General features: G+C 39.5%; 111 protein-coding genes, 1 tRNA gene, 1 other RNA gene and 3 pseudogenes (2 of these 116 cut by a window edge). 80 read left to right on the top strand and 36 right to left on the bottom strand.

Going from position 1 to position 115343, the window contains the following annotated elements:
* Positions 1–1792: the start of an AAA family ATPase gene (locus JO943_RS05950; protein WP_202740257.1), read on the bottom strand. Its footprint begins 1805 nt before the window's first position; the window shows 1792 of its 3597 coding nt (coding positions 1–1792); its start codon is at positions 1790–1792; its stop codon lies beyond the left edge, outside the window.
* A 9-nt stretch (positions 1793–1801) separates the two neighbouring features.
* Positions 1802–3052: an exonuclease SbcCD subunit D gene (locus JO943_RS05945; RefSeq protein ID WP_202740256.1), complete on the bottom strand. Its 1251-nt coding sequence runs from the start codon at positions 3050–3052 to the stop codon at positions 1802–1804.
* A 163-nt stretch (positions 3053–3215) separates the two neighbouring features.
* Here JO943_RS05945 and JO943_RS05940 point away from each other — a divergent pair, with 163 nt between their 5' ends.
* Complete coding sequence (locus JO943_RS05940; protein ID WP_202740255.1) at positions 3216–3998, top strand: crotonase/enoyl-CoA hydratase family protein; 783 nt, start codon at positions 3216–3218, stop codon at positions 3996–3998.
* A gap of 8 nt (positions 3999–4006) precedes the next feature.
* Here JO943_RS05940 and JO943_RS05935 read toward each other — a convergent pair whose 3' ends face one another.
* Together JO943_RS05935 and JO943_RS05930 are read right to left on the bottom strand one after the other, a co-directional pair.
* Positions 4007–4393, bottom strand: a complete 387-nt coding sequence (locus JO943_RS05935) for an SMI1/KNR4 family protein (protein WP_202740254.1) — start codon at positions 4391–4393, stop codon at positions 4007–4009.
* A gap of 32 nt (positions 4394–4425) precedes the next feature.
* Entirely contained in the window at positions 4426–4803 is a 378-nt protein-coding gene (locus JO943_RS05930) for a VOC family protein (RefSeq protein WP_202740253.1), read from the bottom strand.
* A gap of 161 nt (positions 4804–4964) precedes the next feature.
* Here JO943_RS05930 and JO943_RS05925 point away from each other — a divergent pair, with 161 nt between their 5' ends.
* From JO943_RS05925 to JO943_RS05915, 3 genes are all read left to right on the top strand, one after another.
* Positions 4965–5414, top strand: coding sequence for a GNAT family N-acetyltransferase (locus JO943_RS05925; RefSeq protein WP_202740252.1), 450 nt, complete (start codon positions 4965–4967; stop codon positions 5412–5414).
* Between the two features lie 289 nt (positions 5415–5703).
* Positions 5704–6150, top strand: coding sequence for an ABZJ_00895 family protein (locus JO943_RS05920; protein WP_202740251.1), 447 nt, complete (start codon positions 5704–5706; stop codon positions 6148–6150).
* Between the two features lie 85 nt (positions 6151–6235).
* Positions 6236–7141, top strand: a complete 906-nt coding sequence (locus tag JO943_RS05915; RefSeq protein ID WP_202740288.1) for a TIGR01777 family oxidoreductase — start codon at positions 6236–6238, stop codon at positions 7139–7141.
* On the opposite strand, the gene thiO is transcribed toward JO943_RS05915, so the two are convergent.
* Positions 7127–8248, bottom strand: a complete 1122-nt coding sequence (gene thiO / locus JO943_RS05910; protein WP_202740250.1) for a glycine oxidase ThiO — start codon at positions 8246–8248, stop codon at positions 7127–7129. The two genes, JO943_RS05915 and thiO, sit on opposite strands and share 15 nt — an antisense overlap.
* A 59-nt stretch (positions 8249–8307) precedes the next feature.
* On the bottom strand, positions 8308–9321 hold the full coding sequence (gene hemB / locus JO943_RS05905; protein ID WP_005229100.1) for a porphobilinogen synthase: 1014 nt from the start codon (positions 9319–9321) through the stop codon (positions 8308–8310).
* 171 nt (positions 9322–9492) lie between these two features.
* Here hemB and JO943_RS05900 point away from each other — a divergent pair, with 171 nt between their 5' ends.
* From JO943_RS05900 to JO943_RS05880, 5 genes are all read left to right on the top strand, one after another.
* Positions 9493–9990, top strand: coding sequence for a thioesterase family protein (locus JO943_RS05900; RefSeq protein WP_005229102.1), 498 nt, complete (start codon positions 9493–9495; stop codon positions 9988–9990).
* A 263-nt stretch (positions 9991–10253) separates the two neighbouring features.
* Positions 10254–11669, top strand: a complete 1416-nt coding sequence (gene antA / locus JO943_RS05895; protein ID WP_202740249.1) for an anthranilate 1,2-dioxygenase large subunit — start codon at positions 10254–10256, stop codon at positions 11667–11669.
* Between the two features lie 3 nt (positions 11670–11672).
* Positions 11673–12164 carry an anthranilate 1,2-dioxygenase small subunit gene (antB, locus tag JO943_RS05890; RefSeq protein WP_202740248.1) on the top strand — a complete coding sequence of 164 codons (492 nt, stop codon included), beginning with the start codon at positions 11673–11675 and terminating at the stop codon, positions 12162–12164.
* Positions 12165–12170: 6 nt separating this feature from the next.
* Positions 12171–13208, top strand: a complete 1038-nt coding sequence (antC, locus tag JO943_RS05885) for an anthranilate 1,2-dioxygenase electron transfer component AntC (protein ID WP_155757726.1) — start codon at positions 12171–12173, stop codon at positions 13206–13208.
* A gap of 136 nt (positions 13209–13344) precedes the next feature.
* The gene (locus JO943_RS05880; RefSeq protein WP_202740247.1) at positions 13345–14679 is read left to right on the top strand and encodes an MFS transporter; all 1335 of its coding nucleotides are present in this window, start codon (positions 13345–13347) and stop codon (positions 14677–14679) included.
* A gap of 47 nt (positions 14680–14726) precedes the next feature.
* Here the strand turns inward: JO943_RS05880 and JO943_RS05875 are convergent, their stop codons facing one another.
* Positions 14727–15713, bottom strand: coding sequence for an AraC family transcriptional regulator (locus tag JO943_RS05875; RefSeq protein ID WP_202740246.1), 987 nt, complete (start codon positions 15711–15713; stop codon positions 14727–14729).
* Positions 15714–16185: 472 nt separating this feature from the next.
* Here JO943_RS05875 and JO943_RS05870 point away from each other — a divergent pair, with 472 nt between their 5' ends.
* From JO943_RS05870 to JO943_RS05850, 5 genes are all read left to right on the top strand, one after another.
* Positions 16186–17334, top strand: a complete 1149-nt coding sequence (locus tag JO943_RS05870) for an HlyD family efflux transporter periplasmic adaptor subunit (protein WP_005229108.1) — start codon at positions 16186–16188, stop codon at positions 17332–17334.
* A 6-nt stretch (positions 17335–17340) separates the two neighbouring features.
* A complete protein-coding gene (locus tag JO943_RS05865; protein WP_005229111.1) occupies positions 17341–18867 on the top strand; it encodes a DHA2 family efflux MFS transporter permease subunit in 1527 nt (508 codons plus the stop codon).
* 306 nt (positions 18868–19173) lie between these two features.
* Complete coding sequence (gene ggt / locus JO943_RS05860; protein WP_202740245.1) at positions 19174–21168, top strand: gamma-glutamyltransferase; 1995 nt, start codon at positions 19174–19176, stop codon at positions 21166–21168.
* Positions 21169–21326: 158 nt separating this feature from the next.
* Positions 21327–21686, top strand: a transfer-messenger RNA (tmRNA) gene (ssrA, locus tag JO943_RS05855).
* Positions 21687–21869: 183 nt separating this feature from the next.
* The gene (locus tag JO943_RS05850) at positions 21870–23009 is read left to right on the top strand and encodes a tyrosine-type recombinase/integrase (protein ID WP_202740244.1); all 1140 of its coding nucleotides are present in this window, start codon (positions 21870–21872) and stop codon (positions 23007–23009) included.
* Here JO943_RS05850 and JO943_RS05845 read toward each other — a convergent pair.
* On the bottom strand, positions 23006–23911 hold the full coding sequence (locus JO943_RS05845) for a hypothetical protein (protein WP_202740243.1): 906 nt from the start codon (positions 23909–23911) through the stop codon (positions 23006–23008). The genes JO943_RS05850 and JO943_RS05845 overlap by 4 nt on opposite strands.
* Positions 23912–24017: 106 nt before the next feature.
* On the opposite strand from JO943_RS05845, the gene JO943_RS05840 reads away from it, so the two are divergent.
* Positions 24018–25628: a hypothetical protein gene (locus tag JO943_RS05840; RefSeq protein WP_202740242.1), complete on the top strand. Its 1611-nt coding sequence runs from the start codon at positions 24018–24020 to the stop codon at positions 25626–25628.
* A gap of 385 nt (positions 25629–26013) precedes the next feature.
* Positions 26014–26973 (top strand): inovirus-type Gp2 protein, encoded by a 960-nt coding sequence (locus tag JO943_RS05835; protein ID WP_202740241.1) that lies wholly within the window; start codon positions 26014–26016, stop codon positions 26971–26973.
* A 63-nt stretch (positions 26974–27036) separates the two neighbouring features.
* On the opposite strand, the gene JO943_RS05830 is transcribed toward JO943_RS05835, so the two are convergent.
* Genes JO943_RS05830 through JO943_RS05820 form a run of 4 tightly spaced genes read right to left on the bottom strand, consistent with a single transcriptional unit; the run spans position 27037 to position 28312 of the window.
* A complete protein-coding gene (locus JO943_RS05830; RefSeq protein ID WP_202740240.1) occupies positions 27037–27687 on the bottom strand; it encodes a hypothetical protein in 651 nt (216 codons plus the stop codon).
* A 14-nt stretch (positions 27688–27701) separates the two neighbouring features.
* The gene (locus JO943_RS05825; protein WP_202740239.1) at positions 27702–27926 is read right to left on the bottom strand and encodes a hypothetical protein; all 225 of its coding nucleotides are present in this window, start codon (positions 27924–27926) and stop codon (positions 27702–27704) included.
* Positions 27927–28055, bottom strand: coding sequence for a hypothetical protein (locus JO943_RS18610; RefSeq protein ID WP_005146783.1), 129 nt, complete (start codon positions 28053–28055; stop codon positions 27927–27929).
* Positions 28056–28057: 2 nt separating this feature from the next.
* Positions 28058–28312: a hypothetical protein gene (locus tag JO943_RS05820; RefSeq protein ID WP_202740287.1), complete on the bottom strand. Its 255-nt coding sequence runs from the start codon at positions 28310–28312 to the stop codon at positions 28058–28060.
* A gap of 612 nt (positions 28313–28924) precedes the next feature.
* On the opposite strand from JO943_RS05820, the gene JO943_RS05815 reads away from it, so the two are divergent.
* The 7 genes from JO943_RS05815 to JO943_RS05785 all read left to right on the top strand — a co-directional run bounded on the left by JO943_RS05815 (position 28925) and on the right by JO943_RS05785 (position 39873).
* Positions 28925–31072 carry a glycine zipper family protein gene (locus JO943_RS05815; RefSeq protein WP_202740238.1) on the top strand — a complete coding sequence of 716 codons (2148 nt, stop codon included), beginning with the start codon at positions 28925–28927 and terminating at the stop codon, positions 31070–31072.
* A gap of 213 nt (positions 31073–31285) precedes the next feature.
* Positions 31286–31588, top strand: coding sequence for a hypothetical protein (locus tag JO943_RS05810; RefSeq protein WP_202740237.1), 303 nt, complete (start codon positions 31286–31288; stop codon positions 31586–31588).
* 56 nt (positions 31589–31644) lie between these two features.
* On the top strand, positions 31645–32694 hold the full coding sequence (locus JO943_RS05805) for a DUF932 domain-containing protein (protein ID WP_202740236.1): 1050 nt from the start codon (positions 31645–31647) through the stop codon (positions 32692–32694).
* Between the two features lie 165 nt (positions 32695–32859).
* The gene (locus JO943_RS05800) at positions 32860–33972 is read left to right on the top strand and encodes a YqaJ viral recombinase family protein (RefSeq protein WP_202740235.1); all 1113 of its coding nucleotides are present in this window, start codon (positions 32860–32862) and stop codon (positions 33970–33972) included.
* Positions 33973–34194: 222 nt separating this feature from the next.
* The gene (locus tag JO943_RS05795; RefSeq protein ID WP_202740234.1) at positions 34195–35091 is read left to right on the top strand and encodes a hydrolase or metal-binding protein; all 897 of its coding nucleotides are present in this window, start codon (positions 34195–34197) and stop codon (positions 35089–35091) included.
* A gap of 96 nt (positions 35092–35187) precedes the next feature.
* Entirely contained in the window at positions 35188–35418 is a 231-nt protein-coding gene (locus tag JO943_RS05790) for a helix-turn-helix transcriptional regulator (RefSeq protein WP_005190806.1), read from the top strand.
* Positions 35419–35586: 168 nt separating this feature from the next.
* The gene (locus JO943_RS05785; RefSeq protein ID WP_202740233.1) at positions 35587–39873 is read left to right on the top strand and encodes an NACHT domain-containing protein; all 4287 of its coding nucleotides are present in this window, start codon (positions 35587–35589) and stop codon (positions 39871–39873) included.
* Between the two features lie 643 nt (positions 39874–40516).
* On the opposite strand, the gene JO943_RS05780 is transcribed toward JO943_RS05785, so the two are convergent.
* On the bottom strand, positions 40517–41377 hold the full coding sequence (locus tag JO943_RS05780; protein WP_202740232.1) for a hypothetical protein: 861 nt from the start codon (positions 41375–41377) through the stop codon (positions 40517–40519).
* 415 nt (positions 41378–41792) lie between these two features.
* Between JO943_RS05780 and JO943_RS05775 the strand changes: the two genes are divergently transcribed.
* The 6 genes from JO943_RS05775 to arsH all read left to right on the top strand — a co-directional run bounded on the left by JO943_RS05775 (position 41793) and on the right by arsH (position 45954).
* Positions 41793–42377 (top strand): TetR/AcrR family transcriptional regulator, encoded by a 585-nt coding sequence (locus tag JO943_RS05775; protein WP_202740231.1) that lies wholly within the window; start codon positions 41793–41795, stop codon positions 42375–42377.
* Between the two features lie 521 nt (positions 42378–42898).
* The gene (gene arsC, locus JO943_RS05770; protein ID WP_202740230.1) at positions 42899–43333 is read left to right on the top strand and encodes an arsenate reductase (glutaredoxin); all 435 of its coding nucleotides are present in this window, start codon (positions 42899–42901) and stop codon (positions 43331–43333) included.
* Positions 43334–43392: 59 nt separating this feature from the next.
* Positions 43393–43713, top strand: coding sequence for a metalloregulator ArsR/SmtB family transcription factor (locus JO943_RS05765; protein WP_047428626.1), 321 nt, complete (start codon positions 43393–43395; stop codon positions 43711–43713).
* A 6-nt stretch (positions 43714–43719) separates the two neighbouring features.
* Entirely contained in the window at positions 43720–44193 is a 474-nt protein-coding gene (locus JO943_RS05760; RefSeq protein WP_202740229.1) for an arsenate reductase ArsC, read from the top strand.
* Positions 44194–44200: 7 nt separating this feature from the next.
* Positions 44201–45244, top strand: coding sequence for an ACR3 family arsenite efflux transporter (arsB, locus tag JO943_RS05755; protein ID WP_202740228.1), 1044 nt, complete (start codon positions 44201–44203; stop codon positions 45242–45244).
* 5 nt (positions 45245–45249) lie between these two features.
* Positions 45250–45954, top strand: coding sequence for an arsenical resistance protein ArsH (gene arsH, locus JO943_RS05750; RefSeq protein ID WP_202740227.1), 705 nt, complete (start codon positions 45250–45252; stop codon positions 45952–45954).
* Positions 45955–46169: 215 nt separating this feature from the next.
* Here the strand turns inward: arsH and JO943_RS05745 are convergent, their stop codons facing one another.
* Together JO943_RS05745 and JO943_RS05740 are read right to left on the bottom strand one after the other, a co-directional pair.
* The gene (locus JO943_RS05745) at positions 46170–46628 is read right to left on the bottom strand and encodes a DMT family transporter (RefSeq protein WP_202740226.1); all 459 of its coding nucleotides are present in this window, start codon (positions 46626–46628) and stop codon (positions 46170–46172) included.
* Between the two features lie 9 nt (positions 46629–46637).
* Complete coding sequence (locus JO943_RS05740) at positions 46638–47072, bottom strand: DMT family transporter (protein ID WP_202740225.1); 435 nt, start codon at positions 47070–47072, stop codon at positions 46638–46640.
* Positions 47073–47170: 98 nt separating this feature from the next.
* On the opposite strand from JO943_RS05740, the gene JO943_RS05735 reads away from it, so the two are divergent.
* Complete coding sequence (locus JO943_RS05735) at positions 47171–48103, top strand: LysR family transcriptional regulator (protein WP_202740224.1); 933 nt, start codon at positions 47171–47173, stop codon at positions 48101–48103.
* 31 nt (positions 48104–48134) lie between these two features.
* Here JO943_RS05735 and JO943_RS05730 read toward each other — a convergent pair whose 3' ends face one another.
* The gene (locus JO943_RS05730; protein WP_202740223.1) at positions 48135–49313 is read right to left on the bottom strand and encodes a S8 family peptidase; all 1179 of its coding nucleotides are present in this window, start codon (positions 49311–49313) and stop codon (positions 48135–48137) included.
* 522 nt (positions 49314–49835) lie between these two features.
* Here JO943_RS05730 and JO943_RS05725 point away from each other — a divergent pair.
* The 5 genes and pseudogenes from JO943_RS05725 (at position 49836) to JO943_RS05705 (ending at position 51560) form a co-directional block, all read left to right on the top strand.
* Positions 49836–50018, top strand: a complete 183-nt coding sequence (locus JO943_RS05725) for a hypothetical protein (protein WP_202740222.1) — start codon at positions 49836–49838, stop codon at positions 50016–50018.
* Positions 50019–50105: 87 nt separating this feature from the next.
* Positions 50106–50336: a hypothetical protein gene (locus JO943_RS05720; protein WP_202740286.1), complete on the top strand. Its 231-nt coding sequence runs from the start codon at positions 50106–50108 to the stop codon at positions 50334–50336.
* Positions 50337–50478: 142 nt separating this feature from the next.
* Positions 50479–50688, top strand: coding sequence for a hypothetical protein (locus tag JO943_RS05715; protein WP_032872106.1), 210 nt, complete (start codon positions 50479–50481; stop codon positions 50686–50688).
* A 127-nt stretch (positions 50689–50815) separates the two neighbouring features.
* A pseudogene (locus JO943_RS05710) lies at positions 50816–51058 on the top strand (hypothetical protein); the annotation flags it as partial.
* A 274-nt stretch (positions 51059–51332) separates the two neighbouring features.
* Entirely contained in the window at positions 51333–51560 is a 228-nt protein-coding gene (locus JO943_RS05705; protein ID WP_202740221.1) for a hypothetical protein, read from the top strand.
* Positions 51561–51785: 225 nt separating this feature from the next.
* Here JO943_RS05705 and JO943_RS05700 read toward each other — a convergent pair whose 3' ends face one another.
* Positions 51786–52430 carry a glutathione S-transferase family protein gene (locus tag JO943_RS05700; protein WP_202740220.1) on the bottom strand — a complete coding sequence of 215 codons (645 nt, stop codon included), beginning with the start codon at positions 52428–52430 and terminating at the stop codon, positions 51786–51788.
* A 357-nt stretch (positions 52431–52787) separates the two neighbouring features.
* Here JO943_RS05700 and JO943_RS05695 point away from each other — a divergent pair.
* The 3 genes from JO943_RS05695 to JO943_RS05685 all read left to right on the top strand — a co-directional run bounded on the left by JO943_RS05695 (position 52788) and on the right by JO943_RS05685 (position 53597).
* Positions 52788–52864 (top strand) — tRNA-Met (locus JO943_RS05695).
* A 182-nt stretch (positions 52865–53046) separates the two neighbouring features.
* The gene (locus JO943_RS05690) at positions 53047–53280 is read left to right on the top strand and encodes a transposase (RefSeq protein ID WP_202740219.1); all 234 of its coding nucleotides are present in this window, start codon (positions 53047–53049) and stop codon (positions 53278–53280) included.
* A gap of 107 nt (positions 53281–53387) precedes the next feature.
* A complete protein-coding gene (locus tag JO943_RS05685) occupies positions 53388–53597 on the top strand; it encodes a cold-shock protein (RefSeq protein ID WP_202740218.1) in 210 nt (69 codons plus the stop codon).
* A 65-nt stretch (positions 53598–53662) separates the two neighbouring features.
* Here JO943_RS05685 and JO943_RS05680 read toward each other — a convergent pair.
* Positions 53663–54593 (bottom strand): annotated as a pseudogene (locus tag JO943_RS05680) (lauroyl acyltransferase).
* 294 nt (positions 54594–54887) lie between these two features.
* A complete protein-coding gene (locus tag JO943_RS05675; RefSeq protein ID WP_202740217.1) occupies positions 54888–55565 on the bottom strand; it encodes a DUF421 domain-containing protein in 678 nt (225 codons plus the stop codon).
* A gap of 439 nt (positions 55566–56004) precedes the next feature.
* On the opposite strand from JO943_RS05675, the gene JO943_RS05670 reads away from it, so the two are divergent.
* Both JO943_RS05670 and JO943_RS05665 read left to right on the top strand, forming a co-directional pair.
* Positions 56005–56481 carry a hypothetical protein gene (locus JO943_RS05670; RefSeq protein ID WP_202740216.1) on the top strand — a complete coding sequence of 159 codons (477 nt, stop codon included), beginning with the start codon at positions 56005–56007 and terminating at the stop codon, positions 56479–56481.
* 202 nt (positions 56482–56683) lie between these two features.
* Positions 56684–58051 carry an iron-containing redox enzyme family protein gene (locus JO943_RS05665; protein ID WP_227614416.1) on the top strand — a complete coding sequence of 456 codons (1368 nt, stop codon included), beginning with the start codon at positions 56684–56686 and terminating at the stop codon, positions 58049–58051.
* A 177-nt stretch (positions 58052–58228) separates the two neighbouring features.
* Here JO943_RS05665 and JO943_RS05660 read toward each other — a convergent pair whose 3' ends face one another.
* Together JO943_RS05660 and add are read right to left on the bottom strand one after the other, a co-directional pair.
* A complete protein-coding gene (locus tag JO943_RS05660; protein WP_202740214.1) occupies positions 58229–58795 on the bottom strand; it encodes an HD domain-containing protein in 567 nt (188 codons plus the stop codon).
* Positions 58796–58864: 69 nt separating this feature from the next.
* Positions 58865–60028, bottom strand: a complete 1164-nt coding sequence (gene add, locus JO943_RS05655; RefSeq protein ID WP_265102657.1) for an adenosine deaminase — start codon at positions 60026–60028, stop codon at positions 58865–58867.
* Positions 60029–60299: 271 nt separating this feature from the next.
* On the opposite strand from add, the gene JO943_RS05650 reads away from it, so the two are divergent.
* Positions 60300–60983 (top strand): Crp/Fnr family transcriptional regulator, encoded by a 684-nt coding sequence (locus JO943_RS05650; RefSeq protein ID WP_202740213.1) that lies wholly within the window; start codon positions 60300–60302, stop codon positions 60981–60983.
* A 281-nt stretch (positions 60984–61264) separates the two neighbouring features.
* Here the strand turns inward: JO943_RS05650 and JO943_RS05645 are convergent, their stop codons facing one another.
* Positions 61265–61852, bottom strand: a complete 588-nt coding sequence (locus JO943_RS05645; RefSeq protein ID WP_202740212.1) for a TetR/AcrR family transcriptional regulator — start codon at positions 61850–61852, stop codon at positions 61265–61267.
* 99 nt (positions 61853–61951) lie between these two features.
* On the opposite strand from JO943_RS05645, the gene JO943_RS05640 reads away from it, so the two are divergent.
* The 8 genes from JO943_RS05640 to JO943_RS05605 all read left to right on the top strand — a co-directional run bounded on the left by JO943_RS05640 (position 61952) and on the right by JO943_RS05605 (position 71111).
* On the top strand, positions 61952–62704 hold the full coding sequence (locus tag JO943_RS05640; RefSeq protein WP_202740211.1) for an SDR family oxidoreductase: 753 nt from the start codon (positions 61952–61954) through the stop codon (positions 62702–62704).
* A gap of 48 nt (positions 62705–62752) precedes the next feature.
* A complete protein-coding gene (locus JO943_RS05635) occupies positions 62753–63343 on the top strand; it encodes a 2-hydroxychromene-2-carboxylate isomerase (RefSeq protein ID WP_202740210.1) in 591 nt (196 codons plus the stop codon).
* A 77-nt stretch (positions 63344–63420) separates the two neighbouring features.
* A complete protein-coding gene (locus JO943_RS05630) occupies positions 63421–63741 on the top strand; it encodes a hypothetical protein (RefSeq protein ID WP_202740209.1) in 321 nt (106 codons plus the stop codon).
* Positions 63742–63784: 43 nt separating this feature from the next.
* On the top strand, positions 63785–65479 hold the full coding sequence (locus JO943_RS05625) for an aldehyde dehydrogenase family protein (RefSeq protein WP_202740208.1): 1695 nt from the start codon (positions 63785–63787) through the stop codon (positions 65477–65479).
* Between the two features lie 30 nt (positions 65480–65509).
* Positions 65510–67096: an AMP-binding protein gene (locus tag JO943_RS05620; RefSeq protein ID WP_202740207.1), complete on the top strand. Its 1587-nt coding sequence runs from the start codon at positions 65510–65512 to the stop codon at positions 67094–67096.
* 115 nt (positions 67097–67211) lie between these two features.
* Entirely contained in the window at positions 67212–67922 is a 711-nt protein-coding gene (locus JO943_RS05615) for an AraC family transcriptional regulator ligand-binding domain-containing protein (RefSeq protein WP_202740206.1), read from the top strand.
* Between the two features lie 667 nt (positions 67923–68589).
* Positions 68590–69651 (top strand): NucA/NucB deoxyribonuclease domain-containing protein, encoded by a 1062-nt coding sequence (locus tag JO943_RS05610; protein ID WP_032867783.1) that lies wholly within the window; start codon positions 68590–68592, stop codon positions 69649–69651.
* A 53-nt stretch (positions 69652–69704) separates the two neighbouring features.
* A complete protein-coding gene (locus tag JO943_RS05605; RefSeq protein ID WP_202740205.1) occupies positions 69705–71111 on the top strand; it encodes a molybdenum cofactor biosysnthesis protein MoeA in 1407 nt (468 codons plus the stop codon).
* A 218-nt stretch (positions 71112–71329) separates the two neighbouring features.
* Here the strand turns inward: JO943_RS05605 and JO943_RS18500 are convergent.
* Positions 71330–71741 (bottom strand): annotated as a pseudogene (locus tag JO943_RS18500) (integrase); the annotation flags it as partial.
* Positions 71742–71968: 227 nt separating this feature from the next.
* Positions 71969–72874: a LysR family transcriptional regulator gene (locus JO943_RS05600; protein ID WP_265102656.1), complete on the bottom strand. Its 906-nt coding sequence runs from the start codon at positions 72872–72874 to the stop codon at positions 71969–71971.
* Between the two features lie 152 nt (positions 72875–73026).
* On the opposite strand from JO943_RS05600, the gene JO943_RS05595 reads away from it, so the two are divergent.
* The 6 genes from JO943_RS05595 to JO943_RS05570 all read left to right on the top strand — a co-directional run bounded on the left by JO943_RS05595 (position 73027) and on the right by JO943_RS05570 (position 79231).
* Entirely contained in the window at positions 73027–73878 is an 852-nt protein-coding gene (locus tag JO943_RS05595) for an aldo/keto reductase (protein WP_202740204.1), read from the top strand.
* A 21-nt stretch (positions 73879–73899) separates the two neighbouring features.
* Positions 73900–74949, top strand: a complete 1050-nt coding sequence (locus JO943_RS05590) for an alpha/beta hydrolase (protein WP_202740203.1) — start codon at positions 73900–73902, stop codon at positions 74947–74949.
* 84 nt (positions 74950–75033) lie between these two features.
* A complete protein-coding gene (locus JO943_RS05585; protein ID WP_202740202.1) occupies positions 75034–76167 on the top strand; it encodes a cupin domain-containing carboxymuconolactone decarboxylase family protein in 1134 nt (377 codons plus the stop codon).
* Between the two features lie 11 nt (positions 76168–76178).
* Complete coding sequence (locus JO943_RS05580; RefSeq protein ID WP_202740201.1) at positions 76179–77282, top strand: alpha/beta hydrolase; 1104 nt, start codon at positions 76179–76181, stop codon at positions 77280–77282.
* 12 nt (positions 77283–77294) lie between these two features.
* Positions 77295–77990 carry a flavodoxin family protein gene (locus JO943_RS05575; protein ID WP_202740200.1) on the top strand — a complete coding sequence of 232 codons (696 nt, stop codon included), beginning with the start codon at positions 77295–77297 and terminating at the stop codon, positions 77988–77990.
* 35 nt (positions 77991–78025) lie between these two features.
* Entirely contained in the window at positions 78026–79231 is a 1206-nt protein-coding gene (locus JO943_RS05570) for a multidrug effflux MFS transporter (protein ID WP_202740199.1), read from the top strand.
* Positions 79232–79323: 92 nt separating this feature from the next.
* Here the strand turns inward: JO943_RS05570 and JO943_RS05565 are convergent, their stop codons facing one another.
* Both JO943_RS05565 and JO943_RS05560 read right to left on the bottom strand, forming a co-directional pair.
* A complete protein-coding gene (locus JO943_RS05565; RefSeq protein ID WP_202740198.1) occupies positions 79324–80439 on the bottom strand; it encodes an MBL fold metallo-hydrolase in 1116 nt (371 codons plus the stop codon).
* Between the two features lie 75 nt (positions 80440–80514).
* Positions 80515–81501 (bottom strand): alpha/beta hydrolase, encoded by a 987-nt coding sequence (locus JO943_RS05560; RefSeq protein ID WP_265102655.1) that lies wholly within the window; start codon positions 81499–81501, stop codon positions 80515–80517.
* A 553-nt stretch (positions 81502–82054) separates the two neighbouring features.
* Between JO943_RS05560 and JO943_RS05555 the strand changes: the two genes are divergently transcribed.
* The 3 genes from JO943_RS05555 (at position 82055) to JO943_RS05545 (ending at position 84951) form a co-directional block, all read left to right on the top strand.
* Positions 82055–83236 (top strand): MFS transporter, encoded by a 1182-nt coding sequence (locus JO943_RS05555; protein ID WP_202740197.1) that lies wholly within the window; start codon positions 82055–82057, stop codon positions 83234–83236.
* Positions 83237–83261: 25 nt separating this feature from the next.
* Positions 83262–83789, top strand: a complete 528-nt coding sequence (locus tag JO943_RS05550; protein WP_202740196.1) for a cyclophilin-like fold protein — start codon at positions 83262–83264, stop codon at positions 83787–83789.
* A 259-nt stretch (positions 83790–84048) separates the two neighbouring features.
* Positions 84049–84951 carry a LysR family transcriptional regulator gene (locus tag JO943_RS05545; protein ID WP_202740195.1) on the top strand — a complete coding sequence of 301 codons (903 nt, stop codon included), beginning with the start codon at positions 84049–84051 and terminating at the stop codon, positions 84949–84951.
* Positions 84952–84984: 33 nt separating this feature from the next.
* On the opposite strand, the gene JO943_RS05540 is transcribed toward JO943_RS05545, so the two are convergent.
* Complete coding sequence (locus JO943_RS05540) at positions 84985–85872, bottom strand: AraC family transcriptional regulator (RefSeq protein ID WP_202740194.1); 888 nt, start codon at positions 85870–85872, stop codon at positions 84985–84987.
* Positions 85873–86083: 211 nt separating this feature from the next.
* Between JO943_RS05540 and JO943_RS05535 the strand changes: the two genes are divergently transcribed.
* The 3 genes from JO943_RS05535 (at position 86084) to JO943_RS05525 (ending at position 88425) form a co-directional block, all read left to right on the top strand.
* The gene (locus tag JO943_RS05535; protein ID WP_202740193.1) at positions 86084–86578 is read left to right on the top strand and encodes a cupin domain-containing protein; all 495 of its coding nucleotides are present in this window, start codon (positions 86084–86086) and stop codon (positions 86576–86578) included.
* Between the two features lie 107 nt (positions 86579–86685).
* Positions 86686–87324 (top strand): carboxymuconolactone decarboxylase family protein, encoded by a 639-nt coding sequence (locus tag JO943_RS05530; RefSeq protein ID WP_202740282.1) that lies wholly within the window; start codon positions 86686–86688, stop codon positions 87322–87324.
* A gap of 48 nt (positions 87325–87372) precedes the next feature.
* Entirely contained in the window at positions 87373–88425 is a 1053-nt protein-coding gene (locus JO943_RS05525; RefSeq protein ID WP_202740192.1) for an NAD(P)-dependent alcohol dehydrogenase, read from the top strand.
* Positions 88426–88923: 498 nt separating this feature from the next.
* Here JO943_RS05525 and JO943_RS05520 read toward each other — a convergent pair whose 3' ends face one another.
* Positions 88924–89532: a DoxX family protein gene (locus JO943_RS05520; RefSeq protein WP_202740191.1), complete on the bottom strand. Its 609-nt coding sequence runs from the start codon at positions 89530–89532 to the stop codon at positions 88924–88926.
* 163 nt (positions 89533–89695) lie between these two features.
* Between JO943_RS05520 and JO943_RS05515 the strand changes: the two genes are divergently transcribed.
* The 12 genes from JO943_RS05515 (at position 89696) to JO943_RS05460 (ending at position 100113) form a co-directional block, all read left to right on the top strand.
* The gene (locus tag JO943_RS05515; RefSeq protein ID WP_005229117.1) at positions 89696–90004 is read left to right on the top strand and encodes a hypothetical protein; all 309 of its coding nucleotides are present in this window, start codon (positions 89696–89698) and stop codon (positions 90002–90004) included.
* Between the two features lie 69 nt (positions 90005–90073).
* Positions 90074–90937 (top strand): DUF692 domain-containing protein, encoded by an 864-nt coding sequence (locus JO943_RS05510; protein WP_202740190.1) that lies wholly within the window; start codon positions 90074–90076, stop codon positions 90935–90937.
* The gene (locus tag JO943_RS05505) at positions 90888–91646 is read left to right on the top strand and encodes a DUF2063 domain-containing protein (protein ID WP_005229121.1); all 759 of its coding nucleotides are present in this window, start codon (positions 90888–90890) and stop codon (positions 91644–91646) included. The genes JO943_RS05510 and JO943_RS05505 overlap by 50 nt, the downstream gene beginning before the upstream one ends.
* Positions 91643–92263, top strand: coding sequence for an RNA polymerase factor sigma-70 (locus tag JO943_RS05500; RefSeq protein WP_202740189.1), 621 nt, complete (start codon positions 91643–91645; stop codon positions 92261–92263). The genes JO943_RS05505 and JO943_RS05500 overlap by 4 nt, the downstream gene beginning before the upstream one ends.
* Positions 92257–92436 (top strand): zf-HC2 domain-containing protein, encoded by a 180-nt coding sequence (locus tag JO943_RS05495; protein ID WP_005229125.1) that lies wholly within the window; start codon positions 92257–92259, stop codon positions 92434–92436. Before JO943_RS05500 ends, JO943_RS05495 begins: the two co-directional genes overlap by 7 nt.
* 200 nt (positions 92437–92636) lie before the next feature.
* Positions 92637–93617: an acyl-CoA desaturase gene (locus tag JO943_RS05490; RefSeq protein WP_202740188.1), complete on the top strand. Its 981-nt coding sequence runs from the start codon at positions 92637–92639 to the stop codon at positions 93615–93617.
* The gene (locus tag JO943_RS05485; RefSeq protein ID WP_005229135.1) at positions 93614–94888 is read left to right on the top strand and encodes an NAD(P)/FAD-dependent oxidoreductase; all 1275 of its coding nucleotides are present in this window, start codon (positions 93614–93616) and stop codon (positions 94886–94888) included. Before JO943_RS05490 ends, JO943_RS05485 begins: the two co-directional genes overlap by 4 nt.
* A 14-nt stretch (positions 94889–94902) precedes the next feature.
* Entirely contained in the window at positions 94903–95691 is a 789-nt protein-coding gene (locus JO943_RS05480; RefSeq protein WP_005229137.1) for a DUF1365 domain-containing protein, read from the top strand.
* A 1-nt stretch (position 95692) separates the two neighbouring features.
* The gene (locus tag JO943_RS05475) at positions 95693–96892 is read left to right on the top strand and encodes an SAM-dependent methyltransferase (protein ID WP_005229139.1); all 1200 of its coding nucleotides are present in this window, start codon (positions 95693–95695) and stop codon (positions 96890–96892) included.
* 28 nt (positions 96893–96920) lie between these two features.
* A complete protein-coding gene (locus JO943_RS05470; RefSeq protein WP_005229141.1) occupies positions 96921–97700 on the top strand; it encodes a DUF1295 domain-containing protein in 780 nt (259 codons plus the stop codon).
* A gap of 8 nt (positions 97701–97708) precedes the next feature.
* Positions 97709–98758: an SAM-dependent methyltransferase gene (locus JO943_RS05465; protein WP_005229142.1), complete on the top strand. Its 1050-nt coding sequence runs from the start codon at positions 97709–97711 to the stop codon at positions 98756–98758.
* Positions 98759–98787: 29 nt separating this feature from the next.
* Entirely contained in the window at positions 98788–100113 is a 1326-nt protein-coding gene (locus tag JO943_RS05460; RefSeq protein ID WP_005229144.1) for a sensor histidine kinase, read from the top strand.
* Here JO943_RS05460 and JO943_RS05455 read toward each other — a convergent pair.
* The 3 genes from JO943_RS05455 to JO943_RS05445 form a co-directional block, all read right to left on the bottom strand.
* On the bottom strand, positions 100110–100802 hold the full coding sequence (locus JO943_RS05455; protein WP_005229146.1) for a response regulator transcription factor: 693 nt from the start codon (positions 100800–100802) through the stop codon (positions 100110–100112). The genes JO943_RS05460 and JO943_RS05455 overlap by 4 nt on opposite strands.
* Before the next feature lie 13 nt (positions 100803–100815).
* The gene (locus JO943_RS05450; RefSeq protein WP_005229148.1) at positions 100816–101310 is read right to left on the bottom strand and encodes a chalcone isomerase family protein; all 495 of its coding nucleotides are present in this window, start codon (positions 101308–101310) and stop codon (positions 100816–100818) included.
* A gap of 93 nt (positions 101311–101403) precedes the next feature.
* Positions 101404–101973: a nuclear transport factor 2 family protein gene (locus tag JO943_RS05445; RefSeq protein ID WP_005229150.1), complete on the bottom strand. Its 570-nt coding sequence runs from the start codon at positions 101971–101973 to the stop codon at positions 101404–101406.
* 247 nt (positions 101974–102220) lie between these two features.
* Here JO943_RS05445 and JO943_RS05440 point away from each other — a divergent pair, with 247 nt between their 5' ends.
* The 3 genes from JO943_RS05440 to JO943_RS05430 all read left to right on the top strand — a co-directional run bounded on the left by JO943_RS05440 (position 102221) and on the right by JO943_RS05430 (position 105066).
* On the top strand, positions 102221–102559 hold the full coding sequence (locus JO943_RS05440) for a hypothetical protein (protein ID WP_005229152.1): 339 nt from the start codon (positions 102221–102223) through the stop codon (positions 102557–102559).
* 494 nt (positions 102560–103053) lie between these two features.
* Entirely contained in the window at positions 103054–103209 is a 156-nt protein-coding gene (locus JO943_RS05435) for a hypothetical protein (RefSeq protein WP_005229153.1), read from the top strand.
* Between the two features lie 84 nt (positions 103210–103293).
* On the top strand, positions 103294–105066 hold the full coding sequence (locus JO943_RS05430) for an amidohydrolase (RefSeq protein WP_032871823.1): 1773 nt from the start codon (positions 103294–103296) through the stop codon (positions 105064–105066).
* A 948-nt stretch (positions 105067–106014) separates the two neighbouring features.
* Here JO943_RS05430 and JO943_RS05425 read toward each other — a convergent pair.
* Together JO943_RS05425 and JO943_RS05420 are read right to left on the bottom strand one after the other, a co-directional pair.
* Positions 106015–107526, bottom strand: coding sequence for a hypothetical protein (locus tag JO943_RS05425; RefSeq protein ID WP_202740187.1), 1512 nt, complete (start codon positions 107524–107526; stop codon positions 106015–106017).
* A gap of 351 nt (positions 107527–107877) precedes the next feature.
* The gene (locus JO943_RS05420) at positions 107878–108405 is read right to left on the bottom strand and encodes a GNAT family N-acetyltransferase (RefSeq protein WP_202740281.1); all 528 of its coding nucleotides are present in this window, start codon (positions 108403–108405) and stop codon (positions 107878–107880) included.
* Positions 108406–108573: 168 nt separating this feature from the next.
* On the opposite strand from JO943_RS05420, the gene JO943_RS05415 reads away from it, so the two are divergent.
* Both JO943_RS05415 and JO943_RS05410 read left to right on the top strand, forming a co-directional pair.
* Positions 108574–109929 carry a PQQ-dependent sugar dehydrogenase gene (locus JO943_RS05415; protein ID WP_202740186.1) on the top strand — a complete coding sequence of 452 codons (1356 nt, stop codon included), beginning with the start codon at positions 108574–108576 and terminating at the stop codon, positions 109927–109929.
* Positions 109930–110084: 155 nt separating this feature from the next.
* Positions 110085–110525: a hypothetical protein gene (locus tag JO943_RS05410; protein ID WP_005229162.1), complete on the top strand. Its 441-nt coding sequence runs from the start codon at positions 110085–110087 to the stop codon at positions 110523–110525.
* Positions 110526–111027: 502 nt separating this feature from the next.
* Here the strand turns inward: JO943_RS05410 and JO943_RS05405 are convergent.
* Together JO943_RS05405 and JO943_RS05400 are read right to left on the bottom strand one after the other, a co-directional pair.
* Positions 111028–111387: a hypothetical protein gene (locus JO943_RS05405; RefSeq protein WP_005229164.1), complete on the bottom strand. Its 360-nt coding sequence runs from the start codon at positions 111385–111387 to the stop codon at positions 111028–111030.
* A gap of 248 nt (positions 111388–111635) precedes the next feature.
* Positions 111636–112340: an FMN-dependent NADH-azoreductase gene (locus tag JO943_RS05400; protein ID WP_202740185.1), complete on the bottom strand. Its 705-nt coding sequence runs from the start codon at positions 112338–112340 to the stop codon at positions 111636–111638.
* A 123-nt stretch (positions 112341–112463) separates the two neighbouring features.
* On the opposite strand from JO943_RS05400, the gene JO943_RS05395 reads away from it, so the two are divergent.
* Positions 112464–113315 carry a LysR family transcriptional regulator gene (locus JO943_RS05395; RefSeq protein WP_202740184.1) on the top strand — a complete coding sequence of 284 codons (852 nt, stop codon included), beginning with the start codon at positions 112464–112466 and terminating at the stop codon, positions 113313–113315.
* Positions 113316–113384: 69 nt separating this feature from the next.
* On the opposite strand, the gene JO943_RS05390 is transcribed toward JO943_RS05395, so the two are convergent.
* The gene (locus tag JO943_RS05390) at positions 113385–113777 is read right to left on the bottom strand and encodes a hypothetical protein (RefSeq protein WP_032867740.1); all 393 of its coding nucleotides are present in this window, start codon (positions 113775–113777) and stop codon (positions 113385–113387) included.
* Positions 113778–114178: 401 nt separating this feature from the next.
* On the opposite strand from JO943_RS05390, the gene JO943_RS05385 reads away from it, so the two are divergent.
* Positions 114179–115343, top strand: partial view of a spinster family MFS transporter gene (locus JO943_RS05385; protein WP_005284157.1) — the 5' portion only. It continues 179 nt past the right edge of the window; only the first 1165 of its 1344 coding nucleotides appear in the window; it begins with the start codon at positions 114179–114181; the stop codon falls past the right edge of the window.

The raw sequence follows: 115343 nt of genomic DNA, 5'->3' as shown, positions 1-115343 counted from the left end.
CCAGACAGGCTTCACCTTGTTTCAGTTCAGCACGTAAATGTTCAACATTTTCTGCGTGTAATAGGCGTTGCTGTTGCAGAATATGTTGTAATTTTTCCCGTTCGGTTTTTGCGGCCTGAAATTCATTTTCCGCTTTTTGAGTATTTTGCTCAAGCTGTTGAGATTGGTGTTGTAGTGCGCCCAGGGTTTGTTTGAGTGCTGACGCTTCATTTTTTAATTGAAAATAATGCTGTAATTTTTGCTGAATCACATCCAGTTGATTCAATTGAGTCAATAATTGCTCTTTTTGTGCCTGTTTTTGTTCTAGCTTAGACTCAATCTGCTGCGGGCTACCAAACTGCGAGTTTAATTGATCAAGTAAGTGTTTATCTTGCTCAAGTTTGACCTGAGCCTGTTGAATATTCCCAAGGGTATTTTCAACTTTTTGATAATGCTGAATAAACTGTTCGAGCTGCTGTACATGGGCATGCAGACCCTTATCCAAAACCGAGAAGTGGCCACTGCGCTGTAATTGCTCAATACAGGTTGCCTGTTGTGTACTTAAATTCTGAATATGTTGCTCAAGCTGTTGCTGCTGTTGCAGTAGAGGCTGTTGCTGAGTTTCAACATGTGCCAGTCTGCTTTTGGTCTTTTTATAATCTTCTGCAATATAGTCTCGTTCCTGCACATATTTACGGACCTGATTCAACTCATCTTGATGTTGCAACTCAAAATTCTGAAACTGTTGTAGCGCCGTTTCTGCTTGCGTATAGCGGACTTTTTCCTGCTCAAACGCTGAGGTAAAGCGACTAAAATCTTGCTGTTTCTGCTGCAGTTGTGGTTCAAGTTGTTGCAGTGTTTTTTGGATTTGCTGCTGTTGAAAAGCAACAGGGCGAATCTCGGAAAAGATATCCAGTTGTTCGAGCAGTTGGCGATCTGTTGCTAATCCAGCATGGGCATTGAGTTGCGTCTCATGCTGCTGTTGTTTGAAGATAACTTCACTTTTAAGCTTTTGTTGCTGCTCAAACCACTGTTGTTGTTGTTTAAGCTGGTTTCGCTCGTTCTCAAGTTGCTGGACCTGTTGTTGGAGCTGTTGAAACTGAGCCTGTAATTCGGCAACTTCCTCATCGGAACGAATTTCGATATGGCCTAAAACATTTTCCAGCTGTTTGCGCTGATTGGTGATTTCTCGGGTCTTTTCAAAGGCCAGTTGTCCAATTTTGGCAAAGATACTGGAATTGGTCAGATACTCCAGCAATTCGCCCCGTTCGGTATCACGGGCTTTTAAAAATGCCGTGACCTCAGACTGCGCCAGTAAAACGGCGCGGGTAAACTGTTCAAAACTGAGTTGGGTAATTTGCTGGATATGGCTTTCGACGGCTTTGGTCTTGTCTGCTACTACCACACCGTCGGTGAGGCATTTAAGCGAGCGCTGCACACTTTGCAGCTTCCCACTGGCATTTTCACGGGCACGTTTAATTTCCCAACGCGCCTGATAATGTTTTTGGTCTTGTGCCACAAAACACAGTTCAGCAAAGCCGTGTCCTGTACCACGACGTAAAACGGTCAGGGGAGAGTTGGTCAGCAGTTCAGAACCATCCACATCCAGAAGCTTGCCATCACTTTCCTTAAGGCGGGGAATTTTATTAAACAGGGCCAGACACATGGCATCTAAAATGGTGGATTTACCAGCGCCAGTTTTGCCGACAACGGCGATCAGTCCCGCATTGGCCAACGGGTCGCATTCAAAATCAATAAAGTGTTCGCCTGCAAGAGATGCCAGATTTTTTAGCCGAATCGATAAAATTTTCATGGCAAATCCTTAAGAACTTTGATCATCTTCAAGTTTTTTCTGTGCTTCATTCACCAGAATTAAGAAATCTTTGGTGACGTCATCATCGGCGTGATAGCCCTTTTTCTCCCAGATCTGCTGGAATAGTTTTTCCGGTGTCGGGGGTTCCAGGCTGATGCTCTGCTTGGTTTCAGTATTATTTTCATTGGATAAATACTGTCTGGAAATACGTACCAGACGATAGCGATCCTTCGGCAAGGCATCTTCAAATTGTTGGCGCAAATTCGGCTGTGGGGGAATCGCGGTATGATATTCGATATCGACATATTCACGATGCTCGAGATTTTCGATGGGGCCACTCGGTAGGTTTTTAAGCTGCTGCATGACCGCTGTGAGTTCATCCTTAATCTTATAGAGTTGAATGCTTCGCGGAATTGCCAATGCTTCAAAATTTAGCTTATTTTCTGGTTGGGTCGAATCAATGGTGACATCAACAATCTGATGCTTATAGTTGATTTCACTAAATGACAGTGGAATTGGAGAGCCGCTATAACGAATATGTGGATGTTGTACCTTTTGCGGTTTATGCAAATGCCCCAGCGCTACATAATCAATGCTGTCATCGAACAGGCTGGTCGAAAGTGCTTCTTCATTGCCAATGATAATTGGGCGTTCAGAATCAGAAGTTTCCCCGCCTTGCATATGTGCATGCGACATCAGAATCAGCGCTTGATCCTCGGTTTTACGACGTTTGGCTTCTTCGATTAATTGTTGGTGTAGATAAGCAATGGCATTCTGGCTATTGGTGGTGTGTTCATTAAACCCCGTGATTTCGGCAGAACGCAAGAAGGGCAAGGCAATACACCACGCGACAATCTGTTTTTGCTCATCATAAATCGGCAGAATTAAACGTTCCAGATCCAGCGTTTTATCTTCCTTCCAGCGAATCACGCCAACCGTTTTGGCATTATATTTGGCCAATAAGGGTTCAACCTGTTCAATTCGGTAGCCTGAATCGTGATTGCCTGCAATCATGAGGGTTTGCATATGCGGTGCAAGTTCATGCGCATCGGCAAGGAATTGGTAGAGTTGTTTTTGTGCCTGAGAACTCGGATTGATGACATCAAAAATATCACCTGCAATCAGCAAGGCATGCGGCTGTTTCTGTTTGATTTGCTCAAGTAACCATGTCAGAAATTGTTCATGTTCATAATGGCGGGAATGATTATAAAAGAATTGCCCCAAATGCCAGTCAGAAGTATGAAAAAAACGCACAGTCATAAATGAATCTAAAAAAAGAATTGAACCAGAATAAGGTAGCACGTATTTAAGCGGAAAGGAGAATCTTGCTGAGCAGAAAAGTAGTACATGATCGCGCTTGATCATTTTTAAACGTTGCTCTAGTTTGAAGATAAAGTCATGCAATAAAAAATGAGGCATAAAGATGAGCTTAGGTAAAGTAAGCCGTGAAGTGACGGATCAGATTATGTTGATTGGGCTGGACCGTGTGGAAAAACGGAATGCCTTTGATAGTCATATGATTCAGGATTTGTCTCTGGCGTTAACTGAATATGAGCAGGATCCTGAACTTCGTTGTGCGGTAATTTTTGCACATGGCGACCATTTTACAGCGGGCCTGGATCTGGTTGAGTTACAACCGAAGATAGCCGAAGGCATCTTTAATTTTGCCGAACAACAAATTAACCCGTGGGGAACAGCGGGCCGGCATCGCAGTAAACCCGTGGTGGTGGCGGTACAGGGAATTTGTTATACCGCAGGAGTTGAGTTGATGCTGAATGCCGATGTGGTCATTGCCAGCGAGAATACCGTCTTTGGTCAGCTTGAAGTGCTACGTGGCATCATGCCATTTGGTGGGGCAACGGTGCGCTTTGTGCAGGCTGCGGGATGGCAAAAAGCCATGCCATATTTATTAACCGGTAAAACTTTCGATGCGAAAACGGCGGATCAACTCAATCTGATTTCCGAGATTGTGGAAAATGGACAACAGTTGCAGCGAGCCATTGAAATTGCCAAAGAGATTTGCCTCTCCGCACCACTTGCGGTACAGGCTTTATTAGCTTCTGCAACCGATGCGCTAACTCAAGGGCAGATGGCGGCATTTGAAAAGATGAACAGTTATCTGATGCCATTGTTTGAATCACAGGATGCACAAGAGGGTGTCCGTGCCATGTTAGAAAAACGTCCGCCGCAGTTTAAGGGGCATTAATAATATTTTTAAAATAATGGATCAGTGATTTGTTCGACTTGATGAGTTTCATGAAACCAAACATAGACAGATTCTGATAAAACATTGGAGTTGAAAGGCTCAGGAAGAAAAATTAAATAATCGCCACAATCATTTTGAGCAAACGCAATTGCAGAATCTGGAAATCCATCCCATGTTCTTGCGAGCTTAGTTTCTCTCACAATATGATTACATGTACGTATTTTTCTTTTTGGAGTGGACTCATCAAAAAAAGGAAAGATTTCCCAATGATCATCTGCGATGAATAATTCACCGCCATTTTCCTCAATCATTTTGTTTTTGAATGCTTGAGGAAATATAAGCTGTAATTCCCTTTCTGCCGCTATAATATATTCCTCTGTAATTGGAAAAGGCATTGTGATTTCTCATTAAAAATTAATAATTTATTTTATACTGCATTTTCATCTAGCTCACAAATACCAAAGGTATTATGATCAGGATCAAGAAAATAGCCCTGCCAGCAACGGTTCGGGATTGCGAATTTATCCATTGCCACAATGCCGCCGAGGCTAAGAATTTTAGCTGCTGTTTCATCAAAGTTTTCGACTTCTATGGTGCAGGTAAAGGCATTGGTCCCGCATCCTGTGGGTGGAGTCGCCACTGGGCGTTGTAGTAAGCTGCCGTGAATTCCCTCTGTTTCAATGCGATAATATTCAATCGGCAGGCCTTCCACTTTTTCAAAATGCCAGCCAAATGCAGACTGGTAAAAATGGACGTCGCGTTGAGGATTGGATGATTGAATTTCAAAATAGGCAACAGTATTCATGATTTTATTCCTTGGTCTTTATTGTGCTTGATTCATTCTAGACAGAACTGGCATGAGCGTGCTAAAGCTTTATGTAAATGAGTAAACTTGTCCTTTTTGATTTGATTACTCAAATAAATTTTATGAGTTTAATGAGAATAGCGGAGAGTGATTAAACCTTGATGAAGATAATGAAGTTAGCCGATCATCCTGAGCTTTTGGATCAGGCTGCCAATTGGTTTGCGCAAAAATGGGAGATTCCTGTTGAAGCATACCGTGACAGCATGCAGACCTCGATTGAACAGTCACAAGCCATTCCACAATGGTATGTGATTCTGGATGACAGGCAGCGCATTATTGCGGGTGCAGGGGTGATTGATAATGACTTCCATGACCGCAAAGACCTGACACCAAATTTATGTGCCTTATTTGTTGAAGAGACTTATCGAAAGCAGAATATTGCCAGACAACTATTAGATTTTGCTCGGACAGAGATGAAAAACGCTGGCTTTGAAAAGTTGTATCTGGTGACAGATTTAAATGATTTCTATGAAAAATGTGGCTGGACATTTTTAACGAAGGTCACCGAAGATGATGGTCAGTTGATCAACATGTATGTTGCCGATACCTGAACAAACTCAAATCGCAGGCAAATAAAAACCGACGATTCGAGTGATGATAAATCGTCGGTCAAAATCTTTTTCAATGGTTATGGCTGCTAACACAACCATTGTTAAAGATGGAGAGTCATAATGAAAGGTCACCGAAAACATTGCGGATGCCGTGCAATGTCCAATCGGTTGCTGCGACCTTGTACCCTATATAACGCTGCGGGTTGAGGATTGGTTGACATAAAAATGAAAAAAAAGTGAAAAAAATTTATAATTATTTCTTAAAGCCAGTCTAATTAGGTTTATCTTTATGATTTCATTGCGTTTGTATTATCTCTGGTTTTTTATTATTTGTTTGGCCTCGACGTTAATTGCTGGTGTGCTGGCTGCAATTCTACCAAATAGTCTAGGCGGTGTGCTCACCGCGATTCCTTATCTCATTGCCATCATTTTTGTTTTGTTTAAATTTCTCAAGCAACAGCGTCGTGCACCCAATGCGCAAGAGAAAAAGCGCTTAAGCATTGGCTTTAGTCTGATTTTTTGGGCGTACAATGCATGTGGTCTGTTACTCGGGCTATATATTTTTGCGCGTAAAGATCCTGAAATCTGGCAGAACTTCCTGCTTTATTTAAAACAGCCACAATTTTTACTGGCTGTATTGGGAATGTGGTTGGTGATTGCCTTACCTTTATTTCTCATTACTTACTGGTTTTATGGACCGCAGGCACAGAGAATGGCCACAAAGATGTTTCACTAATTAAAGAAAGTTTCCTTGTCATTCACTTTTATTCTGCTAAGACTTAGACATTGATCTGATCAATATCATGCAGGATGAGAGTGTAATACAGAAACAGACAGTTTTAATTACAGGCGCTAGCGGTTTTATCGGTTCGTATTTGCTGCCATTCCTAATAGCGCGAGGCTATTACATCATTGCACTGACCCGCCAGCCCAATCGGGTATCGTCGCATTCAGCACTGCGTTGGGTAAATGATCTTGATCAAATTGAAACACAACACATTGATTATGTGATTAATCTGGCGGGCGAAAATATTGGTGCAAAACGCTGGACGGAACAACGTAAGCAGCAGTTGATACACAGCCGTGTGGCAATGACTGAGCAGCTGTATCAATGGCTGGAACAACGGCAAATTTTTCCGACATGCATTATTTCCGGTTCTGCGATTGGTTATTACGGGATTGATCCTCAACAGCAATGGAAGCTTGTTTGTGATGAAAATATGCCACCACAGGCGATTTTTATGTCTGATTTGTGCCAGAGATGGGAGCAAACGGCTTTAAAATTTACCCAGCAAAAGACCAAGATTATTCGTTTAGGCGTGGTTTTCGGGCAGGGCGGAATTTTGCCGCAGATGCTGTTACCGATCCGCTTAAATGCTGTTGCCAAAATTGCTTCAGGACAGCAACCGGTGGTGTGGATTCATATTCAGGATGTACTGAATGCCATCCTTTTTCTGCTGCAATCGGATCATTGCCAAAAGGTGTATAACCTTGTTGCCCCTGATCAGGTCAATCAACAACAGTTTGCTCAAGTGGCTGCCCACATTTTAAAGCGCAAACCTTTTATGACCCTGCCCAAATGTGTGTTTACATTGGTGTTGGGAGAGCAGTCACAACTGATCCTTAATGGACAGTATGTGGTTCCCAAGGCTTTGCTGGATCAGGGCTTCCAGTTTCAATATCCTGATTTAAATACAGCCTTAACCGAAATTCTAACAAGACATTAAATTCTGTTGTTTTAAGCGCAAGGGTGAATAGGCTTGGGGATCAACAATTGTCTCTTGCCCTAACAGCAGTTGGCGTAACAGTCGTGCTGAGCCAGAACCCATGCATAAGCCGTTACGGAAATGTCCAAAATTAGTCCAAAGGTTTTCCAGTTCAGGCATCGCACCAATATAGGGAATCCCTTGTGGTGAGCTTGGACGCAATCCAGCCCAACGTTTTACGATCGGGAATTGCGCTAACTCAGGAACCATCTCTAAGCATGCAGCAAGAATATCCTGTTGGGTCTGTTCATCTACCGCAGTGCTAAAGCCTGTATCTGCCATGCTTGAACCACATACAATGTGTCCATCTTGGCGTGGAATCAGGTACATCACCCGATTCATGCACATGGTCGGTAACCAGTTTTCAGGGGTTTTAAATAACAGCATTTGTCCTTGGACCGGTTGCACAGGAACATGACATTGCAGTTGTTCGGCCCATTGCTGACTCCATGCACCAGAACTGATGACCACCTGATCTGCCATAAATTTTCGGCCATCTTCGGTTTCAATTCCGAGCACTTTGTTATTCTGAATCATTAATTTTTCAACAGGACAATGTTCAAAAAAACGCACCAACGGATGTTGCTTTAAGTAGCAAATTAATGATTGTAATAAACGTGGATTGCGGACATTGGAGAGTTGCGGGAAGTAGATGGCTTGCTGGAATTTTTGGGAAATATGGGGGTTAATCTGTTGGAGTCTGGAGCGATTGAGCAACTCGCATTGCTGCATTGGTTCATGGTATCGGTTGGCATAATTCAAGCCAGTTTCGAAATCTTCCTGATCAAAGATCAGCATGCCGGTATCGTGGATTTGAAAATCGATGCCAGTGACGGGGAGTAACTTTTCGTTCCAGGTCTGGTACAGCGATTTGCCGTATTGCGCCAGTTGATTGACTTCAGGCGCATAACGCCATGGATACATGGGGGAGAGAATACCGCCACCTGCCCATGAAGCGGCCAGGCCTGCTTGTTGTTGATCAAAAATATCGACAGAGCAGCCTTGTTCAGCGAGTTCCAGTGCTGACATTAAGCCGCTAATACCCGCACCAATGATGGCAATATGCATGATAAAGTTAAACCAGTTTAAAGATTTCCCCTCTTTATTAAAGAGGGGCTAGGGGAGATTTATCTCATCTCTTTTAATTTACGTGCTGCATCTTCAGCAAAATAGGTCCAGATCCCATCAGCACCGGCACGACGGCAGCACATTAAAGATTCCAGAATCACGCTGTCAGATAACCAGCCGTTCTGAATCGCACCTGCAAGCATGGCATATTCACCACTGACCTGATACAGGAAAGTTGGCACGCCAAAAGTATCTTTGACTTCACGCACCACATCCAGATAAGGCATGCCCGGTTTAACAATGACCATATCTGCACCTTCTTGCAGATCCAGTGCGATTTCATGTAAGGCTTCGGCACGGTTGCCAATATCCATTTGGTAATTGTATTTATTGCCGCCTTTCAGGTTACTGGCAGAGCCCACCGCATCACGGAAAGGACCGTAGAAGCTAGATGCATATTTCGCTGAGTAGGCCATGATGTTGGTATAGATAAAATCGTTTTGCTCGAGTGCTTGGCGAATCGCACCGATACGGCCGTCCATCATGTCACTTGGTGCAATCACATCAGCCCCAGCCGCAGCATGACTGAGTGCCTGTTTCACCAGACATTCAACCGTTTCATCATTTAACACATAACCTGTGTCATCAATAATACCGTCTTGACCGTGTGTGGTATAAGGGTCAAGCGCACCGTCGGTAATCAGCACCATTTCTGGTAATTCTTTTTTGAGTAGACGACAGGTGGTTTGAACTAAACCATTTTCGTCCCAAGCGGCTTCCGCTGTTAAACTTTTGTCTTGTTGTGGTGTAACAGGGAATAACGCAAGTTTGGAGACACCGAGTTCAAGCAGGGTTTCCGCTTTCTTTAGCAGTAAATCAGCCGATAGACGTTGAACATTCGGCATGCTTGGAATGTCTTGAGTTTGTTGTTGTCCCGGTAATACAAACACTGGATAAATCAAGTGATCTGCCGTTAAATGCGTTTCGCTGACCATGGCACGAAGTTGGTCATTTTTACGGATACGGCGCATGCGAGTCGCAGGAAAAGCTGGACGATTGAACGTATAAGTCATAACAATCTCGATGTTCAGTATTACACTAGGGGAATAATTGAGGGATTCAGCCACGCTTGAGGGAGAGTTCAGCGACATCGCTCAATTACGAACCCCGCTATTGTAGCCCCATATTTTTAGATTTGTGCAAAATAATGGAAAGTTATTCTTTCCATTGAGTGTAGGCCGCGTATGAATGATGTAAAGAAAAACTGGACTGGTAATATTCAGTTAGGTGCCAAGGCAGATCACCAGGTGGTCTTGAAACAGCTATGTAAGGCATTTAATGCCTGTCCATTTTTTAAATACAGTGGCATGGTCATGCGCGTGGTCGATGATCAGATTGAAGCCTATGTGGAAATGCAGCCAGAACTGGTCGGGAACCTGGCATTCCAGATTTTACATGGCGGTGTGGCGGCCACGATTCTGGACAGTATCGGTGGTGTAGCAGCGATGGAGCAGCTTTATCGCCGTGCCGCACCCGAAGATTTGCCTGATACCATCAAGAAAGTATCCCGTCTGGCCACGGTGGATATGCGGGTCGATTATCTGGCACCAGGGCGTGGTAAATATTTTATTGCCCGTGCCGAAACCTTACGTCTAGGTCGTAAAGGCTGCACCATGCGCATGACCATGGTCAATGATGAGGACAAACCGATTGCCACTGCAATCGCATCGTATGCCTATTAACCGGTTACTGCTTAAATTAGAACGATGTGAAGGCCTCTTATGCCATGCTTGAGAGGCTGATTTCATTTCAGAAGTATTTTATTCTCCATTCCGATTGTTTTATAGCAGGCCTAAGGCCTGCTTTTTTGTGCCTGAATATTCGCACCGCAAGCTGGATCAAAATGATTCACAAACTGGATAGAGATCTGGAAAAAGTGGATAGAGTCCAGCCATAAATCAGGCTTCAATCAATAAAAGATTTTTATGGATTGGAGGAGATAAAAATGACGACACGTAATATTGCCGAATGGCAGGACTTTGTGAGTGGATGTCTGGACTTTCGCCCGAAAGATGGAGTATTCCGTATTGCGCGCGAGATGTTCACTGAAGCTGAACTGTTTGATTTGGAAATGGAATTTATTTTTGAAAAAGTCTGGATTTATGCCTGCCATGAAAGTGAAATTCCCAATAATCATGATTTTCTAACCGTTCAGATTGGACGCCAACCGTTAATCATTAGCCGTGATGGTCAAGGCCAACTGCATGCCATGATCAATGCCTGTGAGCATCGCGGTGCGACCTTAACCCGTGTGGCCAAAGGCAATCAGTCCACTTTTACCTGTCCCTTCCATGCGTGGTGCTACAAGTCCGATGGTCGTCTGGTCAAAGTCAAAGCGCCTGCCGAATATTGTGAAGATTTTGATAAGTCCAGCCGTGGACTCAAGCAGGGGCGAATTGCCAGTTATCGCGGTTTTGTCTTTGTCAGTCTGGATACACAGGCTACGGATAGTCTCGAAGACTTCTTGGGGGACGCCAAAGTTTTTCTAGACTTAATGGTAGAGCAGTCACCGACTGGTGAGTTGGAAGTCCTGCAAGGTAAGTCGGCCTATACCTTTGCAGGAAACTGGAAACTGCAAAATGAAAATGGACTGGATGGCTATCACGTCAGTACCGTGCACTACAACTATGTCTCCACCGTACAGCATCGCCAACAGGTCAATGCGGCCAAAGGTGATGATCTGGATACCTTGGATTACAGCAAATTAGGCGCGGGTGATAACCAGACGGATGATGGCTGGTTCAGTTTTAAAAACGGTCATAGTGTTTTATTCAGCGATATGCCCAATCCGGCGGTGCGTCCTGGCTATGACACGGTGATGCCGTATCTGCTGGAAAAATATGGTACCAAGCGTGCCGAATGGGCCATGCATCGTCTCAGAAACCTGAATCTTTATCCAAGTTTATTCTTTATGGATCAGATCAGTTCACAGCTGCGCATTGTGCGTCCAGTGGCATGGAATAAAACTGAAGTGATTAGCCAATGTCTGGCGGTAAAAGGCGAGTCAACCGAAGCACGTCGTAACCGTATTCGTCAGTTTGAGGACTTTTTCAATGTCTCGGGCTTAGGAACGCCAGATGATCTGGTGGAGTTTCGAGAACAGCAAAAAGGTTTTCAGGCGCGTCTGGAGCGCTGGAGTGATATCTCTCGTGGTCATCATAACTGGTGTTATGACATGACTCAAAATGCACAGGATCTCGGGATCCGACCTGTGATTACGGGCCGTGAACTGACGCATGAGGGTTTATATGTCAATCAGCATGGTCATTGGCAACGTTTAATGCTGGATGGTTTAAATCGCAAGGCTTTAAAAATGCAGGATATTACTTATCAACTTGATACAGCAACGGAAGAGGTATAAGTCATGACTGCTGAATTACATTTTGCCGTTTCACAATTCCTTTATCAGAAGTCTGAATTATGCGACCGTTATGACTGGGATGCCTATCTGGAACTCTATGATGAAGATAGTGAGTATCACATTCCGCAATGGATTGATGATCATCGTTATGTCGAAGATCCAAATCAGGGCTTGTCTTATATCTATTATGCAGACCGTTCGGGGCTGGAAGATCGTGTATTCCGCATCCGTACTGGAAAAGCGGCCTCGGCAACTCCCTTACCTCGCACCCAACACAGTATTCAAAATGTACAGGTCAAAAGTCTGCCAGATGGCTTGATTGAAGCCAAAGTTGGATGGAGCACCTTATATAACCGTCAAGGGCTGGAAGGTTGTTTCTATGGCCATGCCACTTATCTGTTAAGACAAACCGCTGAAGGATTCCGTATTCGCCGTCAGCACACGATTTTGCTGAATGACAAAATTGATTCGGTGTTGGATTTTTATCATGTTTAAGGGAGCATCATGATGGGACATTCAGTTGCACTTAATTTTGCCGATGGGAAAACCTTTTTTATTTCAGTCCAAGAGAATGAGTTGTTGCTGAATGCAGCCATTCGTCAAGGCATCAATTTACCCTTGGATTGCCGTGAAGGCGTGTGTGGAACCTGTCAGGGTCAATGTGAAACAGGCATTTATGAACAGGAATATGTGGATGAAGATGCGTTAAGTGAACGTGACTTAGCAGAGCGAAAAATGCTGGCTTGCCAAACACGGGTCAAATCCAATGCGGCATTCTACTTCGATCACAATTCTGAAATCTGCAACGCTGGCGAAACACAGAAAATTGCGACGCAAGTGACTCAGGTTGAGCTGGTGTCGGAGACAACCGCGATTTTGCACGTTGATGCCAGTGCATCTGCCAAGCAACTCGAGTTTTTACCCGGCCAATATGCGCGTTTGCAGATTCCCGAAACGGATGACTGGCGTTCTTATTCTTTTGCCAATCGTCCGAATCAGACTAATCAATTGCAGTTTTTAATCCGCTTATTACCGGATGGCGTGATGAGCAATTATTTACGTGAACGTTGCCAAGTCGGTCAAACCATCATGATGGAAGCACCTTTGGGTAGTTTCTATTTACGTGAGGTTGAACGACCGCTGGTGTTTATTGCGGGGGGAACAGGGCTGTCGGCTTTTTTAGGCATGCTGGACAATATTGCGGAACAGGCAAATGCACCTGCAATCCAGCTGTATTACGGCGTCAATCAGGCAACCGACTTGTGTGAACAATCCCGTTTGCAAGGCTATGCGGAACGTTTACCAAATTTCAATTATCAACCTATTGTCACGCAAGCTTCGGAGGCTTGGGCAGGCAAAACAGGTTATATCCATGAGCATCTGGATCGGGAGCAACTGGCAGAACAGCCCTTTGATATGTACCTATGTGGCCCGCCACCGATGATTGAGGCTGTTAAAGGCTGGCTGGATGGACAAGCCTTAGACAACTATCGTTTGTATAGCGAAAAGTTTTTACAGAGCAATACGGCTGGTCATTGATCGGCTGCGTTGCCAGACGATTAATGTAAAAACAGGGGGAGAGGAAATCCCTCTGTTGAAGATAAATCAGCAGTTTGAAAAATTAAAAATCTCAACGTGAGCATACGTTGAAATATCGACTTTTAAGGGAATAAAAATGAAGACAATTGATGTGAATCATATGATCAATCGGGATCGGCTATCGCCCTTGCAATGGCTGGTGTTTGCCTTGGGCTTTCTGGTGTTTTTCTGTGATGGTTTGGATACCGGAATTATCGGTTTTATTGCGCCTGCCTTGCTGGATGACTGGGGGATTAGTAAACCTGAATTGGCGCCCGTGCTGAGCGCGGCACTGGTGGGGATGTCGATTGGTGCAATTATTTCTGGGCCTTTGGCGGATAAATTTGGACGTAAAGGCGTGATTGTATCCACGACTTTATTGTTTTCTATATTTACCATTCTGTGTGGATTTGCTTCATCTACCCAAGACCTGATGCTTTACCGTTTTGTTACCGGTGTGGGGTTAGGCGCAGCTATGCCGAATATCAGCACCATTGTTTCAGAATATATGCCTGCAAAACGCAAAGCTTTTTTAACAGGGCTGGCAGGTTGTGGATTTATGTTGGGCATTTCTTGTGGCGGGGTATTGTCAGCCTATTTACTGGAAAATCTGGGCTGGGCCAAGGTGGTGATTGTGGGCGGGATCATTCCTTTATTTCTAGTGGTCGCTTTAATCTTGAAATTACCAGAATCTGTACCGTATCTGATTAAAAAAGATCAGCAACATACAGCCCAAAGCATTCTGGAAAAAGTTCAGGGTCATGCTTTTGATGATGCGGTCAGAATCGAGTTAGCTCAAGTTGATGTGAACCATAGCGATAGCCCGGTCAGAACCGTGCTAAGCAAATATCTCTGGGGATCGGTGATGTTGTGGCTATGCTGTTTTATGAGCCTATTGGTATTCTATTTGCTGACCAGCTGGATGCCGACGATTCTAAAAACAGCGGGCTTTAGTACCCAGCAATTTAGCCTGATCGCTTCCATTTTTCCTTTTGGTGGTGTAATTGGTGCGGTGATCATGGGCTGGTATATGGATAAACTGAATCCAACTCAGGTGATTAAATATGCCTACCTGACAGCATTTGTGCTATTCATTGTTGCAGGCTTTGTCAGCTCCAGTATCGTGTTACTTGGCATCAGTATTTTCCTGATCGGGGCATTGCTGACAGGAGCACAATCGTCACTACTGCCATTGGCTGCTTTATTTTATCCATCACAGTGTCGTGCAGTGGGGGTGTCGTGGATGCATGGGATTGGACGAGTTGGCGCCATTTTCGGGGCATTCTTCGGTTCGTATATCTTTACCTATGACATTAGCCTCGGTGGTATTTTCTACCTTTTGGCCTTGCCGACTTTTATTGCCTTTGTCGCGCTCAGCCTGAAAGCGATGCATCAAAACAACAAAGCCAATCCTGTGTTAAGCACCAGTTAATGGCAAGAAAGCCCAGTACGCTGACTGGGCTTTTTATTTAACAATGCTTACTCATGTTTATTTCGGGTTTCACTCGGTTTTTCGCCAAATTCATCTTTATATTCCTGAGCAAAACGGCTGAGGTGATTAAAGCCCCAGTCATAAGCGAGTTTGGAAATGGAAATCTTTTGACACTTGGCGGCATTACTTAATATTTTATAAATTTGTTGTAGGCGATATTTACGTAGATAGGCCATCGGACTCAGACCATAATGCTGCTGAAACTCTGCATAAAGCTTGGATTTAGAGACACCTGCCAGGCGCTGTAAACTCTCGGCATCGAAGGATTCACGTGCATGTTGCACAATAAAATTCTTCACTTTACGGATATAGGCGGGTTCCATCTGATTGCTGCGTTCATGCAGGGCTGCCGAATAATTATTTTCCTGAGACAGGAGCAGGGCTTTAATCACAAAATTTTCATAGTCTTCAGAAAACATTGGTAAGCCGGCAAAATCAGCATAATGTGATTTCAGTTGTAGAAAATTTTCAATATTATGCCACCAAGCTTGCATTAATCCGGTCATGCCGAGCGAGATTTCAGGGTTAAACACCAAGGCCTGCTCAAGCGGTTTATTCAGCAGTTCTGCAAGGACCTGATGCAGACTCTGTTCAGGAATCACCACCTGAAATTTTTGACAATCCTGATGAATGACCAAGTCCTGTAAATCCTGATTGGAAACAATGAGCCCTGTATGGGCATCGGATTGGTATTTGGCGCCACCAATACTCAGTGTCTGCTTGCCATGAAAGGGCAGACTGATGCTATAGGCTTTCAGGTGGGAAATATTGATCGCGACATTGGCGCCATAACTGATGGTCCCGATCGCCATTTTTTTATGCGGGAGTCGCATACCCTCATAATGAAAGTCGAGTGTCTCCCGACACAACGTATCCAGACGGTGTTCGCCACAGATCATCGACATTACATTTTGTGCAAAATCGGCTTGATGCGAATGATGGATAAGATCCATATTTTGGCTGAGTGATGTCATCGTCCTTTCACCTAGCGAAGTGCTTATTGTTTTAGCAGCAAGAAAAATGCCATTTTGTTCCATAAATGACGTTATTTACGCTCATTGCCAGCAATCGGGAATTGAGCAGAAACTCTGATCCAGCTTGGTTTATTAGAACAAATTTGGCTCAATACGCAAGCCCGTAGGGAATATATCTTTATGCTTTATAGGTATGTTAAATGCTGTGACCTGCCAGATTGCATGGTTCGCTTCATCAATCAATAAGCAAACTTAAAGTTTTTAATCGTCATTAAAATATCAATTTATAAGAATTGAACGCATCAGTTATTTTTTTTAATCTCGTCATATGATTTTTTGCCGTTAAAATGCGAAATAATTTTTGCGCTTATGTTGCACTTTGGTTTTTAACATTCAGTTAAGTTTTCAAAATTAAACTGATCGGCTGATTAAACCAAAAGTTAAAAATCTCTTTAATTTTCAGGAATAACTTATGACTGACGCTCAAGCCAATTCACAGGATGCTGCTTCAGATTCGGCATCAGATGATGCAATGAAAGCAAAACGTAAAAAATTTCTCGGATTTTTCGCGCTCATTCTCATTCTTGCTGCAATTCTGTATGGCATCTGGGCGTTATTCTTTAATCATTCAGTTAGTACCGATAATGCTTATGTAGGCGCTGAAAACGCACAGATTACCTCAATGGTGAGTGGGCAAGTTTCTGAAGTCTTGGTGAAAGATACCCAACAGGTGAAAAAAGGCGATGTGCTGGTGCGCATAGACGAGCGGGATGCCAAGATTCAACTGGCACAGGCACAGGCCGAACTGGCCAAAGCACAACGCCAATATAAGCAGACTCAGGCAAATAGTAGCTCTTTAAATTCTCAGGTCGTGGTGCGTAATGATGAGATCAGCAGCGCACAGGCGCAAGTGACCAAAGCGCAGGCGGATTATGATCGTGCGGCATTGGAGCTCAAGCGCCGTAATGAGCTGGCTGCAACAGGTGCGATTTCTAAAGAAGAATTAAGCAAGGCGCAAAGCGCAGTTTCGACGGCTAAAGCCAGTCTGGATCTGGCTCAGGCCGGTTTGGCGCAGGCTACCTCTAGCCGTAAAGCAGCTGAAAGTACTTTCGCTGCCAATGAGGCCTTGATTCAGGGGGTAAATGAAGCGTCAACACCTGATGTGCTCGTGGCCAAAGCCCATGTGGAGCAGGCTGCGCTAGATCTGGAACGTACCGTGATCCGTGCACCTGTGGATGGGGTAATCGCGCGTCGCAATATTCAGATTGGGCAACGTGTCGCACCCGGTACCGTGATGATGTCTGTGGTGCCTTTATCTGCACTCTATGTCGATGCCAACTTTAAAGAAAGCCAGCTGGCGAAAGTGAGAGAAGGTCAGAAGGTCACACTACGTTCCGATCTGTATGGCGATGATGTGGTGTATCACGGGACTGTGCAAGGTTTCTCGGGTGGAACCGGCGCCGCATTTGCCTTGATTCCAGCGCAAAATGCGACAGGGAACTGGATTAAAGTGGTACAGCGTTTACCAGTACGTATTACTCTTGATCCCAAAGAGCTTGCACAACATCCATTGCGCGTCGGGTTGTCGATGCAAGCGGATATTGATCTCGCAACGAAGTAATCAGCCATGAAAACGCAAACTCCTTTTGCAGAACTCAGTGGCGGGCGCTTACTACTCGCAGCTTTTGTGATCGCCCTTTCAAATTTTATGGTGGTCCTGGATACCACCATTGCCAACGTGTCTGTCCCGCATATTACCGGCAACCTTGCGGTTTCCAGTTCCCAAGGGACCTGGGTAATTACCTCTTATGCGGTTGCCGAAGCGATTTGTGTGCCTTTAACCGGCTGGCTTGCAGGGCGGTTTGGAACAGTCCGTGTGTTTATATTCGGTCTGATTGGTTTTACCATCTTTTCATTCCTCTGTGGCTTAGCCACCTCGCTGGAAATGCTGGTGTTTTTCCGTATTGGACAAGGTCTCTGCGGTGGCCCGTTAATGCCACTCAGTCAAACCCTGCTCATGCGAATTTTCCCTCCCGAAAAACATGCACAGGCGATGGGTCTTTGGGCCATGACCACGGTGATTGGACCGATTCTCGGGCCGATCCTCGGGGGCTTGATCAGTGATAATCTGTCTTGGCACTGGATTTTCTTTATCAATATTCCGGTTGGTATTGTCTGTGCCTTAGCCGCCGTGCGCTTATTATCTGTAGCTGAAACCAAAACCGAAAAATTGCGGATTGATGCGATTGGCCTAGGTTTGTTGGTGCTGTGGATTGGTGCACTGCAATTAATGCTGGACCTCGGACATGAGCGCGACTGGTTTAACAATACCAGTATCATTATTCTGGCGTTGGTGGCCGTTGTTGGTTTTATCGTGTTTATGATTTGGGAACTGACCGAAAAGCATCCTGTGGTCAATCTGTATGTGTTCCGGCATCGGGGTTTTGCGGTTTCGGTACTGGCGCTGGCCTTTGGTTTCGGTTCCTTCTTTGGCAGTATTGTATTGATTCCCCAGTGGTTGCAGATCAATCTCGGCTATACCGCCACATGGGCGGGTTATCTGACCGCCACGATGGGCTTTGGTAGTCTGACCATGTCACCGATTGTAGCGAAGCTGTCGACCAAATATGATCCACGCGCACTAGCAAGCTTTGGGCTGGCCTTGCTCGGCGTGGTTACTCTGATGCGGGCATTCTGGGTCACTGATGCTGACTTTATGGCCTTGGCGTGGCCGCAAATTCTGCAAGGTTTTGCCGTGCCATTCTTCTTTATTCCGTTGTCGAATATTGCGATGGGCTCGGTATTGCCCCAAGAAATGGCATCTGCCGCAGGCTTGATGAACTTCCTTAGAACCATGGCTGGTGCGATTGGCGCATCAATTGCAGTCACCATTTGGGATGATCATGCCAAAGTGGCACGTAGTGAAATGGTCAATAATCTGCATCCGCAAGAAGTGCAAAACAGTTTACTGCAGAATGGATTTTCTCCCGATGCAACACTGGGCGTGATTGCCAATTTGGTAGATAAAGAAGCGATTACCATGTCAGCCAATCATGTGTTTATGCTACTGGCGATTGTATTTGTCTTTGCCAGTGCCTTGATCTGGATGAGTCCAAAGCCGAAAGGCAATAGCGGTGGCATGCCGACCCACTAAAAATTTTGAACGAAACAAGCATCTCCCAGGAGGTGCTTTTTTATGTATAAAAATAGTGTCTTAAGCCAGAATTGATAGATTTTGCCTGTTTTTATTCAGGCAAGGCATGCCAGAATTCAGCTGCAAATGATGAAAAGACATAATCAAAACAGGGAGGAGCATTGCTGGCAGAGGAACGTCAGCGCCAAATCATTCAATATTATTAAAATTGTATTTTGAGCAAAGATTAAAAGTTTTATCCCTGAGAACAAAGTTGCCCGCATGAAAATTGCATGGATTGGCATACACATATAGTGGAGTTATCACGTGAATCATCGATATTCATTTTGGTTGAGCAGCGTATTGGCTGTTGGTTTATTACAAGGATGTGGGAATGATTCCTCATCAGATCAATCAGGCACAGATCCAAATACAGGCCATCCTTCAACCCCTAACCTAATCATTGATCAGGACCCAAGTAGCTGTAGCAAACGGGCAGAAGATGGCTCAAGTGTGGTGGTCGGTTCGGATCAGAATGGTAATCCCGCAGCGCCTGAAGGCGCCTCAGGCTATCGGTTAAACAATACAGTGAAATATGCCGATAAATATATGGTGGTGGCGAACACGCCATTGGCCGTAAAGGCGGGCTGTGAAGTCTTGAAAGCGGGCGGCAGTGCGGTGGATGCGGCGGTTGCAGTACAGGCGGTATTGGGCTTGGTAGAACCGCAATCCAGTACCATTGCGGGCAGTGGTTTCATGATGTACTACGATGCAGAAAGCAAAACGGTCACCGCCTATGATGGACGGGAAACCGCACCTGCTGCTGCCAATGAATATTATCTGGTTCGACAGGATCTGCATGATCCGGCCTCACCGGCACCTGTACCGAGTGCCCGTCGTAGTGGCCGTTCGATTGGTGTCCCTGGGGTCATGCGCTTACTGGAACAGGCACAACAAGAGCATGGCAAACTGAAATGGGATCGGCTTTTTGATCAGGCCATTGATCTTGCCGATCATGGCTTCCGTATTCCTGGGCGTCTGGCAGATGCAATTGCCAGCAATGCAGACCATCTGGCACTGGATGCCAATGCAGTCGCAACCTATTTTTATCCAGATGGTAGCCCTCGAAAAGTGGGTGAGACCATGACCAATAAAGCTTATGCTAAAACCCTAGAAGCACTTGCAAGCCAAGGAGCAAAGGCCATGTACAGTGGGCCGATGGCGAAAAATATTGTGGCTAAAGCGGGCCAAATGGTCGGGGATGATGCAGCTCGGACACCCATCACGCCAAGTTTGATGACCTTACAGGATTTAGCTGATTATAAAGTCAAAAAACGCACGCCAATCTGCACCACTTACCGCGATCGTTACTATGTGTGTACCATGCCACCGCCATCATCAGGTGGGATTGCAGTTGCACAAACACTGGGCATTTTAGAAAATTTCGAGATGAGTAAATATCCGCCTAAAAACCCAGAGAATGAAGGTGGAATTCCGGATGTCATGGGCGTGCATCTGGTCACAGAAGCTGAGCGATTGGCCTATGCAGACCGTGATAAATATGTGGCAGACACTGATTTTGTAGCTTTACCAGCCAAGGGCATCGCCAGTTTGATTGATAAAAATTATCTGAAACAACGTGCCGGATTGATCAATCCAGATCAAAGCATGGGCGTAGCCCCAGTTGGTCAATTTAATTCAAATGCAGGGATAGATAAGACCGTGGAACATGGCACCACTCAATTCACCATTGTCGATGCCTATGGCAATGTGGTGTCGATGACCTCCACTGTTGAATCGAGTATGGGTTCATTCCATATGGTAGATGGTTTCCTGTTATCCAACCAGTTAACCGATTTTAGTGCCAATCCGGTCGATCAGACGGGTGCATTACTAGCGAATCGGGTAGAGGGAGGTAAACGTCCACGTAGTACCATGGCACCCACCTTGATCTTTAAAGGCACTGCACCGGGTGATTTTTATATGGCAACCGGTTCACCGGGTGGCGGCACCATTATTCAATATGTGGTAAAAACGCTGGTGGGGGCATTGGACTGGAACCTGAATGCACAACAAGCCACGTCTTTGATGAATTTTGGTGCGACCAACAGCCCAAATACCAATATTGACAGTTCAAATAGCCAATTATCCTTACTTGAACTGATTGATGCTTTGAAAGCAAAAGGACATGGTATTTCCAATACGGCACAAACCAGCGGTATTGCGACAATAATGAAAGTGAAGATTGATAATCAAAGCAAATATGCAGGTGGTGTCGATCCACGCCGTGAGGGCATTGTATTAGGTAATGGTGCTCTATAGGTCAAATTGAAAAAAGCTGTCCCTGTGGCAGCTTTTTGATTTGTAGCTTGAAAAATGTCGTGCAGTCGCCATATACAGCAATAAGCGTATATTTTGCTGATTGGTTAGAAATTAAGATTTAAATTCTAACGATCTATGTTATGATTGCGCTGTACTTTGGGGATGTTTCTGGCTTCGACGCTGGTGATGAAACTCATAGATGCATGCCGAGAGCGCATTTTCTCTCGTAAATAAAATTTGCATTTTAATAGTCGCAAACGACGAATCATACGCTCTAGCTGCCTAAGGGCAGCTTGTCCGCTTCACTGAATACTTGTGGTCAGTGAACCCGACTGAAGCGCACGCACACAAGTCCGTATAGTGTTGAGCCTCGGGACACTATACCAAATCTAGAGGATCGCGCTGAGTACCCTGTTCGTCGGGTCGCTTAGCGTTAAAACAATAGACGATATCTAAGCATGTAGTATTCTCGAGCGTAATGCTGGCGGACGCGGGTTCAACTCCCGCCATCTCCACCAAAATATTATTCGGGATTGTTTGATCCGATATAAAAAAGCCTTTAAGTTCAATACTTAAAGGCTTTTTTATTTGCCTGTTCGTCCGATATTATCCGACTTGATTTGACCTTATTTTTGCCTTCTATGGGTAATTATTGGGAAAATTTACCCAATTATTTGAGTCTCGATAAAGGGTAGATACAGATGAAGCTTACCGATACAGAATGCAGAAAAGCACAGCCAAAAGAAAAACGATATCGCCTTTCAGACGAGAATGGGCTATCACTTCTTGTGACGCCATCCGGGCAAAAATACTGGAACATACGCTTTACTGTTCTTGGCGAGCGGAAGTCAGAGTCGCTTGGTCCATATCCTGATATAAGTTTAAAGAAAGCAAGGGAGCTTGCACTTGAACTGAAATACAAATATTCCAAGTCGGTGTTGAGTGAGGACATTAAGCCATTCTTTAAAGAGGTGGCTGAAGATTGGTTTGAGAACCAAAGAGAGACTTGGTCATCCAAACATATCAGTAATGTGCGAGCATCTTTAGATGAGCTTTATATTGCTCTGGCCAATAAACGTATTAATCATATTCAAGCACCAGATATATTGCAGATAATCAAAAAGATCGAAGCTAGAGGCTCATTAGAGGTGGCTAAGCGCACTTTGTCTCGTTGTGGTATGGTTATGAAATATGCTATAGCTCATGGCTATAGATACGATAATCCAGCAAGTGATTTGGTCTATGCGCTCAAGAATAAAAAAGTGAAGAACTTAGCTTCATTATCAGAAAGCGAAATGCCTGAATTCCTTAGACGCATCAAAAACTATCCAGCAGATGCTCAAACCCATCATGCAATTATCCTGATAATGCTTACTGGCGTTCGAGTCAGTGAATTATTGCAATCGCGTTGGGATGAATTTGATCTAGATGAGCGTAAGTGGGACATCCCAGCTGAGCGTATGAAGAACGGTTTACCCCATCGTGTACCCTTAACAGACATGATGATCGATGAGCTTCAGGCATTGCGTCTGACGCATAATCAGGATCTGTTATTTCCACACCGACTAAATAACAAGCAAGCTATGCGTAGTGAGTCAATTTTGGCTGTGATTAAGCGTTCAGGCTATGCAGGAAGAATGACTACACATGGATTTAGATCTTTGTTTAGTACAGTAGTGAATGAATCGAATTTATTCAATCCAGATGCAATTGAACGTCAACTTGCCCATGTGCCACAGAACCGTATTCGCTCAGCATATAATCGAGCGCAATATTGGGATGAACGGGTGAAGATCATGGGGTGGTATGGAGCAAAAGTCAAATTGTGGTTAGATTATTAATGATCATCTTTAGTTTCATCGTGTGGGAAGGCGAGAATCTTTCCACCCTTGGGGGTATGAGATAAAAGCATCTTTTGTACATCTAGCCACTTAGAGGGGATACCAGAATTTTGAGTAGATGATTTATTTTCACCTACAAATTCTTGCATATGGCCACGGGCGAAGCTCGATGTTCTAGGTAGAGTTCCATAAACAGGCACTGGTACCGAATTTAAAGGTGACGAAGTATAATTTTGAACTGAAGCAATCTTATTATCATTTTTTAGTCCATTGATTTCTTGATACTTAATTTTTAACTTTGACTCAAATTGTTCCCGCACATCTTTTGTCAACTTGTTCGAAGTATTAGCAGTATGAACTTCATTAGATGAATTTTTAGAAATGATTGATGCGCATTCATCTAATAGAAAATTCACCAGTGTTTCATGATTTTTCTCCTGTTTCTTTAGTTTATTTTCTAGATAAGCTACCTCGTTTCTTTGTTGTTGAATAAGTATATTTAACCCTTCAATTTGTTCCTTTTGCTTCAGTAGGTTTGTATCAAAGCTGTCAGCTATTTTACTGACGGTTTGAGACAGGCTACCCAGTTGTAATTTTTTTCTTAGGCGTTCTAACTCTGTTTTAGTTTTTTTGCTGACGTGTAATTGAATCTTTTCTTTATTGGAATTTGCTTGTTGGAATTTAAAAGCTCTAAAGCCTTGTCTTAGTTTTTCATACTCAGAAATAGGAACAATCAATATTCCAAGTGTTGGTAGTTCTGCTTGAAGTGTGGGTTCAAATCGATTTGTGTTGATAGGGGCATTGTTGTTTAAAAAATGACTGTATTTGCTTTGGATCCATTTTGTTTTCAAATCTAGATCTGTCTCTAACCATTTCTGTAAAGATTCTTTTGGTCTAGCCATAAAGTTGTTCTCATTTAAATTTAATTAACGTTTAAATTAATGTTAAATAAACGTTAAATAAATTTCAATAGTTTCATTTTGCACATAAAAGGAATTTTGAGTAAGCTTGTTTAAGTTAAAAATAGATATAAATTTACTTATGGATGATAAAAATTCTGACGTCTTATTTTTGTTGGTACATGATTTTTTGCCAGCAGTTGTGAAACCGTACAGTCGTTGGGTGCTATATAAAATTTTAGAAGCGTATGCAGGAGCATCATTTGAGGCTTCGAGCAAAATTCTTGCTATTAGATTAGGGTTGTATGAGAGAAGAGTTGCGGTTGCTTTAAATGAGTTGGTGGATTATCAGATTTTCATAAAGCCAACTGAATTGCTGGATAGCCAAAATTTTCTCAGATTTAATGAGGAGATGTTTAAGCGTTATTGGCGGGTGAGTACTAGAAGCAAGTATTCAGTGGATGAGTGGTACAACCGATCTCGTTATAAATCTAACGAGCTATTTTCTTATATCTTCAAAGAGCGTTTAAATGATTTTTATATTAGTCACACACAAGCTAATAAGACGAGCTTACAAGATAAATTGGATTTTAAAGATGCTTTAGTATTACTGTGTCTGATTAGAAATGCTAATGAATTTGGTGTGATTGAAGATTGTGGAATAACCAGGCTCAGGGATAAGACAGGCTTGTCTAAGCCAAGTATTTTCAGGTGTATTGAAAGCTTAAAAAAATATGGAATCATTCGTTATCGATTGGATGGAATCGCGAATAATCAATTTTTAAATAGCACACATCCAATATTTTTTTTAAATTTTTCTCATGAGTTGTGGATGGAAAAAAGAAGCTATGGCCATTTTTATATCCTAAATTGTAAAAACCAGCATTCTTTTGAAATCTATAATAATTATCAATATATTAAATATTTCATAGCAAACTATTCTTATCTGCTCCCTATGATCGAAAGAAAGGACGTAATAGCTATATCAGAATACATAGACGGACAGATTCGATCACAGCAGTACGATCTTTCCAATACTTCCAGTAACCTCAATAAGAAAGAAGTGCCAAAACACTATGATGAAGCTGATCAATATTTGTTTAGTCAATTGATTGATTTGGCTTTAGAAATAATGGCTAGTTATAAGGGGTTTGAAAACTTTTCATATTATTTTGAATACAAAGCTATACGTGTGCATAAAAGTAACATGAACTCAAACATGACGATTATGGCTCGAATTCAAGCAATCTTTGAGCAGTGGACTGTTCAGAATTTTGGTAATGTGGAGGCAATGAAGAGATCAAAAGATGGGCTTATTTCTTGGAATGATGGAAATACTTCAAGGTTAAAATCATTCATTAATTCGCTAATGGATGTGCGAAATCAGCAGAAAGCCGAATCTTCTTTTACTACTTACCAGCTACAAAAATTTATCGAAATTTTTATAACTATGTTTGTTAAGAATAAGATTTTTATTTTTAGTCAGGCTCTTCACATGGCGGAAAACTTTAGACCTTTTACAATTGTTCCTCACAGGGATCCACAAACCTTATGTATTTTTCAGCCTTCAAATAATCTAAGTACCAATTTATTTACACAGATTGATATTGATGAGTCAGATAAAAAATTAAAATGTAGAGAATTTATCCCCTCGATTGAAGAGTTGAAGATGATTGGGCTATTACCTGAATGCTGTACAGTACTGGATAGTTTTGAATAGGTTGTATATGAATATGAGGCATAACTTTAGCTTATCTTGAAGTCGCAAAATATTGATGATTTTCTTAACTCTATTACTGAGTTTATGTAGATTTTAAATAGAAACGCTTAGAAGGTAATATATATTATTAATATAAACAATATCTTATATGGATGAGTGTATGCAATGAATCATGTTTTACAGTATAGCCCATATTGAAGTGAGCTATAACAACGTATAAATTCGAATGATTTAAACATTCTGCATTGACCCTATAGTATGTTCCAAAGTCTTTAAGCATATTCAGTAGAGCAGGATGACTACAACATCCTGCTTTAGAATGATGATCAGTAAAATTTTACATCTCTCACTTAGATATGAACCTTATGCTTCAGTGAGAATCCAAATGTACCAAAATGTTCAATTTCAAAATATTCAATATGATCAGCTTTATCATGAAGCAGAAGTATTGGCAGCAGTTGACCATTTCATTCAAGAAGTTTGCTTAGGTAGTTATGATCTATATCATCAAAACCTGATGATAGACTTACAAAAATTAGTTCAGTCATTTAAGCCAATCTATAACGCTCATTTATACTATTGCAATACTGTGCTGATATTCATTGAGGTGGTGAATATCGTTGATTACACACTCAGCCTAATGCCACAGGCAGATTATGAATCTATTGAGCGTTTTGATGAAATGATAGTCTGGTATATTCTGACCTACATCAAGTCATTATCAGGCTGTGTAAAACAGCAACTAATTGAACATCAACAACGTGAATTAAAGAATCGGCAAAGTCTTTTAGACTATACATCCTCATTGATCAATCATTATGCAAGACTGTTGGTTGTACGTGTGGATTTATCCATTCTTCAGGAATATCAAGCCTTATACAACATTCAGGCATTTAACAAAGCATTAGACACATTGCTTCGTCGAATCGCAGATCAGGATACTTGCTTTAATGCTTTGCAGGGTTATGCATGGGCATTAGAGCATGGGGTTAGTAAGGGCTATCACTGCCATCTCTTGCTTATGTACGATGGAAATATACATCGAGATGATTTTGAAATGGGGCAGTGGGTAGGTGATTGTTGGAAGCAAATTACACATGGCTGTGGTTATATCTTTAACTGTAACCATTCTGACTATAAAGCCATCTATGAAGCAATGGGTACATTAGGTATTGGTATGATTCATCGTACCAATGACAGTGAAGTCTATAACTTTCTTAACTATGTTATTCCTTATCTCGTTAATCCAGAAAAAGAACAACAAGATCCTCGAGTGAAAGATTCAGCTTATATGCGTAGTTTTAGTAAAGGTGTAATCGATTCCAATAATCGAAGAGGCTTATAAATATTAGATTTTTAATAGAGAACACTGTTAATACCATGTTCTCTATTTTATATGTTCCTAACCTCAAAAAGACAAACTCACATTGCCTTGATCGGTTGTTAATTCAGCTTCAAGTACTTGATCACCACGACATTTCAGTAAATACGATACCGTAGAACTATAACTCATTTGCACAGGCATCTTGCTATGGAAATCTGCGGTGTAATAACCACAACGACCACGATTAATGCTCATGCCTTGTAAAACAAAAGGTTGATCGTTGGTAGACTGAATTTCTAGAATATATTCAATCGCTCCTGGTACATTAAAAGCAGATTGAGACTCACGACTGGTAATTTGGGCACGAACTGATAATGCAGGTTGTTCCATTTCCATAGGGATATGATTGCTATATTCCGCATTGTTTGGATCAAGATCAGACTCCATCATGGATTTGAGTGCTTCAGGATATTTTTCCCAACTCTCAAGAAATGACTGAGCTTGTTTGACTGCAGCAGGCAGATACTCGGTATCATTTTCCACAATCTGAGTTAAGGCTTGAACTTTGGCTTCAACCTCTTCCTTACTATATGGAGCATATTTGGATTGCTCTTTCTGTGTAGCAGTATTGGATGAGCTGTGTTCAGCCTGATCTATTGCACTTTGTGGTTGATTGTTCTGACTACACGCTATGAGCAAGCTAGACAGTAATACAGTGGAAAATATTTTTTTCATATCTAGTTACCCATTTACTTAGAACGCATGGTCAGAAAACCGACCAAACATAGAATCAAAATTCCACCAACGATTTTCCCCACTGTTGGAAACATTACTGCTGGCCAAACTAAGCCTTGTCCTAAATTGTAGGTAAATGGCTTGTAGTTATATTGACCCCAAAAGTGTTGATAGATGGCAAAGAAAAAACCAACCACCAAATAACCACTGATCACCCATGATTTAATATTTGTATTCATTTACTTTCCCCCAATTGCATATTTTGCCAATGCGATAAATAGGCCCATCACGATCATGAAGCCAATAAATGGCAAACCTAAAAAGCAAATCACTGCAATGATGCAGATAATGCCTGCAAGTGTTCTCATGATTACTCCTTCATGCACTGATAGGAAATATTGACCATATCTTTCTGGAGGGACTCAGGTTGTTGCAAGGTATAGAGATTTTCTTTAAGTCCATCTTCTCCATATTTATTTTTAAGTTTGTCGTAAATACATGAACAGGTACTGCCATCAATACCACCTGTTTTACAACCACTGATAAACTGACGTTCGGTTTTGCTGGCACAGCCTGATGCTAGAAGTGCAACTGAGACAACAATGAGTGAAGTTTGAATTTTCATCATTTCCCCTAATTTTTTATTGTGTTATTTGATGTGTAATAAATTTTGCTGAATGGACTAAAGTGTAGATGCCATAAAGCCTTCCAAAGCTAGATAGCGTTTTTATCAGTCAAATAAGCAAAAATTTATGAATGCTACTAATACAGCAGAGGAATAGAAAATCGTTTCAGGGAAAACAATATAGATAGAAAAAACTTAGTCATGGCGACTACTCCTGTATGTATTAAGAAGCTCTACCAACTTACTGTCAAATAATGGTGGCAGAACGAAAGAGGGTTGACAGACTGGACATACAGAACCAGCACGCGCGAACGCGTCCCCCTCCCGTTCTACCGCAAAGGGGGACGAGAAGGTTTTACGCATAAGAGATACTCAGAAGAATAAACCCTGATGCGCTGTATGAAACGGTCTGTCAAAACCGACTGACGATGTAGGTCAGCAGTCGAATGATAAAATTAAGGGTGAGTTTAGTCAATCGAGGTTATGAAAATATATAAATAAATCAATAATTTTATTATTTTTAATACACTAGTACTTTTTCAATTTTAAGTAATATAATTCTGGTGTCTAAAATAGTAAATTATCTGAAAATTCAAAAAATTAGGGGGATATATGAATTTTAAACTACTTAAAGTACGACTAGATAGAATTAAAACTCAAAAACATACACTTACTCCAGAAGATATGTTGATGTTAGTTACTCAAGAAAAAGCTGATCTTAATTCGGGGTTTTTCTCTCGCTTATTTAGTGTGACTATTCCACAAAAATGGGAATTTTCTATCAATTCATCTGAGGAAATTGGCGTTTCTTTAGAATTGGTTGAATTGATTGAAACAGTATTTATCCCTCACTATCAGGGGCATGCAAAAAATTATGCTTGGTTAGAGCAATGTATTTTATTCAAACTCAAGCATCAAGCGTCGATGAATATTTCTGAATTAGTCAGTCGGTATTTATCGAAGATTGAAAAAAGTGAACATTTACAGATTAGTCGAGAGATCTTAAAAATTTTATTTGAGCGTGAGCCTAGCAATGCTGTCATTAAAGCACAGGCGATAGTGTACAAACGTAGTCAAATCTATACTAGCGCTATAGAAAAGTTTGAGTACTATTTTGAGCATTGTCCTTATCAAGAAACATTATATTTTGATTATCTTGAATGTTTAATAATGCGGAAGAATGTTATCTATAATCAGGAAAAAGGAGAGTTTGGTGATTTGCAATATGCTGTATATTTACTTTGCTCTATAGACGATGCGAAAGATAGAGCATTACAAGGGAATCTACTCAATCGTGCTATAACAGCCCTTTTACCAGAAGACGTTATTGCAACTCGTCCTGAAGATACTAATTTCTTAGCTGACATGGGACGTGGGCTAAATAGTTTTAGTAAGGGAGTTGGTACATTTTTTGGAGGGCGTGATTCGCAGATTCCATATAGTGAGGGAATTATTGCGAGTGCCCCAAAACTTTTGAAAAATCAAAAAATTGTTGAGTGTCTTAACCAAAATCAAAAAGCACAAAAAGAGCTCGAAAAAATATTATCAGAACAAGGACTAAAGATGGGGGTGGGCTTAATGACATCCACATATTCTTTAGGCTTAATTTGGGACTATGCACATATTGATCCATCTGTATTAGATGCATTGAGCTTTGCATCAAAAGGAAATCCTGAGAACTTTAATACTTTACAAGACATTTCAGCGAACACATTAGATAGTGCAGGAGCAGTGACACGTTTAACTGGTTATGTTGCTGAACAACAGGTTGCACTAAATCTACAACAACAAGGACATACCCTTGAATTCCCCGACAGTGCAAATCAAGCAGGTTATGATTTGATTGTTGATGGTACACCGATGCAAGTTAAGTGCTCAATGGATGCTGATTATGTATTAAGTCATTTTGATAAGTATCCTGATATTCCAGTAATTGTGAACAGTGAACTTGCAGAGCAGCTAGGTAATCATCCAATGGTTTTAGTGGATACAGCTTTAAGTTATGAAGCTGTTCAGGAAACCACAGGGGCAGGACTAGAGGAGATTGCAGACTTTGCTGGTGTAGGAGATATGCTACCAATCCCACTATTAACGATTGGTTTAGCGGCATATCGTAATTATGGTGATTTTAATTCTGGTAAAGTGGATGGCGAGCAATACTTAAAAAATGTTGGCAAAGAAACTGCTGCCATTGCTGGAGGTTCAATGGCAGGTTCAATGCTACTCGGCACATTAGCAGGCCTTGCTACAGGTGGTGTCGGAATCATTGTTGCGGGTGGTATTGGCGCATATATGGGAGGTGTTGCTGGTTCTACGGGTGCAAATAGTATGAATCGAGAAGCTTTGTGTAATCAGAGAGATATAGTAGTGAAATTACTCATTGAATTCGCAGCATGGTTCAATGAAAATTTATTGATCCATCGAACAAATGTGCTATTAAAACAGCTACAAAGTTTTGAAACTCATATGTTGAATAATGCTGATCGTATTATTGTTTTTAGTACTTTATTGATCTATCAACATGAAGCCTATATGCGTGCTTATCATCTAAACCAATGGATCTTACATAAGTTGCAAAAAGGTAATGAAATGGAAAAAGTTCAAGCTGGTTGGGTGGCTATTGGTGAATCAAGTAATTTTATATCAGTTGATCTACAGTCAAAAATTAATGAAATTAATCGTCAATTAGAAATTTATAGAGAACTTGCTAAACCCGATTCAGCACAGCCTAATCGTACTCATCAGCTTAAACCTGCTTGAGTGTTGGAATAATATCGATAGTTATATTTGAAAATAAAAAATTGGAGAGATCATTTACTAATTGAAAAAATAGATTTTAATTTATTCCAAATAATTTCGGATACATAACATCCTAATGAGAATCATGAAGCTCTTTTGAGATCACATGAAAATATGAAAACAAAGCCTGCCTTCGAGCAGGCTTTTTTATGCCCAAAATTTAGGAGTCGGGCCATGAGCTTGAACTGTCCCTTTTGCCATTCAACGAATGTCATGTTGGTTGAAACAATTACACAACAACCAAATACAGCTTTATCCAGTATTGGAACACCAGCCACATTAGCTGCATTAGGAGCTACGGTAGCAAAGTCTTTCAATCTACCGCCGATCGTCGGTGGAATCGCAGGAACAGTATTGGGCAGTGTGTTGAATTCATTTACCGAACAAAGCGGACCAACACAGCAGAGTTTGTGCTTCTGCCACAACTGTTATCAAAAGTTTCCAAGTTATCTTTTGCAGGAAATGCATTCGAGCTAAACAGCTCTTCACACATACATATTTAAATTTCAGTTTCATTTAAAAGGAATAACACTATGGCACATCAACTTGAACAAATGGCTTATGTCGGCGAGACCCCTTGGCATGGGCTCGGCAATCAACTGACTCAAAACCAACCTATTGAAGTCTGGGCACAGCAAGCAGGAATGGACTGGCGGATTGAATCTTCTAATGTCAGTTATATGGCACAGAATGAGCGAGGGCAAAGTATCATCATGCCCTATGAAGAACAGCGCGTTTTATACCGCTCCGATAACCATACACCCTTATCCGTGGTCAGCCAGCGCTTTCAGGAAGTACAGCCGATGGAAATTCTGGAATTCTATCGAGACCTCACTGAACAATCCGGTTTTGAACTGGAAACCGCTGGGGTACTTAAAGGTGGTAAAAAGTTCTGGGCATTGGCGAAGACTGGACAGAGCGCAGCACTTAAGGGGAAGGATGTCAGCAATGGCTATATTCTTCTGGCAACTGCCTGTGACGGCACATTGGCAACCACAGCTCAGTTCACATCCATTCGAGTGGTGTGTAACAACACGTTAGCCATCGCTTTACGTGGACAGCAAGGAAATACGGGTGTGGTCAAGGTTCCGCATAGTACCCGATTTGATGCTGAGAAAGTGAAACAGCAACTGGGTATTTCAGTCCGTACATGGGATGAACACATGTATGAAATGAAACAATTGAGCCAGCGTAAAGTGACTCAGCAAGAAGCAGCGGCTTACTTTGATGCAGTGTTTAACAATACCAGTATGAGCATGGCTGAGCAGGATGAAAGCATTATTCAGTTCTATCGAAATGCTGCTATGCCGAATCATGCCAACTCATCTCGATCAGACAATAAAACTGAACCGAATGGACGAGCCATGTCAAAAGTCATGACCATGTTTAACGGCCACGGGCGTGGGGCAGAGCTAAGTTCTGCCAAAGATACAGCCTATGGATTATTATGCTCAATCACCGAATTCTGTGACCATGAACGTCGTGCTATGAGTGTAGATCATCGTCTGGACTCTGCATGGTTCGGTATGGGAGCAGCTATTAAACAACGAGGACTTGATCAGGCATTAAGAATGGTGGCTTAAATTAAGGCATCTATTCAGTTTGAATTAAGCTTAACGTCCTAATCTAAAACTACGGTAACAACCGTAGCAAGCAAAGCAATACCCTTTTGGCCACATCCTCAGATGTGGCTTTTTTTATGCCCGAAATTCAGCTTTTACGATTTTAACGATACAGGAATATTCTCTATGAATAGTCATACCCAAATTCAGAACACCCTAAATCATCCACCTTTACAGCCTTATCCTATCAAGATTGAAACTGAACATAAGGTTGAGGTGGGCACACGAACCAAGAAAACACCAAAGAAAACCAGTCAACTATCTTCAGCAAAACGTCTTGCCAACACCAAAAAGTTGAATTACCAACAATGGCTGGAGGTCAGAAAACAGGGTATTGGCAGCAGTGATGCAGCAACGGCATGTGGCCTAAATCCCTATATGTCGATGCTGGAATTATGGATGATCAAGACAGGTCGGATGCAGCAAAACATTGAAGATGTAAGTGCTGGTTATGCACCTTTATATTGGGGCAAGCAGCTTGAGCCCTTGGTGGCGCAATATTACAGCATGCATACCAATCATAAGGTTCGTCGGGTCAATGCAGTGCTACAGCATCCTGACGAAGACAAACACTTTATGTTGGCTAATTTGGACTATGCCGTGGTGGGGCATGAAGAAGTCCAGATATTGGAATGTAAAACAGTAGGTGAGTATGGTGCAAAACTATGGCGAGATGGTGTGCCGCTTTATGTTTTATGCCAGGTACAACATCAACTTGCAGTCACAGGAAAACAGGCAGCGCATATCTGTACTCTGATTTGTGGACATGAAACCCGAATCTTTAAGGTAACCCGCAGTGAAACGGTGATCAAATATATTATCGATGCAGAACGTTACTTTTGGGAATGTATAGAAAAGGATGTACCGCCTGATGTCGATGCATCTGAATCAGCAGCCAAAGCGTTACAGCTTTTATATCCAGCCCATATACCACTGAGCACTACTGATCTATCTGAGGATGTCACAGCCAATCAGTGTTTTGAGCAACTACTGCAACAACGTCATTTGCTGGAACAACACCAAAGCAGTTTTGATCAGTTGAAGCATCATATCCAGATCAAGATGCAGAATGCAGAACGAGCCATATTTAAGGCCGGTTCAGTCACCTGGAAGAGAGCGAAAGATTCGGTCAGCTTAGACAGTAAAGCCTTATTGCAACAGCATCCTGAGTTTCTACAACAGTTTCCACAAAACAAACAAGGCACACGTCGATTCCAGATTTATACAGATGCTGATTAATCCAACCAAATTAGCCTAAGCAAATCTTACGAACTTCTATATCACTTCCGAATCCCACTTTATCAAAAAAGCGCAAAACAGCCCCCGTCGCCAGCAAGTACCGTGAAGTACTTGCTGACGACTAAATGGACTGTTCTGCGCAGAATTTATGCATTTAAAAATATTTGCTTCTTACACATATCAAAGGGGCAATCGTTAAAAATTACCGTAGAGGAAAATAAAATGATTAAAGGTTTAGCAATCACACCACCTGTATTAGGTCGTATCAGTATCGGTAAGATCGTCGAGAAAAATGGCAAACGTATACCTGAAAAGGATGACCAATTTACGATTACCAGCCAGATCCAGAACAAGGATGGCTGGGTGAAACATCCACTTGATGAGCAACTACGTGCCAAGGCACAAAACCAAAAACTCAGAACCATTCCAGTACGGATGATCTTTAATGATCCTGAACTGAATCTACGAGCTGAGTACACCTTATTTGATCGACAAACTGGCCGACCGATCTGCACAGGAAATGGAGATACCTGTCAGCGACTTGGACAGAACGGAGTTGAACAACACTCATGTCCATCACCTGATTTATGTCCTTTGGCTCAAGGTGGACTTTGCAAACCTTATGGCAGACTGTACGTCAACTTAGATGAGTCGGATGAGTTGGGTACATTCATTTTTAGAACCACAGGCTTTAACAGCATCCGGACTTTGGCAGCACGGCTTCGTTACTATCATGCCGCTTCAGGTGATCTACTTTCATGTCTGCCTCTTCAATTGACTTTAAGAGGTAAGAGCACCACACAAAGCTACCGTACCCCGATCTATTATGTAGATTTAACCCTACGTGATGGTACTAATCTCAAAGAAGCGATTACTTCAGCCAAGCAGATTGAGGAAAAGAGTAAGACGGCAGGATTTTATCAGGAGGCTTTGGATCATGTAGCCCGACAGGGCTATGGCAATGCCAGTTTTGAGGTGGGCGTTGAAGAGGGGCTGGATATTGTTGAGGAGTTTTACATTGAAGAATCTAAACCAGAGCAGCATCAGCAGACTAATGACATGACTCATGTTCAGGATATTCAGAAAGAGTTACAGCAATCAGTTCAGGCTTTGAATTAGATGAGCTTGGACAACATTGGACTGCGTAAAATTTTACTGGATTGACCTATCATTTGAGCGAATTACCGCTCGCATCAATGATTAGGAGAAAACATCATGAATGCGTTCACAGGTCAAACTTTTCAGATGAATCAACTTATAAATATAAAACAAGTTATAGAGTTCACAGGTGTATGTCGTTCAACAATATACGAAATGATGGATGAAAACTCACCTTACTATGATCCAACGTTTCCGAAGAAAGTCACGATCTCGCAAAAACGTATTGGTTGGTCTGCTTGGGAGATTCATCAATGGATTGAAGCAAAGTTAGCGAGTCGTGAATAGGGGAGCAGATGCTTCCTTTTTTTTAATTGAATTATTTTTTTTGATAAAAATATAAATTAGCGTCCAATCACAAACCTTAATAAATAAATTCCAAAATAGGTAGTCTCCCATATTTTTTGTAATTATGGTTATACTGAGAATACCTTTAAATAATTTTATCAATAGATTATGAATGACTATATTCAGTTAAATCGTAAATTCTCACCAATATTGTCAGATCAAAACTTAGATGTGTCTAATTTAGATTATTCACTAAACATGCGGTATGCAGCAAAAAATAGTTGGGACGATTTGTTAACTGAATACAGATGTGTGATTTTGGCTGAAGCTGGTGCAGGAAAAACTAAAGAATTTGAACAGTGTGCTAGAAGAATTAAAGCAGATGGTAAATACGCGTTTTTCATTCGGATAGAGGATATAGATGATGATTTTGTCAATGAATTTGAAATAGGAGATGAAGACCAGTTCGATGAGTGGTTAGCGTCTACAGATTCAGCATGGTTTTTTTTAGACTCAGTAGACGAAGCTCGTTTAGAAAATCCAAAAAAATTTCATAAAGCCATAAGAAAATTTGCAAGAAAAATAAAAGCTGCTGTACATAGAAGTCATATTTATATTTCAAGTCGCCCTTATAGTTGGGAATTTGATAGTGATGAAGAAATTCTAAATACGGAACTGTTTTATGGTATCAAAGACGAAAAATATAAATCTAAAAAGGATGAGAAACTAAAAAGTGGACTAAAAATTTTTACTCTTTCTCCTTTAACATTAGAAGATATAAAAATTTTTTGTGCAACTCGATCGGTAGAAAATATTCCAGTTTTACTCAATCAAATCGAAAGATATGATCTGCTAGAATTTGCTGAACGGCCTTTTGATTTAGAAAGTATTATTGATAAATGGAGAAATGACGGGGCATTGGGTTCTAGATTAGAAATTATTAAATATAATATTAATCAAAGATTAGCAGATAGACATGACTCTAATAGACGTAACATCAATATAAGTCCAGAAAAACTTACTCAAGGAGCCCAACGTCTAGCAGCTGCGGTTATACTGACCCGTAAAGCTAATATTAATGTACGTTCCTCCAATCACAATACTAAAAACTTAGATCCTACTGAAGTACTTCCTGATTGGACTAATGAAGAAATATTTGCTTTATTAAGTTGCGCTATTTTTAATGATATCATATATGAAGCAGTTCGTTTTAGACATAGAGATATTAGAGAGTTTCTTGCAGCCCAGTGGTTCTCAAAATTATTAAGTGGGGATAATAGAATTCCAACAGAAATGCTTTTTTTTAAAGAGCAATTTGGTGAAAAAATTGTAGTACCTTCACTTCGAGCAATACTTCCTTGGCTAATATTGTTGGATGAAAAAATTTGTCAAGATATAATAAAATTTCAACCAGAAATTGCTTTTGAAAATGGTGACCCAGCACAGTTATCATTAGATGTACGTAGAAAACTTTTTTCACAATTTGTTGAAAGAATTGCAAAAAACCAAGATGATCGAACAATTAGAGATAATGACTCTATTGCAAAAATCGCTGATTTTGATTTAGAAGATGAAGTTTTATCACTAATAGAAATTTATTATGATAATGAAGATGTTATTTTCTTCTTGGGACGAATGGTGTGGAAAGGAAAGTTTACTAAATGTCTTTCTTTACTTACATCCATTGCGCTTGATTCTAAAAGAAATATGTACTCTAGGAGAGTATCGACTCGCGCAGTTATGGCATGTGGGCAAAGAGAACAAAAAGTCAATCTTTGGACCAATTTAAATCAAGGCGGGAAAAAACTAGATAGACAGTTAATTGTAGAACTTATCGATGAAACTGTTCCTGATCAAGAGTATATCAGTTTACTAATAGAGTCTTTAGCAAATGCAACTTTATATAAAAGATTTGAACATAGTGGGTTAACTGCGGGCTTAGAGAAATTTGTACAGAAACTTGATGCTATATTAGGATATGAGTTACTTATTGGTATAGCCAAAATATTAACTTTAGGACCTTTTTTTAATACAAAAGAATATCAAATATCGAAAGAATATGCCTGGACTTTAAAAATAGCTTTTCAAATTATTGAAAAATTAGTTAGAGAACGTAATCCCTTAGGACTTGAGGATAGAGTAATAGAAATATTAATTAATGCTACAGCTCTAGAGTATCAAAGGGATTTTGATGATTTCAATGAAAAGAATAAATTGAGAGAAGTTATACCTACATGGTCGGATCTTAATGATAAGTTATATTGGAATTCAATTGAAATAGAACGTCAAAATTTATTTCGAAAAGAAAAGAATAGATTAACTGATGATAGGGTTATTTTAGGTCTAGGACACTTTTGGGGATTTAATGCGGATAGTTTTGATAGATTATTGAGTTATATAGATACTAAAGATTGTGTTGATGATAAATTAATCTGCTTGAATCGAGCATTTATAATATACTCACAGCAGAACCAACCAATTGAAATGTTAACCAAAATACAAGAGGCATGTAAAAGCCATTCTCAACTTTTAGATCATTTAGCAACTTTATTAACACCTATACATGTTAAAAGTGATATACAAAGAAGAGTTGAAGAAGATGCGATAAAGCGAAAGTCTCAACTTGAAAAAAGAGAGTTAAGAGAAAAAAATGATAAATTAAATTGGATTCAGCGATTGAAAAATAATCCTGGACAGCTCACAAATTCCCCTCATATTTTAAATGGTGAATTAACAAACAATCATCTCGGGTTGATGCGTGAACTTGATTATGGTGGAATATCAACAGATCGCTATGGATATCAGAATTGGGAAGATTTAATTTCTGAGTTTGGACAAGAAGTAGCACAAGCCTATCGCGATTCAGCTATACAATTTTGGCGAGTTTATAAACCTAAATTGCATTCAGAAGAAGCCTTAAAAAAACACAGTACACCTTGCGATCTAATATTTGGTTTAATAGGGTTGGAACTTGAGTATAAAAAGGATCCTGAATTTTATAAAAAATTAAATTCAGAGGAAATCAAAAATGCCTTAAGGTATTTTTCATGGGAGTTAAACGGTTTTCCATCATGGCTAGAAAAATTTTATAAAGTTTTTCCAAATGAGGTTGTTGAAGCTATAAACAAAGAGATTGTATGGGAACTAGAATCATCAGATCCTGAAGCTGACCACAATTATAACCATGTCTTGCATGACCTTATTTATCATGCGCCTTGGATACATACGGATATAGCACATAGAATTTTTGAATGGTTAAAAGAAAACTCAAAATTACTTCATAAAGACACTTACAGATATGCAGTACAAATTTTATTAAATTCTGATATCCAAGAATCAGATTTTAGTTTACTGGCTCAACAAAAAATTAACGAATTAAGTTTACCTGTACACAAGGCATGGTGGTATGCACTTTATGTAGATTGTGACCCAGAAGAAGGAATATTATCCTTAACTACTTGGTTGGAATCATTAGTTATTGAAGATGCTATACAAGCATCTCAAGTTTTTATTTGTCAGTTGATGGGTAAAAGAGATTCAATAAATGGAAAATCAGGAAATAATAAGTTTAAAGAGGTCAAGTATTTAAAGAAATTATACTCTTTAATGCATAAATATATAAAGCTAGATGATGATATAGAGAGAGCTAATTCAGGAGTATATTCACCTGGGCTTAGAGATGATGCACAAGAGGCTAGAGATTTGATTTTTACATATTTGAAAGAAGTTCCTAGTGCTGAAAGTTATTATGCAATTAAAGATTTGTTAAAAGAGCATCCAAGTGGAAATAGACGTGTTTGGTTGGAAAAGACTGCTCACAATATTGCCTTGTCTTGTGGTGATTCTGAGCCATGGAGCATTGAGCAAGTACTACAATTTGAAGCTTTAGGGAATATCCAGCCAAAAACACATAAAGAATTATTTGATTTAGCATTGCTTAGGATAATTGAACTAAAAGACTGGCTTGAAAACGGTGATGATAGTCCTTGGCTTACTTGGCAAAGAGCTGAAAAAGAAACTGAGATGAGAAATCTAATTGCTGGTGAGTTACGAAAAAAGGCACAATCTAAATATTCAATTTCCCAAGAAAATGAATTAGCAAATAGCCAAAGAACTGATATTAGGCTTGATAACCCTATTGTAAACAGTCCAGTACCAATTGAATTAAAAATTCTTGATAAAGATTGGAGTGGGACTGATTTATGTGAAAGATTAAGAAATCAATTGGTTGGTGATTATTTGCGTGAAAGGACTGCTGGTTGTGGAATATTTTTATTAGTATCTCAGTCAACGAACAAGAATTGGATAATTCAAGGTAATACAATTAGTTTGAGTGATTTGGAGAAAACACTTCAAGAATATTGGTATAGTATTGCCCATGAGTGGATTGGAATAGATTCTATCAAAGTTGTTGTTATTGATTTAAGTAAGAGAAAACTAGTTGCAGTTACATAATATTTTTTCAAATTTATTAGCTCAAATTTGATCTAACAACTTACATTTTTTAAGTTGTACCTTCGTTTTAAATTTGAGTCAGTACTTTTTTCATATACTTATAATTTCTATTGTTAGTGATGTTGGAATCTGAGTAGTCATCCTATTATACATTTCAAAGAGATTTTTATTATTTTTTTTGTAACTTTATAAGTGTAATTTTATGGATTTTCTATTGTTGAGAATGGGTGGGTTTGGTTTATTAAATATATATTATAAAAATTTCTATATGGTGAACTTCATTTGGCAGAAACTTAATCTATCAAGAAATGTTCAAAAAGAAGAGGGATGCAACAGGGTAAATTTGACGTATTTTTTTAAATAGAATTAATATAAAACAATAAGATATTGTTTTAATTCAACTGACGCCACCTCCACCTTAACTTTACGTGGTAGTGTGAATCCGCAAGAAGCTATCACTTAAATCAAGTCTATGGACGAATAAAGTAAGATAAGTCGGTTTATAAGAAAGTAAAAAATAGTAAGGCTAAAAAATGGCAATATTAGACAATATGCAGACTGATCTATTTTAGAAAGGAATATAGGAACAGATTAGGCTCTGAGAGAATGTCTCTGTACTTCATGCACAGAGACATTTTTATTCTTAAGCTAACTTTTTATATGGTTCATATTGAAGATCTGCAATTTGCTTATCCCAGAATTGCTGCCATAGATCGCAGTATTCAAAACAGATTTTTGTAATGAATTCATAATCGTCCTCAGTACACGCTTGAGCTAAAACAAACCATAAGTCATCTTCATGGTCATCATCTGCTGCTTCAGCGGTAGCATCATGCGATACCCCATGAACATAGTAATAACCACTATTTACATCGCAACCAATAGCATGGGTAGCTTGACGTAACGCTGGGCTAAATAGAATCACTTCTTCTTCTGCAACTGCTAATAAAGCGGTTACAGCTTTATAGTCATTAAAAGAGTTTTCTAGATATGATCTTACTTTTTCTGAAATTGCAGAAGGTTGATAAAAATTCCTTTCTTGCTGACTAATTTCAAAATCATTTAAAACATCCTCAAATAGAGGATAATGAGCGTATTCAGGATTGCCAGAATAGTATCCATCTTCATCTAGGCCTGGTCGAAAACCAAATTCATCAAGAATATTTAAAGTCAGTAGAAAGCGTGGATACATTTTGGAACCGGATTTTAAACGTGGTTCGAGCTGTTTAGTTTGAAACTGTGCCATGAGTAGGGCATCAGTAAACACTTGTACAATTGCATGACGATATTCTAAATGAATCTTCTCTAAAGAAACTTTATCAATTACCCCATCATTAAGAATTTGTATCGCTGGATGCTTTGAAACAGGGTGTTTAGAAATATCTTTACGCAATTGATCCAGAAAAGCTATATTTTTTTCCCAAGCTTCAGAGGGGATGCTCTTCTTCATTCCTTCAATTGCATTCTTTCTCGGGTTATCAAAGTTCTCAAATTGTACAGTCATGATCTATTCCTTATCTGTTGATATTATTACTATCCTGTATGCTTGTGATCTGGCTTATTGTTGATTAGGCTAAAATCCAAAGCTGTTTTTTATTGGATGGAGAAAATATAAAATCATTTTTATTTAAAATCAATTTTTAATGTCACTAAATATAATTTTTTTTAAGGATGATTATATTTTAGATGTATTGGTTAATGTTTTAAATTTTACTTAAGAATGTCTTAAATAGACTTGAAAGTCTATATATGAGTAGTTTAGAGTGGACTAGACAAAATATAAGAGATTAATATTTTGTCTTGAAGGGAGTCTTTAACGTATAATGATAAATATCACTTGATAGGATCAAGCGGAATGGCTGCCATAATTAGCTCTGTCATTAAGCTTATGTAAGTGTAAAATTAAGGGATAATAAGATATGTCAAAAAAAGAAGACATTATTGAAACAGCTTTAGATTTATTTAATAGATTTACGTATAGTTCGGTCGGGGTTGATAGAATTATCCTTGAATCTGGCGTAGCGAAAATGACTTTTTACAAGTATTTTTCATCTAAGGAAAAGTTGGTAGAGGCTTGTTTAATAAGGAGAAATGAGAATATCCAGTCTGCTATTATGGATGCGCTTGAGATGGTTGAGGAAAGTGATTCTTTAGGTCGGATTAAGGCGATTTACACATGGTATCTGAATTGGTTTAAGTCAGAGGATTTCAATGGATGTATGTTCCAAAAAGCGACTGTTGAAGTACTAAAGCAGTATCCTTCTGTTATACATCCGATTGAGAGTTATAGAGTATGGCTACATAACTTGTCTGAGGATTTGTTTGTAAAACTAAACGTTTCTCAACCTCAAATATTAGCTTCTATGTTTATTAACATCTTAGATGGAATGACAGTATACGCAAATATGAGTCGGAATTACGAGCAAATTGAAGAGTCTTGGAATTACATCGAAAGACTTGTAATGTTAGATCAGAATAAAGCTGTATTACCTGCAGCAAGTTAAATTAAAAAAATAAAAGGAAATTTAAGGATTTCCTTTTATATATTTACCAATAAGTAAAATATTTTTCATGGAAAAAATAAATTTTCACCTATTATTTTTTTAGGCTCACTAAAAATGATGTTTAAATATTAAATTGTAAGTTTATATTCAGAATAGAGTTAAATAAAGTGAGAAAGTTCACACAATATTCAATTAAGAAGAATTTTTTGTTTTTAGTGTCAAAACTTTAACCAATACGATAGGTAAGTAAGGGCTCAGTCCAACTATGATGTTTATAACGCTAATATTTTTGATAGATAGCATTCAATATTTTGGTTTCTCCATATTTCATTCAAGCTCTACATATACTTTACAATGATTAGTCTCAGAAGTATCTTCGATAGGCGTGGTAAGCAATTGTATATGAGTGAGTAACCCAAGCTAGAGAATTAGAAAACATTATTTTCTTCAATATATGAATTTGCATATATATGATGATTCGTATATAAAGGTGTTATAAAATCTCAAAAGAGCTTAATTCGATGACAACCTCATCAACTGTGAAGATTTATCACAACCCAGCTTGTGGAACATCTCGGAATACTTTGGCTTTGATCCGTAATACAGGAATTGAGCCAACTGTGATTGAATATCTTATTACACCACCTAGCCATGACGAATTAGTTAAATTGATTCAGGATGCAAAATTAACAGTAAGAGAGGCCATTCGCCAGAATGTAGATCCTTATCGGGATTTAGACCTCGAACGTAGTGATTTGAGTGATGAACAGTTACTTAGTTTTATGCTTGATCATCCAATATTGATTAATCGACCATTTGTTGTTACTGAATTAGGCACTCGCTTAAGTCGTCCCTCAGAAGTTGTCTTAGAAATTTTACCATTACCTCAGAAGGGTGCCTTTACGAAAGAGGATGGTGAAAAGGTGGTTGATGAAAATGGCCAGCGAGTGAATTAAAAATTTTACTTTTTATATGTGATTATCCGTATATCCAAATAAGTGAGTAGGAATTAAGAATGGACCAAGTTAATTTTTTTAAATGCTTATCAGATGAAACTCGACTCAATATCGTGACTTTGGTTGCTGAGAATAAAGAATTATGTGTTTGTGATTTGACTGAAAAGTTGCAACTGAGTCAGCCAAAGATTTCTAGGCATTTAGCGTTATTACGTTCTTCTGGTCTCTTACAGGACAGAAGACAAAGCCAATGGGTGTATTACAGCATTAATCCGCAGTTACCAACGTGGTGCCATGACGTTCTGAATCTTTTGGTAAGCAATCAAACCATTGTGAATAAAGACTCTCCAAATATCCAAATAAATAGTTATTGTGAGTAACAGAATATGAAATTTCTTTTTTTGTGTACTGGAAATAGTTGCCGTAGCATCCTGTCAGAAGTCCTTTTTAACAGCCGTGCGCCTGAGGGATGGAAAGCATACAGTGCAGGTAGTAAGCCATCAGGGCAAGTACATCCATTGACTATAGAAACTTTAGAAAATCTTGGTCTTTCAACAGTTGGCTTGTTGAGCAAAACCATTGATGACTGTGAACAATACCAACCTGACGTAGTGATTACTGTTTGCGATTCAGCAGCTCAGGAAGCATGTCCACTTTATTTGGGTGGAGCGATCAAGGCACATTGGGGCTTGGCTGATCCTTCACACTTAGATTTGCCGAAAGAAGAAAAATTAAAAGCATTCCAAGTTACTGTTGATCATATCAATCGCCGCTTAGACGCTTTATTGGCACTAGATACAATTCATATGACTCGCCCTGATTTGATTGCAGCAATCAATCAAATTTCTCATATTGAATGAGAACATCATGGCTCAACAAAGATTATCCTTTCTAGATCGTAACCTCACTCTATGGATTTTTATGGCCATGGCATTGGGGATTGCGATCGGTGTGTTCTTTCCGCAAGCCTCCGTCACTTTAGATAAAATGAGTGTGGATTCCGTCAATATTCCAATTGCGATTGGTTTGATTTTGATGATGTATCCACCGTTAGCCAAAGTGGATTATGTAGCCCTACCACAAGTGTTTAAAGACAAAAAAACCTTAACTTTGTCTTTGGTACAAAACTGGGTGATAGCACCGGTACTAATGTTTGCATTAGCCATTATTTTTTTGCATAGCTATCCAGAATATATGACAGGCCTAATCCTGATAGGGTTAGCTCGCTGTATTGCAATGGTCTTGGTGTGGAATGGTTTAGCTTGCGGTGATAACCAATATGTAGCTGCATTGGTAGCATTTAATAGTATCTTCCAAATTTTATTTTTTAGTACGTATGCGTGGTTGTTCTTGACGTTCCTACCACCTTATTTTGGTGTTGCGGGGCAAGTGATCAATGTCGATTTCTGGACGATTACCCATGCGGTATTAGTGTATTTGGGAATTCCATTTTTCCTTGGCTTTATTACGCGATTCACTCTAGTGAAAGCTAAAGGTCTGGAGTGGTATCAAAATGTCTTCTTACCTAAGATCAGTCCACTGAGTTTGTTGGCTTTATTGTTCACGATTGTGGCGATGTTTAGCCTAAAAGGTAACGATGTGGTGAGCTTACCGATGGATGTCTTACGTATTGCTATTCCATTGACGATTTACTTTATCGTGATGTTCTTCATTAGCTTCTTTATGAGCAAATGGATGGGGAATGACTATCCTAAAACAACAGCAATTTCGTTTACTGCTGCTGGGAATAATTTTGAACTGGCTTTGGCTGTCGCAATTGCAACCTTTGGCTTAGCTTCACCTGTGGCATTTACCACAGTGATTGGTCCATTGGTTGAAGTACCTGTGTTGATTGCTTTAGTCAGTGTGTCTTTGTGGCTTAGAAAAAAGTTTTTTAAAGAAGAGGTGTAATTTTTATGACTCTCCCAAATGTAGATATGAATCTTCTCGATCAACCTACTTTAGAGAAAGTACAGGCAAAGGAGCTGGATCATCCACCTCGTATTTTGCTGCTGTATGGTTCTAATCGTGAGCGTTCATACAGCCGATTGGCAGTAATGGAAGCAGGACGTATTTTGGAGCAGTTTGGTGCAGAAGTAAGAATCTTTCATCCTAAAGGTTTGCCCTTACCTGAAGATGCGGACACTGAGCATCCAAAGGTGAAAGAGTTGCATGATTTACTCGCTTGGGCAGAAGGAATGGTGTGGTGCTCACCTGAACGTCATGGCTCAATGAGTTCGATTTTTAAATCACAAATTGACTGGATACCCTTGGCTGGCGGTGCAATTCGCGCAACGCAAGGAAAAACTTTGGCATTAATGCAGGTTAGTGGCGGTTCGCAGTCCTTCAACAGCTTAAACCAGATGCGTATTTTAGGCCGTTGGATGCGCATGATTACGATTCCTAACCAATCATCTATTCCAAAAGCTTTTTTAGAGTTTGAAGAAGATGGAAGAATGAAACCTTCATCCTTCTATGATCGAATTATTGATGTAATGGAAGAACTATATAAATTCACCTTGCTCACTCGTGGACAAAGTCAATACCTTACAGATCGTTATTCAGAGCGAAAAGAGTCGGCAGAAGAGCTTTCCCAAAGGGTGAATCAGCCCTCAATATAGGTTCATAGAATTAAATCTATTATTAAAACGCTCTTTTCAGTCTTAAAAGAGCGTTTTAATTTTAATTATTCATCACAGCCGGCGTTCGATAATGATATTAATCTTTGCATCTGCATTTTTCTTTATTGTTTAGAACAATATCCAGATGAGGTTAGGTGTAAAAAATCTACTGATAAGAACTTTAGCACTCCTATTAGCTCTGGAAGTTATATATTTTATGTATTTATTTCCCTAATTTTATTACTAGAGTAAATTAAATATAATGCAAAACCTAAGAAAATAAGTGCTCCTAATCTATATATAGAAAAGGAAAGCGCAACATTACCGAGCCAACCAAAGTGATCAATCAGCATACTCATTAAAAGCTGCCCAAAAATCACAGCAATCGTAGCTAAGGCAGTCCCAATTCTTTGTACAGCCAAGACCATAATTATAATGTAGGGCACCCCACACATTGCACCTAACAATTGCCATTTAGGTACCTCTAGAAGAGTTATAGCCTGTTTGGGTTCAAAATAAAAAATTAGTAATGCTGTAATTAAAGCTCCTACAGAAAAAGTTAAAAATGCGCTCCGGAATACACCAACTGTGCTTCCAAGCTGTCCATTAATTGCAGCCTGAACGCTAAGAAGTCCACCACCAATTACGGCTAATAAAATCATTAAAATAGTCATATTATTTTCCTAAGCTTTAGCTACTAATAAAAGAGCTATCACAATTGAAAGCAGTGCAAAAAGACGTTTACGATCAACTTTTCTTTGCGGGCTACCTAGCAAGCCATAATGATCAATAATAATACTTTTAAAGACCTGACCAGCCAAAATACCAATCATGGTCATGGCAACACCAATGATTGGCGCAGTAGTGGTGAGAATAATGACGTAGATAGGACCAATTACTCCGCCCAGCAATTGCCAGGATGGGAGAGTGAAAAATGAAGGGCTGTCGCGCGGACTAAAAAATAACATTAATAAAAAAGTGAGTGCCGCTCCTACGGCAAAGATACTTAAAGTGGCCCACAGTGTTCCAACCTCTGTGCCGAGGGGGCCTAATAATCCAGCTTCTACGGATAAGCCCATTCCACCCAAGATTGCTAAGAATAATAAGAAAATTTGCATTTAAATTGCCTCAACTGGTCGAGGCGATGAATATTAGGATGGTTAACTGAGTGAAAAAATAGCATAATTCATGAATCACTATTGCAGAAATTGCACAAATGAATCTTGCAAATTCGATTGATATCCGAACTCTACGCTTTTTTATAAGTGTTTATAATGCTCAAAATTTTTCTGTTGTTGCACGAAAAGAGGATGTGTCTGCTTCAATGATTTCCCGAACAATTCTGCAACTGGAAGATGCACTGGAGCAGCAACTTTTTTATCGTAATACAAGGGCCATCACGCCAACAGAATCGGGCAAATTATTTTTTGAATATGCTAAAAAAATAACAGAACAGTTTGATGAGGCTCAAAAAGCATTGCACGATAAAACCATTGAGCCCTCTGGTCTGATAAGAATTAATGCGCCTGTTTTTTTCGGGCAAAGACATATTGCTCCGTGGTTGCCTGGATTATCAGAACGTTATCCGCGTTTATTGATTGAGTTGGTACAGACAGACGAATTTATAGATCCATTTCGGGAAACTACTGATCTCATTTTCCGCATAGGGACACTTACAGACTCTTCACTTCATGCACGAATTTTTGGAATACAAAAATATCATTTGGCTGCCTCTACCCAATATATTGCCAAATATGGAATTATAGAGAACCCGGCACAAATCAATCAGCATAAATGTCTAGTATATAGTGGCTTTGAAGGGCCCAATCGGTGGCTATTCAAAATGGGTGATAACGAATGGATACACTATCCGGTTATACCAGCCCTGAGTTCAAATAATGCCGAAAGTTTAATGACCGCAGCGCTTGGTGGTATGGGGATGGTTTTATTTCCTGATTGGCTTATTGGAGAGGCTTTAAAGAAAGGAGAGCTTATTCAGCTTTTACCTCAGTACGAGGTATCAATTAAGCCGCACACCCAGCATATAGCAGCTATTTATCCAAATGTGAGACATCCACCGCTGAATATACGAGTAATAATTGACTATTTTTCAGAGGTCTATGGTTCGCCACCTTATTGGCAAAAATAAGGTGGTCTTTGTATTAATGGGCTAAAATCATTTAGGGCGATTTATATAATAATCGGTTTGGGCTGCCAGAAGGATTTTTTACCATATTACTACTCGCCTGATTGATCAGAGTTGTAGAAACGGTTTCAGGTGCGGCTGTCGGTGTGCTTTGTAACATTTCTGCAACTACGCCCGCAACATGAGGCGTTGCCATAGAGGTTCCATTTAACACTTTTGTCGCCGTATTTCCTCCTATCCAGGAAGAGTTAATCTGGCTGCCCGGTGCAAAAATGTCAACGCAGCTTCCATAATTGGAATAACTCGCCCGAGTATCAGTCGCATCTGTCGCGGCCACGGTAACAGCTTTACTGACTCTGGCCGGTGAAGAGCTGCATGCATCTGTATTAGAGTTTCCTGCGGCTACCACCATGACATAACCATTGTTAAATAAATTTTCAACTGCCGAGTCTAAAGAAGCATTTGCCGACCCCCCTAAGGACATATTAACAACGGCAGGTTTTTTCCCGTTTTTCAGTATCCAGTCTAATCCTGCAATCACATTACTTGATGCACCCGATCCGTCGCATCCAAAAATCCGAACCGGAACCAGATTTACATTTTTAGCAACCCCATAGGTGCTACCACCTACAGTACCAGCCACATGGGTGCCATGACCATTACAATCGTTGGTGCCTTTTCCGTCAGAGATTGCGGTATAACCAGCCAGAACCCGTCCAGTAAATTGTTGATGGGTAGATAGAATGCCGGTATCAACGATATAGGCGGTAACTCCGGAACCTGTTTGCGTGTAAGAATAAGAAGAGTTTAAAGGTAGGGATTTTTGATCAATACGATCTAATCCCCAATCAGGATTACTTTGTGTGGTCGCGTCAATTTTCATAATTGAATCGTTTTCTACAGAAAGTACTTTGGGATTTTTCTTCATTGCTTCAATGAAAGCGGAAGCCGCGGCCTCTGGTAAATAGACTGCAAAGCCCTGAAACACATTGTTGTAAGAATGCAGTACTTTCCCACCATGTGTTCTAATAACATTTTGAGCAAAATCAGTAGAAGAACCTGCTTCCTTATTCAGTATAACAATATATTGGTTTTTTATAATTCCTGATGCTTGAGAAGCATTCTGTGGAAGACTTGGGGTAGATGTTGCTGCATGAGTCAGATGAACAACTAAGACCGTTAAAGAAATAACAGGAATTTTAAAAAAATTCATAAAAAATCTCCATATATTCTATAATTAAGACATTTTTGTTATGATGAGGGCTATCTTTATATTTAAGTATTAAACGCCTAAGAATAAAATTTTCCTATGCTCATCCCTAGCATTAAAACGAAATTATATTTTCATAAATTTCTTCAATGCACAAGATGTTTATCTTTTTTTAAAGAAAATGTGACTTAGTTCTAAGAAAATCAACAATGAGCACAAAGTAGTTTCCTTTTTGTCTGTTTGAAATTTGACCATTAGTCAATGTGTGACTATCCTTTTAATCCTGAATACGTAGATTTTGGAAAGACGTAGTCTAATATTACAGAAAAACATTCGCGCCAAAAATTTCGATTGCAGCGCTAAGTAACACCGCTCTTTTGAGTTCTATGTACTGATGAAGGAACGATAGAGCCTTCATTGCTGTATTCAATTAAATAAAAATTTTATCTTGGCTATAACATGTAAATTACTTGCATCTTTTAAGAACATGTTTTATCAATACTGTGAGCAGGAATTTAAAAAAGGATGAGTAGAGTGATTGAATACATCCCTGACCCGGATCAAGAGGAAGAAAGTTTGATTACTGCTAAATATGAGGCAGCTCATGAGAGACGTAAAAGAATTCTGAAAGAAGGAAGAGATGTCTATCCCATTAAAGAGTCAAGCACTTCTTTAAGGTTTAAAGTTGTAAGTCATATTCGTAGTTGATAAAAACCAATGCTGATATGCATGTTTTTGGCAGGGCTTTTTGCTTTATGTGTTAAGCTGTGAATCATAACTTTAAGGATAAGTATGATGCACATCTGTATAGGTGGTGATTTAGACGGTATAGTAGTGACTAACCGTGAAGGAACATACTTTAAAGCAAGCGAGATAGATTCTAGTAAACAGTCTACATACAACCGGCAAAGCTATATCATTGGTGAAAATACATATCGTTTTTGGCTTTGTGCTGAATTGCCATATGCAGTAACAACACGGATTGCGAATAGTTACTTAGCCAAAAAATACCCATATCTTTCATAATTTCTCTCACAAAAAATACGGCTCATCAAAAGTTTAATGTATAGGTACATAGAAACATTGAAGAATGTTGATAGGTTTAAAATTATAGTTTGTATTAGTCTGCAGCTAAGCATAGTATGATTGATTAAACTGGAGCACATTGATGCTAAAAGATATTACAGTTGTTGATTATCAGGGGAGCGAGAGAAGTGCACAGGCATGCTATCTAGAAGAAAATACAGAAGTTACACTTTCAAGAAAACGTATCCAAAGTGCAAAAATTGAATATATTTTGATTAAAGGTGAAATTATTTATCCTACCTTAGATTGGGTTTTTAATAGTTCTGATGGTAGTAGCTACTATATAAAATAAAAGATCCGCTTCGGCGGTTTTTTTATAAAATAAGTATGGGTAAGCAATCTTGGTTTTGCTCATGTGCACAAGTTCCGTATAAAGAGACAACTATCTATCTTAATTTTTTAATTATGAAGCTCATCGGAAGGTGGGCTTTTGCACGTCTATTGCACCACCTACAGCACATTCTCAACCTTGGATCAGCAGTCGGAATGATGAGTCTGATATTAGTGTGACGGGAGTCATGGCAGTCTGGAATTTACCTAAGGATTCAACTTGCATATATTTGGAGATATCTGGTGATGGGATCGATATGGCCAAGAAGGAAATGGATGTCCAGAAAAACTCAGCACTCGAAGCCGGTGCGAAAGTCATTGACAGTAATAATTAGAGATTCAGTGTAGCCCTTCGTGCACGTCAGGATGATCAGCATGCCAGCTTGCACAGCAACCTGATTAATACAGCATTGGGCTTTATTGCTAGAGCAATGATACCGCATGTGGATTCTGCTTCGGTATTTCTAAGCAGGAGAAGAATAAAGATAGCCCTAATTAAGCACAACTATAAAGTAAGAATTTCAATGGTAAATTTTAATCCTTACATTTAACATCATTTGGTCTTTGCTTTAAAAGGTACAATGGCTCTCCACACAGGAGCTTTCAATGCCCATCATCACCTTGCAGGATAATGCAACGGGAGAGATGATTAAAATTAGATCATTAAAGGATCCTAAGGTTTTTTACAGTGAAAATGGTCAAGTTGTAATTACTCAAGAAACTAAATGGCTGTATCTAGAAGATGAGGACCTCTTACCAGATAAGCTGCAAGAGCTGTTAAAAGCACCAAGATTAAATCAAGTCATAGATGGACGTTATCTCATCTATAAATAGAAAACCAACTCTAAACCGCCATAAGGCGGTTTTTTTATGTCTAATGAAAAGTGATGAGCATTAAAAAATTTACAGAAAGCATTAAGTCTTAATGATGATGACATTGTTGGCTGTGGAGCTCTAACAGCTTTATTCAAAAAACTAGGCGTGCCCCATACACGTGCGGAAGAACTTGCACTCGCGGGAAGTGTACATATGGGGACTTATCATATTTTAGAGAATGATTTAATTTTTATCTTTTAAGATTAAGCTATCTTTTTCAATCTTTTCTGCCGCTTTCCAACTCGGAAGAAGGGACAAACGCTCAACATAGCTTTGAATATGCGGATAATTTTCACCTTGGCCCATGTTATGGACTAAGCCATGCAGTCCGAATCCCATCATAAAATCAGCTCCAGTTAAGCGATCGCCTACCAAAAACTCTTTATTCTTTAGATAATCATTTAAAAAACCAAAGACTTTATCAAATTCAACTTGAGCATAGTCTTCTAGAAATGCCAATTTGGTTCCCTGTTTCATTTCTATTGCATTAAACGTTTTTAGTAAAAATGGGACCATGGCAGAGCTTTCTGCGAAATGAATCCATTGCAGATAGTCTGCATAGGCAGTGTCATTTATATCTGGCGCTAGGTGAGGGGCAAGTTTTTTAATTAATAGCTCTACTATAGCGCCCGATTCTGCAATGACTTTACCTTGCCATTCAATCACGGGAGATTTTCCTAAAGGATGGATACTTTTTAGTGATCCAGGTGCCAAATGAGTAGTTAAGTCTCGATAATAGCATTTCAACTGATAAGGTTCTTTAATTTCTTCAAGTAACCACAAAATTCGAAAAGAACGTGATTGGTTTAAGTGGTGTAATGTAATCATGATAGTTCCGGCTTTAAAAAATTATGAGTAATTTTCCCATGTTCTACGACTCTCAATATACTCTTAAGTTTATAGCTGCAACTAACTATCAGCTAAAGACAAGTAGATAAAAATTATAGATTGAGAATTTTTGATAGCTTGTCCTTGTGAAGAGCATTTTCGACAGGGAAATAAGGATAGTAGCAAACTTATTAGACTTACTTGCTATTCCCGAGGCAAGTAAGCATGAGTTGTTCTGAAAAATGTGATTAGTCTCTTGAAAATAGATAAATCGAGCTTTAATTGAGCTTATATGATCATTAATCAATATTAAACTTGCTTAATTAAGTTAAAGAGTCTATAAACCTAACCTGTCGGTGCGGGATGGAGCAGTCTGGTAGCTCGTCGGGCTCATAACCCGAAGGTCGTTGGTTCAAATCCAGCTCCCGCTACCAACCGGCTAAATTAATTTTGCTCTGTGATATATTTAAAGTTGTTATTCTGGAAAGAAAAAATAGCAATTAAACTAGCTTACATAATCCTAAATAAAGCTAAAATTATTAAATTCTAGAAATGCGGTAATCCTTTCTCATCTGTCTAGCATATAGTAAATCAAAATATTCACATGAGCTCAGAAATGAGTGATTTGGTGTTAAAAATTATTAATAAATGGCATGTAGCCAAAGCCAGTAATGGTAATGAAATTAGTGTGCAGATTATTCCGTTAAAACGTCAGCAAAATACATTGCAAGGTTCTAAATGGGTAGAAGTTGGAAAAAGAGTACTTCTAAATTCTGGTCAAGAGATTGATTTTAATTTAGATGGGAAAAGCTTCTATACTGATGTTAATCAACTTTACCGATTGGCCTGAATAATTTATACATTTGTAGTATCTTTTTAATAAAGATTAATTGGGTGAAAGTATAATGAAAATTATATTCTTATCCTTAAATAAAGAAAACATTAAAGGTTTTAAATATGTCTGATACATCTACCGGTACAGTTAAATGGTTCAATGAAGCTAAGGGTTTTGGTTTTATTCAAGCTGATTCAGGAGAGGATTTATTCGCTCATTTCAGCGAGATCCAAAGCAGTGGCTTTAAGGTGCTTAATGAAGGTCAACGCGTAAGCTTTATTCCTGGTCAAGGAAAGAAAGGACCTCAAGCTACTTTTATTAAAACCATCTAATATATTAAAAAAAGCTCACTATATGTGGGCTTTTTTATTTTCATACATAAGCAGAATTTAATAATTTAGTACAGACTTTTTTCACCGCTAGGGCGTGTCTTAAATCTGCGATGAAACCACATGTATTGTGTAGGATACATTCCAATTTGGTTTTCAAGTATTTGATTAACTCGGGTGGCATCCATTAATTCATCATCGCTTGGAAAATTACTTAACGAGGGTTCTAAGAGAACATGGTATTGAGGATTTTTTAAATCACCAGTCCTGTAAAAGAATAGTGGTATCGCTACTGCATCTGTAATTTTCATTAAACGTCTATGCGCTGTTATTGTAGCTGCAGGAACTTTGAAGAAAGGAGCCATTACTCCTTGTTTTAAACCAAAATCTTGATCTGGGCTGTACCAAATAGCATGTCCGTGCTTTAAGTTTTTAATGAGATCCTTCATGTCATTCTTAGAAATTTGATTCTGATAAATTCTAGAGCGACATTTAGTGATCAAAAAATCTAAGAGAAAATTGTTTTGGGGTCTATATACAACATCTAAATTGAAATACTGGCTGCATACAAATCCTCCAGCATCTAAAAGTGTAGTATGGCTTCCGAGCAATAAAATTCCTTTCCCTCTATGCTTTTTAAGATTTTCTATCCCATGTATATGAATTCTATTAGCAAACCATTGGGGAGAATACCAGGAATTTACAGCCTCAAAATATCCGAGGATTCCATTAAAAAAAAACTTGTTTAGCATCTAATTCAATTTCATTTAATGTTTTATGTGGGAAACATAAGTGTAAATTCTGAAGAGTTGTTCTACGTCGTGACCCTAAGATTTTCCATGTTACTTTTGATAGTATTTTTGCTAGACGCCATTGTATTGCCCATGGTAAATACGACAAAAATATTAACAAACCAATGGCAATCCATATAAACCAATATTTGGGTAGAAGAAATGACCGGTGAAATTTACCGGAAATAAGCGGAGGTTTGAAATTCATAACAAAGAGCTTCTCAAAAAATACGACTAAAATATTAGGCACAAAGTAAGGGCCTATCCCTATCTTTTTTCAGACATCTAGTGAGCAAATTCCATTGCTTTTATCAACCGTTCCTATTTCTTTATCTTCTTGGGAGGAGGGCTAGTCAATCTGGAACTAACCAGACAAATGAGGTAGACAGATAATGAAAGGCTCGGTTCGTTGTCGTGCAGCAGAGAGAGAACTCTTCTTAAAAAGTAATTTATTGCTGCAGGCACTAGCATAGCATATGCGAGCATTCAATATATGAATTGATTAACCAATACGATAGGTACGTAAAGACTCAGCCCAGCTATGATGTTTACAGCGAGTACATTCCTGATCGATTGCATTTAATATTTTAGTTTCACCACACTTCATACAAGAATAAAAAGTATTTAACTTAAGCGTAGTTGCTTTACAGTAATGTTCTGGGAAAAGAGGTAAGCCCCATTTCACCTCTCTATCTTCATAAAAGAGCAAGCTTAATGCACCATCTGTCTCGAGAAGGGCCGTTCTAATTTGACCTAAATGCTCAACATTTTGTTGGCGCATTTCTGAAAAGAACTCATCATGAGAATAACTTTGTTTAAGAAAGTCCTTATAGACAAGGAGACCGTCCTTAACTACACAAAGAGCTTTTCCTTCTAATAGGTCCTCTATCTTTTTTTGTTTTACCATGCTCCAGGTGGTCAGCCGGTAGAGAGATAGAATAATAATAAATACAGTTACGGCATGGATGATTGGGATATCTTCCGTAAACATTGGATCACCCGCTGCCGAACCTAAACATAAAATTATTGCAAGTTCGAAAATCGAGAGCTGTCGAATACCACGTTTACCAGACAATCTTAAAAAACTGATAATCACAAAGAACATAACCAGACATCGGATTATGATTTCTAAAGTAAAGCTCCAAGTAGTATCACCAATAAAAATTTTAAAAAGATCCATCTTTTTTATTCCTATTTCAAAAAATCCTTCTCTAATCCATAAAAATAAAGATTTTTTAGTAACAAATGGTGGAGATGAGTAGTAATTTATTTATTATGGTTATAAAAGTATTAACGTAGGTTTAATTGATTGATATAAAATAAAAAAATATAAGTTTATATGATGGCGCTAAATATTGTTTTACTTTTTTAAAGTCGACCTTTATACTAAGCTTTAGATGTGTAAATTTTAAACATTGAAAAATAGTTGTAATATTTTATTATTTTAAAGCTTAAATTTCATTCAATGCATCACACAAAATAAAAATAATGTGATTTTTATTTTTTGTTACTTACATTAATACTATAGTAAAAACATACAACACTTAAACCTTTACATTTATTAATACTTGAAAAGTCATACTTTAATTTGAATAAGTTAAAACTTCAGGATAATAAGAATGGCACAATATCTACGCTTAGCTGACAAATTATATAGTTTACTTGAGGAAAAACAATCTTTTACTTATGACTCTCAAGAACTAGTTAATTTAATTTTTAAGGGATTAAGAAAGGTTCTAAAAGATACAGAACTCAAACTCTTAGTAAATTTTATTGATATGGAGCAAGGGCTTATAAAAGCTCAGCAGAGAGAGTCTGAGTTTGATCTGAGTTTAATTCCTAATTACAAAAATAAAGGAGAATTTATACTTTGGTTGGCTGGATTTATAGAAAAAATGACAGATGGTGGAGCTAAGAAGCTACCTCCTTTATACAAAAATATACCTGAAGACTTTACGTTTACATTTAAAGGTAAAAGAAATTTGCCACAAGTTGAGGATCATGAAATATTTGCCAAAAATAATATTAGCAATGCCTATAAGGAGATCGTTTCATATTTTGATAGTGCAGATTTCAAAAAAAATAATCTTTCTTAAGCTTAAAGATGACAAAATATTGAAATGTAAGAAATGGTTATCATAGGCAGTATTTTTATGCATTCTTAACTTAGAGATAACATAACGTTTGTTTAAAAAGACAAGTAAATACGTTTTTCTTAATAGAGTGCAGTAAAAGAGATAATAGGATATGGTTACTACAACAATGCAACCAGTACGAAAGCCGAATCATCAGAAAAGCATGGCATTATCTTATAGAGAAATCGTCAGATTTTTTAATGAGCATGGGCGGGATACAGTTGAAAAGGAAAAATTTGCTGAAATTTGCTTACACCGATTTATGCAGGCTCGACGCATAGATGAACAAAAATTTCCTGAAAAGTTAGAGGATTTAGGGTCTTGGCTTAAGAACAAGAACATTCAGGCGTGTGAATCATTTCAGGCTTATCTGGAGCGTAGAAAACAAAAAGGAGGGCGTGAATATTTTGCCAATGTTGGTGAAGCGCTAGAATTTTTAATCAAAATTAGCCCGACAAAAATGGTCGATGGATCCTGGTTATATAGTTTATGTAAATATTGGCAAAATCCACTGTATAGTGAAGCTATTTCGATCTATTTAGACGAACTAGGGACCGGTTCACCAACACTCAATCATATTTGTCTTTATCAGCAATTGCTGGATCAGCTGGAATTAAATGATTTTGAGAATTTTTTGAGTGATGAACATTATATTCAGGCAGCAGTACAACTTGCATTGGCCTATGCACCAGCTGAATATATACCAGAAATTTTAGGTTTCAATTTAGGCTATGAGCAGCTTCCATTGCATTTACTCGTCAGTAATTATGAATTGAAAGAGCTGGGCATTGATTCACACTATTTTAATTTGCATATTACGATTGATAATTTTGATAATGGCCACGCTCAAAAAGCCTTGCAAGGTGTATTTAAAGTTGCCGAATGCTATCAGGATAAAGAAGAATTTCTTCGCCGTGTAAAAATTGGATACTACCTAAATGATGTAGGTATTGGTTCTAACGAGATCATAAAAAATCTTGATCTTCGCAACAATGTCGAAAAGATCTTAATTAAAAAAGCTAAAGTAGGCCGCTTTATTCATGGTGATAAATGTCGTATAGAGAATCGCCACATTAATGAATGGTTGCGGGATGATGAAAGTGTAGTCGCCTTTTTGGACGCTTTGATTCGTAAAAACTGGATTAAGTTAGGCGAAGATGTGCAGGAAAGCCGTTTTTGGAAACTGATTGATGATGATCGCGGTAAGATGTTTGGTGTTTTCAGTTATCCTGAAAAACAGATGATCTATGATTGGATTCAAGGTTCAGATAACACTTGTACAACGAATCTCAAGGGATGGAATCGGCAACCTAATCATGGAAATGTTATTCAAGAGAACTTAGAAAATACGTTTGATTTTGAACTGACTTTTCTTAAAAAATCTTATAATAATGAGGCGGATTTTCAAAAGCGTATGAATATGTTAATACCTTATCTCGCACCTCATATCCATAATACGCAAGCTGGTTTGTGGGGAACTAGACAGTTTACTCAGTCACTTTTTCCGGCTTTAACAGCTTCTTTTGCTTAATTCTAGTCTGATATAAATCATTAAGAATAAACCAGCATAGTACCGAGATATGCTGGCTTATTTTTGTAGTAAACCAAAAATGTAGGTAAAATTTCGTTATAAAGCTATCTATATTCAAACGAATCCATTTCAAAATTACCTTGATAGCTTTAAAGTTAAAAGTGAGCACGCATAAAGCTAACGATTCATTTTTTCCAGTGTTTCAGCATCGAGTAAAACACGGATACTTTTAAACAATGGATGTTTATCTGTGTATTTTTCACCATAACTAAGATTGAACTCATAATCAAAATCGTCAGGATTCATACCTTGATTGTGCTGTAAAATTGTCTCTAGCTTATCTAAAGCCTTTACCGCAATTGCTTCTTGCGTTTGACCTGCTTCATATTCTTCCCATAACTCCAGTAAGGAATTTCTAAGGGGCGCATCAAGGGGCTGGGTAAGTAATAATAGAACATTACGTTCTTGAGCTTCTTTATCTGGATGACTTTGCTTTTCAGTCGCAGGAATATCACCATGGATTGTCTCGCCTAAATCATGAACAAGACACATCTTTAAAACTCTTGAAAAGTCGAGATAGTTCAACTCATCTTCAAATACAAGTGCTAATAAGGCGAGTCTCCATGTATGCTCCGCTGTACTTTCACTTCGGCCATTCGATGTGTGGGAGGAACGCATGACATTTTTAAGATTTTCAGCTTCCTTCAAAAAGAGTAAACGTCCTTTAATAAGATCAGTATTCATTAAGCTTTCCTGTTTAGATTTTACAATGCAGATTGATTTATCAGAAAATGAATAACACTCTGATAGTTATCAGTACGTTTGGACGAGGGGAAGTAACTTATCTCGAGTTTCAGATGAGATGAAGCTTGCGTTTAAAGCATCGATGTTTGTTTGAATAAAGTCTTCATTCTGCCAACCAAACATATCATGTAGTAGCTGATATTCTTCATTTAAGGTTGTATGGGCTATAGTTCGGGCATCTGTATTAATACTTAATCTAACGCCCGCTTGCTTAAGCTTCTGAACCGAATGACTTCCGATATTTTCAAATACATTACATACGATATTGCAGCTTGGACAGATCTCGAGTAATACATTCTGCTGTCGTAATCTCGTTACTACAGCTTCATTCTCTATACATCGTACGCCGTGACCAACACGGGTTACTTTTAATTTGTCTAGTACTTCTATGACACTTTCTGCACCCTTAGCTTCCCCTGCATGTGCGATTACATTACCACCCAAATCTCTAACATGTTTAAAAGCTGCGATATGATTGTCAAGTGGGTATCGCGCTTCATCTGCAGCCAAATCAAGGCCAACAACGCCCTGATTCATAAAGCTGGTGACCAGCTTTGCCGTTTTCATGCTTTCTTCAGCATTAAAGTGCCTGAGTGTACATAAAAGTAGTCCAGCCTCTATTTCATGTTTCGCCGATGCTTTGTGCATGGCATCGAGTGCAGTTTGAGTTACATCTTCTGCTGATAATCCTAATCGCGTATGTAATAAAGGAGCGAAACGAAATTCAGCATAAATGACATTGTCAGCTTTAAGTTGATCAAAAAGATCATCTACTGCCAATGTGATAGCTAATTTTGTTTGTAAAATATTTAGAGTAGGTTCTATTTTACTCAAAAAATCCCCTAGATCTTTACACTTATTAGGAGCGATAAAAGTATCCCTAAATGTTTTCAGATCCATCTCAGGAAGAAGTTGCTTAGCACAATAATAGCTAAGGCTTGTGTCTAGATGAACATGCAACTCAACCTTAGCTAATTTTTGAGGATCAAATATTTTCATAGGTTTCTCTACTAATGAAGAATTAAAACTAACTGAATAAGCTAAATAAATACTTTTTAAATGGTTCAATTTGATTCGAGTCGTAAGAACCTCTAACGGTTTATGTGCTAGATAGAGAGAATTATTAGAATAATGTCCAAATGAATTTTCACTATCGCTTTCAATTTGTGTCATCGCAAATCGATCAATCGAAATATTATTTGAACCACTAAAAACCTCGTAGTGATGTAACTCAGCTTATTGAAATATGTTCTACAGCTTATGCTTCAAATTAAAATCAAAAAAGGACAGATGACCTTTTTTGGGTTAAGAGTAAAATGAATGGTCTAAAAGTGAAAATTTGAGTTTATCAACTATGTATGTCCTTGTATCCACTGGGATAATATTTAAATATTGATAGAGACTTTTTATAACGTAGAGAGCTTTAGAGGAGCAGTGACAAAAGATGAAGACTGTTGGTAACCATGAGTTAGTGCAGAATTATATCGATAGGTTTGCTTTATCTCGATATTTCACTCCCATATTGCTAGAAAACCTTCAATTAAAACAATTGGAATCAGGGGAATATTTAGTTGCTCAAGGGGGGGCGCTAAATAGTCTGTATTTACTTGTAATGGGTAAGTTGCAAGTAGAAAATTACCAAAAGGACGGAAGTTGTGCTGTATTCTCTATTGAAAGAGCTTTTTCCGTGATTGGGGATTTGGAGCTTTTTTTAGATAACAATATAGGTACCGTGAGTACGGTAACTGCGATTACAAAAGTGGATCTTCTTGAGATCTCTCTGAGTAAAATTGAGCAATATGCGTTTAAGGATCCAGCTTTTCTTAGCTTTATCTGCATACAACTTAGTAAAAAGTTGTATGCTTCAACTCAACTGTTAACAAATGCAACGCTTCCAGCATTAACTAAAGTTCGTAAATATTTATCTGTGAGGGCTGAAACCGAGGGGAGCGTTATTCACTTGGAAAAACGAGACTCAATTGCTGCTTTATTAGGAATTTCGACCAGACAACTAAATCGTATACTTAAAGATTTATCAAAGTTAAATGTTATTCATTTCAAGAATAAAACCATAAGAATAATGGATAGAGAGTATCTTACTGATATAGAAGCAAAAGATGTTTTATAACCCGATGGATAAGAAACTATTAATTCAGCTAATCTTACTAACTCGAATAACTAAGACTTAAGGTTTTATTTAGAAGTTTTAAATCATATTAGGCAGGATTATGGCAAAGCCTGCTTTCAGGCAGGAAGCGAAGAAGAGCTAGATATTGTCGTTAAGTTTTATGCAGATAACATGAAAACATAACAGCCTCAGCAGAATCGTAAACAGAATTATGTTCAGAAGGGATTGAAACAATCAGTTCAGATTATGAAGTAAGTAAAAAATGAGCGGGACATACCAGCTCATTTTAAATTATTAGTTTTAGTATAAGCACCTTTTAAACTCTGTTTCATCAATTGTTTATTTGAATCTAAAATTACCATTCTTAGATTTTCATCTTCAATACTACGAGCGATGAGGATTGTACCTACCAACTGGCTCATCATGGCCCAGGCTTTTTCCTCACTACCCAAATTCTTGGCAAATAATGCATGACCTCTCATTAATTCATTTTGGTGCAATCGTCGAATTTCACTATCTGATTGAGCGATCTCATTTGCCAATGAGGGAAGAAAACATCCATTTTCGGGTTGTTCTACGTGAGATAGGGAAAGGTAGCGATCTAGTTCAAAATCAATCCAATCCTCAACATTCTCATGTGGATTATTCCACCACATGCGGATACTACGTTCTGATTCAGTTTCAATTAATGCCTTAAATAAATCATTTTTAGACGAAAAATGTTTGTAAAAACTACCACTTGTCACGCCTGCTGCTTTCATAAAACGGTCAATCCCAGTCGCATAAAAGCCTTGTTTTTTTGCTAGCTTCCCGCTGATAGCAATAAGTTCTTGACGTTTCTGGACTTTATAACCGTCTTTATACCGCATTTCTGATTTCCAAAAATTAATTTGCTTAGACCATAAATATAACATAGTATTTTATTGGGTAACGATCGTTATCTAATGGGCAATTATCGGAGAATGCTAATGGAAGTCCAGAATGAACAAGTAACCCAAGGTAATAAAGTAGCTTTGGTAATTGGGGCAGGTGACGCTACGGGTGGAGCTATTGCAAAGCGTTTTGCGCAGGGAGGCTACATTACTTGTATGACTCGCCGAAATGCTGACAAGTTGTTGCCACTGATTAAAGAAATTGAATCGGAAAATGGTCAGGCTTATGGCTTTGCCTCAGATGCACGAAAAGAAGAACAAGTTATAGAATTAATCGAAAAAATTGAATCAACGATTGGTCCAATTGAAGTCATGGTCTTCAATATTGGAGCGAATGTTCCATGCAGTATTTTAGAAGAAACAGCTCAAAAATATTTCAAGATCTGGGAAATGGCATGTTTTGGGGGATTCCTAGTAGGACGAGAAGTTGCTAAACGTATGGTTCCACGCCAAAAAGGTACCATTATCTTTACAGGTGCAACAGCAGGATTGCGGGGTTCAGCAAATTTTGCCGCATTTTCAGGGGCTAAACATGGCTTACGGGCATTAGCGCAAAGTATGGCAAGAGAATTAGGTCCTAAAAATATTCATGTGGCCCATGTGGTAGTAGATGGAGCTATTGATACTGCTTTTATCAAAGAGACTTTTCCTGAGGCTTACGCACTGAAAGAACAAGATGGAATTTTGAACCCCGCTCATATAGCAGAAAACTACTGGTATTTAACTCAACAGCCTCGTGATGCCTGGACCCATGAACTTGATCTTCGACCTTATATGGAACGTTGGTAATCGATACTGGGTTTATTTTAAATTTTGGTTAAATACGGAAAAATAGCAATGAAAGAACTTGAGTTTTATTTTGATGTGGGCAGTCCTTATAGTTATTTGGGAATGTATCGCATGTTACAGATTGCTCAAAAACATCCGGTAGAAATTATTTGGAAACCGATGTTATTGGGCGGTGTTCTAAAAGCTCATGGCAATAGCAGCCCTTTGGAAATTCCTGCGAAGGCTAAATATTCAATGATGGATATACAGCGATGGGCAAAAATCTGGGATATACCAGTAACTATAAATCCTTTTCTACCGATTAATACATTACAAATGATGCGGCTTATTACCGCTGTTCAGATGTTTCAGCCAGAAAGATTCCTTAGTGTAGTAAAGGGAATTTTCAATGCGATGTTCCGTGAACCTCAAAATTTAAATGATATAAACGTTTTGATCCAAGTGGCTAAAAGTCTAGATCTAGAACTTTCAGTCGTAGAGGGTTGGTTAGGTGATGAAGATGTTAAGGCCCAGCTTAAAATGGTTACTGAGAGCGCAATTCAAAAAGGGATATTTGGCGCACCTACATGGATTATCGATAATGAGATGATTTGGGGAGTAGATCACCTTAACTTTGTTGAAATGGCTTTAACGGTTTAAGAAAAATTTCTTTTTTATATGAATCGACAGAATTAAGTGCAGAGCTTACAGATGCCGTAATTTCAGGTTCTGCGGCTATGGGACAATTTGGCGGTTCAAAAATTATTAACCAAGCTGTTGCCCGTTTACTTCTTTCTCCTGAAATGACTAAAACGTTACCTGATAAAGACTTGCGCGAGTGTCTGGGTGTTGCACCTGTACCCGTTGCTGATGCATTTGTTAAAGGAATGTCATTTTTATTGAAGATACCTAATCAGATTACCCGCTTAAAGGTGGTACGAAATTATTTTGATAAGAATGGTCAAAAGATATTGGATTCTGCAATAGAAAAAGGTCTGGCAGGTGTTAAAGCCGAATATAGAGGTACACCAGTTGCGAATAAAGCAACCGATGAATAATTAAGTTCCTCGGCATCATAGATTCATAAAGGGACATTTATGTATGAACAATATATTGAAATCCATGTTTAACACAGAGCAAGAGTTGGACTCAGCAATTGCAGATCTTACTCTTGGCGCATCAAAGTGGGCAGCGATGGGGATAAAGGAACGTATCACTTTGCTCCAAAGGACGCATCGTTCTGTTGCAGAAGCGGCAGAAGAGTGGGCAACGGCAGCAATTGAAGCAAAGGACATTATCGACGAACAAATGGAGGGTGAGGAATGGATGGCTGGCCCTTATGCAACTCTCAATGGATTGGCTGCAGTTAATGAAAGTCTAACGAAAATTGCTAATGGCATGTCGCCAGCACTTGGGCTAAAAACTCGTCAGGTTTGTGGTAATAGGACAGCATTTACAATGCTTCCGGAAAACTTGTATGAAGCCAATCTCTTTCATGGATTCAAAGGTGAAATTTGGCTTAAGCCTGGAATAAGTGCAGAAGAGGCAAGGAAGCTTGCAGGTTTGGGAGCTAAGCGTCTAGGAGAAAATGGAGGAGTTGGTTTAGTACTAGGTGCTGGTAATGTATCTTCAATAGGTCCTTTAGATGTCCTTTATGAGTTGATCGCCTATAACCGAGTTAGTGTACTTAAGTTGAATCCAACATTCGCTGGACTAACTGCAGCTTATGAGTCTGCATTTGCCCCCCTAATCAAGGCTGGTTTTCTGCGTATCGTAAATGGTGGGACCGATGTTGGACAGTATCTTACTGGCCACTCAGGTATTAACCATATACATATTACTGGCAGTAGCATCACTCACGATATGATCGTTTGGGGATCTGTGACAGATAAATCTGGCGGGCCAAAGCAGAATAAATCGATTACAAGTGAGCTTGGTGGTGTTTCACCAATTATCGTTGTCCCAGGAGATTGGGATGAGGATGACTTGCGATATCAGGCTGAACATGTGGCGACACAGAGATTTCATAACTGTGGTCATAACTGTATTGGTGGGCAAGCACTCATTATTTCAGCTGACTGGAAACATAAAGAGGCTTTCCTCACTGAAATCCGTCGTGTCATTAATGAATTGCCCTCCAAAGCTTCTTGGTATCCTGGCACTGAACGTAAAATTCAAGCTGCTGAAAATGCCTATCCAAATGCCGAGCATATCAACGGACGTATCTTGTTGAAAGTCGATAGTTCAACCTCGCAGGAAGCATTAACAACTGAGTATTTCGGGCCAGTTTTAGCTCATATCGAACTTACTGGTGAAGGAATAGAATTTCTACAAACAGCAGTTGAGTTTTCTAATAATGAGTTGGACGGTACTTTAGGTGCCAGCATCATTGTTGCTCCTGAAGATCGCAAAATAATGGGGTCAGCATTTGAGCTTGCAATAGCAGACCTACGTTATGGAACTATTGGGATAAATGTTTGGAGTGCGATTGGTTTCCTTATACCAGCACTTTCATGGGGGGCTTATCCTGGAAATACACTCGATAATGTCGGCTCAGGAATAGGGTTTGTTCATAATTCACATCTTTTAAAAAATATTGAACGAAGCGTGATAACTGGACCATTTAGGCCTTTTCCTAGGTCTGTAGCCAAAGGGGAAATAGCTCTATCGCCTAAACCTGCTTGGTTTGTTACGGCGAAGACTGCTAAGAGTGTGGCACAGCATCTCACCCGTTTTGCAGCTGATCCAAGTTTGGGCAAGCTTCCAGGAATTTTTAGTCAGGCTTTTCGCGCCTGATTTCTATCCCCATATAATTGAGTATAAGACATGATTTATTCTAGTAAGTATCCATCGGTCAATATTCCAGAAGGTGACATCTACACTGAGATTCTTGGAACATTAACTCCTCAGGATTTTGATCGAGTAGCCGTGACTGACGGCATTACAGAACTGACATATGGCGATCTGAAATTAAGTGCGGATGCATTCGCCGGTGCGCTTGCTGCACGTGGTATTAAACAGGGTGATGTTATTGCTATGCAGGTGCCTAACAGCCCTGCATTTGTCATTGCTTTTTTTGGTATTCTACGAGCAGGGGCAACTGTCACAACAGTAAATTTAATGTACTCACCACAAGAAGTGGCCAGACAACTCAAAGACTCAAATGCAAAGGCCTATGTCACTAATGCAATGACTTTATCTTGTGCTTTATTATCGAGTGCTGAAGCAGGTATCGCGAAAGATAAGATAATCGTTCTTGATGGTGCTGAAGGCCATTCATCAATGAAAGAATTACTTGCACAGGGATTGCCTGCGCCTATAATTAATTTAGAACCAACCCATTCTTTAGCTGTTTTACCTTATTCATCTGGTACCACGGGTTTAGCAAAAGGCGTGATGTTGTCTCACCGTAACCTAGTAGCAAATATTGTACAGGGTGCTGTAGGAATCAATGTCAACCAGAATGATAAAGTTATGGCTGTATTACCGTTTTATCATATATACGGTATGAATATGATTATGAATCTGACTTTATATCGAAGAGGGACTTTAGTTACTTTATCGAAAATGGATCTTCCTGCATTTCTTGAATTGATCCAAAGTCAGAAGATCACGTATCTATATATTGCACCACCTATTGCTGTTGCTCTGGCTAAGCACCCAATGATAGATGAGTATGATTTATCCTCTGTTCGTTTGATTCTTACAGCGGCTGCGCCTATGGATGAGGCTTTAGGTAAAACACTGTTGAAACGTCTGTCAGTACCTATTGTTCAGGGTTTTGGAATGACGGAGCTCAGTCCTATTTCACATATTGCACCACCTGGCGATGACAGAATTTCAATAGGTTCTGTTGGTATCGTCCTGCCTAATATTGAGTTTAAAGTTGTTGATGTCGAAACCGGTGAAGATGTACCAGAAGTTCCTGGAGGCCGTACTCTTTCAGGTGAAATGCTAATCCGCGGTCCAAATGTGATGCTAGGATATTTGGGCAATGAAAAGGCAACAGCCGCAACGATTACGGCTGATGGATGGTTACGAACAGGGGATATTGTAGAAGTAGGGTCATATCAGGAAGTTTATATTGTTGATCGACTTAAAGAGTTAATTAAGTATAAAGGGTATCAAGTAGCGCCAGCAGAATTAGAGGCACTTTTACTCAGACATCCAGCCATTGCTGATGCGGCAGTCGTAGGACATCCAAATGAAGAAGCAGGAGAGATACCTCATGCATTCATCGTATTGCAAAAAGGGATAAATGCAACAAGCGATGAAATTATTAAATGGGTTGGAGAGCGTATAGCTCCTCATAAAAAAATTCGCATGGTTGATTTTATTGATGCGATTCCTAAATCGCCTGCAGGCAAGATTTTGCGTAAAGATCTTAAACCTGTACAGTCAGCATCGGCTTAATCATCCAATGTATTTTCTTGGTCAATGTAGATTTTCCTTATAATCTTTTGAACACACCATTCCTCAAAAAAATCTATGGGTTTGGTGTGTTTACTCGATTGAGTTTTACTTTGAAATGAAAAATTCTTCTCTATCGAATGGTAAAAAGTTACCTATTTACTATGCCCTTTTATTATTAGATATAATGAATGAAAGGGGATATTCAAGGATTGATTTAATTCATCAATGTAGGCTGAATCAAGAAAATCTGAACGATACGGGGTCATATATTTCATTTAAACAATGGTATTGTCTTGTGGAGGAATGCTTAAGATTAGCTGGTGACGTTGGGTTGGGATATGAGTTTGGACTTCGATTTCGATTGACTGCTATTGGACCATTAGGTTTTGCAATTTCGAGTAGCACAAACCTAAAACAGGCGATTGAATTGGCTGTTCAATTCTTCAATTTACATTTAAAAAGTTGTCGAATTGATTTCAAAGTGAATACGGAAAAATCTAAAATTCAGATTCAAGGCTGCAATACCAAAAGAGATAAGGGATTTGAACAGCAAATAAAGATCAGACATTTCTTATTTGAAAGTTTGATTACAGGCTATGTGAATTCTTCAATTTTTTTAGCGAAACAGGCTAAAAGTGATGTAGACATTGCAGTCGAATGGTGTGAGCAAGCTTACCACCAAGTTTACGAAAAGCATTTGCCAAGAATTCATTTCAATTATCATCATACTTTTATTAATTACAACACTGCTTCTATATTGGCGCCTTTACCTATGGCCGATGCTTTTGCTTGTCAAAAGTTTCTTAAAGAACATGAAAAAACATGAGGTTTTTAATATATACGTTATAAATCAATAAAAAACAGAATAACTGATTTGAACAAGATTCTATCTCATTAGTAAGATTATCAGTGAAACATCTGAGACAATATCCTCAAATAACTTAAGCTTTTCTTAATTTAATTGATTAATTGTTTAAATCTTAATTCCTGTTTTAATTAACTAAAGATGAATAAAGAACTGATAATACTAAAAATTTAAAATATTTTTTATAAATTATAGGTGCTTGTTGCTTAATTAAATATCCTATTCTTTTTTAGTATTGAGCAGTATTTTTGTTAAGAGTGAATTGCAAATAAAAAATATCATTGTGCTGTTCCAATAGATCTAATCTAAAAATTTTTTTAGTCATAACTTGTAAGTATACTTGTATTTAAAGGTGGTTGTTAAGATTCATAAAATAGATAGATATTATTGTTTAAATTAAATTAATAAAATAATTTCGGTGGTAAATCATTATAATTGTGTGAAATATAAAGTATTTTTTATTATTTCAATTGTTTTGTTGTGCAATAAAGGATCAGTTGGTAAATTTAAACTAATAATTTTTAACAAATAAATTTACTTTATAATTTTTTTATTTATTATTTGTTCTAATTCCAAATAATTTAAAGGAAATTATTTGGAATTTTTTTACTAAAATATTGGAAAATTTATGTTAAATATAACTAAATATATAATGGCCATAAGTGCTTTTTTTATAGCATCTAGTAGTTACGCAGCGAGTGCTTTAGATGTATCACCAATTTGTAAAACAGTCGGTAAAGATCTTGATAGTTTTATAAGTAGAGGGTCACATTGTCTAATGTCAGAACAGCGAGAAATAGCTTTAACTGATGCACAAGGGCTGAATGTTGGTACGGCAAAAGTTACTGCATATGTTTATTCTGATAATCCAAAAAATGCGTTAACCTGGACTTATAAATATAAATTACGTACTCAAATTATTGGAAAGCCTGGTGAATCTGTAAAAGTACGTCCGGAATTATATTGTTATGAATGTACTGTAAAAACTGTATATGGTAATCCTATTAATTTAGTTAATGGTTTATCTGCAGAGTCAACTACCACATTTACACCCTCAAAAGCATCTCTTGCAACATCAAATCCTTTATTTTTATCTCCCAGTGTTAGTTTTCAGGTTGCAAAAGTAAAAGAATCTTTTGATAATGCAGGTTATTTGGACCCAGGCCTTTATAATCCTAGTGTAAGATGTGATATTGGGAAGGCCAAATTAAACACACAGGGCTGTGTCTATCCCAATGCACCAGCGATTATGACCACAATTAAACTTACTGATCCTGATGTAGATGAATCTGCAAAGCATATTAAAGAAGCTTTTTTAGCAGGGAAACCGGGGGAGTTTATTGCTAGTGCACCAAACTCACTATTTAGAACGTCAAATTCGACACCTTTACATCGTCTTAGAGATGCTGGAACACGCAAAGAACATCGAGCCATTTCCGTCAAAAATTGTAAGGCAAAATATGGTCCAACTGTGGGTTCGAAATGCTTCTTTACAGGTGATTCTGATGAAGTTGCAACGGATTGCGATTGTGATGAATTTCCTTTTGCTGCGACAAAAGAAGGTGGAGCAGATGCTTCCGTGAAAAAGATTGATGCCTCTGATAATCGGAGAGCAGGTGCTCGTTTAGGTGCTTTTTTTAGTGCGGAAAGAGTGCTAGATGAAGATGAATTCTTTTTAAAAGTTGATTAATGACTCATTTAAAGAGGTAGCTCAAATCAGAGCTACCTCTTGGATTTATACTTATGCGTAAACTTCCCGTACCTGAAGATCTTCCATATGATCTGACCACGATTTATTATCGCCTTTTTATGCAGCTTCCTCTGGGGGAACTAAAGGATACTGTAAACTTAGAAATGGCACTTAATCAAGTAAATGCAACTGATATTCATGCTTTACAAGACTATCCAGTTCATAACATATCTGCTTACACCGGTTGGACTATTAATTCAGAATCAACTCAAGCTGCAAGTAAACAGCGACCAATATTAATCGATAACCTGTACTGCTGGGGATCGCAACTTTATCGTTCAGTGAACCCATATAAGCTGGATTTGAGTGGAAAAAATCTACTCAGAATTCCACAATATACAAAATTACCTGAATCTGTTGATGCTGTTATTGCAGAAGAAGATAAGCGTCTAGATATTTCTGATTATGATAATAAAAAAATTATAGCACCTGTATCTACAATGCAAGGCGTTATCCAGCAAGGCAGCGTAATTCAACAAGGTGATCTAATCTTAGCTAAAAATGAAAAAATTACACCAGAAAAATTGATTGCACTCAGACGCGCTGGAATTAAAGAAATCACAATTTATAAAAATCCACAAATTATGGTTGTGAGTATGCATTCCTTTGATGAGGAGCATTCATTTTGTGAAGAAAGCTTGTACGTTAAAGACGTATTGAAAACGTGGGGTTACGATAACGTTGAGATAAAGCGACTTAAGCCACAACGTTATGATTCAGCATACAATAGCCGTAAGAAAGAGAAAGACCCAACTTTAGATGAGACATTAACAACAGATTGGGAAAGTTATAATCGTTTTTTTGAAGAACATATTCCAAATTTTGATGTAATGATTATTTGTTCTCACAAGAATATTGGTGGTTCAGTATTTTCAATCGGTAGACTTACGACTTTTGATCCTGGCAGTATGCCCTCAAATTTCCAAACACGCTCTATCCCTGCTGCTGAAATGGGTATTATTAGAAGTATGCCTAGAACGCCTGAACTACGTGAAATCGTACCGTTCATTGATGATCAAGGTAATTCTAGAGGCTCTAAGACCGTTATCACAGAAGATAAAACGACGATCATTAATCTACCTGGTGATATGCAAGACATTGCCTTACTTATGCATTTCATGGTGAAGTATATTCTAAATAAATATGATCCAGATTTTCTCAACAAAATATTTATAAAAGGTCGCACTAAACAAATAATTGAAACAGATCCTGTTCAAAAGAGACTAGTATGGGGCAAATATCAACTTCATGATGATGGTCAATATGACTTAGAGATAGTTGAAAAGCAGCATGCTTATCAAATAGAACCTTTTCTGGTTGCAAACTGTATTGTCATTGTTCCTTTTTCAGAACAACCAATCCAAGTTGATGAAAATGTTTATTTTATAAAAATTGATTAACTCTATATTGAATTTTGGATAATTAAAAAAACCATAACTAATACAGTTATGGTTTTTTACTCGCTAGGTAATAAGTGGCGCTCAATTATTCGTAATAATCACTATAGCTGCTTTGAAATAAGTGATTTAAACACCCTAAAAGATTTTGAGCTAATATCATCATAACTTATTTTTGCTCATACCATTTATAATTTTCTATTCAGTAATATAAGCAATTATTAATGATGGAAATACTGAGCCCAATCAGCTATTAAACCTCTACATTATTTTAAGATAAGCTCCACGTAGGTATGAGGCTTTTACTTCATCTCTGAGTTTGTGGACAAGAACATGCTCACAAACTTCTCTAGGATAATCTGTCTTATCAGCAGACTAGTCACGGAAAGTAGATCGAAAGCCATGCGCCGTAATGACACGGTTTTGTTTAGGGTCAAAATAGCCTAAGCCTTTTTCATTAAGCTTCTACTTATGCATATGTTTGAATATTGTAGTTAATAACATATCAGAAAACATCTCACCATTTCGTGGAGCAGAGATGATGAAATCTTGTGCTTGAGAATACTCTTGAATTGACTTAAGCAAAGCACTTGATTCTCTAGACAAAGGCATACGAGGTTCCTTTTCTCTCTTAAATGTTATCGATCAAAAATTTTAAACCATCTAAAAAGTACAAAAGGGTAATGGGTCAAGATTGGGTAAACTTGAGCTATATAAAAATAAAATATAAATAAAACAAAACGTTATTAATCTATTTCAACTGACGCCATCTACACCAAAATATTACCCATGTTGACAGTCATCAGTTCAAGCTCTGAATTGATTACAAGGAGGTGAAGAGTATCCTTTTTTGGTGAAGTCTAGTCGCTAGATAAGCGTAAGGCATCAACTAATAGTCGAAACAAGGGCGAAGATTCACGACGGCTTGGATAATACATATAGTAGCCTGAATAACTTATGTCCCAGTTCTCTAGTATCCTGACAAAATTTCCTTTTTGTATTTCTGTTTCAACCATCATTTTAGGTAGCCATACAACTCCAAGTCCATCTAGTCCTGCCTTTAGTTGTAATCTCGCATGGCTGACGACCATGGAACATTCCGGAGATATAGTTTGAACTTCTGGATTCAGTTTTGAGTTTTTAAACTCCCATGATTGAATGCGTTCATGGCTAGGTAAGCGAAGTCCAATACATCGATGCTGATGTAAGTCATCAGGAGTTTGTGGTGTCCCATAAATCTCTAAATAATGAGGTGAGGCGACAGTCATCATTTCTAGTTCATCACTGATCTTAACCGAAATCATGTCTTTATGGACATTTTCCCCTAATCGAATACCAATGTCATAGCGATCTTTAACAATATCTGCAAAGGCATAATCCATAGTCAATTCAAGCTGAATATTGGGATGATCATGAGAAAATTTGGATAACTTATCCCATAATAAAAAGTTAAGGCTGATTTCAGTTCCATTAATTCTTAATCGCCCACGAGGTGAATCTCTAAATTCGTTGAGGTTATAGAGTTTTTGTTCAATACCCGTAATGAGTGGGGCAATATCATTCAGAAGCTGTTCTCCCTCTTGAGTGGTAGAAACACTTCGAGTCGTTCGATTGAGTAATTTAACTCCAAGACGTTGTTCCAGCATTTTGAGGGTATAACTCAGGGCTGATTGTGAAACTCCCAACTGTCCCGCGGCCTTGGTAAAACTGCCAGTTTGGGCGACTACGATAAACGTTTTTAAGTCATCTAAATTCTCAGACATCATTTACCTCAAAATACGATTATTTTGTTAATCGGATGTAATTAATCAAAAATCAATATAAATGTAATCGAAATTGCCTAACTAATACATCGTTAATTGTCGAGGTATAGTTATTTTTTAACCGATGTTCTGCATGTACGTGGTGAGAGATAGCAATGAAAACACTTCGATTAAACAATGATATTGAAATGCCCCTCGCTGGTTTTGGTGTCTTCCAGATGAACGACCCTGTGGAGTGTGAACAGGCAGTCTTACATGCGATTGATGCAGGCTACCGATTGATTGATACCGCAGCCTCTTACCAGAATGAAACTCAGGTCGGTAATGCACTTCGCCAAAGCCAGATTGCACGTGAAGAATTATTCGTGACCACTAAATTATGGTTACAGGATGCCAGTTATGAGGGTGCGAAAGCTCAATTTGAGCGTTCACTAAACCGTTTACAACTGGATTATCTTGACCTGTATCTGATTCACCAACCGATTGGTGATGTACATGGGGCATGGCGAGCAATGGAAGAGCTGTATGCCGCAGGTAAAATCCGTGCTATTGGGGTCAGTAATTTTCATCCTGATCGTTTAGCTGATCTGATGGCATTTAATCAGGTCAAACCCGCGGTGAATCAGGTTGAAGTCAATCCATTTAACCAGCAACTCCATGCCGTACCGTGGATGCAGTCCCGCGATATTCAACCAGAAGCTTGGGCACCTTTTGCAGAAGGACGAAATAATTTATTCAGCCAGCCTGTACTGATTGAGATTGGCAAGAAATACGGTAAATCCGTTGGACAGGTTGTACTACGCTGGTTACTGCAACGCAATGTTGTGTCCTTAGCTAAATCAGTACGTCAAGAACGTTTGCAGGAAAATATTGATATTTTTGATTTTGAGCTGTCGATTGAGGACATGACTCAAATCACAGCAATGGATACCGCCACCAGTTCCTTTTTCTCGCATCGTGACCCCGCCATGATTGAGTGGTTGGCTGGTCGAAAAATGGATGTCTAAACTTAAAATTCAGGAGCGAACATGAAAATTCTACAAACTGTTTTAATGTCGGCAGCCATTACGACTTCAAGTGCGGGTTTTGCTGCAGACAAAAAAGAAAATTCTTTTGGCTTGGTATATGGCGGTGCGCTTACTGAAAATGTCAAAGGTCAGGTCAATATTCATCCAGTGACTTATAAACTGAATGGACTGGCTATTGTTGCCAATGTCTATACACCTGCCAATTATGAACCAAGTAAAAAATATCCTGCGGTTGTGGTAGCGCATCCAAATGGCGGTGTCAAGGAACAGGTTGCAGGCTTATATGCTCAGCGTCTGGCTGAACAGGGATATATCACCATTACTGCTGATGCTGCCTATCAGGGTGGTAGTGGTGGTCAACCTCGCAGTGTTGATAAGCCTGCAAACCGTATTGACGATGTGCATGGCATGGCGGACTTTATTACTCAATATGCTGGAGTAGATAATAACCGTTTAGGCTTACTTGGCATTTGTGGCGGTGGTGGCTACTCATTGGCGGCGGCAGAAACAGATAAACGTTTTAAAGTGGTAGCTACGCTCAGTATGTTCAATTCTGGACGAGTGCGTCGTAACGGTTTTGCAGATTCGCAACTGGATACCATTCAACAGCGTTTAAAACAAGCCACGGATGCTCGTGCACAGGAAGTTGCAGGTGGCAAAGTTCTTTATGCAGGTGATGCAGATATGACTGACGAGCAAATCGCTGCATTGCCATTTGAGATGTACCGACAGGGATATGAATACTATTGGCGCACTCATGCCCATCCAAATTCAACCTTTAAATATACCATGAGCAGCTTGCTTGACCTGATGCGTTGGGATGCAACAGATCAAATTGAATTGATCAATCAGCCGTTACTTATGATTGCAGGCAGTAAGGCAGACAGTCTTTACATGACCGAAGATGCCTTTGCTAAAGCTACAGGTACAAAAGACAAAACCTTATTCAAAATTCCCAATGCCACCCATATTGAAACCTATTGGAAGCCTGAATATGTCAAACAGGCGATGGAGCAACTGACTGCATTTTATGGCAAGCACCTGAAATAAAGATTGCTGATCTGGATGATGGGCAATGATTGAATGGCTTTTTGAATCATTGCTTATTTTTTAATAGGGATAATGGGAAATAACATGAAACATCAGGTTAATGCATTATTGGTGATGAGTTCTCTCTCGGGTATGGTCTGGGCTGAGGATAAAATGGGCCAGCAGATTACTTCAGCAAATCAGCACGAGATTAGTCAGGCACCCACAAGTAATTTCTCTGGCAAGGCAAACTTTGCCCGTTACCCAGTGATGCCCTCGCAAGGTGATGTTGCACCTGCCATTGTCAATTTTGAAGTAGGTACGATCACCAACTGGCATACCCATCCACATGGTCAATACCTGATTGTGACAGAGGGTGAGGGGCGTACTCAGGAATGGGGTAAACCCATCCAGACCATTCATAAGGGCGATACCATCTGGTGTCCACCGAATGTCAAACACTGGCACGGGGCAAGTGAGCATAGTGCGATGTCGCATATTGCCATGACCCCTGTGGCAACAGATGGCAAGAGCGTGACATGGCTGGAAAAAGTGGATTTACCTACACAAGTAAAAACTTTAAAAGTACCTGAAAAGGCTGAAACAGTACAGCTCAGCGCCAAACAATTAAGCTTAATCCCCATTGCTGCATTTACTGCAACAGGTGATCTGGAAAAGCTAAAACCTGCTTTAACCAAGGGATTGGAAAATGGTTTAACAGTAAATGAAATCAAGCAAGTGTTTGCCCACCAATATGCCTATGCAGGTTTTCCCCGAGCCTTAAATGGCACATTGACCTTTAAAAGCCTGCTTGAGGAACGCCAGAAACAAGGCATCAAGGATATACAAGGTGCACTGCCAAGCACGTTAGCACATGATACTGATTACTATCAACTTGGTATAGAACAGTTGGCTGATCTCAACAAGACCTCCATTGAGGAAAGTTCAAAACCACTGGTTGAAAACTTCTCACCCACAATGGATTACGCCTTAAAAGCCCATTTATTTGGCTATTTGTTTAGTCAGGACAACTTGTCGCCTCTGGAACGTGAAATTGTAGTGGTGAGTACATTGTCTGCCATGGGTGATGTCAATGCCCAACTGCGTTCGCATTTAAGAATTACCCGAAATCTGGGGGTGGATACTACCCAGATGCAAAAAATCATCAGCACCTTACAGCAGGCTGTTGGACGTGATCTGGCAAATAATGCACAGGATGTTTTACAACAGTTGCAATAGGAACAATGACAATGAATAAACGCCTCAACATCAGATTTAGAAATACCCTGCTTTCAATGGGAGTTGTGATGATCATTTCAGCCTGTTCTACAACTCCGCATCAATCCACTGCTTTAAGTATTGCCCAGCAAGGCAACTTTGCAGCTGGTGGTAAAGTCATTCAAAGTGTGGGACAGTTTGATGATAAACAACTATTTAAACCGCAAGGCCAAACCCTGCATGGTGATCACGCTTCGGTATTTTATCAAATTCCTGAACATGCTCATCCTTATCCATTGGTATTTTTACACGGTGCAGGACAGTCAGCGAAAACATGGGGAAATACACCTGATGGTCGAGAGGGATTCCAAACACTTTTCCTACGCCAGCATTTCCCTGTGTATGTGGTCGATCAACCACGTCGGGGACAGGCAGGACAATCGACTGTGGCCGCAGAAGTGCCCGCCACCACCAATGATCAGGCATGGTTTAATATGTTTCGTTTGGGGCAGTATCCCAACTTTTTTAAAGGGGTGCAGTTTTCACAAGATTCAACTGCTTTAAACCAGTATTTCCGTCAAATGACACCGAATACAGGAGCCTATGATGAGCAGGTGATTAGTGATGCGATGGTTGAAGTCCTGAAAAAATCAGGTGATGCGGTACTGATTACCCATTCACAAGGTGGAGGGCCAGGCTGGTGGACGGCAATCAAATCAAATCAGGTCAAAGGCATCGTTGCTTATGAACCTGGTAGTGGTTTTGTCTTTCCTGAAAATGAACTGCCCGAACCCATGCCAAGTGCAACAGGAACATTGTCACCAACCCCAGTCAAAATGGCAGATTTCCAGAAGCTGACCAAAATGCCAATCATTATCTACTATGGCGATAATATTCCTACTGAGAAAAATGGCTATGCAGGACAGCAAAATGCGGGACAGGACAACTGGCGTGTACGCCTGAAAATGGCACAGTTATGGGTGGATAAAATCAATCAGCATGGGGGAAAAGCCCAGTTGGTGCATTTGCCTGATATTGGGGTTTACGGTAATACCCATTTTCCGTTTTCTGATTTAAACAATCAGCAGATTGCAGAACTACTTTCGCAATGGTTGCATAAAAATAAACTGGATTAAGGAGGATGGGCGATGCTTATCAGTATCCGTTTTATTCTATTGTTTATTTGTGCAATTGGTTTGATGGGATGTCCAAGTGCGGAAAATTCACAGACAGCGCAGAACATGGCTCCCTCACCAAATCCACCCGTGAATACAGACAATCCTAAAGCCCTGATTGTGTATCTGTCCCGCACTAAAAATACCGAAGCACTTGCCAAGATGGTACAGGAAAAAGTCGGTGGGGACTTGGTGGCTTTAGAGTTGCAGACACCTTATCCTGAAAATTATCAAGCCATTGTTAGGCAAGTCGATCAGGAAAATCAGGATGGTTATCTACCGCCACTCAAAACTCAGGTCGAAAATATTGGGCAATATGATGTGATCTTTGTTGGCTTTCCAACATGGGATATGCAGTTACCGCCACCAATCAAAAGTTTCCTGAACAAATATCAAGCAGATTTAAACGGTAAAATGATTGTGCCTTTCAATAATAATGCAGGCTATGGCATGGGACAAAGTCTTGCCCAGTTTAACCAGTACTGTCGTGGATGCCAAATCATGCAAAGTGTTGAGCTACGAGGTGGGATTGAACGGGACGGAATTTTATTTGTGATGGAGGGTGATCGGGCCACCCAAGCCAAAAATGAAATCGCACAATGGTTGCAAGACTTGTCGGTAAACAATCCTGTTATTCAACAACTTTTGCAAAACCATGCAATAAACTAAGCTATCCTTTAAACATGATCAATCGAGTCTCTAAAATGCCTGTTTCTCCCACACACTCTCAAAATCCTGATACTGCATTGAACACTTCAAGCTGGTTTTTTATGGGGATTTTGGGTGCATTAATGGCATTCACTTCACTCTCAACCGATATTTATTTACCTGCAATGCCTCAAATGGCACAAGAGTTAAATGGAAATGTTGAGCTAACAGTCACAGGATTTTTGGCTGGGTTTGCATTGGCACAGTTGATCTGGGGGCCAATGAGCGATCGCATTGGACGAAAAATTCCTTTATTTATAGGCATGATTCTTTTTGTGATTGGTTCAATTGGTTGCGCGTTGTCTCAATCCATTGAGCAAATTGTATTTTGGCGTGTGTTTCAGGCTTTTGGTGCATGTACTGGCCCTATGCTTGGACGTGCCATGATTCGTGATCTTTATGGCCGAACCCAAGCTGCACAAATGCTTTCAACATTGATGGTGATTATGGCAATTGCACCGATTGCAGGACCACTCTTGGGGGGGCAGATCATTCAATTCAGTACATGGCATAGCATTTTCTGGTTGTTGGCAAGTATTGGTGGAGTCATGTTTTTAACACTGTTCTTTTTACCTGAAACACATCCAGTGGAGAAACGAACCAGAGCATCTGTGATGAATACCTTTGCCAATTACCGTCAGTTATTGGGTAATTGGCAGTTTATGCGTTATACCTTATGTGTCACTTTCTTTTACGTAGCTGCCTTTACTTTTATTGTGGGTTCACCCTTTGTTTATATTTCTTTCTATGGCGTTGATGCCCAGCATTATGGTTGGCTGTTTGCATTGAATATTGTGGGAGTAATGGGACTCAGTTTTATTAATCGTAACTTGGTTAAACGGTTTAGCCTTGATCATCTACTCAAATGCACTACCGCCATTGCTACCGTGGCATTAGTCACACTATGTATTTTATTTTACGAACATGTTGGTGGAATCTATAGCATCATTGCAATGGTTTTTATTTTCTTTTCAATGAATGGCATGATAGCCGCTAATTCAACCGCAGCAGCATTGGATGGAGTGCCAGAAATGGCAGGTTCAGCATCTGCTCTGATTGGTTCATTACAGTACGGTAGTGGCATTATTTCCTCGCTGTTACTCGCTTGGCTTTCAACAGGTACACCACAGACCATGATTGTGATTATGACCATTTTCACTGTATTGAGTGCGGTAATGGTTTTTATTTCTTATCAGGATTGAGAGATGACTTAAAATTTCTAGGCGAGACATTCACCTCTTTTGCGCTGATATATCAAAAATAGAACACTCAGCTAGAAACTGGGAATAATTCTTTATTTCTCCCACCACATTGAAAACTCATTTCTTTGGCCATCTAGCCAAATTGGTTGCCCAATCTTAGGTGTATATATTGGCAACTTCGCTTTCTCACTGGCTTTAACTGCACGTTTAAAAGGTTCATCCCAAGCATGTGGTGAAAGAGAAAAACGCCCAATGTGCATTGGCATCATGGCTTTAGCTTTTAAATCCACCGCTGCCTGTACGGCCTCTTCTGGGTTCATGTGAATGAGTGGCCAACGAGGATCATATTGCCCACTATCCAGCATCACAAGGTCAAAACTGCCTAACTGGGATGCAATCTGTTGAAAGTGTGGACCGTAGCCACTGTCACCGCCGAAATAAATTTTGTGGGTCGGCGTTTCTAGCGCATAGCTGGCCCATAAGGTTTTATTACGAGTCAAGGTACGCCCTGAATAATGACGAGCAGGTAAAGTATAAATGTTTAGCCCAGTATCAGTTCTCAAGGTATCAAACCAGTCATTTTCATGGATTTTTGATAAAGGATAACCCCAGTATTCAAAATGTGAACCAATACCAAGCGGTACGATGACATTTTTAACCTTATCCCTGAGTTGGGTTACAGTCGCATAGTCCAGATGGTCATAGTGATCGTGGGAAATGAGTAGATAGTCAATCTCTGGAATATCTTCCTCTTTATAGAGTGTTGTCCCTTTGAATGCTTTCACTAAAAATGAAAAAGGTGCCGCATGTTCACTAAGTACAGGATCAATCAGAATACGCTTTCCAGCTAACTGAATATAATAAGCTGAATGCCCTAGCCAGATCACGACATCTTGTCGTGGATTTAAAGCTAATAAATTGGTCTTAACAGTTGGTATGGCCTGTGTGGGTGCAGTCTGTTGTTTCTTTGTCCAGAAATTATCCCAGAAGATTTTTAGAGTATTTTCTCCATCACGTAGCATTGGTGTTGCAACGGAATAGGCAAATTCATCATCAACATAATGAGGAGATTGCTTGATACGTTCAAGACGTGCTTGTTCGGGTAAGTGTCCAAATTGTGGGCGATTAAAAGTTACACAGGCAGTAAGTAGTATGGCTACACCAAATACAAACAGAATTAAGGAAACTTTATATTTTTTTCTCATCATAGTTGGAATATAACCTGAGCTACTAGTAAAAAAGCCAAGTTGATTTGAGTCAACGCAACTTGGCTAAGATAAAGATTACTTTAAATTTTTGGTAAAGAAGTCAGTTAATTTATCGAAAGGGATTAAATCAATACGGTCATATAGATCAACATGGTTGGCATTCGGAACAATATAGAGCTCTTTGGGTTGAGATGCTGCTTCGTACGCTGTTTCACTAAAATAGCGTGAATGTGCTTTTTCACCATGAACGAAAAGAATAGGGCGCGGTGAAATCTCTTTAATATAAGTCAAAATTGGCATATTCATAAAAGAAATTGGGGTAGTGACCGTCCATGCATTGCCTGAATTGACTGCACGAGGATGATAGCCACGCGGAGTCATATAGTAATCATGGTAATCAACTTGAAATTGGGCTTCGCCACCTTTTAATACATTATAAGATGCCTGATAGGCAGGCATACCATTTTTTGCATCGAGCCAACGTTGAGCACTGAGTTGTTCAAGATTTTTAGCACGTTGTTCAGGAGTAACACCATCGTTATACCCTTTAGACATCACGCGTGTCATATCGTACATCGTGCTTGCAACAACCGCTTTCACTCGTTTATCAATTGCAGTGGCATTTAAAGCCATACCGCCCCAACCACAAATTCCAATCATTCCAATACGATTTTGATCAACATTGGGTTGCAAACCAATAAAGTCAACCGCAGCACTAAAGTCTTCAGTATTGATGTCCGGTGAAGCTACGTTTCGTGGTTCACCACCACTTTCACCAGTATATGATGGATCGAATGCTAAAGTAACAAAACCTCGTTCTGCCATTGTTTGCGCATAGAGTCCAGAGGACTGTTCTTTTACAGCGCCAAAAGGGCCACCGACCACGATAGCTGGAAGTTTGCCTTTGGCATTTTTAGGGATATACAAATCAGCGGCTAGAGTAATGCCATAACGGTTTTTAAAAGTGACTTTTTTATGTTCAACTTTGTTGCTCTGAATAAATGTTTTGTCCCATTTATCTGTCAATTTTAACTCGGGGGCAGCGAATGTATTCTGATTCATACTGAATGCTCCAATGCTAAGTACAAGCATACTTAAGGTTTTTTTTAGTCGAGTTTGCATAAGATTTTCCTAGAAATTTTGATGTCAACTTACTTTTCGATTGGATTACCCGTGACTTTTGCATAAACATCAAGAGAGCTTTCTGCATTGCCACATCATTAGCAGTCTTGTCTTCGTTTGGCTTCTGGTGTTTCTGAAAAAAAATTGGCTGTTACTTGTAATTTAGAAATCGTAAAAAGACCACAAGCACTAAGGTATGCGTCAAGGTGCTTTGATTGCTGGAGACCCGTCAGATTTAGAGTCTATCTAATTTGACATAAGAGGATTAGTCTAAAAAAACAGCATAGACTTATGAGAAAGATTCATAAATAAAATAGATATGTTTGCAATCTTAAGACTACAAATAATATTTCTAAAATTTTTATATCTAAAAAATCTTAATTGAACTCATTGATGAAATATATTCATAACTCTATTCGATGAAGTCCCCTTATTCTTAACCAATCATATTTTTATAATTATTCAACTATCTATCTTGTCTGTGAGAAGTTGAATGTCAACTGCTAACCAGAACATTGCATTAAAAAATCAGCCAACTTACTGGAGTGGTGTATTTGCAATGAGCTTATGCGTTTTTGCATTAATTGCTTCCGAATTTATGCCAGTGAGCTTACTTACCCTGATTGCTGCTGATCTGAAAATCACTGAGGGCATGGCAGGTCAGGGTATTGCAATTTCTGGTGCTTTTGCTGTGATCACCAGTCTTTCAATTTCTAAAATCGCAGGCAATCTCAATCGAAAAATCTTGTTGCTTGGTCTAACTGCCCTAATGGCTATATCTGCCTTAATCGTGGCATTTGCACAAAACTATGCTGTGTATATGTTAGGGCGGGCATTGATTGGTGTGGTGATTGGTGGCTTCTGGTCAATGTCTGCGGCAATGGCAATGCGTTTGGTTCCAGAAGCACAAGTACCTCGTGCACTGGCGATTTTTAATGGTGGGAATGCCTTGGCAATGGTGGTAGCGGCACCTTTAGGCAGCTATTTAGGCTCAATTATAGGCTGGCGTGGTGCGTTCATCTGTTTGGTGCCTGTGGCTGTATTTGTCCTGATATGGCAGTGGATAAGCCTGCCACCTATGCGAGTAGAAGCTAAAAATACAAAGCAAGGTTCATCTATCTTTGGATTGTTTCGAAACCCTGTTGTTACGATAGGTATGCTGGCAGTTTGCCTGTTCTTTATGGGGCAGTTTTCACTTTATACCTATGTTCGTCCGTTTCTGGAGACTGTTACACAGGTTGAAATTTCAACACTTTCATTCATTTTACTGGGCGTTGGGGTGATGGGGCTCATTGGTACGAGTGTAATCAGTCTCCTATTGAAACCTGCATTTTATCCGACACTGATTTTCATCCCAGTCATTATGGCTGTGATTGCCCTAGCTTTGATCCTGTTTGGTACATGGACAATCATTGTGGCCGTTCTATTGGGATTATGGGGGCTGCTGGGTACTGCGGCACCTGTGGGATGGTGGAGCTGGATTGCTCGTATATTGCCTGAAAATGCTGAAGCAGGAGGCGGGCTGATGGTTGCCGTGATTCAATTTGCCATTGCATTAGGTTCGGTATTAGGTGGAATTTTATTTGACCATAGTGGTTATCAGATGACCTTTATCATGAGTGCTGTATTGCTGGTTATATCGGCAATTCTGACATCACGTTTAGCCACCAGATAACAATTTTAATAAGGAGCTGTAAAAAATGAACTGGAGTAATCAAATTAGAGCGATGGTTGTACTCACTGCCATGTTTGGGCTGAGCGCATGTGGTGGGGATCAGAATTCTTCCTCTAATGCACCGATTGTCACTGAAAGTCTAAATAATGCAAGCGGTACGGAAAATCCGAATAATCCAGAACAACCCAATACTGAGGGCGAGCAAATGAATATGTGGATGACAGTGAATGGACACCGTTTTGGGATTACTTTTAAAGATAATGCCACAGCCCGTGCCTTTGCTGCACAGTTGCCATTGTCTTTAAATATGGAAGAGTTGAACGGCAATGAAAAACATACTCAATTACCGAGTACTTTGCCAACTGATGCAAGTCGTCCAGGCATTATCAATAATGGTGACCTGATGCTTTATGGTTCATCCACTCTAGTTATGTTTTATAAAACCTTTCCATCTGCCTATTCCTATACTCGTATTGGTAAGGTGAACCAACCTGATAAATTAGCTGACCTTCTTGGACGAGGAAATGTACGCATTGAATTTAGCCGTGATTAAGCTACAGTTGAATGAAATACAGGATTATAAAGTACATTTGATATGCAAGCTTCATGTCAATGTTGGCAAAAGTTTCAGCATTGATTTTGGCTTTTGCGTAGACGGGAGTTATTATTGTGGGACGATTTTTGGCGTAGTGAAATATATAGGAAATAGCATAAAAGATGATATTAATGATTTAAAAATGAATAGTGTCATGAACAAAATTAATGAATAGGCCCTATACTGATTTGAAGTAATTTTTAAATAGGCATCAATTGTGATTACAAGAGAAAATTACAACGATCTATATGCTTTTCTTATGGTGACTCGGGAAGGAAGTTTTACTAAGGCAGCAGGAAAATTAGGGGTTTCACAATCTGCTCTGAGTCATACTATTCGTGGGTTGGAAGAACGTTTAGGGATGCTGTTACTTACCAGAACCACTCGAAGCGTGTCCCCAACGGAGGCTGGTGAGCGGTTACGTCAGACAATCAGTTCTAGTTTTGACCATATCGACAATGAGCTTTCATTACTCACCAAACTGAGAGATAGTCCTGCGGGTACTGTAAGAATTAATGCCAGTAGTCATGCAATTCGACTCATTTTATTGCCTAAATTACAGCAGTTGACCCAACTCTATACTGATATCAATATTGAACTGACTGCGAATAGTGGCATGGTGGATATCGTGGCGGAACGCTTTGATGCAGGTGTCCGTTTTGGCAGTCGTGTTGCTGAGGGAATGATCGCTGTTCGAATAGGCCCTGATGTTAAGATGGCTGTTGTTGCAACTCCTGAGTATTTTGAAAAAAATGGTCTGCCACAGATCCCCCAAGATTTATACAATCATTCATGTATTGGTTTTCGTTTAACCAGCCAAGGGGGAATATATGCTTGGGAGTTTAAGCATGAGGGATTGGACGTCAAAATTAAAATAAGTGGTCAGTGGATTTTTAATGAGTCTTATCATAGTGTAGATGCGGTACGTTCAGGTTTAGGAGTTGCTTATATTCCTGAGGATATGATTGAGGATGATCTATTAAATGGTCGTTTAATCAGGGTACTAGAACCATATAGCATCGAGTTTCAAGGTTACCACTTGTATTATCCGCATCGACGTCAACAGTCTCCTGCCTTGAAGTTAGTAATTGATGCTTTAAGAATAGGCAGTCCGAAGTAGCCTAGTAGTATCAATTAAAATGATTCTTAAAACTTATAGTTTTTTATAATCGACTGAAGGGGATGTTCCGAAAAAGCGTTTATATTCTCTGGAAAACTGTGACAGGCTTTCATACCCGACTTGTAAGCTGACGGAGGATATATCTCGATTTTCGGTCACCAATAAACGCCGAGCTTCAGTCAGTCTGATTCTTTTCTGATATTGCAATGGGCTCATTGAGGTAATGTCACGAAAGTGTTGATGGAAACTTGAAGCACTCATCCCCATAGTGCTGGCGAGTTCGTCAACATTAAAAGACTTTGCAAAATTGATTTTTAGCCATTCAATCGCTTTAACAATACGATGCCCCGTCGTACCTGTTGCCGCAATTCGCTTAAGCCTTTCACCTTGCGGACTCATCAGTAAGCGGTAGAAAATTTCTTTGATAATCAGGGGAGACAAGATCGCAATATCTTGTGGCTTGTCCAGTAATTTTAATAAACGTACGAAGGCATCATTAAGTTCTGGGCTCACTTGCCCGACAGCCATTCCTTTTTTACTGTTATTTGTCTGCTTGAAAGGAATATGTGCTTCAAGCATGAGTTGAGCCAATACATAAGGATCTAACCTGAGTACCAAAGCAAGATAGGGTTGTTCAACTGCGGCTTCAATAATCTGGCTAATTACAGGTAAATCGATTGCGGTAAAAAGAAAATGATTGGCATCATAAGTGTAAATTTCCTCACTTAGAATAACCTGTTTTTTTCCCTGAGCGATTAGACATAAACTGGCATCCAATATATTGCTGCTCGGCTGGGTAGGAGCATCTCCACGATACAACGTCAGCCCAGGTATGCCCATTTCAAATTTCTTGTTTTGCTGTGTGTATTGATCAATTAACTGAATCAATGCTTCATTATTGCCTGAAAATACATTTGTCATTCAGATTTTACCTATTTATTTCTACCTCTTTATTCTAGGTATTTCAATCCGGAATTGTAGAGGGAATTACAATAATTTGGAGGAATAGGCAAATCTGCAAGAGAAATGGAACAGCGTATTCAAAGATTGATTTCTATACTGGGAAATAACAACGCTTCAGCCAGATTTTCTGCTTTTAATGCAGGGCTTGCTGTCAACTTGGGAAAGAAATATGAAGATTAAAATCTTCACTTTGGTGACCAGCTTAATGATTTCAATGGGAGTACCTGCAATGGATAAACAGTCTAGTATTGAATCTCAAAAGGTTAAAAAAGCCAGTGAGCAACAAGTGATAAATGGTTCTGATCAGAACTTTACCGGTTCTGTTGCGATTAAGCCTCTCACCAGCGTGACAGAAGGAATTAATGCGCCCAGTGCCTATGTGAGTTTTAATGCAAATGCCCGTTCATTCTGGCATACCCATCCAAAAGGTCAATATCTGGTTGTAACAGAGGGTGAGGGCATCGTACAGGAATGGGGCAAACCTGCTGAAAAAATTGCTGTAGGTGACGTGATTTATTGTCCACCTGGAATAAAACACTGGCATGGTGCAAGTGGCAAAAAAGCCATGACTCATTTGGCACTTACTGGCACAGATGAAAATAGCCATAACGTGGATTGGCTGGAACCTGTTTCGGATGAGCAGTACCAAGAGGCGAATCATTGAAATTTGTAAGCCTATTCTTATCAATCACTTTGGTAGGAGCTTTATTACCTAGGAGCTATGCGGCAGAAATTGTATCGCCTAGTTTAAAAATCAAGGAGATTCAGCAAGTGGAAGATTCTTTATCTCAGCAGCAAGAGGCAATTATTCCGATTGCTGCATTTGCCGCCTCAGGTGACATGGATAACTTGAATCAAGCTCTCGTTCATGGGCTTGAACAAGGTTTAACCATCAATCAAATTAAGGCAATCTTGGTACAAAGTTATGCCTATGTGGGTTTTCCTCGTAGTCTCAATGCGTTAACTATCTTTATGCATTTACTTGAACAGCGTAAAGCTAAAGGTATTATCGATGCAGAGGGAAGAAATAGTCAGGCATTGCCTCAGGATTATCAGGCAAAGGTACAAGGAACAGAAAATCAAACTCAACTGGTGGGTCGATCTGTTCAAGGCCCCTTATTTGAATTTGCGCCTGAGATTGATGAGTATCTGAAAGCTCACTTATTCGGTGATATTTTTTCGAGAGATGTATTGAGTTGGCAAGATCGTGAAATAGCCACATTGGGTATGTTGATCTCAATGCAAGGTGTAGATAGCCAACTTCAATCCCATCTTGGGATCGCGCGAAATCAAGGTGTTACAGCTCGCCATTTAGAACAGATAGAAAGAATATTAACTGAGAAAGTAAATCCAGAAATAGGGCAACGCTTTAAAAAAGCCAATGTCATTTTTCAAGATCAATCACGTTAAATGTGACTTAAAAGGTAAATAATCACAGATTAAATATTGGAGAAAAATATGACTATTCAAGTACTTGGGTATGCAGCACAATCGTCGCAAAGCCCTCTAGCTCCCTATAAATTTGAACGTAGAAATCCACGTGAAGATGATGTGGTAATTGAAATTGAATATTGTGGTGTTTGCCATTCCGATTTACACCAAGCTAAAAATGACTGGGGATTTAGTACTTATCCTTTAGTACCAGGCCATGAGATTGTAGGACGTATCAGCTCAGTTGGGCCTAAAGTAACCAAGTTTAAGGTGAATGATCTGGTAGGTATTGGTTGCATGGTGGACTCATGCCAGAGTTGTCCAGCGTGTCAGGTGGGGCTGGAACAGTACTGTGAAGAGGGTAATACTCAAACATATGGTAGTGTGGATCGTCATGACCAGCGACCAACTTATGGGGGGTATTCCCAAACAATCGTTTGCAGTGAAAATTTTGTGCTTAAAGTTCCTGAAAACTTGGATACCAAAGCTGTACCGCCGATACTTTGTGCTGGAGTTACTACATGGTCACCACTACGTCACTGGAATGTCAGTAAAGGCAGTAAAGTGGCTATAGTAGGCTTGGGGGGCTTAGGACACATGGCAATTAAACTTGCCAATGCCTTGGGGGCAGAAGTGACATTATTTACCCGTTCAGCCAATAAAGAAGATGATGCAAAACAGTTAGGTGCACATCATGTGGTTCTATCTACCGATGAATCACAAATGAAATCAGTAACTAACCAGTTTGATTTAATTATTGATACTGTACCTTATGACCATGACTTGAAACCTTATATTCCTACTTTAGCCCTAAATGGAACAATTGTATTGGTGGGGTATTTAGGAGAGATCAGTGCTAATTCAGTGCCAATGATTTTGGGTAGAAAATCTATTGCAGGTTCAGTCATTGGTGGGATCAAGGAAACTCAGGAACTTCTAGATTTCTGTGGTGAGCATAATATTGTTTCTGATGTTGAGATAATTGATATGCAAAATATCAATGAAGCTTTTGAGCGTATGCTAAAAAGTGATGTGAAATATCGATTTGTAATTGATATGAAAACCTTGTTTGCCAGATAAATAATACTTTTGGAGTTGATTACAAATGTAATCAACTCTATTTCGCTATTTTCAAAAAACTATTTCTATTATTGGGTATTTTCAACTCAGAGAGTTATACAACAATGCAATGGCAATGCCAGTTTTGAGGTGGGAAGGCGGGAGGGATTGAATATTGTTGAGCAATTTCATATGGATGAGTCAAGATTAGAGCCAAATTATAGGATACCCCGACTTACCCCATACTCAGGTTAGTCTGAAAGGCAAAGGGTCAAAATTGGGTAAATTTGAGTTGTATGAAAGTAAAACCTATATATAACAGAGTGTTATTTCTCTAGTTCAACTGACGCCATCTCCACCAAAATTCTTTATAAAAAAGCCACTTATTTTAAGTGGCTTTTTTATTGAAGGGGCTTTTGACAGGTTCAGTTTGTCTGTAATTTTCCCATCTCTATTTTCATGCATCCATAAGCATGATGGTTACAATTACAAGTTTTTCACCTAAAAAATTTCTATGTATTAATAGCTTTGAAGCTTTGATTTAACCCAATAATCTAAACTGAAATATCGGCCTCCACCCAGTACCATTAGCGCAATCAGCATAATTAAATACGTCACCGCAAATTCAACACCATTATTCAGAACCACGAATGAACCGCTAGATGTGAGCCAATCATAATTGCCATAGGTCATTAAAATTTCCCGGGCTTTTTCTAATTTCTCAGCTGAGGCCAATACTTGAGCATTGGCAAAAGGCGCATGTGAATCGGCAATCGCTTGCCAGCCATTTGGCAAATGGACAGTGAAAATGGCGACGAGCATGGTGATGATCAACGGAATACTTATAAAGCGAGTGAATAAACCGAGTGCCAGTAGAACGGCACCTGCGATCTCAGCTGACGTTGCCAAAGCCGCCATAAGATAGGGAAAGGGCATGGCTAACCCCCAATCTGGGTTACCAAACCATTCCACTGTATCTTGAAAATGTATCAGCTTATTTGTGCCAGCCATCCAAAAAATAGGCGTTAAATAACAACGCAAGGCAAGTGCTGCGATGCCATCTGTATGTTGAAGGATAGTACAAATGTTTTGATAGTGCTGAGGGAGAGAATGCAAAAAGTTCTTCATGATAACTTCACACCGGATGAGATTGAATAATCATTAGTCGGGTGAGGGTTCAGTTTCTTACAAAAACTTTTTTTATTTGCACTGTAATAAATTGAGAGTTGCGCCGTCTAACTTTATGTACCTCTGTACAAAACGAGTATTTACCTTAAAAAGGAATAGAAAAATGAGCAAACTTAATTCGATGACATCAGTTGCAGCATTATTGGCATTATCTGTCGTTGGCGTAACCCAAGTGGCTGTTGCAGCAACGACAACGACGACAGAGGCCCATGCAAGCAAAGCTGCTGATGGAAAATGTGGTGAAGCCAAATGTGGCGCCAATAAAGCCAGACAACAGCAAAAATCTGCTGAGGCCAAATGCGGTGCAGCAAAAAAAGCAGCAGACGCGAAATGTGGTGCAGCAAAAAAAGCAGCAGATGCAAAGTGTGGCGCAGATAAAAAAGTCGCTGATGGTAAGTGTGGCGCCAAATAATCCCATCAATCATGCATGATGTCGGTCTAGAACTTGGATCGGCATCATTCTAATCATAGGAGTTTCACTATGACTGAATTGGCTGGTGTAGGTCTAGGCTTAAGAAGAGAGTTTATTGATGCTTTTTTTAATGCTGAAATCCATCCGGATTTTATCGAAGTTGCTCCTGAAAACTGGATGGGTTTTGGTGGTCGGCATGCCAAACTTTTAGCTCAATGTGTGGAGAAAGCTCCCTTAATCTGTCATGGACTATCTTTATCGATTGGAGGGCCTCATCCCCTTAATCTTGAATTTATTCAGCAAATTAAGGTTTTTTTGCAACGCTATCAGGTCATGACTTATTCAGAGCATTTGAGTTATACCCATGATGGTGGCTATTTATATGATTTATTACCGATTCCAATGACTGAAGCTGCTGTAAATTATGTGGCAGAGCGTATTTTACAGATACAGGATATTTTAGGCAGAAGACTGGTTATTGAAAATGTTTCCACTTATTTGATGCCGAACGCAGAAATGCGTGAAGCTGAATTTATACGTGAAGTGTTGTTAAAAGCAGATTGTGAATTGCTGCTAGACGTTAATAATGTCTATGTGAATAGTATTAATCATGGCGGTGATGCTTATGCTTTTATTGACGCAATGCCTAAAGATCGGATTCGTTACTTGCATGTCGCAGGTCATGAACAAGTGGAAAAAAATCTATTGATTGATACGCATGGTGCTGCAATTAGTGATCCGGTTTGGCAGATCCTGCAATATAGCTACCAAGTTTGTGGGGTTAAGCCGACCTTACTGGAACGTGATTTTAATATTCCATCTTGGGCACAATTACAAAGTGAGTTGAGCCAAATCAAAATCATGCAGCAACAGGGGAGTCACGATGAAGGCAAAACAAATATCCTTTCACACAACGCAACGACAGTTTTGTGATTGGATTCGTAATCCAGAATTACAGCCACCACAAAACTTTGCTGTAAATCGCATGCAGGTCTATCGTGATTTGCTATTTAATAATGTATGTTCATTTATTAATTTGGTTTTTCCTGTCGCACAGGCGATGTTAACAAAACAGCAATGGCAGCAATTATTGGTAGAGTTTTTCGAGAAATCACAATCCCAGTCGCCCTTCTACAATGACATTTCCTTGCAGTTTAGAGAATATCTCAACGCACAGCAGCATCCGGTATTACAGCAATATCCATGGTTAGCCGAGTTATTACAGTATGAGTGGTTAGAATTATATCTAGACACCGTAGAAATTGAATCTCCAGTTTTGGCTCAGGATCATGATTGGCAATTAACGACGCAAATCTGGGTGTTGGCTTATCAATATCCGGTTTATCAATGGACAACCGCAATGACACCCGCTTTGGTAGAACCCATACCCAGTGCAATTATGGTCTGGCGAGATGAGTTGGATCGAGTACGATTTGAAGTTTTATCGCCTTTATTTGCTGTATTGATAGAACAACTCAGTCAAAAAGGATGGATGCAACTCGATTTAGAGCATGGGATTAAATCCTTGCTGCCTGATTTATCTCTGCAAGAGCTTCAAATACAACTTTGTGAGTTAAAAGCTTTATTAACTCGGTTAAGATTAATACATGTTCCCCATAATAATGATGAGATACCGGGATGAGTTCTGCTTCAGCACATCACAATGAGCGATTTTTAGATCAGGTGCATAATCCTGCTTTTTTGCAAGATCTAAGACAACAAATGATTAAATTTGCTGTTCTACAGCTTTCATCATTGCCACAGGCAGAAGACGTCGTGCAGGAAGCATTGGCAAGCGCATTTCAACACTTAGATTCTTTTACAGGCCGTGCTGCTTTTAAAACTTGGGTTTTTGCAATTTTAAAAAATAAGATCATTGATCTGATCAGGCAAAAATCACGATTGGTCAGTATGAGTGAGCTCTTTAAAGATGAGGAAAGTGAACTCAGCATTGATGCCTTATTTGATGCTTCAGGTCATTGGCATAAATATGAAGCTCCACACGCCTGGTTAGGTCCAGAAGAAATGATGGAACAACAAGATTTCTGGATTATTTTTGATGCCTGTCTTAATCATTTACCTGCCAAATATGCACAAGTATTCATGCTGCGCGAAGTGATTGAAGTAAATTCCAGTGAAATATGTGAGAAGCTTGAACTGACAGTGTCACATTTTAATGTACTGATGTATCGCAGCCGAACTCGACTGCGAGAATGCCTAGAAAATAAATGGTTATTGCAGGAGGATTGCTCATGTTGACCTGTCGTCAAGCCACGCAACTGTTATCTGAAAAGCAAGATAGGGCATTGTTGTTGCGAGAGCAGAGCAATTTACAGCTGCATTTATTGACCTGCCGTTCATGCCGCCGTTATGGAAAGCAGATAAAGACTTTATCTCAACTTTCAAAAGAATTTAAAAAATTTGATCAATGATTTATTTCATTTTATAACTTTGACCCATTATATCTCTGGTCTGAGCTTTTTATTTTCAGCTAGAAAAATAGTTGCAAGATAAGCCTATGTTTTTAATAGTTTTGTATTAAGATGAATAATTATAAATTAGGCTTCACATAAACTTCATATCGAATTTTCTACAATGATAAATATAAAAAAAGATGGGTCAGGAAGAATCAATGTTTAAGTTTTTTCTGGGATGGGTGGATAGTTGGTCCTTAAATAACGCTTCTAGATTAAAAGAAGGGTCAGGTCCTCATATCAATAAAGATACGAAAATCCAATGGGTGAGAATTCTTCCTTTTATCTTATTACATCTTGCTTGCTTCGCAGTATTCTGGGTGGGCATTTCTTGGTTCGCTGTCATTTTTATGCTGACCTTTTATCTGGTGAGAATGTTTGCAATTACCGCATTTTTTCATCGTTATTTATCCCATAAAACTTTTCAAACCTCACGACCAGTACAATTTATATTTTTGCTTATAGGGACAATGAGTGCACAGCGAGGACCATTATGGTGGGCTGCACATCATCGTTATCATCATCGTTTTACCGATACGGCACAGGATCCTCATTCATCTACACACGGTTTCTGGTATAGCCATATCGGCTGGTTTTTAAATGAACAGAACGTTTTAACCCGTAAGGATGCGATTAAGGACTGGCTCAAGTTTCCGGAGATTGTCTGGCTAGATCGTTTTAGTTTGCCAGTGGTGCTAATAACTGCCTTTATCATTTATTTATTGGGCGAATGGTTGGCTGTATCCCATCCCAGTTTTGGGACCTCTGGACCGCAACTATTGGTCTGGGGATTCGTTATATCAACTGTACTCTTGATTCATGCAACCTTATGCATTAATTCGCTTGCGCATTTATATGGCAGCAGAGATTTTGATACACCAGATAACAGTCGTAATAACCTTTTTTTATCAATCCTCACTTTAGGGGAGGGTTGGCACAATAACCATCATTATTATGCAGGTAGTGCCAGACAAGGTTTTTTTTGGTGGCAAATTGATATGACTTATTATGGTTTAAAGCTTATGTCCTGGTGTGGTCTGGTCTGGGGTATAAAGCCTGTACCTCCTAAGATATATAAAAAAACTAAACACATTCTTAAAATCAATCCAGTAAAAATTCAGAGTAAGGAATCCTCATGAAAATTGCAATTGTTGGCTCTGGTATCGCAGGGCTATATGCGGCATGGAAACTCTCGCAAGAGCATGAGGTCACTTTGTTTGAAAAAGAAAATTATTTTGGTGGACATACCGACACCCATGCGTTGTGGATTGATCATCAAAATGTCGCTGTTGATAGCGGATTTATTGTTTTTAACGGCGTTAATTATCCCTTATTCAGTGCAATGCTGAGAGAGTTGGGAGTAAGCACGCAGCAAAGTGATATGAGTTTTTCTGTGAATAATCAAGTGACAGGACTACTGTACAATCCTTCAAAAAAATGGTCATTACTGGTTCGGCCACAAAATTTTATCAATCAAAACTTTCGGGTAATGCTATCGGATTTATTCCGATTTTATCGAGAAAATAAAGAGATTGATATCGAAGAGCAGGGCGCTGATCTATCGATTGAAGCATATTTGGATCTTCATGGTTATTCAAAGGTCTTTAGAGAGGAACATTTATATCCGATGTGCGGTGCGCTTTGGTCAAGCCCTGTCGATCAGGTAGGGAATATTCCCTATAAATTCGTGGTAAGTTTTTTTCAACATCACCGGATGTTGCAAATAAAAGACAGACCGCAATGGCAAACGGTCAAAGGTGGCTCAGCTTCTTATATCCGAGCAATTCAAAAAGCATGTCCATCGATCATTTGGAAAAAAGCAGGTGTTCAGAATGTAGTACGTGAAGCGCACACGGTCACGATAATCACTGATCAGGATAAGGAGATTTTTGACTGGGTTATTTTTGCTACCCATGCGGATGACACTTTAAGACTGTTGAGTGATGCTTCAGATATAGAGCGTGAAATCTTAGGATGTTTTAACTATCAAGATAATTATATGGTTGTGCATAACGATCAGTCCATTATGCCCAAAGCACGTTCCCAGTGGGCAAGCTGGCATGTCCATGTCACACCTCAATCTTCAACTGAACCACAGTCACAGAGTGCGAAGGCCCATTATGGTTTTACCTACTGGATGAATCGCTTGCAGAATTTAAAGTGCAAAACTCAGATTTTCTCTACCCTGAATCCGAATACTTCGATTGCCAAAGACAAGATTTATATTGAGCGACATTATCGGCATCCTGTGTTTAATAAACATGCACTTGAGGCACAATCGCGCTGGAAAGAATTAAATGGCAAAAATCGAAGTTCTTTTTGCGGTGCCTATTGGGGCTGGGGCTTTCATGAGGACGGTGCTAAAAGTGCTGAACTTGTCGTAGAAGCTTTATCTGGTATTGATGAATAAACAGGGGAACTCACATGCTTGCAGCTCCGCTCTCCATTGCAAAAGCCCAGATTAGACATCGACGGTTTCATCCGAAGGTGCATGATTTTCAATCTATGCTTAGCTATTTGTGTTTTGATCCTGATCGTATGCATGAACAGCTTGAGCATTCATGGTTATGTTCAACATCACACTGGAGTGTGCTGAACCTTTATGAAAATGATTTTTTAAAGGGTTATACCGGAAGCATTCGAGAAAAAATAAATAAAATTGTACTCCAGCACGCCCATGTAAAGTTGCCCGAACAATCTGAAATCCGTGTATTGGCTTTACCCAGAACGATGGGCTTTAGCTTCAATTCTGTCATCTTTTACTTCGTATTTAACCGACAAAAACAACCCGTATTTATATTAAGTGAAATTACCAATACGCCTTGGAATGAACGGAAGGTGTATGTTCATGATTGTCAGGAAAAGTTACAACAACATGGCTCTTATCAGGGGTATGAATTTAAATTCGAGAAAAGTTTTCATGTGTCTCCATTTATGCCGATGGATATCCATTACGCATGGCGATTCAACTTTTCAGATACGCAAAATGTCATTTATATGCAGCTGTATCATTCAGACAAATTGATTTTTGATGCAACCATGCAGTTTTCGTTAACACACATCACACTTCCTTCACAACTCAATCATTATGCTATTAATCATCTCTTCGAACCTTTCAAGATGTTAGCTTCAATTTATATCCAGGCATTTCATCTGTGGCGAAAGAAGGTTCCATTTTATCGACACCCTAAAAAAGATAAGGATTTACAATAAAATGATGAAAACACTTATTTTAGGGGAACAAGATTCCCTGCCATTGGTGCTTCGAAGCCTGCTTAAACTTCGTCATGGCCAGATTCATTTTCGGGGCGAATGGCGTGGTACGGTTGGGGAAGCCTCGGACCTTGAAGCAACTATAACTGTTCATAATAAGAAATTAATTGATCTTATTTTTAAAAACGGAGTGCTTGGTGCGGCTGAAGCTTTTATGCTGGGATATTGGAGTAGTGAGCATCTGGTTGAAACGATCCAGATATTGGCAAGAAACCGCGATGTTCTCGATAAGATCAATCAAAATGTGATTTCACAGGCGAGTCAGCTGATTTTAAAGGCGTGGTACAAAAGCCGGAAAAATTCCGTGGCGGGGAGTCGTCAAAATATTGCCGAGCATTATGATCTCAGCAATGATTTTTTTAAGCTATTTCTGGATTCATCCATGATGTATTCCAGTGCAGTTTATCAACATAAAGAAATGACTTTAGAGCAGGCTTCAGATTATAAGAAGGAGCTGATTTGTGAAAAATTGCAATTAAAATCCATGGATCACTTGGTGGAAATCGGAAGTGGCTGGGGTGGCTTTGCGATTTATGCTGCCCAGCACTATGGCTGTCGGGTGACCACAATTACGATTTCTCAGGCTCAGTATGAGGAGGCGAAACAACGGATTGCCGATGCCGGTTTAAGTCATCGCGTAGATGTACAGCTTAAAGACTATCGTTTACTACAGGGTAAATTCGACAAACTGGTATCAATTGAAATGATTGAAGCGGTGGGTGAGCAATATCTTCCAACCTATTTCAGTCAATGCCGATCACTATTAAAACCCCATGGTCTAGGCCTGATTCAGGCCATTACGATTGAAGATGCCCGTTATAAAAAAGCACTTCAGACTGTAGATTATATAAAACGTTATATTTTCCCTGGAAGTTTTATTCCCAGCATCAGTGTCCTGACACAAGCCGCTTCAGAACAGAAATTAAGATTGAAGCATCTTGAAGATATCGGATCCAGCTATGCAGAAACCATTCATCAATGGCGCGAACGTTTTTTAAATGCAAGAGCAGAGGTTCTTGCTTTAGGTTTTGATGAGACGTTTATTCGCATGTGGGACTTTTATTTGTGTTATTGCGAGGGAGGATTTAAAGAGGGAGTGATTAGTGATGTTCACCTGTTATTTGAAGCAAGCCCTTATTGAGTCTTTGGGATAGATCAGGGAGGCAGTGATGTTGTTGCAATTGTTTTTACTTGATGCCGTCGTGATGACCATTTGCTGGTTTTGGGCAAGCTATAATCGTCGGGCAGGCATCGTTGATGTGGCCTGGAGCTTCTGTATTTTCATCAACATCGTGATCACGGCTTGGTATATTGATGTCGCGCCGACGCAGGTCAGATGGTTTATTGGTGTTTTCAGCTCCGTCTGGTTCTTGCGTTTGAGTCTACACCTGTTTCGTCGCTATGCCGTGGAGTACGAAGAAGATCGCCGTTATGCCAATATGCGTGAGGCCATGGGTAAATTCCAGCACTTAGGTTTTCTTGCTTTCTTTATCTTTCAAGCGGGTCTGGCCATATTATTTACGGTTCCCATGTGGAGTTTATTAAATGTACCCAGTTCTATCTGGTTAGCTGAAACAACAGATTATCTGATCATTGCCGGTTTGATTATGGGGTTTGCATTTATTGGTGAAGTGGTTGCAGACCAGCAACTCTATCGGTTTAAACAAAACATCCAGAATCGTGGCAAAACCATGGATCAGGGATTATGGCGTTACTCACGTCATCCCAATTATTTCTTTGAGTGGTTGCATTGGTTTGCATATCCAGTCATCGGTATCGCAGCAGGCTTATATAGCTTATGGATTTATCCTGTGTTGATGTGGTTTTTTCTGTATTACATTACCGGAATTCCATTCAGCGAACAGCAGGCATTAAAAAATCGGGGACAAAATTATCTCGATTATCAAAAAAGAACTTCGATGTTTATTCCGTGGAAACCCAAAGAGTAGGTACGCACATGGACTTTATTATTCAAAAATCATTAAAACTTGTAGAAAGTGGTCTGGTGCCAGACCCGGCAATTCGTGCTGCAATTCGCTCGTTAAGTAAAAAGCGTCTGATTCAGGAAGGGCGTTATGATCCTGAACAAGGGGCTCAACGCTATATGGATGTATTGCATATGCTCAAGCATAGCGCAATCGCCATTGAAACAGACAAGGCCAATGAACAGCACTATGAATTACCGACAGCATTTTTTCAGGCCGTACTGGGTAAACATCTCAAGTATAGTGCATGTTTTTTTGCAAACGACCAAACCACATTAGATGAGGCAGAAGCGCTTGCCCTACAAATTTATAGTGAGCGGGCACAACTGAAAAATGGACAACATATTCTGGAACTGGGTTGTGGTTGGGGCTCATTTACATTATGGATGGCAGAACACTATCCTGACTCGCACATCACTGCAGTTTCTAATTCCAGCACTCAGCGACACTATATTTTGTCTGAAGCAGCAAAGCGTGGGCTCAGGAATGTTGAGATCGTGACCTGTGATGTCAATGTACTTGAATTAAAACCACAGACATTTGATCGTGTGGTTTCAGTTGAAATGTTTGAACATGTTCGAAATTATCAACGACTTTTTGAGAAAATCCAATCCTGGCTAAAAGCTGATGGTATGTTGTGGTGTCATATCTTCTGTCATAGATTCCTGCATTATCCATTTGAAATAAAAAGTGAATATGACTGGATGTCACGTTACTTTTTTACCGGCGGATTGATGCCTGCAAGTTCTACTTTCCTGCATTTTCAAGATCATCTGGAGTTGGCACAGCATTGGCAGTGGTCCGGCATACATTATGAAAAAACAGCCAATGCCTGGTTAGACAATATGGATCGCCATGAGCAACAGCTCAAGCCACTTTTTGATGAGGTTTATGCTCAAGAAGCGGGGATCTGGTGGCAACGTTGGCGTATTTTCTTTATGGCATGTGCTGAACTGTTTGGGTTTGAGCAGGGGCAGGAGTGGGTTGTGGGGCACTTCCTGTTTAAAAAGAAAAACGTATAATTTAAAAACAACGCCAAGTAGATCAGCCTATGTTTAGACAGAATAAAAATGGTGAGGATAATCATCCGCTGAGCGAGATGTTTAACCGCCATTATTGGTTGCAAATTGGGCTGATTGCGTTATCTATCATTATTGGTATTGCCTGTAGTACATGGGTGATTAAAGGTTCTTTACTCAAAACTGCCCTTGAGCAGGAGATGGAACACTATTGGATGCGCGTTGAGCGTAATCCGAAAGCTGATTTACCGGATACTAAAAATTTGTATGGTTACCGGTGGCAAACCGCGATGCCTCCACCTGCTTTCCGGAATCAGCATTTGGAGCAGGGCGTTCATCGCGTGTTTGTCGATGGAAAAAATAGGATGACAGTTTACGGCGAACGTAACGGACAACACGTATTACTGGTGTTCGGTGAAAGTAATGTCAACAAGATCGTCTGGCTGTTTGGTTTGGCCCCGTTAATGTTCAGCTTAATTGTGCTGTACAGTATTTTATGGTGGTCAAATCGCCGGGCCAAACGGTATTTCTCACCCATTACCCGTTTGGCAAATGCCTTGGAGGATATTGACTGGGCACATCAAAATGCAGCAGCATCGCCGTTTCAGGACATCTATACCAATGGCAATCTGGAAGCCGAGTATTTAAAGCGGGCACTTGAACGCTATCATCAGGTGTTGAGCGAGTTTATTAATAGGGAAAGGGAATTTACCGGAGATGTCAGTCATGAACTGCGCACGCCTTTAACCATTCTGAAAGGCAATGTACAGCTTTGTCAGGCACGTTATGGGCAGAGTAAGGCTTTGGATCGTATTGCCAATACCATCGAAGATATGCAATTACTGGTCGATACCTTATTGGCGATCGCAAGAAATAACACCAGTACCTTAACGGCCGAATATTTGCCTTTATCTCCTCTTATTCAGGATCTGGTTAGCGATTTAGAGCCTTTTAACCGTAGTCAGGAAATTGAGATCTGTGTTCAGGTTGAGACTCCAGACTCAGCAAAAATGATCTATCCATCAATGACGAAAATGGTCCTGAGCAATATACTTCGTAATGCATTAAATTATTCGCAAGGTACGAAAATTCATATTATTCAACGTCAGAACAGTGTGGTTATCGCGGATAACGGGATTGGCATTACAATGCCTGATGACCTTAAAGTACAACAATTAAGTTCACAGCTCCAACTCACTCCCAAAGGTCACGGTATCGGTTTGCAGCTTGTCAGGAAGTTATGTGCTCAGTTGGGATGGAGAGTTGAATTATTCGACCGCCAATACTACTTAAGTACGCACCCTGATCTGCAATTAGAAAAAACGACAGGTCTGATTGTGGTGGTTTATCTGAATTAGCCAGGCTCAGTATCTAAAGCTATTTTTAAGCCCACACCCGAGATGGTATGAATCAGTTTTTGCTGAAACGGTTTATCGATCATTTTCCTAAGGTTATAGATATGACTGCGTAAGGCATCACTCTCAGGCTCTTCATCCCCCCAGAGCTCGATAATGATTTCTTGTTTGGTAATCACTTTTGGCGAGTTTCTCATCAAGATTTTAAGTAATTTAAATTGTATTCGGGGGAGGTCAATTGTTTGGCCTGCACGGGTTATAGTCTGCGTTGAACTGTCTAAAATCAGATCATGAATTTGGAATTTAGTGGTGGTTACCTCGCCACGAGAACGTTTGATCAATGCACGAATACGCATCACCAATTCATTGAAATCAAAAGGCTTAACTAAATAGTCATCGGTGCCAGCAGTAAAACCTTTTAACTTATCATTCAGCGTATCCCGTGCAGTTAACATAAGGATAGGCATATCTTTGCCTTCTGCTCTGAGCCATTCACATAAATCATAGCCCGAGCCATCAGGTAAATTAATATCCAGTAATAGCAGATGATAAGGCTGGGCTAATAAAAAATTTCTTGCCGAATTCAAGTTACGGGCATGATCAACAATAAAACCATGTTCTTCTAAAAACTCGCATACGGTGGCAGCAAGTTCATAGTGATCTTCCACCATTAGGACAAATTGACTGCTCATATTTATATTCAAGTTATTGATGAAGTAATTGTTGTTTCAATTTAGCATTAAATGGTGAATCACCAAACCAAATTTTAAAATATTGATTTGCCTGAGGATTAGTGATCGAACCTAATTTTTTTTGATTTAAACGCAGGCTCAGGGTACTGCTGGATTGCGTATAATTCAATGAATAAAGATCTCCCTTTTTGACGGGCTGGTACAGCATTGTAATTTGATTTAATACGGATTGATCTGAAAAATTGGCCACATTCTTTCTTAGAAAGTAAGTGGCCGCTTTTTTGAATGCCCATTCAGGAATATCCCGTTGATAGAAAAAATCTAAACGAATATTTTGAGTTTCCCAGTTTTGCTGACAATCATCGGCATAATAGCTTACCGAACCGACCTTTTTTGCTGTGACCAGTAGGGGAGCCGTTTGACATAGTTGCGTATTTGCATGAACCTGGCTTAAAGATGCGATAAAACAGAAGAGGCCGAGTCCAGCTTTTGTTAAGTGATTATGCATTTCCAACCTCAACGATTTCTAGGCTATATATTTCATATTCAACAGACTTAAGCTTGTATAATTATGTGCTACTACGCTTTATTTGTTTGATTTTTAAGGTTTCTTAAAGGGTAAAAGTAAAGCGTAAGCATTCCCGACATAAGGTAAAGATCGGAACAAGCCATTCGCGGGGTCCCAATAATCTTGTTGAAAGACAATTAAGCCTTTTTCATCGATCTTAATTTGACTAATACCATAAGAAGACATGGTTTTTTTACGCCCCAACATTTTGAAGTCATATACCATATGCCAATGGATATAGGCAGAATCTTGTCGATGCGTTGCACTTATTAATGTGACAGAGACATTGCTGACGTGTTCGTTCATTCCTTCAAAATGTTTGATCAATTCTTTTTTGGTAGAGAACTGCGACAGCGTATCATTAATGTATAGATGATCTGCATAGAGTTGGCTGGCATTTTCGATAAAAGCAACCGTACCCATGGTATTGAATGCTGATACAAAACGTCGACCGATAAGCTGGGCTTGCTCATCATTTAATTCAACGCCTGAAATTTCTTTATTGGCCTTATCATAGTCAGCGCTGTAACTGGGTAAGCTTTTACAGGCAGCCAAGGATAATAGGGTCAGTGTGGATACGGTTACGGCTCTTAGAAATTTCATATTCACAAACCTTTTCATTTTTTTATAGCTTAAAATCTGAAGTGTGAATATGTTGTGAAATATGCGTGGTTGTGCATTAGGTTCATTCATGCAGCAAATCATAATATTTATCTAGGTAGGAGTGAGGGCTACCCACCGAAATGTGTAAGCTTGCATATGTGCCGTTACACTATGTATAACTTACTGGCTTCTCTCATAACATTGTTTCAGTATAGAACCAGATACTCGAATTAATAGGACAATGATCATGGCATTGAAGCATCGTATATTTTTAAAATATCTTTCTGTTTTCGGTTTCATAGCAAGTTCAGTTATCACAAGTGTGACTTTTGCCAGCTCGGAGCAAGCATGGAACAAACATGATCAGGAAATCAAAGCGGCGTGTATAAAAGCCAGTCAACTTAAAAATGTCAAGGCAGTGAGCAACGTCATGTTGTTTGATGATCGTGTCGGATATTCTGCACTGTTGATTCAAGGGAAATATCCTCAAGCACATATGAAAAACAAAATTGGTCAAGAGCTGTGTTTATGGAATAAGACTTCAAAGAAAGCTTATTTAAGTGAAGCCAACATAAAAGTAGGTTAAAACGATAAAGGAAAAATTGGAAAAATGTGGGATTTTCTACAAATAAAACAATGCTTTATTTGTAGAATTTAACTAATGGCATCTCCACCAAAATTTAATTCAGAGATGTTCGACTGAATGTAAAAAAAGCCTTTAAACTCAATGTTTAAGGGCTTTTTATTTGCCAGTTTGTCCGATACCATCTGAAATGATTTGACCTTGTTTTTACCTTCTCTGGCTATAATTATTGGAATATACGCTTTACCGTTCTTGGTGATCGGTTGCAATGAATAGAGATAAAATATCAAAAAATGGAGGCGGTCTCGCCCTTCTTCTGATCTATGAGCATTGATGTGAAGCGCAATAACTGAATTATATTAATAATGACTCAATATTAAATTTATTTTGTCCGGTTTTCGGACAAAAAACGCGTAAAGCGGTTTTTTTTCTATTCTCTTTATAGCTTTCAATAAACTTAAAAATTAGTTTATCCATTACCAGATGGAGATTAAGTTATGGAAAACTTAAAAATAAAAATTGTAATGTTTGGCTCAAAGTTAAAGAGCATGCCCCATATTGAAATGAAGCTTGTAAAGGATAGTACTCAGCATGGTATTGAAGCATCTAAAGCGATTGATATTAGGCAAACCGTAGTTAATCAATGGACCTAAGTGCTTAAAAGACTTGATTTAACTACATCTACAAGAAGATTGGAAAACGATTATTAGAATTTAAATTATGTTTTGGAGTGAAGTATGAGATTTAAAAAAGGATTTTTAGTATTCAGCCTGGGTTTGCTCTTTATAAATTTGGGATGCAAAGACAATGATAGGGCTGAAAATAGTGGTGCGGAAACTATTTATATGAATGGAAAAATTTATACCGCTAAAGATAAGGATTCTTTTCAGCAAGCTATCGCAATTGCCCATGATGGGACTATTATAAAAGTAGGTAATAATCAAGAAATTAAAAAAATTGCGGATAGCAATACAAAAATTATTGATCTTGAAAATAAAGTTTTGATGCCAGGTTTAATTGATAGCCATATTCATGCTTTAGCTTCCGGCGTGGAAGCCGTATTAGCCACCATGGATCGAGACGATACAAGCATCGATGTTTCCAGAGTAGAAGCAAAACTTAGACAATCGAGTCTGGATGGTACGGGTGTTGCTGGAGATGTGCTTTTTTTAAATGGCTTGTCGTCAGAATATTGGGAATTGTCTGATCAACTCTCCAATGTATTTAATAATAATGAATGGAAAAATCGCCCAATTGCACTAGTCGGTAGCGATCACCATACGGCATGGGCGAATCAAGCGCTCCTCAAAAAAGCAGGTATAGATGCGAATTTTATCCAGCAATTAAGTCCCGAAGATCAGCAAAATATTGCCCATGATGAAAAATTTGAGCCTACTGGATTTGTGATCGATTCTGGCTGGGATATGGTGAGTGATAAAATTCCCTCTGTGTCCCATGAACTGCTTTATAAAGGTTCTAAAGAAGCGATCCAATACTATAATCGTTTAGGCATTACCGCGTGGATGGATATTGCTGCAAATGCCAGTCCCAATAAGGGAATTACCAATATTAAAAATACAGAACAAACACTCGGGATGATTCCGATGTATAAAGAATTATCTCAGAAAGGAGAATTAACTGCGCGAGTTTCTGGGTTGCATGTCATCAACTCGAAAAGTACGCCACAAGTGTTTAACATCATTGAATCAATCAATCGCAAATATCAAAATATAGATAATTTTAATCTCATCGGTGTCAAAGTATTTGCGGACGGCGTATTAGAGTTCCCAGCTCAATCTGCTGCATTATTGGGACGTTATTCTAATAGTCATAAGCAAGGGACTTTGTTATTTGATCCAACTACTTTTAAGTTAGTTGTAGATGAAGCTGACAAGCGGAATATGCTGGTTCATATTCATGCAGTGGGAGATAGGGCTGTACAGGAATCCTTGAATGCAATTGAATATGCGCGGTCAAAGCGTCAGAGCAATGTTCCTCATAGCATTACTCATCTCCAGCTCGTAGATCCGAAAGACTATAAGCGTTTTAAACAAAATAATGTGATTGCTTCTATGCAGTTGGCATGGGCCTATGAAGACAGTTTTAATAAAGAATTGGTAAAACCTTATATTGATGCTGCTTCTTTTAAGGGGATGTATCCTGCACATTCTTTACTGGTTAACGGTGCAACAATTGCAGGTGCAAGCGATGCACCCGTTTCAACAGCTAATCCTTTTATTGCTATGGCGACTGCAATCACAAGAAAAGGAATTGAAGGGGATGTTTTAAACCCGGCCGAAGCGATTGATCGAGATTCTGTATTTAAGGCTTATACGATTAATTCAGCTAAAGCGCTGTATTTAGATAAAAGCATTGGCTCGCTCGAACCAGGCAAAAAAGCCGATATGATTTTAGTTGATCGAGATATTTTTAAAGTTTCACCGGCACAGTTGGCTGAAACAAAAGTGGTGTGGACTATTTTTAATGGGAAAAAAGTCTATCAACAATAACTTGGTTATTTAGGTATGGGATGGGCTGAAGAAAAGCAGTTCACCAAAGCTGATAGCAAACACAAAATAGCTGAATAAGATTTCTGTTCACTGGCTTGATGTGGATTATCTAAACTTTATAGGCTATGCATTGTGTTTTAATTACATTGGAATAACTTAGGCAAAGGACTAAAAATAATAAAAAGATGAATTTGGAGGTAGAAGTAGTCAAAAAACTCACTCGTTAAGAGTGGGTTTTTGATGGTTTAAATAAATATGTTCTAAGGTATTGTCGGCATAGCTTTTTTAACGGCATTCACAATCTTGTCAATGTTAGCTGAATAGACGCTGGGATAATCCGATTTGTCATTGATAATATAATGAATATTGGCCCCTTTATTTTGAGCTACAGAGACTAACCCATCACTGCTTGTTTGGGGACAGTTGGATCTTGTGCAGGTTGAGAAGCTTTAGTCAGAAAATTATGCGCTAAAGATATCAAGTTGTGAATAGATCACAATTTACATAACTATATAGGGAAGCTTTAAGTTTTAACTACAATCTGGCATGAAATGATGAATGGTGGAGATTAGTGTCAATTGTTCATTAATTTACTATGCTAATTTTATTTCAGTTTTAAGGTGGATAGGTTGGGTTGTTGATTTTATCAATGAACTCTATTTAAGCTATAAGGGGTTTAAAATGAGAAGGTTTATTTTGGTTGTAATCATTGCTTTATCTTTCACTGGCTGCTCGAATGCATCAAAAGTAGATCCTGAACTTGATAATATTGCTCATCTCATTTAATTGAAAATCAGCTTTAAATTGAAATTTTATTGTATTCGGTTTTTGAAGTTCATCATAAATATAAAACTCATAAAAAAGAGAGCCTTTATCAGCTCTCTTTTTAAGTTTGGTTATTTACTAAAGCAATAAAATCAAGAAGTTATATTATTCTATTAAAATAAACTAAAACTTCTCTCTCACCCAGCCATAAGCCGCAGCAAAGGGGAGTGCAGTTCTTGCTAAATAAGGGACATGCCACAAACCGCCATGATTGGCATTTTCCATAATCAGCTGTAAAGGATGTTCGAGCTGTGTTTCAGGATTGGTCGCACTCTCTGGATTATTTAAATCATGTACCCAGAGCGCTGCCATAATCGCATTTGTGGTTTCAGGACTAAAGGTTTCGACCTTAAACAGATCTGCACCTGAAAAAGCCGCTTTCAGGATTGGATTCTTCACCACCGAATGGGTGGTGGTAGAGGGCGCAATATTGATCACTGTTTTTTGACCACGCGCGCGGCTACAAATGGCAAACCACTGTTGCAGGCGTTTCGCGAGGGCATAGTTAGGTCCTTGCTCAATCACCATACAATCGGAAATGCCATATTTTTGGCCATTATCCGATTCAATCAGCTGCTCAATATTCGACTTAAAAAAATGACTTAAGGAAATATTATGAATCGATTTGGTTAGTAGCTTTTCAAGCAGTGGACGCTGTTGTATTTTTTGCTGGATCGACTGTACAACCGATGCTGGGATGGCGTAAATATCAGTAGGCGTTAGCATAAACATGATACTGCTATCTACTTTTTGACGGCTGACCTGTTCCATGATGCTGATCATGGCGATTGAAACACGCACATGTTTTTCACCATCCAGATACGCAATCCCAGCCAGATCTAAACTTTGCTCAAATGTAGTTAACCAGTTCGCAATCTCTGGTGTTTGAGTCAGGAGATTTGCACCGAGCTGCTTTTCACCATTTTCCAAGGTCATTTGTGGTGCAATAAGCGTGGCATTGCCTTGTTGAATGGTGCTGGTAATTCTTTGCCAGATTTTTGGATTCGGTAAATCAATCGCGACAATATTGGCACGCCATTTTGCTAACCAGCTTAAAGGCCCGGCTTCTGAGGCGGCACCGAAGAGCACCATGGTACGTGAGGACAAGTCAAACCACTCGGGATGAGCCTGTAACAGGCGTAGGGCTTTGGCATGACTAGGTTCGATAATGTGTTGCTGTTCCCAGCAGTCAATCTGCTTGAGTAAGGCTTGGCCTTGCAGTTTTTGCCCTTTAAAGGGAATAAACCAGGGTTCAATGCTAGGATCGCCTGTTCCTTTGAGCACATAGCTTTCAAAAGGCTGGTCTTTAAAATCGGCCATCGCCTGTTCTAAAGAAGTTTGCTGACCAGCACGATGAAAATTAAAGGACTTTTTCGCTGTATCCAGCCCGTGTTGAGCAATCCGTAGAGGATGTTGAACAGAACGAATACCTGTTTTCACTAGTTCTTCAAAATAAACCGGATATTTCTTTCTCCAGTTCTTTTCGGCTGTTAATTCTGAGGCATAAGGTGAATCAACACTTTTCAGTGCGGCATATAAGATATTCTTTGCGGTGGCTGTTGTGCTGGGCTTGTTTTTGCCAGATTGAATCGGAAATTGTATTCCATCCATATTTGACGATGATTTATTACTCAATGCGCTGCTCCAATCTACTGAATGCTAAAATTCAAAAAAGTAGAGGGACTCTTTGTCTCATCCATATTTATATTTCCAGCATAAGTCGAAATGATGAAATTAAAAATAGCGGAAAATAGGGCAATTCATCACGATTTTGGAACAGCATAAAATGGAGAAAAAAGACCAGATCACACATTAAAAATAGTAATTACAGCGGCTTAGATGCAGGATTTGGCTTAATTCTGTTTGACCCCGATAGGTAAAATGTTACTTTGGATGTGCTACAAACACTTTTAACTGACTGTTTAGAGTAAATCACATATCATATTTTGGCTTAAATTCATGCAGAACATGATTACTTAAGTCCCTTTAAATCTTGCATAGCAAATGAATATCTTCAGGCTCGAGTTGCCATAGCTTCTGATCGGGTTTATCCAATAGTTCTGCGCCATGTTTTAGATAAAAATCAACGGTTCGTTTGCTAGGCGTTGCAGAAATATACAGCTCGTTTCCACCCAGTTCTATTGCAGCGTTTTTTGCTGCCTGCATGAGTTGCGCACCTATGCCTTGGCCTTGCTGATCGGCATCAACATAAAAGTAGTGCAGAAGTCTGGCTGCGGGGTAATCTTGAATGTGTTGATTCGAGATCACGCAAATGCCGACCAGTCTTGCTTGCAGGTTAAAAGCTCCGATGAATGCGGCATGCTCATGGTAGAGCTGTTTTAATTTCGGCGGATCATTTTGTAGATGGTAAGCATCCCAATGTTGTACATCATAAAAGCAGTCCACCAGTTGTAATGTCTGTTGTTTGACATAATTTTGGGTGATCAGTTCTCGCCGATTAATCTGTTGCCAGATCAAGTCAATTTCTGAATATTGAAGCGGTCTTAAAATAATAGTGATAGTGTTTTCCTTGTCATACTATTTATTTATATTTTAACGGCTAAGCTATGCTTTAAACAGTTTATTTACATTAGAGACAATCTGTTAAGCAAATCAGCTATACCTCTCCTATAGATCAACTTATGCTATCTGTAGTCATTAAAATAACAAGGAAAATCTCTGATGTCTTTACGGTTGATCTTCTCCCTGACTGGAACCGGTCTGATTTTGATATTTTCAGGCTGTACGCCATCTTCAAAATATTCAATTGCCGATAGTTTCGGCCCACAGCCCATTTTACCAAAACCTCAAACCAGCCTGATCCCGACGGTTAATATTGCTCCGGCCAAAGGCTGGCCGAAGGGCAAAATGCCCACTACGGTTGAAGGGCTGAAAGTTCAGGCTTTTGCCAGTGGACTGGATCACCCAAGATGGTTGTATGTATTGCCAAATGGTGACGTGCTAGTGGCAGAAACCGATGCGCCGCCTAAACCGGAAGACAGTAAGGGTATTCGTGGCAAAATCATGAAAATGGTGATGAAACGTGCCGGTTCATCATTACCCAGCGCTAACCGCATCCGCTTATTACGGGATACCAATGGTGATGGTATCGCAGATCAGAATATGGTTTTTCTACAGAATTTGAACTCACCCTTTGGCATGGCCTTGGTAGGAAATATGCTTTATGTGGCCAATACCGATGCGCTGATGCGGTATCCCTATCAGGAGGATGCCACTCAAATCACGGCGAAGGGCACCAAGGTGCTGGATTTACCCGCCGGTCAGCTCAATCATCACTGGACGAAAAATGTAATTGCCAATCCACAGGGAAGCAAACTCTATATCACTGTCGGCTCGAATAGTAATGCCGGGGAGAATGGTCTGGATCAGGAACAGGGACGGGCACAGATTCTGGAATATGATATTGCTACTGCCAAAGTAAGGCCTTATGCAACTGGACTGCGTAATCCGAATGGCATGGGTTGGCAACTACAGGGCGGACAACTCTGGACAGTGGTTAATGAACGGGATGAACTCGGTAGTGATCTGGTTCCAGATTATATGACCTCAGTGAAAGAGGGAGCGTTTTATGGCTGGCCATATAGCTATTATGGCCAACATGTCGATAAACGGGTCAAGCCACAAAATCCTGAGCTGGTGAAGCGGGCACTTAAACCTGACTATGCCTTGGGTAATCATACCGCATCTTTGGGTTTGGCATTTTATGCGACCGAACTTATGCCACAGTATCGCGGTGGTGCATTCATTGGGCAGCATGGGTCATGGAATCGAAAACCGCATAGTGGATACAAAGTCGTTTTTGTGCCTTTCCGAAATGGACAGCCTTCGGGTCAACCGCAAGATGTGCTGACTGGTTTCTTAAGTGAGAAAGGCGAAGCTTATGGTCGTCCTGTGGGAGTGGCGATTGATTTTTCTGGTGCACTTTTAGTCGCTGATGATGTCGGCAATACGATCTGGCGAGTCTCGCCTGTTGCGCAAACCACCTATGAAAGCCCAACGCAAAAGTATCGGCAGTAACTTAGATTTATGATTTAAATTTTACTTGGTGCTATCCAAACTGTCGTTATTCATATAAAGTTTATATAAAATACATCTTCATTGTAAAACATTACAAATCTACTAAACTTTTCGTTCCATACTCAGTGGGACATAACAACATCAAGGATAGCGTCATGCCACAGTATTTGCGTATCGCTGATAATATTTACAGGCATTTTGAGGAGGAGAAAAAGTTTCATGCTCCGCTGCAAGATTGCCTAAATTTCATTGTTAAACAGTTACGTGAAGAACTTAAAGATACTGACTTAAAATTATTGTATAACTACATCGATTTTGTGGAAGGTTTTCAGGACAGGCCGACCAAAGACCATATTTGTATTGATGTCAGTTTAGTCCCCAACTATAAGAATAAAGATGAGTTTGTGCTGTGGTTAGCAGGATTTATTGAACGTATCACAGAAGGTGGGGTAAAGAGGCTGCCACCCATCCATGAAGAAATACCGGCAGAGTTTACATTTGAACGTGACCTGAGCATTATTCTGGATCAGTTGAAAACCAGTTCTGCTGAACAGATCAAATCCTATTTTGAAAGTGATGAATTTAAGAATAGTTAAATTTAAAAAGCATAGATTAATCAGATACTGATTATTCTGCTAATTTTTCAAAAGGCTTCTAAGAGGCCTTTTTTTATTGTGTGTTATTTAAGAACTCATTTTTAACTTGCAGATCGCATCCACTACGTTATTTAAAATTTTGCATCTCGTACATGACAGTATGGGTTGAAAATTAGCGCTAACCATAAAAACGGGAATAGATAGACGGTTATGTATAGTTTGTGTGACGCATTATGTATTTATAAAATAAAGCGTGATATAAATAGCGCATTAACGATAAGCTTCTTTGATGAATGTCTATATCGTAATCCCATGTTCTTCCCCAAGAGCTTGGGATTTTTTTTATGTGCAAATTAATCTATGGCAGAATCAGAAAGCACAGTGTGGATCAGGAGGGGAGATATAAAGGAAAAGGATGAGCAACTGTTGTCGAGTTGAATGAAAGCATCTGGAGAACTGGTCTAAACACGGATCCTCCAAATGAGTTCACTGGTATGAAATATTATTTTTTTTGCTTAAAACGGTATTTGCATTTCAGACAGCGATAGTCCTGAAAAATATTTTTGTCGACCATGACACCTGCCTTTTTCCCGAACATATTGCCAATCACGCCCCCTGTGATCCCTGCACTGATCGCGCCAACAAAAGTACCGACCGTACCGCCAACAATCACACCTAAGGGACCAGCCACTGTACCAATTGCTGCACCGATGGATGCACCACCTGCAGCACCACCGACCGTACCTGCTGTCGTTCCTGCGGCTGTCAGTAACACACCACCTGTAGTTTTCAGTAATTTGTCATGATTACGTGTTTCCACTTCGGTAGAACCACATTTCGGGCATAGTATAGGTTTGTCCATAAAACTATCCTGTTTTCTCTATTGATAACGACATTCAGTGTATTGAGCAATTGCCGATAGCACTGGGTCAGGCTCAATTCTAGCTGATCGCTGCAATAAGTATTTATAGTTCATGTAAATACTTTTACCCTTATCCTGACACCCTTGATTTGAATCTTTTAAGTTCACAGTAGAACTGCGGAAGAATAAGGTGAGAGAGGAGTCCTTATTCTTCAGTAAAAATAATAGGCTATGCAACCTAAGCCAGATTAGCTCAGGACTACAGCGTTGGCTTCGATCATTAGCTCTAATTCCTGACCCAGTTCGAGCGCAAGCTGTTCGGCTTTGGCATAAGCATCTGCGACAGACTGACGATGTCGATCATCCGCAAATTCCTGATATTCGGAGGCAATTTCATAAATTTTGTCAACTCCCAAATATTTGCTGACGGTGTGCAGATGGGGCACCAGATGGTTCATCTGCGCTCTGATTCCACCTTGTTCAAAACCAAATTCACCACTTGAGGTGATAATCAGCAAGGTTTTACCAGACAAGGTTGGCTGTAAAGGAAAATCACCCCGTGTAAGATCAAAATCAAAGGTCTTGTTTACCCGGGCAATTTGGTCAAACCAGGCTTTGAGTTGAGCTGGCATGCCATAGTTATACATTGGTGATGAAATAATGATGAGATCAGCAGCGACAATTTCAGCAATCAACTGATCAGAAAGCTTGAGTAAGTCATGTTGTTGCGCCGTTCTATTTTGTTCTGGGGTAAATGCAGCTCCCATCCACTCCTGAGTAATAAAAGGCGGTGGATTGATACCGACATCACGATAAATATATTCACCTATGGCATATCGTGTTTTCCAGGTTTGGATAAAGTGATGGGCAATATTCTTTGAAATGGAATTATGGTTCGGGTTGGGATTATTGGCCGCACGGATACTGGCATCGATATGTAAAATGGTACTCATGTGATCGGACTCTACTGCGTTCAAGATGACACCATTCTGGAATGATACAGAGCGCTAGACAAACGAATAAATTACAGCTATAGATGAGTTTGGTTCATCTATGTATTTCAATGGGAGTGATTCATGCAGGTTTCGCTACAGGCATTAAAAGCATTTGAGTCAGCCGCGCGTTTAGGTAGTTTTAAACTGGCGGCTGAGGAACTTTCACTGACACCGACAGCGATTTCACATCATGTTGCCAAGCTTGAGCATCGGCTAAGCGTTGATTTATTCCATCGCGAAGTCAGAAAAATTGTACTCACCGAAGTCGGTGCAAAATTCGCGAAGCAGATTTCAGCAGGATTTAGAAGTATTGAGGAGGCAGTAGAGCAGATCAGTCTGGCAAGTCATGTGGTGAACGTGGCCACGACTTCATCTTTAGCGGCTTTGCTTTTAATACCAGCCCTGCATGAATTTTCTTTGATTCACCCCGAGATTTCTGTAGAGGTTTCAACAGGGGAGAGCTTGGACAATCAAGTTTATTATTTGTCTGTACGCTTGGGCAATATTGCGTCTGTGCCTGCCTCCGAGATTATACGTTACGAAACATTTAATCTGTTCGGCCGAGCACAGCTTGATCTGCTTACTGCTGGCGATGAACCGATGCTGATTTTCACCACAACCTGGAAAAACAAGGCATTGGCTGCGCCACCTTTGGAGGAATGGTGTGCACTAAATGGCATAACGTCGTCAAATATTATCGTGAAAACTTTTGATCAGGAGCTGTTTGGTATTCAGGAAGCACTGGCTGGCAATGGATTTGTGTTTGCTTCTACCACCTTAATGAGCCGATTGCTGAAACTGAACCAGCTCCAGCAATACCAGACCAAACCCATCCAGTCCGAACTATGTTATTACATCCCAAATAAAGAAAAAGTGAGCAATCGTAACACTCGCGATTTGATGGCGTGGCTGGAACAAAAATTAAATGAATGATTTCGGTTCAACCTCCATATTTGATGATTGCTCATCAATGATTGCGTTTAAACCCGTCACAGTCTGAATTCAAGGCAAGAAGGTTTCTTGTAAATAACTCCACAACATTTTGCCATCAATTTCTTCAATCAATGCACAAGAACGACGGATCAGAATACCTGAATCTTTGGTATGTTTTTCGGTGTAGGTCAGTACGATCGCATCAGGTTTTTGCATCAGGATCTGTTCATCATAGATTTCAATCTGGATATCTGGCATCTTGCCCTGATTGTTGGCAAATAGGCCTTTCACTTGTTCGAAAGAAATACGTTTACCAGCCGCACCGACCATTTCAAAATGATCAGCAAAATAGTCAATCAGTTGGGGAAGGTCTTGTTCTGAGTGTTTGCCGCTAAAAATTTTTTCGATCAAGACGTGCATGCTATGGATGCTTTCGATTGCCTGTTCTTTGTTAAGCGCCATGTTCATTTCCATTGAAAATTAATTATCTCGTGTTATTTTAAAACAAAAATAAATGTAAAATTCAATATCATTTTAAAATAAATTTAGATTTCTTCTTTTGGGGCTGAATCTACATTTAACTTTTTTCTTTAAAGAACAGCTATTTTTTCAGTCGCTTAGCAGCATTTGAACTGGTTTTAAATCCTGATTTTACCTTCAAATGAATAATATTGCGTGCTGAATGGGTAAAAAAGGTATAACTTTATACCTAAAATATTATGGAAAATTCCATGTAAAAATAATAATTATAGGAGGGAGAAATTAACCTTATTGAAGCTGAGCCAGAAAAGGAGATGAATTCTGGTGATTACATACTTCAATAGGCAGACACATGAGAACAATGACATGGACAAGGAAGCAAAATGGATACGCACTCAACCGAGCCAGCACGTGCTCACTCAAATCTATACGCCTGGTATGTGGTATTACTGTGCATGCTGGCCTATATCTTTTCATTTATCGACCGGCAAATACTGGCGCTGATGATTGAGCCGATCAAGGCCGATCTGGGTCTTTCCGATACCCAGTTCAGTCTACTCCATGGTTTGGCCTTTTCATTGTTTTATGCCTTTATGGGCTTGCCGCTGGCCTATCTGGCGGACCGGTTTTCACGTCCAAAAATTATTGCCATCGGGGTGGTGTTCTGGAGTATTGCGACCGCATTTTGTGGTCTGAGCAAGAATTTTATCCAACTATTTTTAAGCCGTATGGGCGTCGGTGTCGGCGAGGCTGCTTTGTCACCCGCAGCTTATTCGATGTTTAGCGATATGTTTAGCAAGGACAAGCTGGGACGCGCTGTCGCCGTGTATTCGATTGGTTCCTTTGTCGGCGGTGGGATCGCTTTTTTGGTCGGTGGCTATGTGATTGGCTTGCTGAAAAATATGGACAGCATCATAGTTCCGGTATTTGGTGCACTCAAGGCTTGGCAAGCAGCATTTATTATTGTGGGGCTGCCTGGGGTATTTATCGGTTTACTGGTGTTGTTGACGGTGAGAGAGCCGCAGCGTAAAGGCCAGCGTTTAAATGCGCAGGGGCAGGTTGAAAAGACCAGCATGAAGGATGCGTTTAAGTTTATCAAAAAGCATGGGCGTACCTTTAAATGCCATTATTTAGGTTTTACCTTTTATGCAATGGCCTTGTATTGCCTGATCAGCTGGTCACCCGCATTTTATATGCGTAAGTTTGGATTAACCCCGACTGAAGCAGGTTATATGCTCGGTAGTGTGCTATTGGTGGCTAATATTCTAGGCGTATTTTGTGCGGGTTGGCTCAATGACTGGTTTATTCAGAAGGGTCGTAAGGATGCCCCGATGATCACCGGTGTGATTGGGATTGTCGGTTTAGTGATTCCGATCATGGTGTTTACGCAAGTGAATGAGTTATGGCTATCGGTGGTGTTTCTAGTACCTGCGATGTTCTTTGCTTCATTCCCGATGCCGATTTCTACCACAGCCATGCAAATGCTGGCGCCAAACCAGTTACGTGCACAAATCTCAGCAGTATTCTTGTTGATCAGTAATCTGGTTG

The organism is Acinetobacter sp. 'aerobic (ED)' (assembly GCF_904886855.1).
Lineage (GTDB): Bacteria > Pseudomonadota > Gammaproteobacteria > Pseudomonadales > Moraxellaceae > Acinetobacter > Acinetobacter courvalinii.
This window is presented reverse-complemented; position numbering and strand designations above follow the sequence as displayed.

Excerpts from the sequence above, each read along its gene's own strand:
- JO943_RS05945 (WP_202740256.1), bottom strand. The coding sequence starts at position 3,052 with ATGACTGTGCGTTTTTTTCATACTTCTGACTGGCATTTGGGGCAATTC.
- JO943_RS05940 (WP_202740255.1), top strand. The coding sequence starts at position 3,216 with ATGAGCTTAGGTAAAGTAAGCCGTGAAGTGACGGATCAGATTATGTTG.
- JO943_RS05935 (WP_202740254.1), bottom strand. The coding sequence starts at position 4,393 with ATGCCTTTTCCAATTACAGAGGAATATATTATAGCGGCAGAAAGGGAA.
- JO943_RS05930 (WP_202740253.1), bottom strand. The coding sequence starts at position 4,803 with ATGAATACTGTTGCCTATTTTGAAATTCAATCATCCAATCCTCAACGC.
- JO943_RS05925 (WP_202740252.1), top strand. The coding sequence starts at position 4,965 with ATGAAGATAATGAAGTTAGCCGATCATCCTGAGCTTTTGGATCAGGCT.
- JO943_RS05920 (WP_202740251.1), top strand. The coding sequence starts at position 5,704 with ATGATTTCATTGCGTTTGTATTATCTCTGGTTTTTTATTATTTGTTTG.
- thiO (WP_202740250.1), bottom strand. The coding sequence starts at position 8,248 with ATGCATATTGCCATCATTGGTGCGGGTATTAGCGGCTTAATGTCAGCA.
- hemB (WP_005229100.1), bottom strand. The coding sequence starts at position 9,321 with ATGACTTATACGTTCAATCGTCCAGCTTTTCCTGCGACTCGCATGCGC.
- JO943_RS05900 (WP_005229102.1), top strand. The coding sequence starts at position 9,493 with ATGAATGATGTAAAGAAAAACTGGACTGGTAATATTCAGTTAGGTGCC.
- antA (WP_202740249.1), top strand. The coding sequence starts at position 10,254 with ATGACGACACGTAATATTGCCGAATGGCAGGACTTTGTGAGTGGATGT.
- antB (WP_202740248.1), top strand. The coding sequence starts at position 11,673 with ATGACTGCTGAATTACATTTTGCCGTTTCACAATTCCTTTATCAGAAG.
- JO943_RS05880 (WP_202740247.1), top strand. The coding sequence starts at position 13,345 with ATGAAGACAATTGATGTGAATCATATGATCAATCGGGATCGGCTATCG.
- JO943_RS05875 (WP_202740246.1), bottom strand. The coding sequence starts at position 15,713 with ATGACATCACTCAGCCAAAATATGGATCTTATCCATCATTCGCATCAA.
- JO943_RS05870 (WP_005229108.1), top strand. The coding sequence starts at position 16,186 with ATGACTGACGCTCAAGCCAATTCACAGGATGCTGCTTCAGATTCGGCA.
- JO943_RS05865 (WP_005229111.1), top strand. The coding sequence starts at position 17,341 with ATGAAAACGCAAACTCCTTTTGCAGAACTCAGTGGCGGGCGCTTACTA.
- JO943_RS05850 (WP_202740244.1), top strand. The coding sequence starts at position 21,870 with ATGAAGCTTACCGATACAGAATGCAGAAAAGCACAGCCAAAAGAAAAA.
- JO943_RS05845 (WP_202740243.1), bottom strand. The coding sequence starts at position 23,911 with ATGGCTAGACCAAAAGAATCTTTACAGAAATGGTTAGAGACAGATCTA.
- JO943_RS05835 (WP_202740241.1), top strand. The coding sequence starts at position 26,014 with ATGTACCAAAATGTTCAATTTCAAAATATTCAATATGATCAGCTTTAT.
- JO943_RS05830 (WP_202740240.1), bottom strand. The coding sequence starts at position 27,687 with ATGAAAAAAATATTTTCCACTGTATTACTGTCTAGCTTGCTCATAGCG.
- JO943_RS05825 (WP_202740239.1), bottom strand. The coding sequence starts at position 27,926 with ATGAATACAAATATTAAATCATGGGTGATCAGTGGTTATTTGGTGGTT.
- JO943_RS18610 (WP_005146783.1), bottom strand. The coding sequence starts at position 28,055 with ATGAGAACACTTGCAGGCATTATCTGCATCATTGCAGTGATTTGCTTT.
- JO943_RS05820 (WP_202740287.1), bottom strand. The coding sequence starts at position 28,312 with ATGAAAATTCAAACTTCACTCATTGTTGTCTCAGTTGCACTTCTAGCA.
- JO943_RS05815 (WP_202740238.1), top strand. The coding sequence starts at position 28,925 with ATGAATTTTAAACTACTTAAAGTACGACTAGATAGAATTAAAACTCAA.
- JO943_RS05810 (WP_202740237.1), top strand. The coding sequence starts at position 31,286 with ATGAGCTTGAACTGTCCCTTTTGCCATTCAACGAATGTCATGTTGGTT.
- JO943_RS05805 (WP_202740236.1), top strand. The coding sequence starts at position 31,645 with ATGGCACATCAACTTGAACAAATGGCTTATGTCGGCGAGACCCCTTGG.
- JO943_RS05800 (WP_202740235.1), top strand. The coding sequence starts at position 32,860 with ATGAATAGTCATACCCAAATTCAGAACACCCTAAATCATCCACCTTTA.
- JO943_RS05795 (WP_202740234.1), top strand. The coding sequence starts at position 34,195 with ATGATTAAAGGTTTAGCAATCACACCACCTGTATTAGGTCGTATCAGT.
- JO943_RS05790 (WP_005190806.1), top strand. The coding sequence starts at position 35,188 with ATGAATGCGTTCACAGGTCAAACTTTTCAGATGAATCAACTTATAAAT.
- JO943_RS05785 (WP_202740233.1), top strand. The coding sequence starts at position 35,587 with ATGAATGACTATATTCAGTTAAATCGTAAATTCTCACCAATATTGTCA.
- JO943_RS05780 (WP_202740232.1), bottom strand. The coding sequence starts at position 41,377 with ATGACTGTACAATTTGAGAACTTTGATAACCCGAGAAAGAATGCAATT.
- JO943_RS05775 (WP_202740231.1), top strand. The coding sequence starts at position 41,793 with ATGTCAAAAAAAGAAGACATTATTGAAACAGCTTTAGATTTATTTAAT.
- arsC (WP_202740230.1), top strand. The coding sequence starts at position 42,899 with ATGACAACCTCATCAACTGTGAAGATTTATCACAACCCAGCTTGTGGA.
- JO943_RS05765 (WP_047428626.1), top strand. The coding sequence starts at position 43,393 with ATGGACCAAGTTAATTTTTTTAAATGCTTATCAGATGAAACTCGACTC.
- JO943_RS05760 (WP_202740229.1), top strand. The coding sequence starts at position 43,720 with ATGAAATTTCTTTTTTTGTGTACTGGAAATAGTTGCCGTAGCATCCTG.
- arsB (WP_202740228.1), top strand. The coding sequence starts at position 44,201 with ATGGCTCAACAAAGATTATCCTTTCTAGATCGTAACCTCACTCTATGG.
- arsH (WP_202740227.1), top strand. The coding sequence starts at position 45,250 with ATGACTCTCCCAAATGTAGATATGAATCTTCTCGATCAACCTACTTTA.
- JO943_RS05745 (WP_202740226.1), bottom strand. The coding sequence starts at position 46,628 with ATGACTATTTTAATGATTTTATTAGCCGTAATTGGTGGTGGACTTCTT.
- JO943_RS05740 (WP_202740225.1), bottom strand. The coding sequence starts at position 47,072 with ATGCAAATTTTCTTATTATTCTTAGCAATCTTGGGTGGAATGGGCTTA.
- JO943_RS05735 (WP_202740224.1), top strand. The coding sequence starts at position 47,171 with ATGAATCTTGCAAATTCGATTGATATCCGAACTCTACGCTTTTTTATA.
- JO943_RS05730 (WP_202740223.1), bottom strand. The coding sequence starts at position 49,313 with ATGAATTTTTTTAAAATTCCTGTTATTTCTTTAACGGTCTTAGTTGTT.
- JO943_RS05725 (WP_202740222.1), top strand. The coding sequence starts at position 49,836 with ATGAGTAGAGTGATTGAATACATCCCTGACCCGGATCAAGAGGAAGAA.
- JO943_RS05720 (WP_202740286.1), top strand. The coding sequence starts at position 50,106 with ATGCACATCTGTATAGGTGGTGATTTAGACGGTATAGTAGTGACTAAC.
- JO943_RS05715 (WP_032872106.1), top strand. The coding sequence starts at position 50,479 with ATGCTAAAAGATATTACAGTTGTTGATTATCAGGGGAGCGAGAGAAGT.
- JO943_RS05705 (WP_202740221.1), top strand. The coding sequence starts at position 51,333 with ATGCCCATCATCACCTTGCAGGATAATGCAACGGGAGAGATGATTAAA.
- JO943_RS05700 (WP_202740220.1), bottom strand. The coding sequence starts at position 52,430 with ATGATTACATTACACCACTTAAACCAATCACGTTCTTTTCGAATTTTG.
- JO943_RS05690 (WP_202740219.1), top strand. The coding sequence starts at position 53,047 with ATGAGTGATTTGGTGTTAAAAATTATTAATAAATGGCATGTAGCCAAA.
- JO943_RS05685 (WP_202740218.1), top strand. The coding sequence starts at position 53,388 with ATGTCTGATACATCTACCGGTACAGTTAAATGGTTCAATGAAGCTAAG.
- JO943_RS05675 (WP_202740217.1), bottom strand. The coding sequence starts at position 55,565 with ATGGATCTTTTTAAAATTTTTATTGGTGATACTACTTGGAGCTTTACT.
- JO943_RS05670 (WP_202740216.1), top strand. The coding sequence starts at position 56,005 with ATGGCACAATATCTACGCTTAGCTGACAAATTATATAGTTTACTTGAG.
- JO943_RS05665 (WP_227614416.1), top strand. The coding sequence starts at position 56,684 with ATGGCATTATCTTATAGAGAAATCGTCAGATTTTTTAATGAGCATGGG.
- JO943_RS05660 (WP_202740214.1), bottom strand. The coding sequence starts at position 58,795 with ATGAATACTGATCTTATTAAAGGACGTTTACTCTTTTTGAAGGAAGCT.
- add (WP_265102657.1), bottom strand. The coding sequence starts at position 60,028 with ATGACACAAATTGAAAGCGATAGTGAAAATTCATTTGGACATTATTCT.
- JO943_RS05650 (WP_202740213.1), top strand. The coding sequence starts at position 60,300 with ATGAAGACTGTTGGTAACCATGAGTTAGTGCAGAATTATATCGATAGG.
- JO943_RS05645 (WP_202740212.1), bottom strand. The coding sequence starts at position 61,852 with ATGCGGTATAAAGACGGTTATAAAGTCCAGAAACGTCAAGAACTTATT.
- JO943_RS05640 (WP_202740211.1), top strand. The coding sequence starts at position 61,952 with ATGGAAGTCCAGAATGAACAAGTAACCCAAGGTAATAAAGTAGCTTTG.
- JO943_RS05635 (WP_202740210.1), top strand. The coding sequence starts at position 62,753 with ATGAAAGAACTTGAGTTTTATTTTGATGTGGGCAGTCCTTATAGTTAT.
- JO943_RS05630 (WP_202740209.1), top strand. The coding sequence starts at position 63,421 with ATGGGACAATTTGGCGGTTCAAAAATTATTAACCAAGCTGTTGCCCGT.
- JO943_RS05625 (WP_202740208.1), top strand. The coding sequence starts at position 63,785 with ATGAACAATATATTGAAATCCATGTTTAACACAGAGCAAGAGTTGGAC.
- JO943_RS05620 (WP_202740207.1), top strand. The coding sequence starts at position 65,510 with ATGATTTATTCTAGTAAGTATCCATCGGTCAATATTCCAGAAGGTGAC.
- JO943_RS05615 (WP_202740206.1), top strand. The coding sequence starts at position 67,212 with ATGAAAAATTCTTCTCTATCGAATGGTAAAAAGTTACCTATTTACTAT.
- JO943_RS05610 (WP_032867783.1), top strand. The coding sequence starts at position 68,590 with ATGTTAAATATAACTAAATATATAATGGCCATAAGTGCTTTTTTTATA.
- JO943_RS05605 (WP_202740205.1), top strand. The coding sequence starts at position 69,705 with ATGCGTAAACTTCCCGTACCTGAAGATCTTCCATATGATCTGACCACG.
- JO943_RS05600 (WP_265102656.1), bottom strand. The coding sequence starts at position 72,874 with ATGATGTCTGAGAATTTAGATGACTTAAAAACGTTTATCGTAGTCGCC.
- JO943_RS05595 (WP_202740204.1), top strand. The coding sequence starts at position 73,027 with ATGAAAACACTTCGATTAAACAATGATATTGAAATGCCCCTCGCTGGT.
- JO943_RS05590 (WP_202740203.1), top strand. The coding sequence starts at position 73,900 with ATGAAAATTCTACAAACTGTTTTAATGTCGGCAGCCATTACGACTTCA.
- JO943_RS05585 (WP_202740202.1), top strand. The coding sequence starts at position 75,034 with ATGAAACATCAGGTTAATGCATTATTGGTGATGAGTTCTCTCTCGGGT.
- JO943_RS05580 (WP_202740201.1), top strand. The coding sequence starts at position 76,179 with ATGAATAAACGCCTCAACATCAGATTTAGAAATACCCTGCTTTCAATG.
- JO943_RS05575 (WP_202740200.1), top strand. The coding sequence starts at position 77,295 with ATGCTTATCAGTATCCGTTTTATTCTATTGTTTATTTGTGCAATTGGT.
- JO943_RS05570 (WP_202740199.1), top strand. The coding sequence starts at position 78,026 with ATGCCTGTTTCTCCCACACACTCTCAAAATCCTGATACTGCATTGAAC.
- JO943_RS05565 (WP_202740198.1), bottom strand. The coding sequence starts at position 80,439 with ATGATGAGAAAAAAATATAAAGTTTCCTTAATTCTGTTTGTATTTGGT.
- JO943_RS05560 (WP_265102655.1), bottom strand. The coding sequence starts at position 81,501 with ATGAATCAGAATACATTCGCTGCCCCCGAGTTAAAATTGACAGATAAA.
- JO943_RS05555 (WP_202740197.1), top strand. The coding sequence starts at position 82,055 with ATGTCAACTGCTAACCAGAACATTGCATTAAAAAATCAGCCAACTTAC.
- JO943_RS05550 (WP_202740196.1), top strand. The coding sequence starts at position 83,262 with ATGAACTGGAGTAATCAAATTAGAGCGATGGTTGTACTCACTGCCATG.
- JO943_RS05540 (WP_202740194.1), bottom strand. The coding sequence starts at position 85,872 with ATGACAAATGTATTTTCAGGCAATAATGAAGCATTGATTCAGTTAATT.
- JO943_RS05535 (WP_202740193.1), top strand. The coding sequence starts at position 86,084 with ATGAAGATTAAAATCTTCACTTTGGTGACCAGCTTAATGATTTCAATG.
- JO943_RS05525 (WP_202740192.1), top strand. The coding sequence starts at position 87,373 with ATGACTATTCAAGTACTTGGGTATGCAGCACAATCGTCGCAAAGCCCT.
- JO943_RS05520 (WP_202740191.1), bottom strand. The coding sequence starts at position 89,532 with ATGAAGAACTTTTTGCATTCTCTCCCTCAGCACTATCAAAACATTTGT.
- JO943_RS05515 (WP_005229117.1), top strand. The coding sequence starts at position 89,696 with ATGAGCAAACTTAATTCGATGACATCAGTTGCAGCATTATTGGCATTA.
- JO943_RS05510 (WP_202740190.1), top strand. The coding sequence starts at position 90,074 with ATGACTGAATTGGCTGGTGTAGGTCTAGGCTTAAGAAGAGAGTTTATT.
- JO943_RS05505 (WP_005229121.1), top strand. The coding sequence starts at position 90,888 with ATGAAGGCAAAACAAATATCCTTTCACACAACGCAACGACAGTTTTGT.
- JO943_RS05500 (WP_202740189.1), top strand. The coding sequence starts at position 91,643 with ATGAGTTCTGCTTCAGCACATCACAATGAGCGATTTTTAGATCAGGTG.
- JO943_RS05495 (WP_005229125.1), top strand. The coding sequence starts at position 92,257 with ATGTTGACCTGTCGTCAAGCCACGCAACTGTTATCTGAAAAGCAAGAT.
- JO943_RS05490 (WP_202740188.1), top strand. The coding sequence starts at position 92,637 with ATGTTTAAGTTTTTTCTGGGATGGGTGGATAGTTGGTCCTTAAATAAC.
- JO943_RS05485 (WP_005229135.1), top strand. The coding sequence starts at position 93,614 with ATGAAAATTGCAATTGTTGGCTCTGGTATCGCAGGGCTATATGCGGCA.
- JO943_RS05480 (WP_005229137.1), top strand. The coding sequence starts at position 94,903 with ATGCTTGCAGCTCCGCTCTCCATTGCAAAAGCCCAGATTAGACATCGA.
- JO943_RS05475 (WP_005229139.1), top strand. The coding sequence starts at position 95,693 with ATGATGAAAACACTTATTTTAGGGGAACAAGATTCCCTGCCATTGGTG.
- JO943_RS05470 (WP_005229141.1), top strand. The coding sequence starts at position 96,921 with ATGTTGTTGCAATTGTTTTTACTTGATGCCGTCGTGATGACCATTTGC.
- JO943_RS05465 (WP_005229142.1), top strand. The coding sequence starts at position 97,709 with ATGGACTTTATTATTCAAAAATCATTAAAACTTGTAGAAAGTGGTCTG.
- JO943_RS05460 (WP_005229144.1), top strand. The coding sequence starts at position 98,788 with ATGTTTAGACAGAATAAAAATGGTGAGGATAATCATCCGCTGAGCGAG.
- JO943_RS05455 (WP_005229146.1), bottom strand. The coding sequence starts at position 100,802 with ATGAGCAGTCAATTTGTCCTAATGGTGGAAGATCACTATGAACTTGCT.
- JO943_RS05450 (WP_005229148.1), bottom strand. The coding sequence starts at position 101,310 with ATGCATAATCACTTAACAAAAGCTGGACTCGGCCTCTTCTGTTTTATC.
- JO943_RS05445 (WP_005229150.1), bottom strand. The coding sequence starts at position 101,973 with ATGAAATTTCTAAGAGCCGTAACCGTATCCACACTGACCCTATTATCC.
- JO943_RS05440 (WP_005229152.1), top strand. The coding sequence starts at position 102,221 with ATGGCATTGAAGCATCGTATATTTTTAAAATATCTTTCTGTTTTCGGT.
- JO943_RS05435 (WP_005229153.1), top strand. The coding sequence starts at position 103,054 with ATGGAAAACTTAAAAATAAAAATTGTAATGTTTGGCTCAAAGTTAAAG.
- JO943_RS05430 (WP_032871823.1), top strand. The coding sequence starts at position 103,294 with ATGAGATTTAAAAAAGGATTTTTAGTATTCAGCCTGGGTTTGCTCTTT.
- JO943_RS05415 (WP_202740186.1), top strand. The coding sequence starts at position 108,574 with ATGTCTTTACGGTTGATCTTCTCCCTGACTGGAACCGGTCTGATTTTG.
- JO943_RS05410 (WP_005229162.1), top strand. The coding sequence starts at position 110,085 with ATGCCACAGTATTTGCGTATCGCTGATAATATTTACAGGCATTTTGAG.
- JO943_RS05405 (WP_005229164.1), bottom strand. The coding sequence starts at position 111,387 with ATGGACAAACCTATACTATGCCCGAAATGTGGTTCTACCGAAGTGGAA.
- JO943_RS05400 (WP_202740185.1), bottom strand. The coding sequence starts at position 112,340 with ATGAGTACCATTTTACATATCGATGCCAGTATCCGTGCGGCCAATAAT.
- JO943_RS05395 (WP_202740184.1), top strand. The coding sequence starts at position 112,464 with ATGCAGGTTTCGCTACAGGCATTAAAAGCATTTGAGTCAGCCGCGCGT.
- JO943_RS05390 (WP_032867740.1), bottom strand. The coding sequence starts at position 113,777 with ATGGCGCTTAACAAAGAACAGGCAATCGAAAGCATCCATAGCATGCAC.